Below are 115343 nucleotides of genomic sequence, written 5' to 3'. Positions count from 1 at the left end.
TTAACCAAGGAGAAATGTTTATATGGCAGATCAACAAGCATGGGTTTTGAATCAACTGCAACAGTTAAAAACGTCGGACAATCAAATCGTCATTGATGCCGCTGTAGCACTGATTCAAGATCAACAAACGGAAATTGAGAGCCTTCGTGGCGCTATGGAAGGACGTTTGTGGAGCCCAAATCAATGGCGGGAACCGTAAGCACGCTGCGGGGCGCTACTTATTCAATTTAAGGATGTCTCAAAATGGGCGAGTGGCATCGGAGGTGATCATACTTCGCGGATGCGGGACTGCGTAACTAGCAGGGAGGGAACAATCATGGCTAATGAAGAATTGTTGGCAGAATCCATTGATGTTTATATTCATTTTTTGAAATATCTTGATGAATTCGTGTCGCGACCAGCGGCAGAATTTCAGATTTCATTTGAACAGTATTTAATTTTGCATGACGTTTCTCGCCAGCAAGATTTGACTTTAATGACAATTGCCGAAGATCGTAAAGTTACTAGGAGTGCAATTTCTCGACAAATTCGATCGCTACTGAATAAGGATCTGATTCTTCAATCGCCAGATCCGCACGATCGTCGCAAAATGAACCTGAGTTTAACACAGAAAGGTCAACAAGCTGAGCAACAAATTACAGCGCGCGTGACCAAGCGGTTTAGTTCCTGGATCGGTGAGTTTGGTGAAGAACAGGCTAAACAGGTCATCGACTTTATTCGTGAATTTGGCATCAAGTTTGCCAATGCAGACTAAATATTTAGGAGGTCATTGCTGATGGTAACCATTGTGGTCAACGAAGGAACGGTGGATTTAGTTGACGGTGTAAGCATAAGTGCTAGTTTCAATATCACTGATTTGGAGTCTGGCGTGTTACTTGAGTTAACCCAGGCAAATATCGACGCTGCCCATTTACAGGCGTTGATGAGTCAGAAACGTTCAGAGTTTGCGGTCGCACTAACAGATGCGACTAATCAAGATATCGTCCATGTTTGGTGGCGCGATCCAGATCACGAGGTTCGTCAATTATCCTGACAAATGTGAAATAATGTAGTGAAGACGCCCATTAGTTTTATGGACGTTTTTTGTGTTAAGTCGTTAATTTGAAAAAAATTAGCCACTGCTAAATTGATTCTTTGAAATAAAAAACAAAAAATTGGTTGTAAACACTTTCAAAGCGCATGATGTGCTTGTAATTTGTGGGACTTCGGCACATAGTATACATGGCTCAAAAACCTGCCAAAAAATATCCAAAGACGGAGTGATTGTCATCTGACAATCCGATGTTACGTCGAATTAACAAAAAGCTAACCAAAGCCGATAAATTGAATATCATTGGATTGATCTGTTTTTTGATGACGCGACGCTAGCGACCATCTTTGAAGGATTAGACCTGAGTAATCAGGAATCAAAACGGAAAAGAGGATATCGGGATGAGCAAAAAGCACGATAAAAAGAGGGATAAGAAGCGTGATTTAGCATTTGACACAGGCGAAACAACTAGTGAAGTGAGCAACCACGACAGGAAGCATTTCGTTAACACAACTGGTGATCACGCCAAGAGTCTAGATGAAGTTAATGGGTCCATTTTGGTGCCCCAACATGCTGGTTACTTTAGAACGCTAATGGCGTACACTGGGCCGGGTGCGTTGATCGCTGTTGGTTACATGGATCCGGGGAACTGGATCACATCAATCGCCGGTGGTGCGCAATATAAGTACGCGCTAATTAGCGTTATTTTATTATCAAGTTTGATTGCAATGCTTCTGCAAGCAATGTCGGCACGGTTGGGAATTGTGACTGGTAAAGATCTGGCTCAAATGACCCGTGAGCGGACTTCTAAAGGGATGGGGATCTTTTTATGGGTCATTACAGAACTAGCAATCATGGCAACAGACGTGGCGGAAATCATTGGGTCAGGGATTGCATTGGAACTGTTATTTGGTTTTCCGCTGATCGTCGGGTTGATTATCACGGCCTTTGATGTGTTGTTACTGTTAGTTTTGATGAAAATGGGCTTCCGAAAAATCGAAGCCATTGTTGCTACATTAGTGGCAGTTATTTTATTTGTTTTCTTATATGAAGTCATCTTGGCTCGGCCAGATGTGCCTGAGATCTTTGCCGGGTTTGTACCCCACCCAGGGCAGCTACTAACGCACAAGCCAATGTTATATTTGGCACTAGGAATTGTGGGGGCGACAGTAATGCCTCACGACTTGTATCTAGGGTCATCGATTTCACAAACCCGCGCTTTGGACCGTAATGATCGTGACAGCGTTAAAAAAGCGATTCGTTTCACGGTAGCGGATTCAAACATCCAGTTAACAATTGCCTTTGTGGTCAACTGTTTATTGCTGATTTTAGGAGCGGCCCTATTCTTCGGAACTCACAGCGAATTAGGACGCTTTGTTGACCTCTACAATGCCTTAAGCAACTCCAAAATCGTTGGCGCAATTGCCAGTCCACTGCTCAGTATGTTATTTGCCATTGCACTGCTTGCTTCTGGGCAAAGCTCAACGATTACTGGGACCTTAGCAGGGCAGATTATCATGGAAGGATTCATTCACTTGCGAATCCCATTATGGGCGCAACGGTTGTTAACGCGTTTAATGTCGATCACACCAGTTTTAGTATTTGCGATTATTTACAAGGGTAATGAAGCTAAAATCGAAAATTTGCTAACCTTTTCTCAGGTGTTCTTGAGTGTCGCGCTGCCATTTGCCATGGTTCCCTTGGTTCTATTCACGAGTAATCGTGAACTGATGGGAGAGTTTAAAAATCGACCATGGGTAAATTGGACCGCCTGGATTGTTACAGCAATCTTAATCGTGTTGAATCTCTGGTTAATCGTCGGTGTCTTTACTGGCTAATCCAACAAAAAAGAGCTGTCAAATGGACAACTCTTTTTTTGTTGGATTTTGTTTTGCAAATTTAGTTTGAGCGGTTTTTATTTAAAAATGTTGATCAGGGAGTTGACTCAAAAATTGTTCCGCTAGGTCACGATAATGATGGGCGGAATTAATTTTTGTCAGCAAAGGGAGATCATGGGTGGATGCAATCCCAGTTTCTAGCAATTTTTTATATAATTCAGGATAAGGAAAGCCAGAAGATTGAGCTAAATTTAGCTCAATCTGTTGGTCATAATGAATTCGCCGAAAATCAATTCCTTCAATGCCGCTTTCACTAATGGTCAAGAGGACGTAGCTGGCAGCTCGATTTGCCAGTAAATGTTGTTGGGTAGACCAAGGTTGACCAACTGATCCAGGGTTAAGGATTAATTGACCAGAAGCGGTATAGCGAAATAGTGGCATATGGATATGAGCGTAGATCGCAACGTCAGTGTTTGGATCGGAAATTAGTTGGTCGAAATTACCCTGTGGTTGGGTAGGAAATAATGAATGACCGCTGTTTTCCCTAGGTAAATTGTGAGAAAGGCTGATTTTGAAACCGTTAATTGTTTTAGTACTCGCCATCGGCAGCGTTTGTATCTTTTCTCGTTGTTGTTTAGATAAACGAGCGTAATCATAACGAACCAGCATGACAAAATAAACATCGCTTGGATCATTCAAATTGATTGCCTTTTTTTGAAGAACCAGATTGAAGTCAGTTTCCCAATTACCCATGAGATATTGACTCGTATTGGCGTCAGCTAGCAATTGATAGCATTGTGCCGTGCCAGGCCCGCCAAAACCGATGTCACCCAAGGACCAAATGTCGGTGGCTTGATGTTGGCGAGCATCGTCTAGCACTGCTGCTAAGGCCGTGGCATTACCATGACTATCTGAAATAACCGCAATCTTGTGCTCCATTCGCTCCTCCAACTGTTCACATGAGCGATAAATTTTTAAATAAAAGCACCCCGATACGAAACGTAACGGAGTGCTTGAAATTATGGAGATGGCGGGAATCGAACCCGCGTCCAAGCATATCGCCACTTGAACCTCTACGCTCATAGCCAAACCATTTAAGCTTCACTAATCAAAACGCCGTTTGGCCGGGCAACCGTGATTAGCTAAGTCTGATTAATCTCTTCTGCTGACTTCAGACGGGAGCTCGCAGCGTAGCCCAAATTTTTGAGACCCGTAACCCGCCACCTGGGCCGTAACGGACGGATCTACGTCAAGCTACAATTAAGCAGCTAAAGCGTAAGAATTATTATCTTTTGCAGATAAAAATTAGGTAGCGTTTTTACGTGGACGCAACCCACGAAGCGCAGTTCAAGTTCGACCTATACCTGTCGAATCCGGAACATCCCCGTGAACCTGTTTAGTTTACCATGAAATGTGGCTAAGGTCACGGCTGAGATCTCAAGAGATTAGGCAGACACATGGAACATGTTTCTCAAAAAAATTACCGGTTTTTGAGAATGTAATTGTGTTGTAATGGTAATTCACCACTTGTCAGAGTTAAATTGTATTGTACAGGTTCGACTACCACCAGCCATGGTAGTTATTACTCAGAACGCTAAAAGTAGGAGTGGAACATTCAAAATGAACAAGACTTTAAAAGCAACGTTATTAACTTCAACCCTTGCCGTTAGTTTGTTAGCTGGTACAACACTCGCTAATGCCTCAACGGTCACAGCTGTCAAAGGCGATACTGTTTGGGCTTTTGCCCAAAAACACCATACGTCAGTTGATGCAATCGCTAAAGCTTCACATTTGGCCAATCCAGCTTTGATCCAAATTGGACAAACGATTACGATTCCGGACGCCCAAGGCTCAACTGCACCTCAGCCACAGCCACAGTCTGCGGCACCGGCTAGTCAAGCAACATCACAAGCTGCCCCTGTCTTGGATGCCAATGGAGACTATGTGGTCGTTACCGGCGATACGTTATCGACCGTCAGTGAAAAGCTAGGCTTGTCCATGGAACAATTGGTAGCCGCAAACGGCCTAGTTAATGCTAACTTCTTGTCTGTCGGCCAAGTGCTGCATACGCAAGTTCCTGTTAGTCAAGCGCCAGCTGCTAGCCAAGCACCAGCTGTCAGTCAAGCGTCAGCCGCGCCCTCTGCAACACTGGCGAGTCAGGCACCTGCTACTATTTCAAGCGAAGCCCCTGCTTCACAGAATAGCCAAGGCCAAGTAACTGATTCAACTGTTGCCCAAACGACATCGGCTGCTACGAGTGCACAAGTGCAGACACCACAGTCAACACAGTCAACGACGATTACACCAGCGTCAACCGCGCCTTCTGCTGCACCACAGCTAACTCAAGCGCAACAAACACCTGCTAGCCAAGCGGCACCAACGACGCCTGCGCCTGTAACACCGGCTGCATCAGCGCCAGTCGCTACTGATGCTTCATCTGCCGGAATTGCCGGTTTTCGGCAAGGAATCAATGGATATCCAGCTGGTCAATGTACCTCATTTGTTGCCGGAATTTTGCAGGCCGAAGGTATTCCAGCATGGCAATTTAGCTATCTAGGCGACGGTGCAAATTGGGGTAATTCCGCTCGTGCTAAAGGTATTGCAGTTAATAACCAAGCCACAGCTGGTTCAGTAGCTTACTTTGCTTACAACCATGTAGCTTACGTGACTGGCGTTAATGGCGACGGGACAGTTAACATCATTGAAGGAAACTTTAATGGGCTGGCTTATCACGCACGCACAATCTCTGCTAGTGAAGCGGCTGGTTATATCCACTTCTAGACAGTTACCACTCTTATTTAAATCATCAATGATTGTATGAAGTCCTCTCCAAGTCTGAGAGGATTTTTTTGATGAAGTCGATTGGACTAATACACATTCAACCTACATGGGTTTGTTTCAAGACATCTTTTCATGATAAAGTTAAACACATTATTAACAGGGAGGCGCGTTGTGCGAAAAAAATCTGCTTTTCACCGGCTATTTCGAAAGCAAGATCCTAAATTTTATTTTGATCAAGATGCCCGTTTGGTGCCATCACTGACGACTAAGGATCTATTGGGACTAGGTCTAGGCATGGTGGTGGGAACGGCAATCTTTACGTTGCCGGGAATTGTTGCCGCCGATCATGCCGGCCCGGCCGTTGTATTTTCTTTTTTGCTTGGCGCAGTTGGGGCTGGATTGGCTGCATTAGCATACGCTGAGACCGCTTCCGTACTGCCATTTGCAGGTTCCGCCTACAGTTGGATTACCGTTTTGTTTGGCGAGATTTGGGGATGGTTGACTGGTTGGGCTTTACTAGCTGAATATTTCATCGCGATTGCGTTTGTCGCGTCTGGATGGTCGGCCTATGTCCAAGGCTTTTTAGGTAGTCTGGGAGTTCATTTACCTGAAATGATGACAGCGGGCTTTAACTTACATCATGGGACCATGATCGACGTGTTAGCTTTGGGGGCAATCTTGTTTGTCGGCTGGCTTTTATCACATGGGATTGATCAAATCTCACGACTTGAAAATGGTTTGGTTATTTTTAAATTGGTGGTTGTTGTCATTTTTATTATTGTGGGCGCAACAGCGATCCACAGTACCAACTATGTACCGTTTATTCCGAAGCATCGTCCAGGAACGAGTTTTGGTGGCTTAACTGGCATTGTAGCCGGCACGGCGCAAATTTTTTTAGCATATGTAGGATTCGATGCGATCGCAGCTAACACCGCAGAAACAAAGAACCCACAAACGACAATGCCTCGGGGGATCATTGGCACGTTAGTGATTGGTACAGTGCTTTTTATGTTCGTTTCTTTAGTTTTAGTGGGAATGTACCGATATACTAGCTATGCAGGTAATGCAGAACCCGCCGCTTGGGCGCTACGGCGTTCTGGGCATAACCTTGTAGCCGGGCTCTTATCATTGGTAGCGATTTTGGGAATGTTTGCGTCATTAATCGGCATTCATCTGGCGAGTTCACGCTTGGTCTATGCATTTGGCCGAGATGGTCTGTTACCAAAGTACCTAGGCCACCTTAATCATAAGCAGTTACCTGGTCGGGCGTTAACGTTGGTAACGATTGCAGCGGCTGTGTTAGGTTCTATTTTCCCATTTACATTTTTAGCGAATCTAGTGTCGGCTGGAACGTTGGTCGCATTTATGATGGTGTCGTTTGGCATCTATGCATTGCGGCCGCGTGAAGGCAGAGATTTAATGACTGCCCAGTTTAAAATGCCCGGTTATCCGATTTTACCGGCAATTTCGGCGGGCTTTTCTGCAGTTATTTTTATGGGCCTAAATCAGGCGGCCAAGTTGTTAATGGTTGGTTGGTTTGCAATTGGATTGCTCATTTATTTAGGCTACGGCTTTAAACACTCTAAACTACAACACCCATAAAATTTAAGATCAATCTACATCGCTTGAATTTCCGCGTTTGGTGCGGGCATTCGATGTTGGTTTATGTTAAACTGAAATTTCAAAGAGATTTAGCAATTTAACCATTGGAATAAATTGACTCACGATGATGTAAGATTGCCAGACAGTTTTACATCGTCTTTTTTTAAAATAATTTTGGGTGAGGTGCGGGGATGAAAAAAGAAATTGCTGCTGTTCGATTAACAAGCAATCCGAGTCGGATTTCGGGTGTTCGTGAGGTGGTACGCGTTAAACTGGTTGATGAGAAGGAGTACCAACTGCCCGCATTGTTTGAGGAAATGACGGTAAATGACTTCTACTACATTGATCAACACGGTCAGGAGCGGATTATTGCGTCAGCAAATGAGCAAGGCCACGTGGCTGTGTGGACTAAGGATGAAGAAAACCACCATCAAGATGAGTTGATGGCTTTGCCGGAGTTTTGACCTCCCTGAATTAAATGCTGGGCGTCGTAGGTACACTGCTTAAGTGTGCTTGCGGCGTTTTTTTATGAAAAAAATTTTCATAGGCAATTCACACATAATTGGACTATACCAGGGCGTTGAATCCTTGATGGATTCGCAACTTGACATAGATGAAAGTTCAATGAAAGTCTAAAAAAGGGTTGTAAAACCGCTTACATTATTAGAGAATATAACGTAAAGTTTTTTACGTTGGAGCCAATATATGACGGTTGGGTCATTTGGCTTCACCTGGCAAAGGGAGTTAACTATCGTGAAACAAACGGTTGTTAAGAGGAGGAAAATTAAAATGGCAGCAAAAAAGTTAATCGGTGTTGATTTGGGCGGGACAACGATCAAATTCGCAATTTTAACCTTAGACGGCATTGTGCAACAAAAATGGAGTATACCAACTAATATTTTGGACGAGGGAAGTCATATCATTCCTGATATTATTCAATCGATCAATCACCATTTAGACCTATATCAAATGAACCCGGATAACTTTGTCGGAATTGGCATGGGCACGCCGGGGACAGTCGATTTGGACGCGGGCACTGTAACGGCTGCCTATAACCTGAATTGGAAGACGCTTCAGTATGCGAAAAGAGACATTGAATCCGGCACTCATATGGCATTTGCACTGGACAACGATGCCAACGTTGCCGCACTCGGCGAACGGTGGAAAGGCGCTGGAGATAACGAACCAGACGTTGATTTCATCACATTAGGAACTGGTGTTGGTGGCGGTATCATTGCTGGTGGACGGTTACAGCACGGGGTTAACGGCGCCGGTGGTGAAATTGGTCATGTAACCGTGCAACCCGGTGGGTACTTATGTACTTGTGGGAAGCATGGTTGCTTGGAGACATATGCTTCCGCTACTGGGGTGGTTCATTTGGCCCATGATTTTGCAGAAGAATATTCTGGCAACTCAACGCTCAAAAAAATGGTGGATAACGGGGACGAAATTACTTCTAAAATTGTTTTTGATCTCGCTAAACAAGGCGACTTTCTGGCCAATGAAGTCACCAATAAGGTGGGCCAATATCTTGGCTTGGCTGTGGCAAACTTGGCCAATGTGCTTAACCCCAGCGCTGTGATTATCGGTGGTGGTGTTTCTGCTGCTGGTCAATTCCTATTAGATTTAGTAAATAAGACGTTTCAACAAGAGGCGTTCACTACGGTACGTCAATCGACACAATTAAAATTAGCTCAATTAGGCAATGATGCCGGTGTAATCGGTGCTTCTTCTTTGGCGTTGCGATTCGCGGATGACATTGACTTGAGTGAATCGGCCCGGGTGGCCAATGTTGCAGCGACGATTGTCGAATAATAATGACATGTTGAATTAATTAAAGGAGTTTCAAATGGGCATTTTAATCGCGTTAGTTCCAGTGATTGCTTGGGGCTCGATTGGACTAGTTTCTGGTAAACTGGGCGGGTCGGCGGCACAGCAGACCTTAGGGATGACCATGGGGGCCGTATTATTTGGTATTTTATCACTGCTGATTTTTCAGCCAATCTTAGATGCAAAGGTGTGGATTGCTGGGTTGCTCTCCGGATTGTTATGGGTCGTGGGGCAAGCAGGACAATTCACTTCTATGAAAGCGATGGGCGTGTCCAAGGCGATTCCACTTTCCACGGGACTACAGTTGGCGGGCAATGCCTTGGCTGGGGTTTTACTTTTTCAAGAGTGGGTCACTGGCAAACAATACACAATGGGGACAATTGCCGTCATTGCACTGATTGTTGGGGCAACGTTGACCTCACGGCGTGATCCACACAAACCTGGTGACACGAGTCAGGGGCGTAGTGCAGCAGCGGGTGCACGTGCGATGACAATTTCGACCATTGGTTATGTGGCCTACACGATTGTGATTAAAGCGTTTGAAAAATGGGGTGGTGTGGGCAATGCTACCGACTTCACTCACGCCGTTGTTTTTCCTCAATCCATTGGCATGCTGCTGGGAGCTGTTGTCTTTGTTTTAATGATCGGAGCGCGTCGTCAGATGTGGCAAGCGCCAACATGGAAGAATATTATTACAGGATTGTTCTGGGGGACTGGGAATCTATTCATGTTCTTAGCTACCGTTAAAGTGGGCTTGGCCGTGGCCTTTTCATTGGCTCAAATGGGGATCATTATTTCCACATTTGGTTCAATTTGGTTGCTTGGTGAGCGCAAGACACACTGGGAAATGGTGAACATCATTATTGGTTCTGCATTAATAATTGGCGGAGGCATTATGATCGGAATTATGTAGCTGGTCAACGACTCAGCTTTAAAAACACATGAACGTGATGAGTTTATTAAAAATCGTCTCCTGCTTTGGTGGAGGCGATTTTTAATTTGGTCTCAGCGGCGAAGGCCAATCACTAACTAAACGAAAAATAGACCACTTTTTTTAGTAGTTGAATGGGGCCGAAGCGGTAAATGAGTATTGGTACATACCAATCGTGTGGGTGGGCTTTCATTGCTCATGGATCAATGTTTTAGTGTATACTGAGTAATGGAAACACAATTAAGAAAGAGGTAGGCAAAGCATGGCATATATTTCCTTTGATAGTTCTAATCTGACGAAGTTTGTTCATGAGAATGAACTGGGTGAAATGCAAGCAATGGTAAATGCGGCGGATGAACAGTTACGGAATGGAACAGGGGCTGGCGCAGATTTCCGTGATTGGTTAGATTTGCCAACGGCTTATGATAAAGAAGAATTTAGCCGGATTAAGGCAGCTGCTAAACAGATCCAAAGTGATTCAGAAGTGCTGGTCGTCATCGGAATTGGTGGTTCGTACCTTGGTGCCCGTGCTGCAATTGACTTTTTGAATGAAGCCTTTTATACAGCACTACCAGCTAGTGAACGCAAAGGAACGCTGGTGTTATTTGCCGGAAACTCGATTTCTTCTTCATACGTGCACGACTTGATTCATGTCATCGGAGATCGCGACTTTTCCGTTAACGTTATTTCTAAGTCTGGAACAACGACGGAACCTTCAATCGCCTTTCGAATTTTCAAAGAACGTTTAGTTGCGAAATATGGCGAAGATGGTGCTAAGAAACGTATTTATGCAACGACTGATCGTGCTAAAGGAGCGCTGAAGACAGAAGCAGATGCTGCTGGTTATGAAGAGTTCGTTGTCCCTGATGGTATTGGCGGGCGCTTCTCCGTCTTAAGCGCGGTTGGCTTATTACCAATTGCCGCATCTGGCGCTGACATTGATCAATTGATGAAGGGTGCTGCTGATGCTGCTGCCGAATATACTGATACTGACTTGACGAAGAACGATGCCTATCAGTACGCCGCATTGCGGAACATTTTATACCGCAAGGGTAAAACAACTGAATTATTAGAAAACTATGAACCAACCATGGCTTCATTTTCTGAATGGTGGAAACAATTGATGGGCGAGTCTGAAGGGAAGGATCAAAAGGGAATTTATCCTTCTAGTGCAAACTTCTCCACAGATCTACATTCTCTTGGTCAATACATTCAAGAAGGCCGTCGCAACCTAATGGAAACTGTCGTTAAAGTGGACAAACCAAAGTACGACATTGATATTCCAAAGGAAGCTGATGATCTCGATCAACTTGGCTACCTTGAAGGGCAGACGATGGATTACGTCAACACCCAAGCTTTCCGTGCAGTTACCTTGGCGCATACCGATGGTGATGTGCCGGTTATGGCTGTTCACATCCCCAATCAGACTGAATACTCGTTAGGTTACTTGATCTACTTCTTTGAAATTGCCGTGGGTATTTCTGGCTACTTGAATGGGATCAACCCATTCAACCAACCAGGGGTAGAAGCGTATAAGGTCAACATGTTTGCCTTACTTGGCAAACCTGGGTTTGAAGAACAGACTAAAGAAATCCAGAAACGTGTACAGGACTAAGGACTAGGGCTGTTAGATTCTTTAGAATTTGTATGTGTTGATGATTACTTTTTGCTTTGAGGGCTACCATCAATGCTACTTTACGGCGAATTATTATCGTTTTTTCGTAAAAGTCATTCAATTTTTGAATGGCTTTTTGTTTAGGTGCAAAGTTCACGTTGGTTGACAGTGAATAATGCTGTGATCGTCTATCTAGTCTAAGATACGCTAACCAGACGTCGCCTGTTTCTGACGCTAAGTTGAGGTAATGGATGCCAAAGTGGTAAAGTAACAGAGAGATGTGAACGAAGTGTCGCTAACAGAAAGGATTTACTAATGAACAATAGCGAACAATTTTTGCATGATTTAAAAACAACTTTGCGCGGTCACGTTGAGAATGATCAAGCAACATTGAAGGCTGTGACGGTTAGATTAAAAGGGAGTCAAAGTGGGCGTTATGAAATTTCAAAATGGCGAGCTAAAGATGGACTAAATCATGAGTTTATGTTTGCTTGCCACGACCAACAGGTGACGTATTTATACATGCATTAGTCGTCAGCACTTTAAAATTTAAGGTAAAATTGATGAAAAATGTCAGCGATAAGCTAGGCATTTTTTTTGCGTGTTAACAGCAAGTATTATTTAATCTAATCAAGATAGCGATTAATAATAACTTATCAAAGTTAGTAGTCAAATTGAAAGCGAGGCTAGTCTGATGATTACAAATGCGGCAACTTTTATTCACGATCTACACCAAATTCTACGAGGCGCTGCTACTCAAGCAGATACTGATATTACAAAGACGGTCAAAACTGTGAGTCATAAATTACGTCACACCCAGTCGTCTCATTATGTCGTTTCACGTTGGCGGTCCAATGATGCTTGTGACCATGAATTTACGTTCCAATGTAACTCTGACCGGACTTATACTTATCTGTCTCATACCTAGGCTGTGATTAGTGGCAAGAGAGCAAGTGTTTTAAATGACAATTAGTCAGGTAGTGAAACACTTACGGCTGGATAATGGGATCGAGCACCGCCAGCGGCGAAGTTGGATGCTTGTCCTGAAAATATTCGCTGCCGGGAGGAAGGTGACCAATTGCCAAATTTTTCTCAATTGCTAAAGTTACGTGACTTGGCACAAATTTCTTTAGATGAATTAGTCGATGAAGATGAACGTTTGCGACAACAGTTAGTTGTGGAGCAGGCCTTCACCCTTTGTGATCTATTATGAATGAGCGGACGTTTCTAAGCCGCTACTGATGGTTGATTTTTGAAATTGGCGGCTATTTGAGTTGGTTGATTCCTTATTTTGTTCGCTTATTCCAGTGAGTTTGACCTAACTAGGAAGCATGTAATACCGAGCCTCTCCAATTTAAAAAACAGCGTTCCCTAAAATTGGGAACGCTGTTTTTGGTCGAGGCCAGAAAAGTGACATGGAAAAGCAAAGATGGAACTGGACAATTTAAAATGAAATCAACTGATAAATGAATTGTTATTTTGTAGGTAGGCCATTTCATCAAAAATGATGTGTTGTTGCAGTTCTTCGGCGAGACCTACGCTCATTTTTCCCGCACTAATTGCTGTTTGAAAGAATTCATATTCGGCATGGAAGGCGGTTAAAAAGAGTTGATAAACAACTTTAGGATCAGGAACGGGCATATTCATGCGTCGGTGGCGTTCGCGATAGGTTCGTTGAACGGCATGTAGTTCAATGGTTGTTTTGCCACCGTGAGCGTGACGATAATCTTTTAAGGCGTCAATCACGGCATTGAAACCGACTTCTTCAATTGGTCGAATGTCTTCACCGTGTGCTTGAAATTGACGTTGCCAATAGAATTGTTCGGCAATTAATGGCGTCGTAAAAAACATATCTTGTCCCGATTGAACATCTTGGTACAAACGACCAGTATGAATACTAAACCGAATTCTTAACATAAGGTTGTGCCACGGATTGGTGTCAACGGTAGAGATGCATAAGTCGAGAAATTCAGTATAGTAGTTGAATTCATCATCGGTGATTTCACCACGGTCGTGCATACCGGCGATTGCTGTTCGCTCTGTGGCATCAGCTAAGTCAAAAATACGCCGTCGCTCACGACGATGAGAAATTTTATTTTGATGTAATTGTTGGCTCAATGCGTCTACAACAATTTGAGCTTCGGCGGGGTGATCCTTATCGCCGCGGACGGTATTCATGGCGGTCATAATCATTTCTCTGGTCCATTGTGAAATCGGTTTTTCCACGGATGACTTTGTCACTTTTGTCATTTTCGGGACAATTATCGCAGCAACGGTCAAACTAATCATGATAACAACGGCTACGATAAAGATGAGAGCGTTTCGATCAATCGGTAGTTGTTTATTACCTAAGGCTGGCAGTAGGAAGGCCAGCGATAAGGAAATCGTCCCACTAGCGCCACTAACAGCCATTAACCAACTGTCCTGCCAACGATGATTACTGGATACGTGCATCCAGACGAGATAGCGCGACCAAAGGAGGCGTAGGCCGAACTTCAAGCCATATAAAACGACGCTGATTAATAGGAGTAGACCTAATAGTCCGGGGTGTTTGGTTACAATTTGAATGACAATGGTTGGTAATGAGATGCCAAGAAGGACAAAGACTAAACCAGTTAATGCTTCCTCGACAATTTCCCATACATTTGAACGGACTAACTGCATCCGGCTCGAGATCAGTTGTAAGCTGTCATTTTCTCGACCTTGAACGAGACCAGCGGCTACTACTGCGAGAATACCGGATAATTCGTATTGTTCTGCGATAAAGTAGACCAGAAATGGCACGATTAGCTCCAGTGATAGCATGACAAAAGGACTGTCATCATCGCCGAGAATTAAGAGACGGCGAAGATAATGGAACAAGAAACCGATTAGGACGCCGACAAGCAACCCACCAATGAACTCGAAGATAAACTTGCCAACGGCTGCGTTTGCTGAAAATGTGCCGGTCGTAAATGCCAGTAGCGAAAGGTCAAAGGCAACGAAACCAGAGGCATCGTTAAAAAGAGATTCGTTTTGCAAGATTGTAAAAGGAATCTGGAAATCAGGGTTAGGTTGAGCGAAGGCACTGACGGCAGAGGCATCCGTTGGTGTAACCACAGCACATAACGCTAGTGCCAGTGCGAATGGCAAAAATGGAAAAAGCAGATGAAGTGCCGCACCAACCAAAACAACCGTCACTAGGACTAAAGCCACAGACAAAGAAGCAATATTAATTGCACCACGACCGATCCAATAACGTGATGCAGATTGGGATTCATTGTATAACAATGGTGTCACGATAAAAAAGAGAAATAGATTTGGATCAAAAATGTAGTTGTGGTACATCGGTAAAATTGACACAATGAGACCCATCAAAATGAACCACAATGGTAACGGAATAATCGGGAAGTGTCGGTTAACGATGACCGCGGCGATAACGCCAATTAGAATAATCAGAAAGAAAAATGTAGTGGTCATTTGTTGCCTCTCGTTTCGACGATAATTTAAGAATGGAAATAACGACAGGGTAATTTAGCGGCCTTGATTATCATAAAGCATTAAACTTAGTTGCCCATGTTGATACTTGGCCATATAGACTTGCCGAACATTGCTAACAGCTTGTTGATTTAATTCGTTTTGTAACCAAGCGTTATCTTTACCCATTAGTTCTAAAACATCCGGATCGACTTGTCCATCAACAATGACCGGGTACCGAACATCTTCGTCACCGAGCGTAAGTACGGTGATGCTGCCATTCTGTTCGAGAATAGCACGTTTGACTTGGTTTAAGTCATAAGCACCAACCGTTCGGAGCTTGAAGTCGACGTCTTTAGCCGACAAGTTAGCTCGTAGACAATTTTCAACGAGTAAATGGCCATTCCGAACGATCGTGATGGGTTGACCGTCGATAAACTTACCAATGCTATGAACATGAGTTTTTAAATACCGGGTGATCAAGATGAGTAAGGCCCAAATCAGCAATACGACAATAAATTGGGCTAACGTGATCGTTGAACTGTAAATAACGCCACCAATGATGCCACCAAGGACGTAATTTTGCAGTTGGTCCATCGCTGAGGTTGGGGCTAAGTTACCTTTACCAGTAAAATTAATTAGTAAAGTGATAAATAAAAAACCGATGATTAGTTTTAAAACGATGTCGGGATAACTTGCCATGCGTCAGTTACGCTCCCTTCACAGTAATTCGTGTTTTAACTAGGTTCACCCTTTGCAAAACAAATTGTGAACCATCTGCATTATAAACAACATTATAGTAGTGATTTGCCGATTTAACGAGTAAACCAGTGTTCGCTTGCGATGGGTTATTTACAGCTAGCGTTTGCGGTTTCACATCGAGTTGATGCGCGATTTGTTTAACGGTCGCAATGATTTGTCCATTTTGTTTTGAGGAAGCCTGAAGATTGGTGAAGTCATTATATTGATAAGCAAGCGTTAACATTAAGAATGTCCCTGCAATCACAGCTAAATCTTTAAACTTAACATCCCAACGATGGCGCAAGTATTGGGTCATTAATAACAGCGTCACGACCACTAGCACACAAATGACCGCGATCCTTAAATACTGACCTTGATTTTGATTAGATACAATAAATTGATAACTATAAAAAGTCATCGGTTGTTCCTCCCGTGGTGGGCTTAACATGGACTGTGGGATAACGCAAGCGGCATTTAAATTCGGAGTGTGGTACGCTTAAATCGAAGAGGGTGATCAAATGACACCGCAACGCTTACTACGGCACATTAAACGAATTACTGTCGCTGGTACTAGGCAGCTTTTGGTTGTAGTTAATCCACATCGCATGTATGAATATGGCTTGGGTACTGATCCTTATGACGCTGATAATATTGAGTGGTTCACCGGTGATATGAATCGAGTGACCAAGATTATCGATGAACAAAAAATTTCGGCCACGTTTATGGAAGCACCAGATGGGCGACCGGATAACGCTCGTCAAATTTATAATCATCACCGCAATGAATTACGACGGCCACGTTCACGTTGACTGTCGCCTTATTAATGGTGTAGACGCCATGTTGATGGCGCTTTTAATTTAGACTGATTCGTCACATAGTGAGCGTTGGCGCAGACTAGGTGCGACGTGTTGATCGCCCCAATCACAAATGGCATTGAGGACTGGAATTAAAGTTTGTCCGGTGCTGGTGAGCTGATACTCTACGTGAGGTTGGGCGGTTTGAAAGTCGTGACGACTGATCAGGCCGTCTTCTGCTAACTCTTTAAGTTGAACGGTCAATGTTTTGTGGGACACATTGTCGATATGGCGTTGTAGTTTTGCAAATCGGCAATGCTTACGGTCAGCCAGTTCGAATAAAATCATAATTTTCCATTTGCCTTGAATGAGTTGCATGGTCGCGTCAAATTCATTGAGGTAGGGCATTTTTTTCTGAGAATTTACCATGTTCAAACTCCTTTCTGATTAGTTACAATCGAATGTTATGTTGATTATTATACTGATTCTTATGTCGAAGATAAAAGAAGTATCATTTTTCCTGATTGGAAATTGTTGGACTTAATTAAGGATGTGACTAGCAGCACGTCGATGTTTACGGGTTTTTAGATGTTATGAATTGGTAAGGTTGCATCAAGCTTTGATCAATTCAAAATGCTAACCTTTGCTAACGTTTTTAGATGTCTAAAAATGTAGCGGTTTGTACAATGATTTGCTGTTTTCATTAGGTTATTGGTTCGGTATGCTAGTAATACAGTCGCCAGCCAGTTCGCTACTTGCTGGCGGCCTAGCTGGAAAAGTATTAAGTGCTCTCATTCTCACCAATCCATGACCGCAAGGGGTGAGAGCATGGAATCCTATTCAAGGATGGTTGGGGAATAGTGCCGCTTGCTGTATCGTTCTATATCTCCGCAAGAGCAGTGAAGTTGCTTGCTCAAGCATACGAGAGAATAAAAAAAGCTAATCGCAAATAGCGACTAGCTGACCAATCAATACTTGACCGGCGGACAGGGAAGAAGTTAAGGGGTTTCCCTGTCTTTCCAATGACATTATTATATCAGGTTTGCCATTAAAGACAAACGATATTGCTGGGGATGTACCGAGTGGTGCATCCTTTTTTCTTTGGTCTTTTCAGACCCTATAAAAAGCCCGTTTGCGGTTCCGTAGAAATGGGAACCAAAAATAAAAAAAGCCGCCCATACGGACAGCCTGCGTACTAAAACCTTAACCCCAGCCGCCCGCCGGTGTATTTTTATTATGTGGTGCCATTATATGAGGTAGACCAATTTCAAAAGTCACTCAAAAATTGGTCTGTGGTGCCAGTGAAAAGCTGTATACACTGGCATAAAGGCGTTTATTGATGATTAAAATCATCCAAAAGTATTCAAATACGACTTTGGTCTACAAAAAATGATGTTTTTAGTTGTTTCGTGGTGCTATTGTGGTGCCATTTGGTTTTAACTGAATCAAACTAAAAGAAATAAAAAAATGCCTCAAATGCTGATATAACAGCCTTGAGACAATCAGATGAAACACTATAAACCTTCAAAGTTGGGTATACTGGACTCGAACCAGTACATTACGGATTCAGAGTCCGCTGCCTTACCAATTTGGCTAATACCCAATGAAATTTTAAAGTCGTAAATCTGCCAAGCAAGCGCCCGGGTGACTTTAAATCACCCCACCGGGGATCGAACCCGGAACTCCGCCTTGAGAGGGCGACGTCTTAACCAATTTGACCATGGGGCAAATTTACTCTACTTATTATACGGTACTGACCAACGATGTCAACGGGAATTCCTAGAAAAAGTCTAGATTTGGTTTAATCGGATAACTGGATGTCGCTTGTGTATGGGTTTTGGTCATTAAAAAAGTCCCGTTCGGGGACTTTTTTAAGTAACGTTTTAATTAGCCTCATCTTTAACCACTAGAACATCGACAACAGCTTCGCGAACAACATAGCCCGTGGTAGAACCTAGGATGGCACGTTCGAAAGCATTCGTACCAGTTGCACCGATTACGATGAGATCAATGTCATGCTGTTCGGGAAAATATTTTGCAATGGTTGGTTTAGGCGCATCGTGAATGACAGTGGTCTTGATGTTAGTAAAACCAGTCTGGTCAGCGACAGATTTAGTCAAGCGCTTTAAATAACCATCGGCGCGTTGCTGTAATTGAGCAGAGACATCCTCTAGCGGATATTCAGGTGCTGAATACATCGGTGCAACAACCTCGAGTAAGCTGATGTCAGCATCAGTTTGTTGTGCAATTGTCACAGCAGTATTTAAGGCAGCCTCTGCATTACTGGATTCGTCAGTCGGCACTAAGATGTGCTTTGGCTTGAAGGGCATTATCGTAACCTCCTATTCATTATCATTAGCAAAATGGCGATACTTCTATGCTCTGTTTATAACATTTTAATAAATAAAAATCATAAAAAATGCTTATGAAAGATTTACTGGCAGAGGAATTACAGTCTGGTTGCATTGTTGACAGGCTTTCGATAGTCTGGATAGATAGGATAGAGGGGGATAAGAGGTGCGACATAAATTAAAATATAGTGGTTTGCTTTGGCTCATCATGTTGATCGTATTAGGAGTAAACTTGCAATCAGCAATGGCTAAGGGACGAGCCAAGTTTGATTGGCAGGCACCTTCACAAGTAAAACCATATCCAGATTTGCAGCGCTATCCACACGCCTGGTTTGATGTTTCGTTAAAGCGCCAACGGTTATTCGTGAAAAACGGTCATCATACGTTATATACGATGATTATTTCAAGCGGGGAAAAAGCTACTACACCGCGAGGGACATTTGCAATTCAGGCTGAACGAGGTGCAAGTTTTTACAATGAACGGCTACAAGAAGGAGCAAATTATTGGACCTCGTTCCTTGATCATGGGGTATATCTCTTTCATACAGTACCGACCAAAGCTGATGGAAGGTACAATGTATCAGAAGCAAAGCGACTAGGACGACCGGCCTCTCATGGTTGTGTGAGGCTGACCGTTGCAGACGCAAAATGGCTGAATGAATCAGCGCCAACGGGAATGAAGGTGGTTATTCACTAATCGTGGCAATGAAATAGGTGTGGTAACATATTGATCTGTTATCGGCCAGATCAACAATGTACTTGATTATTTTTGTGATATTAATTGTTGCCATTTCAGCCATCCCCAAAGGACGAATAGGATGATGGCATAAAGAGTGCACCCCCAAAAGGCGATGATGATAATTAAAGAATTGGTGAATTGTCGCATTACAAGTAATCCCAATGCGAGGACGAAGCTGATCATTATGCGGCTGGTTAATTCAGCCAAGTGTTGTTGCCGTTCTTTTTGTGTCATAAAAACCCCTTCAAGCGAATTTAAGTGTTGAAATTATTAATTGTTTGATTGAAAACAGCTGATTTGCAATAATTAGCGAAAAAACGTTACGGTATTGAGTAAAGCAAAGCGGGATCAGGCTGGCAATTAGCCGGTCACTATTATAAATAGCATTATTAGGGTGATTTAGACAAGGAGTTGGGAAATAAACATGTTTTTAAAAATGAGCCATCTGAATAAGACATATCCTGGTAACAAGGTCGCAGTGGCGGATTTTAATTTAGAAGTAGAACGTGGTGAATTTATTTGTTTTATTGGTACATCTGGATCAGGAAAAACGACCACCATGCGGATGATTAATCGCATGTTAACCCAAACATCTGGTGAGATTACGATTGACGGTAAAGACATTGCCCAGATGAACCCAGTTCAATTGCGGCGACGAATCGGATATGTGATTCAGAATATTGGTTTATTGCCGCATATGACGATCCGTGACAACATCACTTTAGTGCCTCGTCTATTAAAATGGCCGGAAGATAAACGTAATCAACGAGCTAAAGAAATGATCAATTTGGTTGAGTTGCCTGAAAGTTTCTTGGATCGTTATCCAGCGGAACTATCCGGCGGACAGCAACAACGAATTGGTGTTGCCCGAGCACTGGCTGCTGATCAAGATATCATTTTGATGGATGAAGCATTCAGTGCGCTTGATCCGGTGACACGAGAATTATTACAAGACTTAGTTAAGAATTTGCAACAAGAATCAGGCAAGACGTTTGTCTTTGTGACCCATGATATGGATGAAGCGTTGAAATTAGCGACCCGGATTGTGGTGATGTCTCATGGTGAGACGATTCAAGTTGCGACCCCAGAAGAAATTCTCAAACATCCCGCAAATGATTTTGTGGAAGAGCTAATTGGGCGCGAACGTTTGATTCAAGCTAAGCCTAGCATTACGACAGTTGGTCAAGTTATGTTGAAGACCCCCGTGGCAGTGACTGGTGCTGAACCAATGTCAAAAGCCCTAAAATTGATGCATGATCGCCGCGTTGATACACTATTGGTAACAGATAAAGATCATCGTTTGACGGGGTTTGTTGACATCGAATCCTTTAGTGAACGTTATAACCCTAAAGCGCCAATAAAATCTGTAGCAAACACCAAAATTTTTTATGTGAACGAAAATGCAGTTATTCGAGATACCGTCTCACGAATCCTGAAATATGGCTATAAGAACGTGCCGGTTGTCGATAATGACCAACGCTTAGTCGGAATTGTGACGCGGGCTGCACTCGTGGACATCGTCTATGATGCACTGTTTACGGATGAAGCTCTGGATAACGATCACACCGATGAGCAAAAGGCAGGTGATCAACAGTGATGACATTCTTTCAAAATTTTGGCGGACAATTGTTGGTCAAAATTTGGCAGCACCTTTACATCTCTGGCATTTCCTTGGGCTTGGGTGTGTTAGTTGCGGTGCCATTGGGTGTCCTCTTAACACGGTTCAAAAAAATAGCCGGTGGGATTATTGGTTTAGCTAGTGTGTTACAAACGGTACCAGCAATGGCGTTGTTGGCCCTGATGATTCCTATCTTTGGGATTGGGTCCAAACCAGCTATCGTGGCGCTATTCATTTATTCACTCTTGCCAATTTTGCGTAACACTTACTTAGGTTTAGAGGGCTTGGATCCTAGTGTGTTAGATGCCGCTAAGGGCATGGGCATGAGCCAGCTTGAATCCATTCGTTTAGTGGAACTCCCGTTGGCGGCTCCCGTTATCATGGCTGGGATTCGATTGTCAGGGACTTATGTAATTGCTTGGGCCACATTGGCTTCATATATTGGGGCCGGCGGTTTAGGTGATTTCATTTTTAATGGATTGAATTTGTATCGTCCAGATTTAATTTTGGGTGGTTCAATTCCCGTTATTTTGTTGGCGTTAATTGTTGATTTTCTGTTGGGTCGTGTTGAAGCTTGGGTAACGCCAACCGTCTTAACTAAGGACGGAGGTGACCAAGCATGAAACGATTGCGAAGGAAACTGTTTTCACTGGTGTTGCTGGGTTTAAGTGGCCTGCTATTGTTAAGTGGCTGTGGTTTTCCTGGACTAAATAGTTCGTCAACGGGGACGGTACGAATTGCGGCCATGTCGACGACGGAATCGCAAATTATGGCTGAGATGTTAAAGGCGTTGATTGAACACGATACGTCATATAAATCAACGATTATTGCAAATCTAGGTTCCGGTAACGTGACGTTTAACGCTCAGAAGCGTAACGATGCCGATTTAACTTCGACGCGATACACGGGGACGGATCTTGAATCCATCATGGGTAAAAAGATCAATCGAAAAATGACACCTGCACAAACTGATGCATACGTACATCGTTATTTTAAAACCCATTATCATATGACATACTTCCCAAGTTATGGATTCGCTGATACGTATGCGTGGATGGTCACGGAGAAGTTTGCAAAGGAGCATCATGTTAGTAATGTGAGTCAATTACAACCGATAGCCAGCAAAATGAAGGTCGGTATTGATCCGATTTGGGAGAATCGACACGGGGATGGTTATGCAGACTTTCAACGTGTTTACGGGTATAAATTTGGTGATGTCTATAATATGCAAATCGGGTTAGTCTACAGTGCATTGTCTAATGGTCGTATGGATGCAGTGCTGGGGTATTCTACAGACGGACGGATCAATAGTTATGGGTTACGAGTACTAAAGGATGATCGGAATTTCTTTCCACCATATGACTGTAGCGCCGTTGTCAATGATGCGGCCTTAAAGAAATATCCTAAGCTAAAGCAAGTGGTGGCTAAATTGAATGGGAAAATTGATTTGAAAACCATGCAACGGCTGAATTATGAAGTTGATAACAACTTGGAAGAGCCAGCGACAGTTGCTCAACGCTTTTTAAAACAAAATCACTATTTTGACGGGAGGTAAGGCGATGAACCATTTGAATTTATGGGAACAATTAATTTACTATTTTCAACACAATGGTCTCTATGTGCTTAGCCAATTTAACCGTCACTTTTTGATTTCAATTTACGGGGTGTTGTTTGCAGCGATAGTGGGCATCCCGATTGGGATTTTTATTGCGCGCTACCGGCGTCTAAGTGATTGGGTGATCGGCGTAGCCAATGTCATTCAAACGATTCCTTCACTGGCAATGTTGTCAGTGCTGATGTTAGGCCTTGGATTGGGCGTCAATACAGTTATCGTGACGGTCTTTTTATACGCTTTGTTGCCGATTATTAAGAATACCTACACAGGTATGCTAAACGTAAATCCAGATGTGCTTGACGCTGGTAAGGGGATGGGGATGACGCGGCTACAAACCTTGCGCTACATCGAAGTTCCATTATCCTTATCGGTTATTATGGCTGGAATTCGTAACGCGCTGGTCTTAGCGATTGGAATTACTGCGATTGGATCGTTCGTTGGGGCAGGTGGACTTGGCGACATTATTATTCGCGGAACCAATGCGACGAATGGCGGTGCAATCATTTTAGCTGGTGCTTTGCCAACCGCGCTAATGGCCATTATTTCTGACGGGGTGCTTGGCTGGTTTCAAAAACGCTTCGATTCTGCCAGTCAGCATGCTGCCAATCGTTAAGCAAAATTATTCCAACGATTAATTACAACAATTTTTTTAAAAGAGTTCGCCTTGATTTTTGGTGCGAACTCTTTTTGTCGAGTTCCATAAGTCTGACTTTTGTGCCTAACGCAGTCTGACTAATTACCAAAATACGCCAATCCACAGGGTGCGGTTAATGTTCAGCGGCGGAGTGTTGAGTTTTATTTAAGTGGTCGTTAAAAGTTGCGTGGCGAATTGCTTGAATCTATTAACGGTCAGCAAGATACTGTTAGCAGACGTTTATCGAAAGGAGCGTGGCAGCTAATGTTTAAACTAGCTAGCCGATATGTTGCCTGGTGGGGATTTATCGGGGCTTTGCTATTTTTAATTGTTCAGGCAGCCTGTAATTTATTTTTACCAACAATTACGGCCAATATAATCGATTTCGGGGTTGCCAAGCATAACTTGGCTTATATCTGGCAAACTGGGATCATCATGTTAATCGTTTCATTGGTGGGTGTCGCAGCTGCTGCTGGAAATGTTTACTTTGCGGCCACCCAATCGATGCGGATGGGCCGTGACTTGCGTCGAGATTTGTTCAATCGCGTGACCTATATGAGCAATGCAAATTTTGACCATTATGGTGATGCGTCACTGATTACGCGAACCACTAACGATGTTACCCAAGTTCAAAATGTAACCGTGACGATGCTGAGAATGATGATTATGGCGCCAATTAATCTCGTCGGGGCCGGAATCATGGCTTACTTAAAGAACAAGCAGCTAACGTTAATATTTTTGGTGGTTTTGCCGATCCTCGCGTTAGTCGTGTATTTGATTCAACATGCCTCTGTTCGCCTATTTCGTAGTATTCAAGGTAAAACTGATCGGATTAATTTGATTTTACGAGAAGGTTTAACTGGCGTACGTGTCATTAGGGCTTTTAATCGCGATGGGTACGAAGGGACACGATTTAATGACGCCAACCAGGATTTAACGAACACAAGTACGCGTGCCTTTGAATTGGTTAGCCTGATGTTTCCAATCATGACACTGATTTTAAGTGCTTCACAAATTGCGATCATCTGGTTTGGCGCTCAAATTATTGGTGCTAACCAGATGCAAATTGGGAGCTTGGTTGCCTTTATGACCTATGCGACGCAAATTCTGATGGCCTTTATGATGTTGTCACGAATGTTTGTTTTTATTCCGCGGGCTTCAGCTTCGGCAACTCGAATTCAGGCTGTATTGGGAACCGTCCAAGATATTAAAGACGGTAGTAAGGCTAACACGGATAAGGCCGCAGCAAGCCTTACGTTTGATCACGTTTCATTTAGTTATCCTGATGCTGGCCGGCCAGCTTTAACGGATATTTCTTTTACTGCCCACGCGGGGCAGACGATTGCAATTCTCGGCGGCACTGGCGCTGGGAAAAGTTCACTAATTAATTTAATTCCTCGGTTATACGAAGTCAGTGATGGCGCTGTGTCAGTTGATGGGGTTGATGTTCGTCAATTGACGTTGACGGCGCTGCACAACCAGGTCGCATTAAATCAACAGACGGCTGTGTTATTTAGTGGAACTGTTCGTAGTAATCTGATCTACGGAGCCTCGAACGCAACAGATGAACAGTTGTGGGCGGCCCTAGCGACTGCTCAAGCGGATGATTTTATTAAAGCCCAGGGTGGGCTTGATGCCCCAGTTGAGCAAGACGGTGGTAATTATTCAGGTGGGCAGCGACAACGACTGGCCATTGCCCGCACCATTTTAAAACCAGCTAGTGTGTATATTTTTGACGATTCCTTTAGCGCTTTGGATTTTGAAACGGACGCAAAGTTGCGACAGGCATTAAGAGCAGATCACCAGGTGCAACAAGCGGTTACTGTGATTGTTGCTCAACGTATCTCCACGGTAGTTAATGCAGACTTGATTCTATTACTCGATCATGGTCGACTGCTTGATGCTGGGACCCATGAACAACTGAAGCAACGAAATCAGACATACCGCGAGATTATTGATTCACAAATTCGAGAAGGAGGTGAGCCTAATGCGTAATCCAGGATCGGGACATGGTAATCAATTTGCTCGACCGACAGAACATCCAACGCAATTTTGGCCGACGACTAGACGGTTATTCAGCTATCTAAAACCATGGCGAATTGGCCTGATTGTTTCGGTTGTCCTGGCGCTCATCTCTGTTATTACATCTATTTTTGGCCCTAAATTGCTAGGAAATGCCACGACCTTAATTTATGCTGGCGTGACGCAGGCAAGTCAGCATCCGGGGACTGGAATTGCAATTAATATGTCCGCAATTGCTAAAATTTTAGCAGAGACGGGCATTTTATACGCGGTCTCCGGAATCTTCTCGATCGTTCAGCAGATCGTCATGACGCGGATTTCTCAGCGGGTGGTTTATCAATTGCGGCGAGAATTCAAAGCCAAATTGTCACGTGTTCCGATCAAATATTATGATACCCATAATAATGGGGACATCATGTCACGTGCGGTTAATGACATGGATAATATTGCCGGGACGCTCCAAATGAGCTTTATTCAGATCGTTACATCAGCTGTAACTTTTATCGGTGTATTGTTACTGATGTTGTCAATCAGTTGGGCATTGACGCTGGTGGCATTAATTACAGTTCCAATGAGTCTCATTGTGGTGCGTGTGGTTGCACCACGCTCGCAAAAATTCTTCATGACACAACAGACAGCCTTAGGGACGATGAACGATCAAGTTGAAGAGACTTTTGCGGCGCATACAGTGGTTCGAACCTACAATCACGAACCAGAAGCTATCAAAACTTTTGCTCAACAGAATGATCACTATTATAAAGCAGCTTGGAAGGCCCAGTTTATTTCTAGTTTGATTTTTCCTTTAATGAACTTCATTTCAAATTTTGATTACGTGATGGTAGCGGTCATTGGTGGCATTCAAGTTGCAGAAGGTGGTATTACACTAGGCAACGTGCAGGCGTTTTTGCAATACACGAATCAATTTAGCCAACCGATTACCCAAATTGCCAATATGACAAACACTATTCAAGCTACCATTGCATCAGCAGAGCGTATCTTTCAGGTATTGGATGAACCTGAAATGGATGAGACAACAGCAAATTATCCGTCCGTCGCTGAGGACACGAATAAATTGACACTAGCGGCGGTAGATTTTTCCTATCGGGCTGATCAACCGTTGATTCAGCAATTTGATCTGGCAGTGAAACGCAATAAAATGATCGCAATCGTGGGACCAACCGGCGCTGGCAAAACGACGATTATTAATTTATTGGAACGATTTTATGAGGTCGATGGTGGTAGTATCCGTTTGGACGGCACTGATGTTCGGAACCATACACGCGACCAAATTCGGCAACATTTCGGCATGGTATTGCAAGAAACATGGTTATTTGCTGGTACGATTGCTGATAACATCCGATATGGTCGTGAGAATGCCTCTGATAAGGAAGTTAAAACTGCGGCGGTAGCGGCACAAGCTGATCAATTTATTGAACAATTACCAGATGGCTATCAAACGGTTCTAAATCAAGACGCTAGCAATATCTCGCAAGGCCAGCAGCAATTATTAACCATCGCACGTGCCTTTTTGGCCGATCCAGAGATTTTAATTTTAGATGAGGCAACCAGTTCTGTTGATAGTCGTACTGAAATGCAAATTCAAACAGCAATGGCCACTTTATTGCAACATCGAACGAGTTTTGTGGTGGCTCATCGGCTGTCTACGATCCAAAATGCCGATCAAATTGTGGTGATGAATCATGGTGCCGTGGTGGAAACAGGAACACATCAAAGTCTGCTAGCAGCTAAGGGCTTTTATGCGCAGCTGTACAACAGTCAATTTTTGGGGCAAACGATTTAGGACGCAGTGATGTTCGAGCGACATGTGTTAAGCTTGAGGCTAGTTAAGAAGCGGGTTTACTTGATGTGTTTAGTTGAAAGGGTAGTGGCGTGATTAGCGGGATGCATACGGAAAAAATGATTGAGCAGTTGGTGAGCGAACATATTGTTCCCGGAGCGTCGTACGCATTGATCGATCATGAATGTGTAAAGAAAAAAGTGATTGGTCAGGCTGCTTGGTGGCCGGAACCTGAACCCTTGCACGCAGGGATGTTATATGATTTAGCCTCACTTACGAAGGTGATCGGCACGACAACGGCCGTCATGCAATTAGTTGAGCAGGGTGTGATCAGTGTGGATGATTCACTGCGTCATTTTGTGCCAGCGTGGTCGGATGAACGAGTGACGCTCCGCGATTTATTAACACATACGGCAGCCATCAGTGGCTATATTCCCCACCGTAATCAGTTGCCAGCTGATCAGCTATTAGCGGCGTTATTGAAACTATCGGTAGGACCAACCTTTGAACAGCGTGACCATTATACTGATATTGGGCTAATTTTTATTGGACTAGTCTTGGAAGCGATTTATCAACAACCAGTGCAGACCGTGATTCGCCAACAAGTCTTGTTACCATTACAAATGACGACTGCAACGTTTAATCCGGAACCTAAAGATAGTGTGCCCACTGAATTGACGCCAAACGGACTGCTTCGCGGACAGGTTCATGATCCTAAAGCAGCGATTTTAAAAGAACATTGTGGCTCGGCAGGTTTATTTGCTTCACTGGATGATGTGACGACCTTTGCCCAGTGGTTCTTAAGTGATCGTGATGATGTATTGTCAACTAAAACTCGTGATTTATTGCAAACAGACCAAACGCCGAGGCGAAATCTTGGCCGGTCATTAGGTTGGAATTTAATTGCTGCCAGTACACCAGATCATTTAGTTGCATTTCATACAGGCTATACGGGAACTATTTTGATTCTTGATCGTGTCACAAAACAAGGATTTGTGTTGTTGACGAACCGCGTTCATCCAACGCAAAATAACCGGCGATTTATTAATTTGCGTCCTCATTTATATAGAACTTTTTTAAATGAGACTACGTAAAAAAGTAATTGGCTTTTTTAAATTGTGGTACACTATGGCCGATGTGAAATTTTTAGCAATGTTGAGAAGGAGTGGGCGTAATGAGTGAACCGATGTTTATGATTCCAGTATTTCATGAAAAAATTTGGGGTGGCACTGGTCTTCGTGACCGATTTAATTATGAAATACCAAGTGATCATACTGGGGAGGCTTGGGCGATATCGGCTCATCCGCATGGCCCAGCCACTATTGTTAATGGTGAGTTCAAGGGACAAACGCTAGACAACATTTGGAAAACTCATCGGGAAGTTTTTGGTGATGCTAAGGGTGATGTGTTCCCACTGTTAACGAAAATATTAGATGCTCATGAGGATTTATCCGTGCAGGTTCATCCTGATGATGCTTATGCACAAGAACATGAGCATGAATTAGGAAAAACAGAATGTTGGTATGTAATTGCCGCTGAACCTGGGGCCAAACTTTATTATGGGCATCACGCCCAAACGCGTGAACAATTGGCTGATTGGATTAATCACGATCATTGGGATCAACTGTTTCGAACAGTTCCAGTTAAACCTGGAGACTTCTTTTATGTTCCTAGTGGCACGATTCATGCATTAGGTGCGGGCATTATGGTATTAGAGACTCAGCAAAGTTCTGATACCACATACCGTGTTTATGATTGGGACAGAACGGATTCCCATGGTCGAAAACGACCATTGCACAAGCAACAAAGTATTGATGTGACAACGGTGCCACATGTTGATCCGCAGTTAACGATTACCACTAAACACGTAGGCAAGGGGACAATTAAGAAGTTTGTTGCTTCTGAATTCTTTGCCGTTTATGAATGGCGACCTAATGGCGATGAGTTACACATTAGTCGCGGGCAGGCTCCTTACACATTAGCTTCTGTACTAAAAGGCCATGGTCAGTTGATTGTGCCGGGGCAAGAGCCGTATGCTCTAGCAAAGGGGATGCATTTTATCATTCCTTTTGATGTTAAGGATTGGGCAATTAGTGGGGATGTTCAAATTATTGCTAGTGAGCCTGGAACACAAATTTAAAAATTCGATTTTAAATTGTTAATACAAAGCCTGTCAGAATCACTGATTCTGACAGGCTTTTACACAAAGAACATGCTTTTTTCTAAAAAAGCATGTTCTTTGTGTAAAAGAAGAAGTATAATACATCCTGTAAGCGCTTACTGAATCACGACACAGACAAAAGACAGTTAGGGATGAGCTGAGTGACTGAACGAAAAATGCCAAAAAACTTTTTTTGGGGAAATTCAGTTTCAAGTATGCAAACGGAAGGTGCTTGGAATTTAGATGGTAAAGGACCATCAGTCTATGACACTGTCACTGCGACAGCGAATACAACCGATTGGCGGGATGGAATTGATGAATATCACTTGTATGAAGAAGATTTAGACCTGATGGCGTCTATGCATTTGAATATGTATCGAATTCAAATTTCTTGGTCGCGAGTGATCCCAGATGGTGATGGCAAATTTAATCAACGTGGAATTGATTTTTATGATCGAATGGTGAACGCCATGCTGAAACGTGGTATTACGCCGATGATTTGTCTTTATCATTTTGATATGCCCTTAGCGTTAGCGCAAAAGTACAATGGATTTAGTTCACGCCATGTGATTGATGCATTCGTTCGTTTTGCTAAGGCAATGATTGATCATTTTGCTGATCGAGTTCCTTATTGGATCACCTTTAATGAACATAATTTATATTTTACTGATGAAGTATTTAATATTTCCGGTTACTTAAGTGGAGATCGTTCGCTTACAGATATGTATCAGATTTTTCATCATACGATGCTTGCCCATGCACGTGTAGATGCTTATCTTCATCAGAAATTTCCATTACTTAAAATAGGTGGCATGATCGCATATACACCTGCTTATCCGGCTAGTAGCAAGCCAACGGATGTCTTTTACACCCGTCGACTAAATGAATTTTTAAACGACAATTTAAGTCAGGCTTTTCTCGGTGAAGGTTACTCAAAAGAGGTGCTAACTTACATTAAGAATCAAAAAATAGATGCTGACTTTCAGGTGGAGGATCAGGAAATCATGCGCAAAATGCATGCTGATTTTCTCTCATTTAGTTATTATAAATCAACGGTCCTAAATGCCGACAAAATTCCGAATGGAACGGCACCTAACCGATACTTAAATCAAGCAGCAGAACCTAATCCATATGTGAACAAGAGCCCTTGGAAATGGGAAATTGATCCACTAGGTTTTCGCAACATCATCACACATCTGTCAAATCGTTTCAAGGTGCCTGTTTTTCCAATTGAAAATGGCATTGGTTTAAAAGAACACTGGGATGGGCAACATCAAATTGAAGATGAACAACGCATTGATTATCATCGAACACATATTCAAGCAATGAAAGATGCCATGTTTAAAGATGGTGCAAATGTGATGGGGTATCTGGGATGGGGGCTAATTGATATTCCGAGCTCTCATGCGGATTGTGAAAAACGTTACGGTATGATTTATGTCAATCGCACAAATCATGAATTAAAAGATTTAAAGCGGGTACCGAAAGCCTCGTATTACTGGTTTCAATCGGTATTGGAAAAGAACGGGGATGAACTGTGATGCAAGAAGAATCAAGTAAAAAGGGTATTGGTAGCTTCATTAATCAAAAAATTTTGCCGCCTGTGATGAAGTTTGTGAACACACGCCCCATCAAAGCGCTGCAAAATGGGATGGTTTACGCACTACCATTCATCATTATTGGATCAATTTTCTTGATTTTATCCAATGTGCCCATCAAGTCTGTTGCAGATGCCCTAAAGGCTTCTGGTTGGACAGCATTTTTCACCCAAGCTTATACAACGACATTTGGCGTTTTATCAATTTGGGCAGTAGTTGGTATCGCATATGTTTATGTTAAAAATGAGGGTTATGAGGCTTTACCAGCAGGACTAACTGCGTTGTCAGCATTCTTAATGTTGCAGCTTTTACAAACCACTAGCCCATTGACGACCGCCATTGGTAAAGGTGGTACAGGGATTCTTAATACAGCTGGTTCGACAGTTATGTCAGCTCATAATGTAGCTAGTCATGTTAGCCAACTGCCACATGTTTTACAAACCTTCGTAAAATCACCAATTACCAATGTAATCAACATTACTTGGCTCGGTGGTCAAGGAATGGTTGCAGCCATCATCATTGGTATTTTAGTTGGTGCATCTTATTCTAAGATGTTGAAACTTGGTTGGAAATTCACGTTGCCTGAACAAGTGCCAGCTAGTGTGGCAGATCAATTTACTGCAATGATTCCCGCCGGAGTTATTCTAATGGTATCTATGTTTATTTACGCCGGGCTAAAAACATTGATGCATACGGATTTACTTAGCTTGATTTATAAAATTCTTGAATTGCCAATGCAAGGAATCTCGGATTCATTGTTAGGCGCAATTGTTATTGGATTTGCGGTCTCGTTCTTTTGGTTTTTCGGAGTTCATGGTGGTCTGATTGTCGCCGCAATTGCGAGCGCGTTCTTAATTCCTAACACTGCGGCTAATGCGGTGTTGTATCATGCCGGGAAGCTAACCTTAGCAAATGGTGCTCATATCATTACGAATGAATTCTACAATAACTTTATTAACTTAACTGGATCTGGAATTACTTTTGGGTTAGTCATTTTCGCAGTATTCATGGCTAAATCAGAACAATTTAAATCAATTGGCAAGATTGAATTAGTTCCGGCGATTTTTAACATCAATGAACCATTTTTATTTGGATTACCATTGGTTATGAACCCATTTTTGGCCATTCCATTTTTCTTAACACCGTTATTCGTTGCCATTTCAACTTATTGTATGATTTATTTTGGGGTTGTACCGCCACTGAATGGTGTTGCCGCGCCATGGACTACTCCAGCTGTTATTTCTGGCTTTCTGATTGGCGGTTGGAAAATGGCCATTTGGCAGGCAATTACATTAGCAGTATCAGTAATAATGTATTTCCCATTTGCTCGTCGATATGATAATTACTTGTTACAAAAAGAACAGCAAAAAGCAGCAACAGATGATAGTGAAACTACAGCAAAAGACTAGGAGGAAACACATCATGGCTCAAAAAACAATTCTACTTGCTTGCTCGGCAGGCATGTCAACATCCCTATTAGCTTCTAAAATGCAGGATGCGGCCACAGCGGCCGGTAAAGATTACAAGGTATTTGCTACTTCAACATCGGATATCGATCATCAATTAGAAGCAGCTTCTCCTGATGTTTTGTTACTTGGCCCGCAGGTCCGTTACATGGCCGCTGATGTTAAACAAAAGACTGATGCAGCCGGGATTCCAATGATGGTTATTGATATGCAAGACTATGGCATGATGAATGGTGCCAAAGTTTTGCAATCCGCAGAGGCGCTAATTGCGTCAGCTACTAATTAAGGAGTTTGAGGAATGAATGACGAATATTCGCAGATTGTTATGAGCATTATTATGCAAGGCGGTGATGCTAAGAATGACTGCATGACAGCAATTAAAGCCGCTAAAGAAGGCAATTTCACGACTGCCCAGCAGTCATTAAAGGATGCTGACCAGGCCTTAATGAAGGCCCACGATGTCCAAACGAAATTATTAACCCAGGAGGCTCAGGGTCATCACACAGAGGTGAACCTGTATATGGTACATGCCCAAGATTGGTTAATGAACGGGATTACCTTTAAAGATCTTACGACAGAAATCGTTGCCTTGTATCAGACGATGGCCGGTAATAAATCCAATAATTAGATCTTATTGAAATAAAGAGAGAATGGTTGGCAGGATGAGACAACAGGCAATCGGATATCAATTACCAAAGGATTTTCTATGGGGCGCAGCAGCTGCTGCCCATCAACTAGAGGGTGCATGGAATTTCGATGGCAAAGGGGTTAGTATCGCTGATGTCATGCGATTGGGTGACAAAAATCATCCACGAGTTATAGACTCCAAGGTTGAGAAGGGACAAATTTATCCCAATCACTGGGGAATTGATTTTTATCATACGTTTGCTGAAGACATTACATTGTTTCATCAGTTGGGATTAACTTGTTTTCGAACTTCAATTGCTTGGACTAGAATTTTTCCTAATGGTGATGAAGCAGAACCAAATGAAGCAGGATTAGCTTTTTATGATCGTTTGTTCACGAGATTACGAGAAAATGGTATTGAACCAATCGTGACCCTGTCACATTTTGAAATGCCGCTTCATCTTGTCCAAGTCTATGGCGGGTGGCGTAACCGTAAATTAATTGATTTTTTTACTCATTTTGCGGCTACCGTTATTCAACGTTTTCATCATCAAGTGAAGTATTGGTTGACGTTTAACGAAATCAACAACCAAACGAATTATCAAGATCCACATCCGTTATTTCAAAATTCAGGTTTACAACTTACTGTTGATGAAAATAGTCGGCAACAAATGTTTCAAGCGGCACACTATGAAATGGTCGCTTCAGCGAAAGTGGTTCAACTTGCCCATGCAATTGACCAACAAGTGCAAGTTGGTGCCATGTTAAATATGTCTCCAATTTATCCTGATTCGGATGATCCCGCCACAGTTATGGCTGCTCAGCGGGCCATGCAAACGCGGTTTTATTATGGCGATGTCCAATGTTTAGGCATTTACCCCCATTGGTTATTGCTGGATTGGCAACATGCCAATTACCAAATGGACATCACAGAAGATGACTATCGGCAACTGCAGGCCGGTCGGGTTGATTATTTGGGATTTAGTTATTATATGAGTTTTGCAACACATTCCTTAACTGATCCCTTATTCACCTATAACGAGCAAAATAATTTAGTTGATAATCCTAATTTAGAAAAATCTGATTGGGGATGGCAAATCGATCCGCTGGGGTTGCGTTACGCCATGAACTGGATGTTTGATCGCTGGCATTTGCCACAATTTATCGTTGAAAATGGTTTTGGGGCCATTGACCAAGTTGATTATCAAGGGAAAATTCATGATCGAGGACGCATTAATTATCTAAGACGGCATATATTAGCAATGGAGCAAGCCGTTACATTAGACGGTGTTCCACTATTAGGCTATTGTCCATGGAGTGTAATTGATTTAGTTTCAGCAAGTACAGGTGAAATGAGCAAACGTTATGGTTTTATCTATGTTGATCAAGACAATTTAGGCCGTGGTAGTAAGCAGCGCTTAAAAAAGGATTCCTTTTATTGGTATCAAACGGTTATTCATTCCGGTGGACGCCTTGTTTAATTGTTGATTACAGCATCATTGTTCTCGATTGGATGCAATTATTGGTATAATCATCGTATTGGCCACCTTGTTGGCAGACTGATAATTATTAAGGTAAAGGGCTATAAATTACTGATGAAAAAATACCAATATGTTGTGTCACAAATTCAAAAACGCATTGAAAACGGTTTATATCCACCACAATCATTACTCCCGAAACAAGAAGAATTAGCCTCTGAATTTTCTGTTAGTAAAATGACAATTAAACGTGCTCTAGATGTCTTGACCCATGATGGGCAAATTTTTAAAAAGTCCGGTCTGGGCACCATTGTATTGGGTGGCACAGATTTACTGGAATCGCGTGATGCGCCAGCCAATGCGTTTGACGGTTTAACAATGCAGCAAGGCAGTGCTCATGTAACGAGTAAGATCATTCGTTTCACGAGCACGAGTAATGTTCCAGAGATTGTTTATCAGCGTTTAAGCTTGGCAACAACGACCCCACTATATGATATTATTCGTTTGCGTTTATTAGATGGGCAACCGTTTATTTTGGAACATACTTATATGCCTGTTGAAATGATGCCATCATTGTCAGAATCGGTAGTTAAGGGTTCTATTTACCGGTATCTGCACGAAGATTTAAAAATTGATTTTGGTGGCGCGCGGCGACGAATCCAGGCTGCAGAAGCGATGGATTTAGACGTTAAATATTTGGGTGCAAAAATAAACACTCCGATTTTAGAAATTGAGCAAGTTGTATGGACTAGTTTAGGCAAAAATATTGAATATTCGAAGAGCCGTAATTTATATGATACGCGAGCTTATAACATCATTGAAATTAATGATGGATGACAAAAAAATAGGATGAGGCGAAAGTGACATGTTGTTTGGAAGTATTGAAGCTGGTGGGACCAAGTTTGTTTGTGCTGTTGGGGATGAACGGCGCCAGGTTGTGGCGAGGGTTGTATTTCCGACGACAACACCGCAGGAAACATTATCCACGACAGTTGATTTTTTTAAACGTTTTGATGATTTAGCCGCGTTGTCAGTCGCTTCCTTTGGCCCAATTGAAATGAGACCGACTGCTGACAAATATGGTTATATTACAACAACACCTAAGCCGAATTGGTCCGACACCGATGTCCTTGGTTATTTAAAAAAGAACTTAACTGTACCGATGTACTGGACTACAGATGTAAATGGATCAGCTTTTGGTGAGTATATTACTTATCAACAGCACCATGATGAGGTCACTTCGTTAGTTTACTTTACGGTGGGGACAGGTATTGGTGCTGGGGCAATTGAAAATGGCCGGTTTATTGGGCATGCTGGTAATCCTGAGATGGGACATACGCACGTGAAGCGACATCCAGATGACCTTGATTTTGAAGGCGTTTGTCCTTATCACGGTGATTGTTTAGAAGGAGTGGCATCTGGCCCAACCTTTGAGGCTCGACTGGGAATTCCAGGAGCTAAAGTGCCATTGACAAATCATGTTTGGGATATTATTGCTTTTTATATTGCTCAAGCAGCTGAGCAGGCAACAATGGTACTACGACCAGATAAAGTGATTTTTGGTGGTGGCGTGATGAACCCAACCTTATTAACGAAGGTTCGTCATGAATTCACTGAATTGGTTAATGGATATATTGATCTAGGCGATCTAGATCAATATATTGTGATGCCGTTAGTTGAGGAAAATGGGTCAGCGACCATTGGAAATTTTGCCCTTGCTCAGCGAGTTTTTGAACAAAAAAACTAAGTGAATTTGTCAGGCCGGATGTTCAGAAAAGGTATTATTAGTTGGGAACACATTATGGCCTGACTATTTGTTCCAAATGATTTAGACTAGGTGGTGGAATCGAAAAGGAGGAACAAATAATGGAAAATGTGACCTTGAACAATGGGACCAAAATTCCCCAATTAGGTTTGGGTGTTTTCTTGGTTGAAGATAAAAATGATTTACGTCACTCGATTGAGTATGCACTGGCTGATGGTTATCGCCATTTCGATACAGCTGCCATTTATCATAACGAAGCTGGGGTGGGTGAGGCGTTAGCGGCTAGTGATGTTAAACGATCAGATTTGTTTATTACCTCTAAATTATGGGATAGTGTTCAAACTTACGATGACACGATTACTGCGTTTAAGGCAAGCCTACAACGGTTGCAAACGGATTATTTAGACTTGTATCTAATTCATTGGCCGAGTGCTGGCTATAATGAAAAATGGCGAGCGATGGAAGATCTATACAATGATGGTCTGATTAAGGCTATTGGGGTGTCTAATTTTGAACAACCGCAAATGGATCAATTATTGACGACGGCCAAGATCACGCCAGCCGTCGATCAGATTGAAACCCATCCTTATTTCCAACAAACTCAATTGCATGAGTATTTGGCCAACTTGGGCATCGCCCATGAAGCTTGGGGGCCCTTGGGACAAGGCAAAGGTGGCGTTTTGAAAGATCCTGTTTTAAATGAAATTGCTACTGCACACAATAAGAGTGTGGCGCAAGTGATTCTCCGCTGGCATATCCAACGCGGAATTATCGTCATTCCAAAATCAATTCACCAAGCCCGCGTCGCTGAGAATATTGATGTCTTCGATTTTGAACTCACTGATGCGCAAATGACGGCTATTGCCGGCATTGACAAGCACCAACGTGGTTCAGAAGATCCCAATGATGAGGCGTGGCTGAAGCGGTCGCTGACCATGAATTAAAGATCGTTAACGCTGTTTTGTTAAATAAAATGGCACGATCCATTCGATTTCATTTCGAGTGGATCGTGCCATTTGTTTTTCGTAATCGTGCATTTATCGCAACTTATTGTGTCATTGCGGCTAGAATGTTGCTGGGATTTCCATGGCCTCAAATGCTGAAAAATCTTGTGCGGGATACTTTCGTTTTAGTGCTTCTACGAGCAGATGTTTGGCAATATCGCCATTGCGAGTCAAAATCGGTCCGTGGAAATAAGTACCGTAGACGTTCTTATAGTGGACCCCCTCTGTACCATCCATACCATTATTACCAGCGCCTTCTGAAACAACGCCTAGGGGCGCTTCATCTTCACCTAAAAAAGTCATGCCTTGATGATTTTCAAAACCATGGTAGACTTCACCAGTTTGTTCATCCTGAATAATCGTGTCACCAATGAATCGATGATCATGTTGATTTTTTGTATAGTGTGACATCGATTTAGTTCCAGTGATTTTTTCACCGTCCGCACCAATGTAGTACTGGCCGAGTAATTGGAAACCACCACAGATTGCCAAGGTTGGCCCACCAGACTCGATGAAATTTGTGATGGCCGTAGCCTTACTGGGAAGATCCTTGGCCACAATCGTTTGTTCGAAGTCCTGACCACCACCAAAGAAGACGATATCATAGTCAGTTTCCCGGAAATCATCACCAAGACTGATCAGCGTGGTCTGAATTTCGGTATCCATCTGACCAGCGTAATAGTTCATGGCCAGAATATTGCCAACGTCGCCATAGGTGTTCATGAGATCGCCATATAAGTGAGCGATGGTTAAACTGTATTTTGCCATTAAGCACCCATTCCTTCCTTAATTAAACCTTTACTGGCAAATTGTTTTCGTAGTTGCAAAACAGCGGTATAGGTTGCCAGCACATAAACTTTCTTAGTTGGTAATGTCTTGATTTTGCCTACCACTTCGCTGAGATCAGGCTCAATAATCGGATGATCAACACCGGCCACTTTCAGACGAAAGGTGATATCTTTATAACGTTCGCCGCCGGTCATGAAAGCTTTGATCTTTGGCTGTTGACCGCTACCCGCGGCGCCTAGTTTTTCAAATTCACCGTCCCAAATCCAGCTTGTATCAATCCCATCCGCATAATTTGCATTCAGCAGGCCAACGAATGAGAAAGGATCTGGTTCCGTTAAGATCATATCAATGACTTGGTTAACACCGACTGGATTTTTAATCAAAATCAACGTCACATCTTTGTCGCCAACATGAATTTCTTCTTGACGACCGAAGACACGTTCATCGCTCGTAAAAGCCAGCCGTATCTGATCATCACTCACACCCATAAAGTGACCGACTGCAAAGGCAGCGAGTGCATTATAAATGTTGTACAAACCGCCAATACCAATTTCATAAGGTTGATTATTAATTTCAAACACTGAGCTAGTCGGAGTCATCGCGCCAAGTTTGGTAACAGCATCGGTCAATTCTGGCCGATGAAAACCGCAATGGGGACAGAAATAATCGCCTAAATTGCCATAAGTCATGAAGTGATAATGCAAAATGTGCTGACAGATGGGACACAAAATGCCATCGGTATTCACCGGGGCAGTTATGTCAGCTTTAGGCAGATGATTAAAGCCGTAGAAAATTTTGGGGTTAGGCAGTGAAACAGAATTAAATAACTGAGCGTCGCCGTTAGCAATAATCGTTGCATCTGGTGCTAGTTTAATTCCATCGAGAATTTTTTTATACGTTGTATAGATTTCGCCATATCGATCCATTTGATCGCGGAAGATGTTAGTTAGCACAAAGGCGATCGGTTTGATATATTGAGTAACCTTGATGACGTTAGCTTCATCAACTTCTAAAATTGCTAAGGGGCGTTGACCACGTGGACGTTTTGCATGAAGAAAAGTGCCAACGATACCTTGTTCCATATTGGATCCCGTCGGATTGGTTAAAACATCCGTATATTTTTCGCGTAAAACGCGAACTGTCAGTGCTGTCGTCAAGGTCTTACCATTTGTACCTGTGACCACAATGACGTCATAATTTTGTCCGAGGGTCTTCAACAATTCAGGATCAATACGCGTCGCCAGTTTGCCTGGCAGGGAAGAACCACCGTGTAAAAATGTGTGTAAGAACCAATAAGATGATTTGCCGACCGCCGTGGCCACGCCGCTTTTTAATGACATAAAAGAACTCCTTCAACACTGTAATTAACCTTTGTAGTTTAGCACATTCGTCAAATAAACTGGCTGAGGAAGCTCAGGTTTAAGCGCTGATTAAGAAATGCTATTGCTGATTTGTTAGTGTTCAGTATTACCCGGCTTGCTTCGCCAGGGGTCGAGAAGCCTGTTCATTGGGGCAATGATTCGCTATAATGAAAGGCGACAAAATTTTGAGCAGGAGTAAATCGACATGGCACAGTTATTTTTTCGTTTTGGCGCGATGAATTCGGGCAAAACGATTGAGATTTTAAAAGTCGCCCATAACTATGAAGAACAAGGAAAGTCAGTCATTATTATGACCAGTGCCGTGGATACACGAGATGGAGCTGGCTTTGTTTCCAGTCGGATTGGTCTTAAACGACCTGCTCACGCGATTCAATCGACGACAGATATCTATGAGGCTGTCACTAGAATTGATCCATCTGCGGCCTGTGTCTTGGTTGATGAAGCACAGTTTTTAGAAAAGCATCATATATTAGAGTTAACCAAAGTCGTTGACCAATTGCGTATTCCAGTGATGACTTTTGGTTTAAAAAATGATTTTAGAAATGAACTGTTTGAAGGCTCAAAGTACTTACTGCTTTACGCTGACAAGATTGAGGAAATGAAGACAATTTGCTGGTTCTGCCGAAAAAAGGCCATCATGAACTTACGGGTGCATGATGGCCAGCCGGTGTATGAAGGTGAGCAGGTCCAAATCGGCGGTAATGAAAGTTATTACCCGGTTTGTCGAGAGCATTATTTCAACCCCCCGATGAGTCAAGCCCAGTTTCATGTTGAGGAGACCAAATAATTATGGATGAAATGTTTGATAAATTACAGGCGGTGGCTGACCGTTATGAAGAATTGAATGAATTAATGAGTGATCCTGAAGTTATTGCTGATTCAGATCGTTTTATGGCATTGTCAAAAGAGGAAGGTAGCATTCGGGAAACAGTAACGAAATATCGGCGTTACCGACAGGTTATGACGGAAATTAATGACGATAATGACTTGCTACGAGAAAAGTTGGATCCAGAAATGGAGGCCATGACCAAAGATGAATTGAAAGACCTTGACGAAGAAAAGACACAATTGGAACAAGAGATTACCGTCTTGATGTTACCGTCAGATCCGAATGATGATAAAAACATTATTATGGAAATTCATGGCGCTGCTGGCGGTGATGAAGCAAGCTTATTTGCCGCCGATCTTTTTAACATGTATACCCGTTATGCTGAGCGACAAGGCTGGAATGTCGAAGTCATTGATGAGAATGCGACCGAAGTGGGCGGTTTTAAAGAAATTGTCCTCATGATTACGGGTGAGAAAGTCTATTCCAAGTTGAAGTTTGAAAATGGTGCTCATCGTGTGCAGCGAGTCCCAGTCACCGAATCGGCCGGGCGTGTACACACGAGCACGGCGACAGTTGGTGTGATGCCCGAATATGAAGATGTTGATATTGATTTGGATCCAAAAGATATTCGGACAGATGTGTTTCGCTCTTCTGGTGCTGGCGGTCAACATATTAACAAAACCAGTTCAGCAGTGCGAATGACCCACTTGCCGACCGGGGTAGTTGTTTCTATGCAGGACCAGCGATCTCAGCAACAAAACCGTGCAAAAGCGATGGAGATCCTTAAACAACGGGTTTACGACTACTATGCTTCGCGGGAACAAAATGAATACGATGAACAACGTAAAACAGCTGTGGGGACCGGCGATCGTTCTGAACGAATTCGGACCTATAATTTTCCACAAAACCGTGTGACAGATCATCGAATTAATTTGACACTGAATAAATTAGATCGGGTGATGAACGGCGAACTCGATGAAATTATTGAAGCATTATTGTTGAATGAACAAGCCAAAAAGATGGAAGAATTGAATCATGGCTAATCCAACTGTGATCGAAGCCCAGCAGTGGGCTTTTTCGTGTTTTAAAGCTGTCACGAATAAGTCAATTGAGGATGTGGGACAGTTGCCCGAAGTGATTATGTCAGATCTTTTTGGGTGGTCACGCACCAAACTGCTCCTATCGTTGCGTGATACTTTAACAACGACACAGTGGACAGCTTATCAACAAGCGGTTAACCGGATCGTAGCAGGTGAGCCTGAACAATATGTGGTAGGTAAGGCTACTTTTTATGGACGACCATTTCAGGTTACTCCAGCCGTACTAATTCCTCGTCCTGAAACAGAAGAGTTAATTGACTGGGTGCTCAGCGATTGGGGAAAAGTTTCCCTAAAACGGGTGCTTGATATTGGGACTGGTAGCGGCGCGTTAGCGATTACGTTAGCACTGGAACGGCCGCAGTGGCAGTTAACTGCTACCGATATCAGTGCAGCCGCTGTTGCCGTTGCACAACACAACGCGTTGGCGTTAAATACGAAGCTCAACTGGGGGGTGGGCGATCTCTTCACTCCAGTGAACGAGCAATCCTTTGACCTAGTCATTAGTAATCCGCCATATATCAGTCAGCGTGAACAATCATTGATGGATGAGAGTGTCCTAAATTATGAACCGCATGAGGCATTGTTCGCTGCTCATGATGGTTTAGCCATTTATGAACGGATCGCTGCTCAATTGGTTGATCACTTGTCTCCCAATGGCGCAGCCTATTTTGAAATTGGTTTTGCGCAGGGTCCGGCGGTAGTGGCGTTAATGAAAAATGCCATCCCACAAGCGGACGTATCCTTGAAACAAGATGTGACGGGACATGATCGGATGATTCGGGTTCGACTTTGAAGAATCGAGTTAATTTGAGTAAAAGGGGATAACTAGCATGAAAACACAAATTTTTTCGACGGCCGAAATTGATCAAGCTGCTTCAGCCTTGGCTAAGGGCGAGTTGGTGGCTTTTCCAACAGAGACCGTTTATGGTTTAGGGGCCGATGCATTGAATGAAGCAGCAGTTAAAAAGGTGTACGCGGCGAAGGGGCGACCAAGTGACAATCCCCTAATTGTACATGTGGCAGATATCGAAACCGTCAAACGGCTAGTTGAACCATTATCTGAAGGGGCTCAGCAATTAATGGCAACTTTTTGGCCGGGTTCCTTGACCATGATTTTTAACCTAAAACCTAATGTTCTTTCAAAAACGGTTACTGGTGGTTTAACAACGGCGGCATTTCGTTTTCCGGCAAATGAAACTACATTAGCTTTGATTAAGACGTTCGGGCATCCAATTGTTGGTCCATCGGCGAACACCTCCGGGAAACCTAGTCCGACTACTGCCCAACATGTTTATCATGATCTCCATGGTAAGATTGCGGGGATTCTTGACGATGGTGCGACTAAAGTTGGTGTGGAGTCGACGGTACTTGATATGTCAACGTCACAACCAGCTATTTTACGACCTGGGGCAGTGACCGCCGCACAGATCGAAGCGGTGATTCATACACCGGTGGCAACGGAGGTTCATCAGGTTGGGATTAAGGAAACGCCTAAGGCACCGGGGATGAAGTATAAGCATTATGCCCCAGCTGCTCAGGTGGAAATCGTGAATGATGAGGATTGGTCGGCGGCCCTAAAGTGGGCAAAAAAACAATCGAGCAAAGTTGGGGTGATGGCAACGACGGGGCGACTGACCGATCTGACCTTGCCGAGCAATGTAGAAGTTTTTTCACTAGGTAAGGATGTAACGTCGGCTAGCCATTTATTATTTGCCGGTTTGAGACATTTTGATGATGAGCCAACAATTCATTACATTTTGGCTGAAGGCTTTACGCCAAAAAATCTTGGCCTCGCGTACATGAACCGATTAAAAAAGTCAGCGGGAAATGTCTTCTTTGAACCTTAGTCGATTCAAACGTTAGCGCAAAATATCGCTGGTGATGAATAAATTCAATTCATATTTACTCGAACCCAGCAACACATGTGGCTAGGTTCTTTTTTTGTCTCTAAACAGGGCGTTCATACGTTCAAGGTGCTGCTGATTATTGAGATAAAATTGCCTCTTCAAAGTTCAGTGCGGTAAAATGAGGCAATAGATTTCGATGATTGTTTTGAGGAGGAACTGACCATGAGTTATCAAACAACAGATCCAGAACTGTGGCAAGCCATTGAACATGAGGGCCAGCGGCAACAAGGAACGATTGAACTAATTGCTTCAGAGAATATTGCTTCAGATGCGGTTCGTGCAGCTCAAGGTTCAGTATTAACCAATAAATATGCCGAAGGTTACCCAGGACGCCGTTATTACGGTGGCTGTGAATATATTGATGTGGTCGAGCAACTCGCGATTGATCGAGCGAAAACACTGTTTGGTGCTGAATATGCCAATGTGCAACCACATTCCGGTTCTCAAGCTAACATGGCAGCTTATAGCGCTTTGATAAAACCTGGAGATGTCGTCATGGGGATGGCGCTGGATGATGGTGGTCACTTGACCCATGGTTCGAAGGTTAACTTTAGCGGAAAAACTTACACCTTTTATCCCTATCATGTTGATCCCAAGACACAGCGACTGAATTATGAGGCAATCCGTGAGCAAGCTCAAGAGGTACAGCCACAATTGATCGTGGCAGGCGCCTCCGCGTACAGTCGCACAATTGATTTTAAAGCCTTTCGTGAAATTGCCGATTCGGTGGGGGCCAAGTTGATGGTTGATATGGCCCATATTGCCGGTCTTGTCGCCGTTGGCCTGCATCCAAGCCCAGTTCCATATGCTGATGTTGTGACTACCACGACCCACAAAACATTGCGTGGCCCGCGGGGCGGTATGATTCTTGCCAAAGCTCAATATGCCAAAAAGCTCAATTCGGCCGTTTTTCCGGGAACACAAGGTGGTCCACTGGAACATGTGATTGCCGGTAAAGCAGCTGCTTTGGGTGAAGCATTACAGCCAGAATTTAAGACTTACGGTGAACAAGTCATTCGTAACGCACAAGCAATGGCGGCGGTCTTTAACGCTGATGAACATGTCCGGCTACTAACTGGCGGGACTGACAACCATTTAATGACGCTAGATTTGACGGACACAGCATTGACTGGGGCGGCCTTACAGGACCTGCTAGACGCTGTGTCAATCACGACAAATAAAGAGGCAATTCCAAATGATCCCGAGGGACCTCAAGTCACTTCTGGTTTACGGATTGGAACGCCAGCCATCACAACCCGGGGCTTTAATGAAAATGAATGTGAAGAAGTTGCGGCCCTTATTTTGCAAATGATTCAACATCCTGCAGATGAGGTGGTTGCGAAATTTGTATCGCAGCGGGTTCAGGCTTTAACAGCAGCTCATCCAATTAATGTGAATTAATTACCGTTTGTGCTCGCGTTTGCCACAAAAATCGACTAAAATTGAGAGCAGAAAATAAAAGGAGCGTGGCACCGCATGGGAACATTTCAGGTTCTTGATCATCCACTAATTCAGCATAAATTAACGATTATTCGTAATCGAGAGACAGGCACGAAGGTTTTTCGAGAAGTTGTCAATGAAATCTCAACGTTGATGGCCTACGAGGTGTCGCGGGACATGCCATTGGAAGATGTTGAAGTGACGACGCCGATCGGTCCGACGATTAAAAAGCAATTAGCTGGTAAAAAATTAGCGATTGTGCCAATTTTACGGGCTGGATTAGGGATGGTTGACGGTTTTTTAAACTTGATTCCGGCAGCCAAAGTTGGTCATATCGGGATGTATCGGGATGAGGAAACGCTTCAACCCGTGGAATATTTTGTAAAAATGCCCGCAGATATTGATCAACGGCAAATCTTTGTCGTTGATCCAATGCTGGCTACTGGTGGTTCAGCGATCATGGCAATTGATGCGCTCAAACAACGTGGTGCTAATAATTTTAAATTTATGTGTTTGGTGGCAGCACCTGAAGGTGTAAAAGCTTTACAAGCAGCACACCCGGATGTAGATATTTACACTGCTGCCTTGGATGAAAGCCTCAATGAAGATGGTTATATTGTGCCAGGCTTAGGTGACGCAGGTGATCGTTTATTTGGGACTAAATAACTTTAAGCTATCCTTGAGTAAATCGTGACTGGAATATAAAAGATGTGTAAATATAGCATAACTAGTCGTTGATCTTGTATAAAATCCTTACTCCAAAATGTAGGCGGAGATAAGGATTTTTTAATTTTTCATCCAGTGGTGTTTGACTTTGAAAATTTGAACTAGTTTTGGCGGCTACCAGTACACACTAAACCCAGCTGATTGGCCATTTTAAGGCTGTCGAATGATCTCAGCTGGTCCAGAATAAGAATGCAATAATTAATCAAAAATTGGCTGGTTAACTTGTTATTTAATCAGCTAAAATATTTTTAGCGGACAATTAAATTGGTTTTAAAAAATGCAATCACGAGAGCAGAATTAGAGTGGAGCAACGCTTTGAAACAAAAATGGAACGTGAGAGAAAAATGTAAATTATTTTCAGTAAGCAGATGGAACCGCTTTCTAATTGATGGGAAACTTGTGGCTCTAAGGATGACAGGACTTTGATGAAGTGTAAATTCTTTTGCGATTGATTTTCAATGGTGGTATCATAACTCTGTATTTTGAACAGCAAACGCTCAATTTTTGGACTATTCGGTCAGAGTTGGACTGGTTCACGATATTGTTAGATATTAAGGTTACGAAAAGAGGTGATATTTAGTGGATTCCTTCCAATTTTTGGGGCTGACTTTTCACACTGCTAACATTATTTCAGTGACAATTGCGTTCGCATTGGTGTTTGGTTTCGTTTTCTTTTTATCTAGACGATTAACATTGAAACCAACAGGTGGACAAAATATCTTGGAATGGGTGATTGATTTCACGAACGGAATCGTTCGTGGTCAACTACCTGGACGTGACGGTGGTCAGTTAGGGTTATTTGCATTTACGCTGTTCCTATTTGTATTTTTTGCCAATGAATTTGGTCTATTCTTGCAGGTTGGAGTTAATGGGGTCGATTATGTACGTAGCCCAACTGCAGATCCAGTTATTACGTTAACGATGGCAATGGTTACACTAGCGTTAGCGCACTTTCTGGGTGTGGTGAAGTTTGGTTTCGGCGGTTATCTGTCAAATGCGTATTTAAAGCCATTTGCTGCTTTATTGCCGATTAACCTTATCGAAGAATTCACGAACCTGTTAACGTTAGCTTTGCGGCTTTACGGGAACATCTTCGCTGGTGAAACGCTACTGAAGTTACTCGGTAGTATGGCTTTCTCACATGGGTTGCCAACTATGATTGTGGCGTTACCACTCGAGATTGCTTGGCAAGGGTTCTCAGTCTTTATCGGAGCGATCCAAGCCTATGTTTTTGTAACCTTAAGCACGGTATACATTTCTCGAAAAGTGACAGTAGAGGAATAAAAATCTTAGGAGGATTCAATATTATGGGTGCAATTGCTGCTGGAATTGCCGCTGGTGCGGCTGCCATTGGTGCCGGTGTCGGTGACGGCCTGGTTATTTCAAAGACTTTGGATGGGATGGCTCGTCAGCCTGAAATGTCCGGTCAACTGCGGGGAACAATGTTCATTGGGGTTGGTTTGATTGAAGCCATGCCAATCATTGCGATCGTTATTGCCTTCTTAGTTATGAACAAGTAGTTTGAATTGTGAAGACATACAAATTCTAACTAGAGGAGGTGTCAATAGATGTTTTCACCATTAATACTGGCGTCAGCGAGCGGATTTGATTATGGTGACATGCTGTTTTACATGGTGGCTTTTGTCCTATTAATGTGGTTAGTTAAAATTTTTGCATGGAAACCGGTTAACAAAATGATGTCTGACCGAGCCACAAAAATTGCTAATGATATTGACGCTGCGGAAAAGTCACGATCAGATGCTGAAAGTCTTGCTACACAACGCCAAGATGCGTTGGCCAATTCTCATCAAGAGGCGACAACTATTTTGGCTGATGCCAAAGATGCAGGAAGCAAGCAGCGTGATCAAATCATTACTAAAGCTCAAAGTGACGCGCAACAGCTACGTGAATCGGCAACTGCTGATATTGAGCAGCAGCGTCAAGACGCGTTAGCAAGTGCCCGCAATGATGTTGCGGACTTATCTATTGAGATTGCTTCCAAGATCATTCATAAGCAGTTAGATGCTAATGATCAAAAAGCATTAATTGATTCTTACATTGAAGGGTTGGGAAAAGATGACCAAACTCGCTAAATCGCAAGTTGCTCGTCGTTATGGCCGAGCAATGTTTGATACGGCTAATGAGCAGCATCAAGTAGAGTCGATTAATAACGAGCTCGTTCAAATTCAAGGCGTTTTTCAAGCCATCCCGAACCTTGGCACGATTTTAACTGGTGCTGGGTTGAAGAATCCTGAAAAAGAAGCCCTTTTAAAGCCTTTGCTAGATGGGGCAAGTCCCCTTGTTCATAATTTTTTGCAAATGCTTTTTGACTACGGCCGCTTGAATGATACGGTCGCAATCATTGATGAGTTCAAACGGCTCTACGATGAACAAAATCAAGTGGTCTCGGCCGACGTCACAACTGCTGTTGCTTTAGATATGAACCAGCAACAACGTTTGATGGCCAGCGTGGCTAAACGTGTTGGTGCGAAAACAGTCCGATTGAATGTCGTTATCGATCCTGCCATTATTGGTGGTGTGATTATCAATACTAACGATACGGTAATTGATGGCTCAATTCGTAACCAACTAAACCGTCTGCGACAAACGTTGACGCGTTAAAAATCTTTGTAAAGAGGTGAGATCCGCATGAGCATCAAAGCTGAAGAAATCAGCGCTCTCATTAAACAACAGCTTGAGAACTATCAAGAGGAGCTGACCGTTGAAGAGACGGGAACAGTAACCTACGTCGGTGACGGGGTTGCTCGTGCTCATGGTCTGGATAATGCATTAGCTGGTGAACTGCTCGAATTTGAAAATGGCGTGTACGGAATGGTTCAAAACCTCGAATCTGACGATGTCGGAATCGTGATTTTAGGAGCTTATGACGGGATTCAAGAGGGATCGTCCGTTAAACGGACTGGTCGGATTATGGAAGTTCCTGTCGGCGACGCGTTAATCGGGCGGGTTGTAAATTCTTTGGGTCAACCAATTGACGGAAAAGGTGAGATTAAGACTGATCACACCCGTCCTGTTGAGTTTAAGGCGCCTGGAGTTATGCAACGTAAATCTGTCAGTGAACCATTACAGACTGGTATAAAAGCCATTGATGCCTTGGTTCCGATTGGTCGTGGTCAACGTGAATTGATCATTGGCGATCGGAAGACAGGGAAGACATCACTGGCGATTGATACAATTGTTAATCAAAAAGATCAAAACATGATTTGTGTTTATGTGGCGATTGGACAAAAGGAATCAACCGTTCGTGCTCAAGTAGAGACGCTTCGGCAACTTGGGGCGATGGATTACACAATTGTTGTTTCTGCAGGGCCTTCAGAACCTGCACCAATGCTCTATTTAGCCCCTTACGCGGGAGCCGCGATGGGTGAAGAATTCATGTACAATGGTAAACATGTCTTAATCATCTATGATGACCTATCAAAACAGGCTGTCGCTTATCGTGAGCTTTCCTTAATTCTTCGTCGGCCACCTGGTCGTGAGGCCTATCCTGGAGATATCTTCTACACACATTCACGTTTGCTCGAACGAGCAGCCAAATTGAGTGATGAAATGGGCGGCGGTTCGATGACAGCTTTGCCAATCATTGAAACTCAGGCCGGTGATGTGTCAGCCTATATCCCAACCAACGTGATTTCTATCACTGACGGTCAAATTTTCTTGAATTCTGATTCATTTTATTCTGGTATTCGACCAGCCATTGACGCGGGTACTTCTGTTTCCCGGGTTGGTGGTGATGCTCAAGTTAAAGCTATGAAAAAGGTTTCTGGGACACTACGGCTTGATTTATCTTCTTATGCCGAACTCGCTTCATTTGCGCAGTTTGGTTCTGACTTGGATCAAGCAACTCAGGACCGTTTGAATCGTGGACAACGAACGATTGAGGTGCTAAAGCAACCATTGCATGCACCATTAGCTGTTGAAAAGCAGGTTATCATTTTATATGCCTTGACGCATGGGTACATTGATAAAATTGCCATTGAGGATATCGCGCGCTTCCAAAGCGAGCTGTTTGATAATTTTGATGCGAAACATGCTGATTTATTGGATACCATTCGGTCAACTGGGAATTTACCAGATGATGACGATATGAAGGCTGCAATGTCCGCATTTGTTGATTCTTTTCAACCAACTAAAGCAGCTACGGAAGCCACTAAATAGGTTGAAAGGAAGGTGAGCAAATGCCTGCAGCACTAAACGAAGTGAAACGCCGGATTAGTTCGACGCAAAAAACGGCTCAAATCACAACAGCGATGCAGATGGTCTCAACCTCTAAGCTTAGTCAGATCCAACACCATACGAGTGGGTATCAAATTTATGCAGCAAAGGTTGAAAGCGTTGTGACTCACCTTGCTGCTTCTCATTTACTAGATAGTGGGTCCGTTTCGACGCCCAGTACTAGTTCCAATGATGATGTACCTGCTAGTGGTTTAATGACACAACGCCCAGTTAAAAAAACTGGCTTGTTAGTCGTTACTTCAGATCGCGGCCTAGTTGGCAGTTATAATAGTAATATCATTAAATCTACGAATGACTTTATGCACCAACATGGTGGTAGTCAGAACGATTATGTTGTCTTAGCTATTGGTGGCACTGGCGCTGACTTTTATAAAAAGCGTGGTTTAAACGTGGCTTATGAATATCGTGGTGTCAGTGATGTCCCAACATTTGTTGAAATTAGAGAAATCGTGAAAACTGTGGTGGCAATGTATAACAATGGCGTCTTTGATGAGTTATATGTTTGTTATAGTCATTTTGTTAACCGACTGACATCACGTTTTCGTTCCACACGAATGTTACCAATCACTAGTGACACGGTTATAGATACAAAACCAGACGGCGATGAGAGTGGTTCTGCAAAAGCCGCGGCAGCAGGAATTAACATTACTCCGGAATATGAGTTAGAACCATCCGCTGAAGAAATTTTGCAGGTGGTCTTACCACAGTATGCCGAAAGCCTCGTCTATGGAGCTATTCTGGACGGTAAAACTTCGGAGCATGCGTCAAGTGCGACTGCGATGCAAACTGCCTCGGATAATGCTCATGACCTAATCGGTAATCTTAGTCTTCAATATAACCGTGCACGTCAAAGTGCAATTACTACTGAGATCACTGAAATCACTGGTGGGCAGGCAGCATTGGAATAGGAAGTTAATCCCGATTGACAAGTAAAGGCTTGTCAACGGTAATTATTAAGACGGAAGGAAGATACGCGAATGAGTTCTGGTAAAGTTGTTCAAGTTATCGGCCCCGTTGTTGACGTTGAATTTCCACTAGATGGTTCGTTACCTGCAATTAACAATGCATTACTGGTTAAACGTCCCAATCAAAAGGATCTCACGGTTGAAGTCACCTTGGAACTAGGGGACGGTGTCGTGCGGACAATTGCGATGGATGGAACGGATGGCTTACAACGTGGCATGGAAGTTGAGGACTCAGGTGGCTCAATTTCAGTGCCCGTTGGTGAAGATACATTGGGTCGGGTATTTAACGTCCTCGGAGAACCGATCGACGGCGGAGCAGAGTTTGGTCCAGATGCAAAACGCAATCCGATTCATCGGGAAGCGCCAGAGTATGACCAACTCGCAACAAGTACTGAAATTCTCGAAACGGGAATTAAAGTGATTGATTTACTTGCTCCATATGTACGTGGTGGTAAGGTTGGCCTCTTTGGAGGGGCTGGTGTTGGTAAGACAGTTCTGATTCAAGAACTAATTCACAATATTGCCCAAGGCCATAACGGGATTTCAGTATTCACCGGTGTTGGTGAACGTACTCGTGAAGGCAATGACATGTACTTTGAAATGAAAGGGTCTGGCGTTTTGAAGCAGACCGCCATGGTGTATGGACAAATGAATGAGCCACCTGGTGCCCGGATGCGAGTGGCGTTGACTGGGTTGACGATTGCGGAATATTTCCGTGATGTCAAGGGACAGGATGTGTTGCTGTTTATCGACAACATTTTCCGGTTTACTCAAGCTGGTTCAGAAGTCTCTGCGTTACTTGGACGAATCCCGTCAGCCGTTGGTTATCAACCAACCTTAGCGACAGAAATGGGTCAACTACAAGAACGAATTACTTCTACACAAAAGGGTTCAATTACATCCATTCAGGCGGTTTATGTGCCTGCCGATGACTATACTGACCCGGCGCCGGCAACCACTTTTGCTCATTTGGATGCGACAACTAACTTGGAACGTTACTTGACGCAACAAGGAATTTATCCGGCCGTGGATCCGTTGGAATCAACTTCGTCGGCGTTGACTCCCGAAATTGTGGGACAAGATCATTACGAAGTTGCCACACAAGTCCAACAGATTCTGCAACGATATCACGAGCTACAAGATATCATCTCTATTTTGGGGATGGACGAATTGTCGGATGAAGAGCAGACGGTTGTGGCACGTGCTCGTCGAATTCAGAATTTCTTGAGTCAGCCATTTTCCGTTGCTTCTCAATTTACAGGAATTGATGGACAATATGTTCCTGTTGAAGATACGGTTAAAGACTTTAAGGCCATCTTGGACGGGAAGTATGATGACCTACCTGAAGAGGCCTTCCGATTGGTCGGTACGATTGATCAAGCTGTTGCAAAGGCCAAACAACTACAAGGTAGTAACTAAGGGGGCGTAACCAATGGCTGAACCTCAACTGACGGTTACGATTGTGACCCCGGATGGAACGAGTTACGATAATCATGAGGCTACCATGTTTGTGGCGAAAACAACCAACGGTGAAATCGGAATTATGCCAAACCACGTTCCGCTAATTGCGGCGTTGGAAATTGATGAAGTTCGTGTCAAACATGATCAAAACGCGGAAGATGAAATTGCTGTTAATGGTGGTTTTGTTGAATTCTCTGATAACGTCGCGACAATTGTGGCAGATTCTGCGGAAACGCAGGGTAATATTGATGTTGACCGTGCGCAAAGTGCGCGAACTCGTGCACAACAAGCAATTGAACATGCTCAACAGGCACATGATGCTGACGAACTACGCCGGGCAGAGGTTGCCTTGCGTCGAGCAATTAATCGGATCAATGTTGCCTCGCATACGCAAAATCGTTGATTTACACATTACTTAAAGTTGTACAAAGAGCTGCATTAGAAGCTAAAAAAAGAACCAACAACAGATTGTTTGTTGTTGGTTCTTTTTTTGTTTGATAAACACGGATAAATATTTTGCAAACAAGAGCCAATATGTACCAGCAGTCACAATTATTTACTGATAAATTTGAAAAAATTGGCGTAGCCTGTTAGCTGTCTTCCTCCAAATTGATCGTCATGATGTGGATAGATAATTAATTATTATTCATTATTCATGATTGAAAGATGGAGATTAAAGTAGCCGAGTTTATTTTTGTTATTTAAATAATTGTAATGATAAGATCAATTTTTAAAAAAATGACAAAAGAAAAGTAAATGAATATATTAAAAAAAAGTTCGCTAAAAAGCCTTTCTCAGCGCACTCCTATGAATCTATTTTCGACATATCTAATGATTACCATAGCTAAAAATTTACAGACTATTCAAGATCCGTTAATATATCATTAAAATAACGATAAGGATTTGAAAATAAACGATTGTTTTCGCACATTCCTTACGCGTTGAGGTTGATGCTTTAATTTATGATTTTACGGATTATGCGCCCCGTTAACTGAAATCAAACTCTTGGAATGTACGATGATCATTGTGTTTGTGATAAATGTCATAAAAATCGACGATTATGGAGGTGTTATTGGTGGATAACCTGATGGAGCTAAAATGGCTTGTACAGCTATTAAGAAAAAAATTCTGGCTGATTATTGTGAGCAGTGTACTTTGTGGAGGAGCGGGCTTCGCCGCCGCAAAATTTTTAATTAACTCCGAATATACAGCAACGACGCAGATTTTGATCCGTAAGCAAGGTCCGGTCGGCGAAAATCAAAATGGCACAGCAATTGACCAACAGACAGCATCACAGTTAGTTAGTACTTATAAAGATTTAGTTACCAATCAAGTTGTTTTGCAAGACGTAAGTGACACGCTTAAGAAAAGCCAAGCAAAATGGGCAAAAAGCTTATCTGTAAATCAGCTTAAGCGAGCTATTACGGTTGACGGTGAAGAAAGTTCTCGCGTATTAACGATTAACGTTGCTGCTGATAAGGCAGCCCAAGCACAAATGGTTGCCAAACGTCTTGGAAGCGTTTACAAAGCTGACACAAAGAAAATGATGGGGATGGACAATGTTGCTGTGATTGTTGACGATGTGCACAGTGTTCGCACATCACCGAGTCAGCAATTATTCATGATCGCTGGTTTAGTGGCTGGTTGTTTAATTAGTATGGGGCTGATATTAGCCCGCGAATTGATGGATCAAACGATTAAAACGGATAATTATCTCATTGATCACTGGCGCTTGAAAAATTTAGGCCATATCGGGTTGATTGAACACAGACATTAGATTGCAAAATAAATAAGTTATCTTTATTAACTTTTTGGAGAATACGTATGAAATTATTTAGTAAGTCAAAAAGGAAGTCGCTAGATTTGTCAAACAGGTTAATTACGGTCAGCTCCCGTTCGCCGGTGGCAGAACAACTCCAAACGTTACGCACCAACATTACTTTTTCGATGATGAATCAGGCTGCTAATTCGATTATGTTTACATCGCCTGAAAGTGGTGATGGACGTTCAATTATTGCGGCTAATATGGCGATTGCTTGGGCTAGTCAGGGGCAACGAGTTCTGCTAATTGATGCGGATTTCAGGCATCCTAGCATGCATAAAATTTTTCAAAAACAAGATTATCGAGGCTTGAGAGATGCTCTGTTAACTAGGCAAGTAAATTATCAACGGGATATTCAGGATAGTGACATTGAAAATCTATCAATTATGACCAGTGGGACAGGCATCAAAAATGATGTCAGTTTAATTAAAACGGAAAGAATACCCCATCTTCTTATGCAATTCAAGCAAGTTTATGATCTGGTTGTCATTGATGTGCCATCGTTAATGGATGTTTCAGATACTCAAGTTTTAGCAAGCCAAGTTGATGGAGTGGTACTGGTTATCCGACAAGGACATACGACCAAAATGTCCGTGGACCGCTCTATCGAGTTGCTGCAGATGGCTGATGCTAACTTGTTAGGCTATGCTATGAATTCTGCTGGTAGCGAATAACATAATACGCAGACAAAATTAAGGAGGAGCATCATGGAAAAACAAAACCTTTCTCAAGTAGTTGAATTCGACCTTATGCCGGCTGCTTGGTCCTGGTATTTGCCGATTAAGCGGCTATTGGATTTAATGTTTGTTTTGCCACTTTTTATTCTTGGATTGCCAATTGTTTTAATTGCTGCGCTGGCAGTTAAGCTAGATTCTGCGGGGCCAGCCTTTTTCAAACAAGAACGCCTGGGTTTACAAGGCCGACCCTTAACCATTCTGAAATTACGAACCATGTGTCAAGATGCTGAAAAAAATGGTGCTCAGTGGGCTGAAAAGAAGGATTCACGGGTAACAAACGTCGGGCGCTTCTTACGGAAAACTAGAATTGATGAATTACCGCAATTATTGAGCGTGCTGAGCGGTCAGATGAGTTTAATCGGTCCACGACCTGAGCGACCGGAATTTACCCGAGAATTTGCCCAAACCTATCCCGGCTTTGAGCAGCGGTTACGCGTTAAACCTGGTTTGAGTGGTTATGCCCAAGTTCATGGTGGCTATGATCTTAATCCTGCGGAAAAAGCTGCTTTAGATAAGTACTATATTGATCATCTTAGTCTTCGAATGGATGGACATATTTTCTTGGCCACCTTAAAAACAGTGATCACAGGGGAGGGATCGCGATGAGTCAGCAAATCAAAACGGCTAAAATTTTGGTAACTGGTGGGGCGGGTTTTATTGGCTCGAACCTAGTTGACGAGCTTATTGAAGATAATGAAGTGGTTGTTGTCGATGATTTATCGATGGGAAGGTTGGAGAATTTACCCGTCTCTAGACATCTACATTTTTTTCATCAGTCGATTAATAACAAAGAGTTTATGGAAAAATTACTAATTGATTGGCAGTTTGATTATATTTTTTTACTCGCAGCAGTGGCAAGTGTTGCGGACGCTATTGAGCGACCATACGAAACGCATGAAATTAATCAAAATGCTAATTTACACGTTATGGAAGTGATTCGCGTCCATCAATTACCAGTGAAAAAGGTCTTGTTTGCTTCGTCAGCAGCAGTTTATGGAGATCACCCAACGCTACCCAAGAAGGAAACTTCGCCGATTAGACCACTTTCTCCGTATGCCATCGATAAATATGCAACAGAACGCTTTCTTATCAGTTATGGCAAGCTTTATGGCATTCCTACAGTTGTGACCAGATTTTTCAATGTTTATGGTCCTAAGCAGAACCCGCAATCGCCTTATTCTGGTGTCTTGTCACTGATTCATGCTGCAATCCGTCAAGGCAAAGTGTTTACTATTTTTGGCGATGGTGAACAAACGCGTGATTTTGTTTATGTGAGTGATGTGATTAAGGCCTTACAGTTATTGATCCTTCATGAGCAAGCACTTCATGATGTCTATAACGTTGGCTCTGGACAACAAGTTAGTTTAAAAACGATGATTAAACATTTTGAAGCGATATGTCAACAGGCACTTAGGCTAACTTACCGTCAGCCGCGAGCCGGTGACATTTATGATTCTGGTGCAAGTATTGAGAAAATTTGCGCGCTTGGGTATCAGGTTCAATTTGCACCAAGGCAAGGTGTCGCACACTACATTAAAAGTTATCGATCAGTTAATTAGAGGAGGAGCCCCGTTGATGATTGGATTAATAAACCGCAAATATAGCGCCTTAATAGCTGTTCATCAAAACGAGCGTCCGGAACATTTTCAGTCTGCACTGGCGAGCATTTTTGATCAGACAGTATTGCCAGCGCAGATGATTATTGTTAAAGACGGCCGTCGAATCTCTGAATTAGATGACGTGATTGATCAATATAAATGTATTTGTCAGTATAGACACATTGATTGGGTATACTTAGAAAACCCTCAGGTAATGGGCTTGACAGCGTCATTGAATCAAGGGTTGACCATGTGTCGGGAATCGTTAGTTGCTCGTTTTGATAGCGATGACGTCAATGTTCCAGAGCGTATGGAAAAAACGCTCCAAAAATTTGCCGAGGACCCCGAACTGAGTGTTGTTGGCAGTTGGATTGGTGAATTCGCGACGGCCATTGAGGATGTGACAGGGATTCGTAAAGTACCCATGGATCAAGCCGCTATCCAACGATTGGCACGGCGGCGTAACCCGATGAATCATATGGCTGTGACTTTTCGCCGTGAAGCAGTGATGAGCTTGGGCGGCTACACGGAAATGCCATCCTTCGAAGACTATTACTTGTGGTTAGGAATGCTTAGCCAACAAATGAAATTTGCTAATTTGCAAGAAACACTAGTTTGGGCGCGTGCAGGTAGTCACTTTTGGGAGCGCCGTAGCGGTTGGTATTATTTGCGACGTGAATTGCATTTTCAAAGTGCAGCTTATCGGCAACATTATTTAAGCTTAAGTGATTACCTCGGTAATATTGTTACCCGGTGCGCAGTTCGTTTAATGCCCAAATTAATTTTAGCGCTGGCGTATAAAACAGTTCGTAGCCAAAGGTAAAACTGAGGGAGACGTTAATATGGTGCCAATTGAACTTAAAGAACAACAGAAAATTCTATTTGGATTGCTACAGTACTTACACCAGCTTTGTGAACAACACAATTTACGATATTCGTTGGGAGGAGGAACGTTATTAGGCGCGGCTAAATATCATGGCTTCATTCCTTGGGATGATGACGCGGATATTGTGATGCCACGGCCAGACTTCATCAAATTAATGGAGATTTTAAAACGTCAGCATAAATACCAAGTCCTCGATCCGCAATTGCCAAATTATTTCTACCCGTATGCGAAATTGATTGACCCAAGGACAATTATGAAGACTAGCTATCATTTTGATCGCTATCACGAATTAGGCGTGTTCGTTGATATTTTTCCGATTGATGGTATTCCTAGCGGCAAAAAGCAGCAGATGTTTTTTCTCAAAAAAAATCATTGGTTGAAAGAACGGTTCTTATGCTCGACACCTTTTTATTATTCGGGTACCAAGTGGTACACGACATTAGTCAAATCAATTAAGTTAATGCCTGTTCACTTGATAGCTAAGCGTCAATCCACCAATAAATGGAAGCGGCTATTATTAGCGTCAATGGCAAATTACGAATTTGAAAATTCGCAATGGTCAGGTATTAGGCTGGATGAAGCTGGGGCGGAAATTTTGCCGACGGGGATCTTCAAAAACTATACCACGTTGTCTTTCGAAGGGACGCAGCTGAATGTTATTCAAGATTACAAGAAGGTGTTAACTCGCGTTTTTGGCGATTATATGGCAGATTATCCGCGTCGTCGCCAACGGCCGTGCCATCATTATCTTGCCTATTGGCGCGAATAAAAGGAGGCTGATTATGGATAAGTCACAACCTGTACGAATTCTTCATTTCCCCGACTCCTTGCATCGTAGCAACGGCCGAATGAGTATTGTTATGAATGTCTTCCGTCAATTAGATCGACAAAAAATTCAATTTGATTTTGCCGTTCCCCGTAGCGTTAAGTCTGACTATGAAGAGGAGATTGTTGCCTTAGGTGGGCGCGTTCATTACTATTCGGGTTCCCTGCGAAATTATCGACAAGTAAAGAAATTCATTCGAGATTTGTTATCAAAATATGCTTATCAGGTCATACATTATCACGCGACATCCATTTGGGGCGCTAGCTTACCAGCGGGAGTTACTAAAGGGGTTAAGCATCGAATTATCCATTCACACAACTCTGTTTTTAGTCAAACAAGGTTAAAAAGCTTTCGAAATCGGCTTTTCAGTCATTTCACTCGGCAATATGCGACCGAGTATGTTGCTTGTTCAAAGTTAGCAGGTGAAACGCTATTTGGAACAGCGAAGTTTCGCGTATTAACAAATGCAATTGATACGAACAAATACAAATATGATGCAATGGCTCGTCAACGTATTCGCTCTCAGTACCATTTTGATCAGACAACCGTCGTTTTGGGTCATATTGGTCGGTTGACAACTACTAAGAACCAGAGCTTTTCATTAAAGCTTCTGCAACGATTAATTCAATCTGGAATTAATGCGAAACTTGTTTTACTAGGTGAGGGGCCTGACGAGGCAGCCTTACGACAATTGGTCGCTGAAAATAATTTGCTTCAATCGGTCGTTTTTGCTGGATTAAGAACAGATGTTCACGCCTTTTATAGTGCATTAGATATGTTATTAATGCCTTCATTATATGAAGGTTTACCAATGGTCGGTGTCGAAGCACAGACCTCAGGACTACCAGTGATTTTTAGTGATCATGTGACGACCGAGGCTGGGCTTATCAATGCGTCCTTTTTACCATTGTCTGATTTAAACAGTTGGTTGAAGCAAATTGATTGGCTAAAATCGCAGAATATTAATCGAGCTCAAGCTCAAGCGATGGTTAAAAATGCTGGCTTTGATGTCGTAAACGGCACCCATCAATGGCAGCAGATGTATGAACAAATGATCAATAGATAAGATAGGTGAGCAGATGACAGCTGGATTAACGATGATTATCACGCTTTTAAACCCATTATTTGGCGGGATTTTTGCCGCGCTGGCCGTTCAAAACGATCGCCGTTTTCGACAATTATACGTTGTTGTGATTGCCGTATTAATTGGGATTATGGCTTACAACTTAGTTCCTAGTCGTGAAACGGCCGATTTGGCTCGTTACTTTTATTGGATCGATCATTATTTTCGTGGACATTCATTTGAACACATTTGGCAAAACTACGGATCGCAAGGATTATTTGTTGTTCAACCCTTGATCTATTTCTTAGTGGGATTGACACAGAACAATCAATTATTGCCATTTGGCGTCATGTTGATTGCTTCTCTTTGCAATTTAACCGTTATTACGCGCTTATGTGATAAATATCAAATTAATATGACGAAATGTATCCTGATCTATTTATGCTTGATGCCATTTCCAATTGCGGATTTAGGTGTGCGGACAGTGCTGTCATTTTCACTAGCCAGTCTAGCTATTTATCGTGACCTTGAGGCGCATCGCCGAGGACTCTTAACTTGGTTGATTTACTTGCTAGCGATCTCCGTTCATGTTGCTGGGTTAATCATAGTTTTGATGCGCTTGGTGCTTCTTTTAAAGGTTCACTGGCGTCCCAATCCTATTCGAGCCATATTTAAATTGAGTGCCATGATTGTGATCATCGCAATTGGCTTGGTGGGATTGACTCAACTAGGAGTGTTCGATTTATTCCTCACTAAAAGTAGTTCATATTTTGGCGAAGGAGGAGATGTTAGCTATGTAGAATATTTAAGTAACAGTATATATATGCGTCTGATTCGCCTGTTCTATTTGATGGTTTTTGGCTATATGAGCCTAATCTTATGGCTGCGCAGACATACAACTGGCTTAACAAATAAAGATGGCTATACTTATGCGCTATTGCTAAGCGTCGTTGCATTAATCTCATTTATATCAAAGGATTCAGTTTATCTTCGTCTGACATTTATCCTTCCCACTTTAATGGCCTATCTTTATGTAGGTCGTTCAGCAAATCAGTCTCGGCGACAGTTAATTGGCGACTTATTTTTGACTGGACTCTGCATAGGTGGGGTAATGATTCAAATAACCTATCTGTCTTTGAATACGAATCTCTTTAATTTCATGATTCACGTGTTCCAATCAGGAATAGTTAACTTAATCCTAACGGGTGGTTAATGGCCTTAATCGTTAGCTGGCTAATACCGCGAGTGAGTTTTTCGTACCAATTTTTTCAACTAGTTCAATGGAGGACAAAACATGCGTCCAATTCGTGTTTTACAGCTAGGAATGACTTCTAATTATGGTGGCATTGAAGCTTATGTAATGAATTTATATCGACAGTTAGATCATCAACAATTCCAATTTGATTTTGTCGACTGGTCCACCGATCGATCGATTGCTTATGCAGATGAAATTGTTCAATTAGGTGGACAGATTATTAAGGTTGTGAATCGTCGAACGCATCCTTTGAAAAATTGGCAGATGATTCGTCAATTGGTAACGTCCGATAAGTACCAAGTCATTTATAATAATTTGAATTCCCGGAGCTATTTAACTGGTGTTTTGGCTGGGTTGAAGTGCGCCAAAGCACGGGTTATTGCGCACGCACACAATGACGGTATTGAAAGGGATCATAAACTGAGTCAGTTGTTAGATCAAATCAATCGACACCGGATTAATCGTCGAGGAATTATTAAAGTGGCCTGTAGTCAAGCTGCTGGACAATGGATGTTTAACGGCCAAGACTTTCGAGTGGTTAATAATGCGATTGAAACATCTCACTATGCTTATCGACAAGATGTTCGGCAACGATTACGTCGGCAACTAGGTCTTGAAGGAAAATTGGTAATTGGCAGTGTGGCTCGCTTATCGTCGCAAAAAAATCCATTATTTTTAGTTGAACTATTGGCGACTGTTGTAAAGACAACCCCGCGGGCAGTATTGCTTATCATCGGTGATGGACAAATGCGTGAAGAATTACTAAATTATGCACGGCAATTAAACGTGGCAGATAAAGTAAAGTTAATGGGCATGCAAAATCATACAGCTGATTTTATGCAGGCAATGGATGTGTTAGCAGCTCCGTCAATTTTTGAGGGATTTGGGATCTCGGTGTTAGAAGCCCAATGTGCCGGTCTCCCTTGTGTTGTGTCACCTGCATTTCACCAAGACGTGATGCAAACCCCGTTAGTGGAAAAACGATCATTAGCAGATTTGTCGGGGTGGGTAGAAGCAGTGTTAACGAGTCAACGGTCTATGCCCAGGCATTCATACGCGCTGGACCTTGTTGAACAAGGATTTGACATTAAGATGCTGTCAGAGCAAGTAGTTCCCTTAATGACCGGCGAAGCTTAGAACGATAAAGTTACACTAGTCAATAACATGGGAGGTGAGTCGATGGCTGCCACGTACCAAGCAAGAACGCAACAATCAGTGAAAAATACAATTGCTTCTACGGCCAATTTTGTTCTGTTATTGCCTACTCAATTTATTCTACGATATTTTTTGGCCAAATATTTTGGGATCGAATATCTAGGCTTAAATGGCCTGTTTAACAGCATTTTAAGTGTGCTCTCGCTGGTTGATATGGGGGTTAGCGCGTCCATTACATATGCCTTGTACCGACCGTTAGCCGACCATGATACAACAATGATTAACGCTCTAATGCGCTTATATCGGCGTATTTATCATTGCTGCACGATTGGTGTCATCTTGCTTGGTGTATGTTTATTGCCGTTCCTACAGCTCTTTACTAAACACCAATTTCAAGCCGCTAATGTTAGCTTGATTTTTCTTATCATGGTCTTCAATATGGCATCAACTTATTTTTTGGCCTACAGTCAAGCCTTGCTCATTGCTGATCAACGTAATCGCTTGATTTCTTGGACAGGGTTGGTGTCTGGGTTGATAACCTTGCTTCTGCAAATTGCCCTGATTGTCATAACTAAAAATATTTACGGATACATTGTTATTGCCATGGCCATTACTATCATCTATAACATACTACTGTCACGCTTTGTTAAACGCGCTTATCATCTACAAGTGACGACTGAAAAAGTCCCGAAGGCTGTGATGGTCAAATTGATTGGGAATACAGTTGGTAATGGTTTAACCCGCTTTAGCAGTGTAGTGGTTAGTGGGACAGATGGCATATTAATATCAATGTTTGTAGGATTGCCAGCATTGGGACGTTATTCCAACTATCTGTTGATCACCAACGCAATGCAAAGGTTTTTGTACCAATTATTCAGTTCAGTTCAAGCCAGCATTGGAAATTTTGGTACTACTCGAACAAAACATGAAGGGTACGCTTTATTCAAGCGTTTGAATTTTATCAATTTTGCTATTTCGGCTGTCATTACCGGCGGTTTAGTCAGCTGTGCAAACCCTTTAATCGAACTTTGGTTGGGGGAACATTATGTGCTCACTGTCACGAATGTTGTGTTAATTGCCGCCGCTCTTTTCTTTATTAATTATTTAGTAGTGACGTTAAACTTTATCTCTGCCTACGGTTTATCCCACAAGATGAAGTTAGTCCCAATTTTAGAATCTTTAGCAAACATTGGGTTGGGATTAGTCTTTTTGGCCGTTTTTCACCTCGGACTTAATGGTGTCTTAATTGCGACTATTTTATCAACCACCATCACTGTGGGCTGGCAAAAGCCGTTTCTATTATTTAAACATGGTTTTCAAAAGCCATTTCGATTATTTATCGGCGATGAGATAAAAGATGTGCTCGTCGTAAGCCTGATTGTTGCAGTTAATGTGATGATCTTAATGGCTGGTGAAAACTATTGGAAGCTATCTACTTTGAATCAATTAGCAATGAATTTTGGCTGTAGCATTTTGACATCTGTAGTCATAGTGCTGGTATGCTATCTGCGGGACGCCCGTTTAGAATATGTAATCTCCTTGGTCCGTGGCCTTAGTGGACAGTTGTGGTTTAATTTGGTGGCGACAAAGCGCAAAAATTAAAGTGAACGCCGTTAATTAATCGACTTTAAACGTAGCTAGTGCGCAGATAGCTATTGAATTGCCGTTATTAGTCTGTCAAAACTGTATATTACAGTTTCTTTTTTGACATGATATTTATAACGTAATCAACTATTCTATGATAGACTAATTGAATAAAGCAAAGAGGTGCAAAATGGCGATTTATGGCGTTTCAGTAGTGATAAAAATAGTGTTTCAATTGGCCTTCATTTGGTTTGCCTTGTGGGCACTTCGACCGCTACCACTTGTCAAGATTATGCCGCAATATCCTCGCCAGGCACAAATGTTACTTGTGTTGCTGGCAATCATCATTGGGTATGGTTGTAGCTCTTTTTTCATTGACTTATTTCAGTCAATTATTGGATTTAGACCCTGAAACAATTTAGTTGTTATCGACAAGTAGTGAGTGCCAAATTTTGGAGGCTCGAAAAATTATGGAAAAGATTATTGTTCATGGCGGCCCGGCTCTGAAAGGAACGGTTGAAATTGAGGGCGCTAAAAATGCCGTTTTGCCGATCCAGGCAGCATCAATTTTAGCTTCATCCGGGAAATTGGCTTTAACAAATGTCCCAGCGTTATCAGATGTCTTCTTAATGAACAAGGTTCTCAGTTTCTTGAATGTGGATGTGGCTTTCGATCGTGATAAGAAGAGTGTCACATTTGATGCATCACGGCACCTGAGTTCTGAAGCGCCGTTTGAATATGTATCGAAGATGCGTGCTTCGATGGTCGTGATGGGGCCGTTATTGGCCAGAGTTGGACGGGCCCGAGTCGCGATGCCGGGAGGTTGTGCAATTGGTAGTCGACCAATTGACCTACATCTCAAGGGCTTTGAAGCATTAGGAGCCACAATTGAACAACATGATGGTTATATTGAAGCGAGTGCCGATCAATTGACTGGTGCTAATATTTACTTGGATTTTCCGAGTGTGGGTGCGACAGAAAATATTATGATGGCGGCTACATTAGCTAAAGGGACGACATTAATTGAAAATGTTGCACGTGAGCCTGAAATTGTTGATTTGGCGAATGTGTTGAACAAAATGGGAGCTCGCGTCTTTGGCGCTGGGACTGAGACGATTCGAGTTGAAGGAGTCGCGACGTTGCATGGGTGTGAACACAGCGTCGTCCAAGACCGCATTGAGGCTGGTACATTTATGGTTGCGGCTGCGATCACCGGTGGCAATGTTCTGATTAAAGATGCCATTAGCGAGCATAATAAACCGTTGATTTCGAAGCTGTTAGAAATGGGCGTTCAAGTCCGTGACGAGGTCGATGGCGTACGCGTGATCGGGACAAGTCAATTAAAGCCGGTGACAGTTAAGACTTCACCACATCCAGGTTTTCCAACCGATATGCAACCCCAGATGTCGGTGCTACAGCTGATGGCAAATGGAACAAGCACATTAACAGAAACAGTTTTTGAAAACCGTTTTAACCATCTTGACGAGTTACGCCGTATGAACGCTCGTTTCACGATCGAAGGTAGAAGCGTCGCATTGCAGGGGCCAACGGCATTTAACGGCGCTGAAGTGGCTGCAACGGACCTAAGAGCGGCTGCCGCTCTCGTTTTAGCTGGGCTAGTAGCCAATGGTTATACAACGGTGACTAATTTACAGTACCTAGACCGAGGCTACTGTGATTTCCATGACAAACTAGCTGCTTTGGGTGCAGAGATTGAGCGAGTGGATATTGATGCGGATGTCCGCCAAATCATTGCCAAGCGGCAAAAAAGTGTTTCTTCGAACTTAAATTGATATTGAACTGATTCCAAAGCAAAGGCTCTTTAATTGTCCGACTTGACGTTGGCGCAATTGAGGGAGCTTTTTTGTTTGATGGCCATCCATATTTTAGAAGTCTAAGTCATTGTTAAAGGTTCAGCAAAGGCTGACGGTCGATAAAGGGATATGCTATAATTGTGCATTGAAATTGTGTAATTGAAAGGAGCTCAACATGGCCAAAGATATTGGAATCGATTTAGGCACAGCCAACGTGTTGATCTATGTCGTTGGAAAGGGAATCGTGCTAGACGAGCCATCCGTCGTTGCCATCGATACCAAAACAGAACGCGTACTCGCCGTTGGTTCCGAGGCATACCGAATGGTAGGGCGAACCCCGAGCAATATTCGTGCAATTCGCCCCTTGAAAGATGGCGTCATCTCAGATTTTGATGTGACTGAAGAGATGCTGTCTTACTTCATTAATAAACTAAATGTTAAAGGGTTTATGTCGCGCCCAAATATTATGATTTGTGCACCAACGAATATTACAGAAATCGAACGCAAAGCGATCATTCAAGCTGCCGAAAAATCTGGTGGGGCAAAGGTTTATCTGGAATACGAGCCCAAGGTAGCGGCAATTGGTGCCGGGTTAGATGTGTATCAAGCGACTGGGAACATGGTGATTGATATTGGCGGCGGCACATCAGACATCGCTGTCTTATCTCTAGGAGACATCGTTGCCAGCACATCATTGCGTATGGCTGGTGATCGCATGAACGCCGACATAGCTGCTTATGTGAAGCGAGAACATGGTCTAATGATTGGTGAGCATTCGGCGGAAAATATTAAAATTAAAATTGGGACCGCTGTTCAGATGGATCATCCAGAGACCATGGACGTTCGTGGCCGTGATTCAGTCAACGGGATGCCACATTCTGTGGAAATTAATGCAAATGAGGTTGAAGCCGCTTTGCACGATACGTTGCAGCAGATTATTGACGCTGCGCATGGCGTCTTGGAACGGATTCAACCAGAATTGGCGGCTGACATCATTGACCGAGGAATTATTTTAACCGGTGGTGGTTCGCTATTACATGGGATTGATCAATTGATTTCTCGAGAATTGCAAGTGCCAGTGATGATTTCAGAGCAGCCCTTGGACAATGTGGCCAAGGGCGCCGGACAATTATTAGAACGCATGAGTGGGAAGAAAGCTTAACTGACCCGATAAGAAGGTGAATGGCTGATGAACTGGTTACTAACTAAATTAATTATCGGCTATCAGCGGTTTATTTCACCACTGTTTCCGCCGAGTTGTCGCTACTATCCGACGTGTTCTAACTATATGTTGATCGCAGTTAAGAAACACGGTGGAGTGGCTGGATTCATTATGGGAATGGCACGGATACTGAGATGTAATCCCTTTGTGCGGGGGGGCTACGATCCGGTTCCTGATTATTTTACTGTTCGTCGCAATCCTCATCCCAGTGATATGGATCCGATTGTGGCAGCTGTCTTTTATGGAGAACATCATGACAAAAAAGGATAAGACGATACCCGTTTCAATTGACGAAACGACGATTGCTGGCGAAACCATTGCTCAAGTAACCGTAAATAAACAAATTATTGGTCAAATTAAGCCAGACGGTAAAAAATTTGTTGCAACCATGAATGGTGGTCAGCGATTTAACGCAAAAACGCAAGAAAGCGCGCTTCAAGAGATTCTTGCTGAATACAACTTACATGGTTGAGCACTTTTTGTGAGAATACGAATCAGCTTTAGGGAGGATCCAAGTGCAACAAGAACGTGCTTCCGTCAGTCGGAGTAATAAAAATTTAGATTCACGTATTGATTGGGGCATTATTTTTTGTGTCCTCATGTTGGCATTGATCGGGATTGCTTCAATCTATGTGGCGGCGACGCATGATGCCAAAACGGTGAGCGTGGTCAAGCAAGTGGCCACTCAAGTTGTCTGGTATGTCATTGGAACGGTTGCTGTTGTCATTTTAATGCAATTTGATTCTGAACAATTGTGGAAATTGGCGCCATTGGCCTATGGTGTGGGAATTTTCCTGTTAGTGGCAGTCCTCGTTTTTTACAGTCGAGCTTATTATGTCCAGACCGGTGCTCGCAGTTGGTTTGCCATAGGCCCATTAACATTCCAACCTTCGGAAGTTATGAAGCCAGCTTATATTTTAATGATGGCCCGGGTCATTACGACACATAATAATGATCGTCCTACTCACACTATTCGGGGCGATTGGTTATTGATCGGTAAATTGTTTGCTTGGACGTTACCCATTTTTGTGCTGATGAAGTTACAGAATGACTTTGGGACCAACTTAGTTTTTGCTGCCATTTTAGCTGGACTAGTCTTAGTTTCAGGTGTGACATGGCGCATTTTGGTGCCAGCATTTGCAACTGTCACCGTGATTGGTGGTTCTGCGTTGACGCTTGTGGTTACGACGTGGGGACGGACGCTTTTAGGCCACCTTGGGTTTCAGGCCTATCAATTTGCGCGGGTTGATACGTGGTTGCATCCATCAGCCGACACATCAAATCAAGGTTATCAATTATGGCAAAGTATGAAAGCGATCGGCTCTGGCGGATTGTTCGGCACAGGATTTAATGTGTCACATGTCTATGTTCCAGTTCGTGAATCAGATATGATTTTTTCCGTTATCGGTGAAAACTTTGGCTTTATTGGTGGCTTATTGTTAATAATGTTGTATTTTTATCTAATTTGGCAGATGGTTCGCGTCACATTTGACACTAAGAATGAGTTTTATGCTTATATCGCAACTGGTGTTGTGATGATGATTTTGTTTCATGTCTTCGAAAACATCGGTATGAACATTGGTTTGTTGCCATTAACGGGGATTCCGTTGCCCTTTGTTAGCCAGGGGGGCTCTGCACTGATTGGTAATTTGATCGGCGTTGGCTTGATTATGTCAATGCGATACCACTACACCAGCTATATGTTTAGTAACAATGCCAGTTTCAAGTAAGGGTTAGGGAGGATCTATCAATGAACGAAGCAGAAAAGTACTTTTGGACTAAACCCGATGGTGATGTCGTTCGTCTGGGACTTACGAAAGACGCTCAAGATGAGTTAGGCAACATTACCTATATCGATTTGCCTAAACCAGGTAGCCAAGTGCAAGCGGGTGAGACGTTTGCTAGTATGGAAGCTGAAAAAGCGGTTTCTGATATGCCGAGCCCAGTAAGTGGCAAAGTGGTCACAGTCAATCCGGCGTTAAAAGATGGTCCGGATGCCTTAAATGGTGATTGGGATGACGCTTGGCTGTTAACTTTGAGCCAAAAATAACGGTGATTGGTTTCCTAATTGATCAGGACTAGCGGTCGTGAACTTTATTTAAATAACAAAAACAAACGACCTTGCTTACCGTGACTCGGTAACAAGGTCGTTTGTTTTTGCGTCAGAACCTTTAATGACGTGGCAATTAGGCGTCTGGCAAGGTTAGATCTGAGCAACAAATTTTTCAAACAAATGGGCCGCTTGTGGGTTTGAGGTGGCCATCATTTCAGGATGGAATTGAACACCAATAATTTGTCTATTTTGATCCTCGACCGCTTCGATGACGCCATCAGCCGCAGTAGCGGTGATTTTAAGGCCGGAAGCGGCAATTTTAACCGCTTGATGGTGGAAAGAATTGACAAGACCGGTCGTTCCCCAGATGCCCTCAATAAAGCTGCCTGTTGCGGTTGAAATTTGTTGAGTAGGTGTTTGCCAAGCAGTGGGATACTGGTTATGGCCTAGCGCATTGGGCAGTTGAGTCGTTAAATCTTGATAGTTAGTGCCACCCAATGTTGCGTTGATGATTTGAATACCACGGCAAATCCCTAAGATGGGCTTATGAGCATCGATCGCTGCCAAAATGAGTGCTTGTTCAAAAACATCCCGATCCCAATCGTTGAGCCCATTTTGGGGAATTGGATCCTCATTGTAAAGCTGTGGGGAGACGTCTTGGCCGCCGGTTAAGACTAGTGCATCAATTCTACTTAGGTAGTTTTTTGCGAGATTCGGTGCACCGATTGGCAAAATTAATGGGAGCGCGCCAGCGTTGGATAAAGAGGCGACGTAGTTTTTTTGAGTATAATCCACGTAGTTGTTTTCAAAATGTTGGCTGATACGGATTAGATGGTTTGAGCCAATGCCAATAATAGGTTGCATAACTAAACTCACTTTCTTAAAAGAGGATGATTCCAGTATAACCCGTTAACTGAAACGAAATGTCAAAAATGCTCGCAACATTTATCTTGACTTTGTTTCACGTTTATTTTGTTGTTAAAAAGCTGATATTCGATTAATTACCAGCCCTCAGTTAACAAATTCTGATTTGTGACGATTGCGAAAATGGATTGTCAGTTTGTCATTGATTTATTAAGCAGTATGGATAAAAGTTGCTTCTTAGCCGAATGGTCGGTAAGATGAGCGTGACTGTAAGCTTGTGACAAAGGAGAAACTGATGACTGATGAATTAAAAGAAGTTAATGAAGTACGTGAACATTTAATCGATTTAAGGCAGCAGGTACAGGCTGGAAGTGTGCTGCAATCATTAGGTAATCGCCTCGGACAAATCTTGGATCAATTGCCAGTTAATGAGGCAACGTTGGTCAATTTGCCCGATGATCAAGACGGTATCAAAGCGCTAATTGAGACGCTGAACCAGTCGGTACGTAAGCCCGATCAATTTTCAGTCTCTGATGAGCAATTATTAGCGCTTGTGAACCATTTGGGATCTCCTGATCGTGACATTCGCGATCAAGGCATTTATTATTTTTTTAATGACGCGCTACAGCGTCATGTGTTGAGTGAGTCACAATTAAAATTAGTTTTCAATGCCTTGCTGCAGGACCGCATTCTGTTCAGTCATATTACTGAACCAACGAATGATGGGATCTTTGGCAGATCGTTTGCGATCCTAATATTATCCATTTTGTTATATGCAGATAGGGTCGACGAACAGTTCTTGACACCGGCAATGATTGATCGGCTGGTTATTCAAACAATGACCTACTTGGCTTTGGAAAACGATGCGCGTGGTTTTGTAGGAACTCAGGGCTGGGCGCATGCTTATACCCACATTGGCAATTTGTTAGATGAATTAGCCGAAAGCCCAATTCTTTCACGAGCGGATAAAGTATTACTAATGGTCGAATTGATTCAAAAATATGCGCGCCTAAAGATGCCGCTTATTTTTGGTGAGGATCGACGATTGGCAATGTATTTTAATACCATTTTAAATAAGAACGAACTATACGTGCAGACTTTCTTACATGAGTGGCGATTTTGGCGAGCACAGATTGGCATGGCAAGTGCGCCAACAGAGGAAAAACAATGGCACGGACTCTTCAACCGTTCACGTTTAGTTTTAGCAATGGCGGTGCAAGATGACTTACCAGAAGCAGTTGCAGAAATGATTACCGCAGAGATTAATTTTTTGACGTGATGGATGTAGTACATCAGTTTTAATTTTGGTCTAAGTCGATGCAGGCTGTGTAAAGAACAGATGAACTTAATACTTGTTGTATATAGCAACAATCATCAAAATTCATCAAAAAGCTTCATTTTGACAGCCATTGTTGCCGTCTGGTATACTCAAGTTTCTATTAAGACGGACGGAAAAAATGAATCGAGGATGGTAGAACAATGACGAACAAGAAATTGCACGTTGCCTTACTATTTGGTGGAAACTCCTCAGAACATGATGTTTCTAAACGATCGGCCCATAATATTTATGATGCGATGGACAAGGACAAATACGAAGTTAGTTTGTTCATGTTTACTAAGGATGGCGTCTTGTTGGGCAATGAAGCTTCTCATCGAATTTTCAATGGTGAACCTGAAGAGCAGGTTGTTGCTGAAGCACTGCCGAAGATTGACCAACATAATCCATTAGCGCCATTGCAGGCGTTAAGCGAGGTTAAGGATATTGATCTGTTTTATCCGGTTATTCATGGAAATCTTGGTGAAGATGGAACCATTCAAGGGCTGTTTAAACTCCTGAGGAAGCCTTACATTGGTAGCAACGTACTAGCTTCAGCGGTGTCTTTTGATAAGGACATGACGAAGCGAATTTTAACACAAGCGCATGTCCGTAACACGGAGTATGTGGTGATTACACCAGAAAATAAGGACGCGATGGATTACGAGTCGGTTGCCGCTAAAATTGGTCGGGTTATGTTTCTTAAACCGGCTAATCAAGGCTCATCTGTTGGTATTCACAAAGTTAGTAATGCCGCTGAATTTGATGCCGGATTAGCCGATGCATTGCAGTACGATTTTAAAGTCTTAGCTGAGGAAGCGATTGATTCACCACAGGAAATAGAAATTTCTATTTTAGGAAATGAAAAGCCGCGCGCTTCAAAGCTGGGAGCAGTTCGTGTTCCGCAAAGCGATACATTCTACGATTATAATAATAAATTTGTTGATGCGAGCGGCGTGGTTTTCGAATTACCGGTCATTTTACCGGACAGTTTGGCTAACGAAATTACGCAAATGGGATTGGATGCCTACGTTGCTCTTGGCCTTAAAGGTTTAGCTCGCATTGATTTCTTAGTTTCACGCGATGGCGTGCCATATTTGAGTGAGCCAAACACATTGCCTGGCTTTACCAACATCTCTTTATATCCGCAATTGTGGGAAGTTTCGGGGATCGATTATGCTAGCTTGATTGACGAAATTATTGATTATGGGTTGGCAGAATTCAAACGAAATGAGACGATCAGTTTTGCCTTTACTGAGTTAGGCTCCGAACATATTGGTGAAAAACGCTATAATTAACTGTTGGCGATCTTGTCGACGGGCGTAACTTCGGCTAATTTGTCGGGTAGTTACAACAAGGATCTCTATTTCCAAACTTTTGGAAATAGGGATTTTTTTGGTCAAGATTGCTTCTTGATATCGCTGATTAGTGGATTTTCACATTCCCGTTGCAATTTTTGATTACGCATTGTCCGAATGGTCCACGTTCATTTGTCGATCAATCGCGTATATAGAGGTATGAGATAAAGAGGGAGTTGGCAAGCGATGAAGCGATGTGCTTGGGCGATGAAAACGCCACGTCTACAACAATATCACGATGATGAGTGGGGCGTGCCACAGTATACAGATCAAGGATTGTTTGAAATTTTGGGATTTGAAATTTTTCAGGCTGGTCTCTCGTTAGACTTGGTGCTCCAGCGACGCTTAACCCTACAAAAGGCATTAGTCAATTTTGAAATTGATCAATTGGCGGGGTTTAGTGAACAACAGCAGCGCAATTTTTTGACCAATCCGGCCGTTATTCGAAATCAGCAGAAATTGGAAGCCGTTATCCATAATGCTCGTCGGTGGCAAGCTCAGCAGTTGCATGGATTCTCGCCGGCCGATCAGTTGTGGTTTTTGCAACAGCAGTGCCACGCGTATGTTGATCGATTATCCGTCAGCACCGAAGATTTGTTCACTGAACAAACGTGGCAATTATTTGATTCTTGGGGATTAGTCAGGGTTGGACCGGCGACTGTCCAGTGGTTTCTTCGTGCGGCTGGGTTTGTTAATGGTCATGAAGCAAATTGCGATCGATTTGAAAACCAGATGATCGGTCCATACCACTAGACGAATTTCACAAAACATGCGAAAATGATATAGGCAAAAATCATCAGACTCATATTAGCTTAATTCGTTCTGACACACGGATTTATGATTATTGATGATTGGATAAAATTGTGATTGGTGTACGGATTTTAAATCACAAAGTTTCGGCCGTGTTGTAGGAAAATAACTGGCGAATATTATTTGGAAGAAGGCGTTTACGTTTGGCAGCATTGACATTAAGATTAGCAACCCCGACTGATTTAGAAGAAGTGATGAACATCATCGAAGCGGCACAACGTTTCATCGCGCAGCAGGGATTTAATCAATGGCAAGATGGCTATCCAGCGCAAACAGATATGTTGGCAGACATTATGGCACAGCGATTATATGTGCTGACCGATCAAATTCATATCGCAGCCGTGGCTGCTGTCCTTGTGGGGGTTGATCCAAACTATCGGTTGATTGAAACCGGCAGTTGGTTAAGCTACGGACGGCCATATGCAGCGATTCATCGTGTAGCTGTTGGAGCGGCCTTTCGCGGTCAACATGTGGGTGAGCAGCTGTTTTCCGCCTTAGTTATGCAATTGCGACAAACACATCAGGTTGCCAGCTTGCGCGTTGATACGCACGAAGCTAACCAAAGTATGCAGCATTTGATTACCAAAGTTGGCTTTATCAATTGCGGCAGGATTTATATTGATGGTGTTGCACCTCGATGCGCTTATGAATTGATCTTGTAATCAGTTAATTTACTTGCTGTGCCTAGTTCACTCCGGAATGGGGCAAGAGAGAATGAAAATTTTAGGGATGCGTGTTCGCGCCTATCGTAAAGCTAAGGGCATGTCGCAAAATGATTTGGCAAAGAATATTTGTACGCAGGCGACAATTAGTTTAATTGAAAAGCGGAATAAAATTCCGAGTATGCCAATTCTGCTGAAAATTACGGCACGGCTGGGCATTACAATTGATGACATTATTGTTGAGGAAGATGGTCAAATTGCCCAAGTATTTCGAAAAATTGGCAGTGATCTGCACGCTGGTCACTATCGTAATGCCGAAAAAAAGCTCAACACCGTTAAATTTAAGAGTTTGAACGAGGTTGATGAGAAGAAAGCTTATTATTACTATCATGGCGAATTGCAGCTCATTAACCATGCAAGTCCAGATGAGGCAATTTTCAGTTTTAGTATGCTCCTTGATGCGTTTGGCACTCAGGTCAAAGATATGTATAAGGTGATGGGAAAACTGGGACTAGGGCTCGCCTATGACAAGAAAGGTGCGCCTGATAAGGCAATTATGCTGGTTGAACAAGCCTTGGAAGCTTTGGATGGATTTGAAGTGAATAGCCATGACCAGGTCGTCGATCAAGTGTATACGTTTTTGCGAGCGGCTCGATTTTTCCAACGAGCGAATAAACATGAACGTGCGTTAAAACTACTCAAGCAAGCGATCAAATTAAACGAAATGCACCATTGCATCTTCTTATTAGAGGATTTGTATGAATCTAAGGCAGTTAGCCAGGTAGAGTTGGCTGATCGTGAGAATGCGCAACGAAGTCTTTATATTGCATACAGCTTAGCAATGGTCACTAAAAATCCTCGACGAATTGCTAGTATTGCAGATAACGCTCAAAAATATCAAATCCCACCGTTATCGCTGGTATAGCGGTGACAGCAGGATTAAGTGAAAAAGTTCAAGCAAAAAAGCTGTCAATTTTGACAGCTTTTTTGCTTGCTCACTGGGTAGTAGAGTCGTGTTCGGTAGAAAGTAGTCGTTATTTGGAAGCCGCCGCGCCATCCTTCACAGAAATGGCCTGGTTACTCAGATCAGTACGAACAACGAGCACATCACAAATGGCGGCTCGGGTCACATATTCAGTCACGGACCCAATTAATAAACGTTCAACTGCATTAAGCCCAGTTGCGCCAATCATGATTAAATCCGTCCCTAATTCCTTGGGGACGTCTTGGGCGATAATTGATTTCGGGGCGCCATATTCAATGGAATATTCACATTGAATATCGGCAGCTTTTGCTTCTGCTGCATATTTATCAAGCGTCTTCTTGGCGGTCTCCGTGACTTGTTCAACCATCGTGGTGTCAAAACTAGAAATGTTTTGGAAGGCGCGGGTATCAACAACGTGGAGTAAATGCAACTGGGCATCATCACCGTTACGTTGCGTGACAGCGACGGCCTTTTTAAAAGCTAATTCTGCTTCACGAGACCCGTCGATGGGAACCAAGATCCGTTTGTATTGTTGTGCCATAAGCTTCACTCCTTTTTATGTCTCAAAGTAGGTTGAAAATAACCGCATGGGTGATTCAATCGCTTTGCGGCATACTCTTTTCTTACACCTTCATTCTACTTTAACCTTGAAGGAAACGAAAGTGAAAGCGCTGCAAAAGTTAGTTTTATCTCTTATGATCGATTCATGAGCTGAACTAACATTAGTCCTAAAGCCATGGTTGATAGACTACCCAAGATTAAGGCAATAATCATGATGATGAAGTTGAAGATGCCTGCAATTGACAGAAACCCGACAATCGCCAATTCAATTGCCCAAAAACTGACTAGGCGTGCTATTGCCGGTTGGCTGACCGGATCAAAAACTAAAAATGGACGTTGCCGATGGTGCCATAAATAAGTGCTAATGAAAAAAAGGACAGCGGCGAAGACTAGCATAAGAATTTTAATGGCCATAAACTGACTCCTAAAAAGATTTAATATCATTATAACAATAGAAAAGCGTCATTCTCTAGGAGAATGACGCCACAAAGTATGCACTTTGTTGAAAACTGGTGGTGCCGACAATCGGCTCTTCAGAGTTGGCCCGCGACAACGCAGGTGGGCACATCGATTAACGCGTTTGATTACCAAGAGAAAAGGCTTATCATCAACGTTACTAGCGTCGTGCCCAAAGTAGTAAGACTGTAAGGCAACACTGTAAGTTGAGCCTTGCGTACACCTTAGATTTCAAGATCAGCATAGCATGAAAGCGATAGCGACGCAATTTAAAACCCTGGCGAATTTGGTGACTTTAATTTTTTTTAGCATCTGAGTGATCATCGGCTAACGGGTGGCCGGAAGCGGCCATTAGTCGGCGATATTGTTCATCAAGGGCATTTTCAAAGCGTCCGTTTGTTTTCGGGTGATAATATTGTGCTGTGGCTAAGTTGGCCGGTAAGTAACTTTGTTTGACCCAATCCCCAGGGAAATCATGAGGAAATTGGTAATTAGTCCCATGGCCTAATGCTTTGGCTCCTTGGTAGTGAGCATCTTTTAAGTGCGCAGGAATTTCTCCGCTATGGCCAGCAGTTATATCTGCGATTGCAGCCGTGATCGCTAAATTGCCAGAGTTAGATTTAGGCGAAAGTGCCAATTCAATAACGGCATCTGCTAATGGAATTTGGGCTTCTGGTAGGCCGAGTTGTTGAGCAGCCGTGACTGCACTAACCGTTCGGGCGGCAGCCGCGGGATTTGCTAATCCGATATCTTCATAGGCGATGACTAGCAAACGTCGACAGATACTGATTAGATCTCCAGCCACCAATAAACGACTCATGTAATGCAACGCTGCGTTGACATCTGAGCCTCGAATTGATTTTTGAAAGGCTGAGATGACGTCATAGTGGGCATCACCATCCTTATCAGCCGAAAGCGCCTTTTTCTGGAGGCACTCTTCAATAACGGCTAGAGAAATTGTGGTCGTGCCTTGCTTATCTGCCGGCGTTGAGCGAACCGCGAGTTCCAAGGCATTTAAAGCGCTTCGTAAATCACCGTTGGTTGCAGTCACTAAATGATAGCGTGCATTGTCATCTAAATGGATTTTTGTTTGACCCAAACCATTTGTTTTATCTGACAAGGCTCGATCAATTGCTGTACTAATATCAGTCGGTGTCAGGGGATATACTTCAAAAATTTGTGTGCGTGAACGAATCGCTGGATTGATGTTGATGTAGGGATTTTCAGTAGTTGCCCCGATCAAAATAATGGCGCCACTTTCCAGCAAAGGTAGCAGGAAGTCCTGCTTTGTTTTGTCAAGACGATGGATTTCATCCAGCAGTAAAACGACGGTGCCACTCATTTTAGCTTCTTCAGCAACAATTTGAAGTTCCTTCTTACCGTCGGTTGCGGCGTTTAACATTCTAAATGCATACTTAGTTGAGCCAGCGATTGCGCTGGCAATACTCGTCTTGCCAGTACCGGGAGGACCATATAGGATCATTGAAGATAGCATTTTTGCAGTGACCATTCGATTGATAATCTTGCCAGGGCCGACCAAGTGTTGTTGGCCCACAATTTCCTCAATCTTTTGTGGACGCATGCGATATGCGAGGGGTTGCATAGCAAATTTAACCTCCTAGTTAAAAAGAACCCCTTTTAACCGGTCTGGTTAAGTTGGGGGGATAATTTATTGATTAAATAACCGTTGCCAAAAGCTAGGCTTTTTACTTGATTTTGTATTGGTAGGCGATTGTGGGTGTTTAGCAGCGACGTCAATCGGACTAACATCGACGGCCGCTTTTGCGGTGATGACAAGGGCTAAATCGGCATCATCGGTGCCATATTGAGGGTCATTTTTAATCGTAAAAGCAACAGCATGCATCGTTGCAGCGCGAATATAGGGGCCCAGTGTATCCTGACCAAGATTACCATTTAAAAGAATCGTATTGTTTTGCTCATCTTGTTGTTCTAACTCTGTCGTAAAGGCATCTAGGTACTGGCCACTTTTTAATTCGGCAACAGACATGGAAAGTGTCACGCGCTCACGAAATGTCCCCAGATAGTGGCGCTGTTCATCAGGATTTACTTTTGGTGCGCCGTAGATGGCATTGGACAAACGTTGATTAGGATCAACGTTTTGATCAGATTGATCAGACATATGGCGAACCTCCCTCAAATAGTTGTTCATCGGTGAGTATACCATAAATTCAAGCGATTCAGGCAAATCTAACTCGTGAACTTGACCATAAAGCAAAACAACAAAACCCCAGTTACCAGCTGAGATTTTGCTGTTTTGTTTAGACTTGAGTTTCACCTAAATTGTTATCTTATTAGCTACAGATATTTTGCTGGGGCAACAAGGCCACCGAATTCATTGTCATTTGGGGCATCACGTTTAACAACTAACTCCTGATTTGCAAAGCTAAGAATGCCACTTTCGCCCATTTCACGGCCATATCCAGATAACTTAACACCGCCAAATTCCAACTCAGGCAGAGTAGAGAAGAAGGTGTTTACAAAGACCATGCCAGTTTCAATCTGCGAAGCGATTTTAGCACCACGTTCTTTATTACCGGCAAAGACGATCCCCCCAAGACCAAGTTCAGAGTCGTTAGCTAATTCAATGGCCTCTTGGTCATCTTTAACTTTATAAACCATTGCCACTGGGCCGAAGAATTCTTGATAGTAGGCCGGATTATCCTTGGTGATATCGGTTAAAATCGTTGGCAGGAAGAATTGGCCGGTTGAGTCAACAGGATCATGGCGGAAGTAAAGAGTGGCGCCAGCATCGATGGCAGCATCGACTTGTTGCTGGAGCTTTTCTTTAGCCCGAGCAGAGGACATTGGTGCTAATGTGGTCTGAGGATCCATTGGATCGCCCAGCTTGGCATTGCCAAAAGCCTGCTTCAAAGACGTTAAAAATTCATCATAGTGATTTTCAGTCACAATGAAGCGTTTTGAAGAAGTACAGACTTGACCACAATTGTATAACCGCGCGCGAGGTGCGATGGCATTAACTTGAGTCATGTCAGCATCACTAGCGACAACGAACGCATCCGCGCCGCCCAATTCCATCGTGTTTTTCTTCAGATTTTTTCCAGCTGCTTCCGCTACGGAACGGCCACCCCGTTCGGATCCGGTGAGTGCGACGCCAACAATGCGTTTGTCGGCGATCACATCAGCAACCTGATCGTAAGATAGAAATAAATTTGCGAGCGCATCGACTGGCGCACCAGCTTCAATGACAGCTTTTTCAAAGGCTAGTGCGGCACCCGGAGTGTTCGCCGCATGTTTATAAACGATCGGATCGCCAACCGCATAGTTTGGAGCGAAAATTCGCATCATTTGATAATAAGGAAAATTCCATGGTTCAACGGCCAATAAAACCCCTAGGGGATGATTTTCTAATTGCGCTTCGCCAGCAATCGATTTGATCTGACGAGGGGCTAGCAGCCGTTCGGCGTTTTTAGCGTAATATTCGGCGATGTCTGCACAAAGCAGTACTTCGCCTTTAGCTTCGGTGAATAGCTTACCCATGTCGGTTGTTAATACCGTCGCTAGTTCGTCGACTTGGTCACGAAAGAGATCGGCCAATTTTTGTAGGGCCGCAGTCCGACTGCTGACTGGATCATTACGCCACTGCTTGTAACGAGCTTGCGCATTTGCCAACGCTTGTTCAATATCGGCGTTAGTTGCATTTTCATAGGTGTGAATTGTTTTGTTTGTATAAGGATTAATGGTTTGATAAGCCATGATCTGCCTCCTGGTGGTTGCCTGTGATTGAAATCGCTTACATAATGGATATTGTAATGACAGCTCTGACAGAATACTAGCAAAAGGCTTGTGATTTGGTGAATGATCAGCGTTGTTTAAGATTTGTCTAGGGGTGGTGAGGGGCCAAATCGGATGAAATGAGCTACAGTTGGTAGATTCAGATCTAATCGTCTTCACCGAAAAGCCAGCTAGTTGCGCTTGAATATCAGCGAACCGATCTTAACCGGCAACGTAGTGAATTGATGATAGTGGGGTAGGTGGCTTACGAGGAACCAATACTGACACCATCCAACAAAAAAGCAACCTCAACGGATTGAGGTTGCTGCAAAATAGTGTATTTAAATTACAACTTGTTGTAGTATTCAACGATCAGTGATTCATCGATATCAGCATCGAGATCTTCTCGTTCTGGTAAACGAATCAAGGAACCCTTTAAGTTGTCGGCATCAAATTCAACATAAGCTGGGCGACCAACAACTGCTTCAACAGCAGCTTGGATAACAACCAACTTCTTGGATTTGTCGCGAACAGCGATTTCTTGGCCAACTTTGACTTCATAAGAAGGAATGTCAACACGCTTACCATCGACAGTGATATGACCATGATTAACAAGTTGACGAGCCTGACGACGAGTCGTGGCCAAGCCAAGACGGTAAACCATGTTATCAAGACGACGTTCCAATAAAATCAGGAAGTTCGTCCCATGAGTCCCTTTACGAATTTTGCCAGCTTTAACGAAAAGATTAGCGAATTGACGTTCACTCATTCCGTAAGTGAAGCGAAGCTTTTGCTTTTCACGTAGTTGCGTCCCATATTCAGAGATTTTACCACGACGGCCTTGACCGTGATCACCGGGTGCATAAGGACGACGAGAAAGTTCTTTACCAGTACCTGAAAGAGAAACGCCCAAACGACGTGAAATCTTCCAGGAAGGTCCTGTATAACGTGACATAAATAATGTCCTCCAAAGATTTTGTTTGGAGTAAAAAATGCGAATTATAGGCTCGGTATTCGTGCAGCTTGTTTTTACCAGGTTCACCGGAGCAGCCCCGGGTACTAGTTGAACTCATGCTTAACGCATCAGTACCAAGCTGTTGACGAGCTTACCACCTACTGCTGCAAATTTTACAACTAAAATAGTATACCGTGGTTTAAACGGTTGTGTCAAGGTGGGCCACCATCACTTCAGCAACTGCCTCTAAGTCTCGTTGATCTTGTTCAGTAAAACGAGCCAGTGTTGGCGAGTCTAAGTCGATGACACCGACCACTTGATTATTTTTAATGAGTGGCACGACGAGTTCTGAATTACTTTGTGAATCACAGGCGATATGGTCGGCAAATTCATGAACATTGTCTATGCGTTGTGATTGCTTCGTCGCTAATGCAGTTCCGCACACGCCGCGGCCATTTTTTATATGCACACAGGCAACGTTGCCCTGAAACGGACCTAGGCGTAATTCATCGGCATCAGCGTGATATAAGTAAAAACCGGCCCAATTTAGATCAGGGAGAATCTGCTTAAGTAGTGCAGAGGCATTGGCCAAGTTAGCAATATTATCGTGTTCGTCGGTTAGCAGGGCATCAAGTTGTTGGGCAAGTAAAGTGGTTACTGGCATAAGAACCTCCGAGAAATTTAATAAAGGATTGGTAAAGTCATCGAAACGTAATCTAAAGCAAAAAACGCGCTATGCTATACTTTTCGTTAGTAGTAGAGTTTACGGACTTTTCTATTAAAATCAAGTCATGAGATCGTATTGGACAAACGGGGCGGACATACATAATGGTTCAAGTTTTAATCGGTATTATCATATTAGCAGTTATTCTATACGGATCAGTCTTTATCTTTCAGCGGTTTACAACACGTAAAATTCGTAATGTACGCGAACAGGTTAACGTGCTGAAGCAGTTACCGTTGGGTCAAGATATTGAAGCAGGTCACCAAATGAGCCTGACGGGACAGTCATTGACCGCATTTAATGCCTTAGTTGATGAGTATCAACAGGTTAATGAAAAGACTTTCGACGATCTAGATCATTTGATTGATCAGGTTTTATTTGATGTTCGAGGAATTAATTTTGTTAAGACGAATCGGGAGCGTCACCAAGCCGAGGCATTGTTAACCGAGGCGAGTGATCATTTTGATCACGTTCGTAGTGGGCTAGCCGAGTTAAAGAAAGTTGATGGGGAACATCGGGCGGCAGTGGCTCGGTTAGAAAAAAAATATCAGGACTTACGTAAGGTATTGCTATCACAGAATTTAAGCTTTGAACCAAGTATCGATCGACTCGAACAGAACTTAGCCGACTTAGAAGCACAATTTGATGAATTCACCACCTTGTCCCAGCAAGGAGATCATGTGGCGGCGCAAAAAGTTCTAGATACCTTAACTTCTGGCACCACAGCCTTGGAGAATTTGATTGAAACAATTCCGCCACTATATGCGGATTTAAAAACAGGTTTCAATGAACAACTGATGGATATTAGTGATGGTTACCAGCAAATGACTGCCGATAACTATGTATTTGGTAATTTAGACCTACCAGGACAAATCAATCGTGTTCGCAGCGAAATTCAAATGGCAACTAAGCAATTAACTAATCTTGATTTAGCAGCAGTTAGCGCGGCTAATCATAATATAGAAGTGCAAATTGATGATTTGTATAGCGTGTTGGAGACTGAAGTCACTGCTCGACCAGCGGCTGAATCGCAGCAAAATGAACTGCACGACTTTTTAACTCATGCAGAGCGACAAAATCATGCGCTGCAGGTTGAACTTGATCGCTTGAGTCAAAGTTATGTTCTTAGTCAGGGCGAAATCGAGGAAGCCCAAGGGTTAGGAGGTCGCTTGCGCCAAGTGACTGAGCAAATTCGGCACGAGGATAACGCTTTAACGTCACATACTGACAGTTATTCTAATATTGTCAGTCGGCAACGAGAATACTTGCAAATATTGACGGATATTGAAGCGCAACAGCGAACGATTAATGATGGTGTTAAGAATTTAGGGCAGGATGAAAAGAACGCTCGGAAACGTTTCCAACAGTTTGATAATCAGATGCATACATTAAAACGGCAAATTGAGGCCTTGAACTTGCCGGGTCTTCCCCACGATTATTTGGATTACTTTTATGTGGTCAGTGATGAAGTTGATAAGTTAGGGCGGGATTTGAGCCAAACGCAAATTAATATGGAGGAAATTTCCAAGCAATTGATTATGATCCAGGCTGATTTGGGTACGTTAAATGAAAAAAGTCACGACTTGCGTGATAGTGCATTATTGGCTGAGCAACTTTTGCAATATGCTAATCGCTACCGTAACGCTAATGAACAGATGGCAACTGCCAGCCAACGCGCACAACGATTGTTTGATCACGACTTTAAGTATGCCGATGCGTTAGAAATAATGGCTTCTGCATTAGATACTGTTGAGCCAGGTGCTTACCAACGAATTGAGAACAACTATTATGGCAACTCAACGACGACTGATAGCACAGACAAATAACGGTTGACAATTGATGTAGAATTTAAAACGCGATCCCTCGATACCCATTGAATGGTTTGACGACTGCTTAACGGGTACCGAGGGATTTTTTGCGGTAATCCTTCATGGATGGATTCAGGGTTTGAGTAGGTGACTCTGACAAAACGTGCTATACTATTGCAAGTTTTCAATCCGAGTCGAACCGAATTTTAAACGAAGAAGGGACAACATGATTTATTTTGATAATAGCGCGACAACTCAAGTTGATGCGTCTGTTTTAGCGACATATACGAAAGTGAGCCAATCGATATGGGGAAATCCGTCCTCACTGCATAATTTTGGTGAGCAAGCGTATCAACTACTTGAACAATCACGCCAACAAATTGCGGACCTATTAGGTGTTAATCTCAGTGAGATTCTGTTCACTAGTGGTGGTACGGAGGGGGATAATTGGGTGGTCAAAGGAACCGCTATGGAAAAGCGAGCCTTTGGTCGGCATATTATTACATCTTCTGTAGAACATCCAGCCGTGCATAATTCGATGGAACAGTTAACTCAACTTGGGTATGAGATTACTTATCTACCGGTAGATGATGAGGGGCGAGTTAGCGCAGCTGATTTAAAAGCAGCGATTCGACCGGATACGATTTTAGTGTCGGTTATGGCTGTCAATAATGAAGTCGGAAGCATTCAGCCGCTGCAAGAAATTGCAAATGTACTGAAGGATTACCCAACCATTCACTATCACGTGGATGCTGTCCAAGGAATCGGTAAGGGCATTGCTGACTTGATTTTCAATGACCGCGTTGACTTTATCACCTTTTCGGGGCATAAATTTCATGCACCTCGTGGGATTGGGTTCATTTACGCACGTGCTGGTAAACGGTTAGCCCCGCTGATGACAGGTGGTGGTCAAGAACGTAATCTGCGCAGTGGGACAGAAAATCTACCTGCCATTGCCGGGATGGCACGGGCACTACGCTTGTTGTTGGAAAATGAGTCAACTAATGTGGCCAGTGAACGAGCTGTTCGTGAGCAAATTTTGCACCATATTCAAACATTTTCTAAAGTAACTGTCTTCTCCAAAGACAATGATCATTTTGCGCCCCACATTTTGTGTTTTGCCATTGCTGGCGTGCGTGGTGAAACAATCGTGCATGCGTTTGAAGATCGAGATATTTATATTTCGACGACCAGTGCCTGCTCTTCAAAGAAGCATTTGGCATCCAGCACGTTAAGCGCCATGAATGTGCCAGACGATCTATCTACTAGTGCTGTGCGTGTGAGTTTAGACGAACACAACACCTTGGCTGAGGCAGATCAGTTTAACAAGGTCTTTGATGAACTGTATGAACAATTCAAAAAAATCAATTCATAATTGAAGGAGGCGACCCTATGAATTACGATGAAATTATGGTCCGTTATGGTGAATTATCTACTAAAGGCAAGAATCGTAAGTCATTTATTGATCGACTAGGTAGCAATGTTCGCAATGTCTTGCATGATTACTCAGAAGTAAAGGTGCACCCAGACCATGATCGGATGCACTTGACTCTTAATGGCGCAGATGCCAGCGGCGTGATGGAACGGCTTAGCCACGTGTTTGGGATTGAAAACTATTCACCATCCGTTAAGGTACCTTTGGATCAAACAGCAGTGGATGAACAGGCCATTGCGATGATGGCAGAACAATATGAACCGGGCATGACATTTAAAATTGATACTCGACGATCTAACCATCAATTTGCCTTAAGCACCTATGAAATGAATGATCATCTTGGCGGCGTTTTGTTAAATGCTTTTGCTGGGCTACAGGTTAAAATGAAGCAGCCGGACATTACCATCCGTGTAGAAGTCCGTAACAATGGGATCTTCTTGTCTAGCCAAACCTTTGAAGGCGCAATGGGGATGCCAGTTGGAACAGCTGGTAAAGGGATGATGATGTTGTCCGGTGGGATTGATTCACCAGTTGCCGCTTACCTAGCAATGAAGCGGGGGGTTCAAGTGGAAATGGTTCACTTTTTCAGCCCGCCATACACTAGTCAGCAAGCATTGGACAAAGCGATGGAGCTGACAACTAAATTGACCGCATATACCGGTAAGATTCGATTTATTCAAGTACCATTTACCAAGATTCAAGAAGAAGTTAAGGACAAAGTTCCAGAAGGGTACTTGATGACCGTTCAACGACGGATGATGCTTCGGTTGGCGGTGGCTTTAGCAATCCAGCGTCATGGCTTGGCCATTTTTAATGGCGAATCACTCGGTCAAGTTGCTTCTCAAACGATGGAAAGCATGTTGGCCATTAATGACGTGACAACGATGCCAATTTTACGGCCGTTAGTCTCGATGGATAAAAATGAGATTATTGACATTGCCAAACAAATTGATACATTTGACTTATCTGTTTTACCATTTGAAGATTGCTGTACAATTTTTGCACCACCTTCGCCTAAAACCAAGCCTAACCTTGAACGAACGCGTGAATTTGAAAAACGCATCGACGTAGAAGGTTTGATGGCAGAGGCTTTGGCCGGTGTCAAAATGACTGACATTAAATCTGGTGAAACATTCTTGAATCAACAAGCTGATGTGTTTGCAGAGCTCTTGTAAACTATTTGAGTTCAATGATTCATAACTTTGATGAAGTAGGCTGATTTCATGATTACAATTCGCGACATTGCCCGTGAGGCTGGGGTTTCAGTCTCAACGGCTTCCCGCGCTCTGAACAATAATCCGCGGATATCGATGGCGACCCGTCGTAAAATACAATCATTAGCAAGTCGATTGGGTTATGTACCTAACTATAATGCTAAGAGTTTAACCTTGGGCGAAGCTAACGTGGTGGGGGTTATTTTTCCGCCAAACCAAGCCAGCGATCAGGATAATCCATTCTTTATTGACGCTCTGCGAGGCATAAATACGGTTTTGACGGCCCGCCAATATGTGTTGTCAATTGCCATTGGGCAACAGCCTGAAGACGTGCTTGCTAATGTGGTTGCCATGGTAGATCAAGCCAAGGTCAAACGTTTTATTTTGCTTTATACGCATGCGGATGATCCGGTCGCTGATTATTTACGAGTCGCTGGACTGCGCTTTGTGATTATTGGTCGGCCCAATCGGGAACATGATGATGATTTTGTCGATAATGACAACGTGGCGGCAGGGGCCGCGGGGGCCGCGTATTTAATTGATCGATTGCATGCCAATCGCCCAGTCTTTGTGCGTTCGAGTACGAATTGGACCTATGAGCAGAATCGATTCACCGGTTTTCAAAGTATTGCGCAGAAACGAGGTGTACCAGCACCTTATGTAATCCTGAATCAAATTTCTGAACCTGAGCGGATTCAAAGTTGGCTTAAAGACAATCCCCAAATCGATGGTGTACTGGCGACTGATGATCTATTAGGAACAGCCTTTTATCAGCAGTGGCAACAGGTTTATCCTGATCGAACGATTCCAATTGTTGGCTACAACCGATCATCAGCGATTCCGTTGCCTAATGAAAATTTTCACTCGATTGACTTGTATCCAGAAAAATTAGGTGCAGCAGCAGCAGAACTCGTTTTCCGCGCTCACTCGACTGAAGCTGGGCAAGAAAACTGCATTATTCTACCATTTGAACCTTTACAATAGTTTGACTTGCTTTCAAATAACCAAGCATCAATATCCCTTTCAAGGGATGTTGATGCTTTTTTGTTTAGGCATGTCAGTATTTTAGTTGGTTCAATTTAACTAAATGATGCGCTCATTATTGACTTTGGCGGTTAAACGAAAGAAAAATATAAAAAGTTTGTGCAAACGGTTGCATTTAAGTGGAAGCGGTTTCATAATAGAAGCTATTGATTGGTACTTATTTTGATAAACAGTGTGTAAGTGGCTGCTTATTTATTTACGGAGGGAAGCAAGCATGTCAGAAGATAAATCAACTGAGACAACGCCGAAGCAGCATAAACTGCCGGCGCTGCCTGCTAGCACCATTTGGATGATTAGTTTTGGTTTTCTTGGGGTTCAAATGGCCTTTTCATTGCAAAGTTCTAACATGGGCCGGATTTTTCAGACGATTGGCGCTGACCCAACTCGCTTAGGTGCGTTCTTCATTTTGCCACCATTGGCTGGGTTAGTGGTTCAACCTTTAGTTGGCTATTACTCGGATCGTACCTGGATGCCAAAGCTTGGGCGACGCATTCCTTATTTACTAATTGGGGCGGTCGTCGCTGTGATTGTGATGTGTCTATTGCCTAATGCAGGGAGTCTTGGCTTTGGTTATGCATCTGCTGCAGCATTATGGTTCGGGGCGATTACGATTTTATTCATGGATTTGTCCAGTAATGTGGCGATGCAACCCTTTAAGATGATGGTCGGAGATATGGTCAATGATCAACAAAAGGGGTTTGCCTACGGGGTTCAAAGTTTCTTATCCAATACGGGCGCCGTATTAGCTTCGATTTTTCCATTCTTACTCACGGCAATTGGGGTCGCCAACACTGCTAAAAAAGGGGTGGTTCCTCAATCCGTGGTGGTATCATTTTATGTTGGCGCAATTATTTTAATCATTTGTAGTTTATTCACTGTTTTTCGTGTCAAAGAGTATGACCCAACCACGTATGCTCGCTATCATAATATTGATGTGAATGCGAACAAAGAAGGCGGCGGCATGTTTCATTTGCTGGCTAAAGCACCGCGGGTCTTCTGGACGGTCACGGTTGTTCAATTCTTCTGCTGGATGGCCTTTCAATATTTGTGGACTTATGGGACTGGCGCGATTGCTAAAAATGTGTGGCAAGCCATCAATCCAGCCAGTGCTGGCTATCAGGCCGCTGGGAATTGGTTTGGGGTGATGTCAGCGGTACAGTCTATCGCTGCAGTTATTTGGTCACTGGTTATTTCTCGGGTACCAAATAACTTACACAAGCAGGCTTACTCATTAGGACTGGGTTTAGGTGCGATTGGCTTTGTCTCTGTTTTCTTTATCCATAGTCAAGGAATGCTGTTCGTATCCTTTATCTTAATTGGCATCGCTTGGGCTTCAATGATGGCATTCCCATTCACGATTTTAACCAATGCATTATCAGGAGCCAACATGGGAACTTATTTAGGTCTCTTCAATGGCTCGATTTGTTTGCCACAAATCGTGGCCAGTGTTGCTAGCTTTGGTATCTTCCCACTACTAGGGTCTTCAATGCCAACCATGATCTTAGTCTCAGGTATTCTAATGGCTGTCGGTGCGCTATCGGTTGGAATCGTTCATGAAACGTATGCAGAATAAAAACTGATCATTGGTCAGTTGGATTTTGAAAGGATGATTAGTGTTATGAAACAAACATTTGCAGTTGAGCCTTGGCATGTGGTAACACATCAATTTGCCCCAGAGGACAAACGGTTACAGGAGTCCATGACCAGTTTAGGCAACGGCAATATGGGGTTGCGTGGCTTTTTTGAAGAAGATTATTCTGGTGATACCTTACCAGGTATTTATATTGGCGGTGTCTGGTATCCGGATAAGACTCGAGTAGGTTGGTGGAAAAATGGCTACCCAGCTTACTTTGGTAAAGTGATCAACGCGGTTAATTTCATCAAAGTCAATGTGCTGATCAATGGGGAAAAATTGGACTTGGTCACTGATACGATTAGTGATTTTGACTTAGACCTTGATATGCAACGATCGACATTGACGCGTTCGTTCGTTGTGACGAAAGGTGATGCAAAAGTTGCTTTAACGTTTGAACGGTTTGTAAGTGCGGCTCAAAAGGAACTGGTGGTGCTCAGAGTTAACGCTAAAAACGTTGGTCATACTGCGACTAATATTACCTTTGCATCAGCTTTAGATGCTAATGTTCAAAACGAGGATGCCAATTATGACGAGCGGTTCTGGGACGTTTTGGCAACGACGGGTGACACGACAACTGGTGAAATCATTTCGCGGACGAAGCCAAATGACTTTGGTACCCCACAATTTACTGTTGGCATGACCATGAGCAATACTGCAACCTTGCCAGCAGCATCAATCGATGCTGCCGAAAATGAGGTCGTCAATGGTTTTGCTGGTCAACTCGAACCCGGGCAGAATGGTACGTTAGAAAAACGGGTGATTGTGGTTTCATCACGAGACTATGACGATCAAGTTGCATTAACTGCCGGTATGCATCGGTTACGCGATCAAGTTAGTCAAACTAGTTTTGACGACCTATTGCAGGCTCACGTCGCTGTTTGGGCGCAACGTTGGTCAAAGAGTGATGTGACTATCGAAGGGGACGTCGCTGCGCAACAAGGCATTCGGTTTAATCTATTCCAACTTTTTTCGACCTATTATGGTGAAGATTCTCGGTTAAATATCGGACCAAAAGGCTTTACTGGTGAAAAATATGGTGGCGCAACCTATTGGGATACCGAAGCTTTTGCGATCCCTGTCTACTTGGGGGTTACGGATGCCACAGTCAGCCGCAACTTACTGATGTATCGTTATCAGCAACTGGATGGTGCCTTTCATAATGCTAAGATGCAAGGTCTTGCTGGCGCATTGTATCCAATGGTGACGTTTGATGGAATTGAATCGCATAATGAATGGGAGATTACGTTTGAAGAAATTCATCGTAATGGTGACATCGCCTTTGCGATTTACAACTATACACGCTATACCGGTGATACCAGTTACGTTGAACACGAAGGTAGTGAAGTTTTGACTGCAATTAGTCGTTTTTGGGCCGACCGGGTACACTTTTCCAAACGCAACCAGCAATATATGATTCATGGTGTTACTGGACCAGACGAGTATGAAAACAACGTGGATAACAATTGGTATACCAACTATTTGGCCCAGTGGACTTTGCGGTATACATTAGCGATTTTAGAGCAAGTTGACGCTGATCAGGCCGCTAAACTTAACGTTGGCAGCGACGAAAAGGTGCACTGGCAAGATATTGTTGATCGGATGTATCTGCCGCATGATGATGAGTTAGGGATTTTCGTGCAACACGACGGCTTTTTGGATAAAGATATCGAACCTGTGAGTGCTATTCCTGCAGATCAACTGCCAATTAACCAACACTGGTCCTGGGACAAAATCTTGCGGTCTCCTTACATCAAGCAGGGAGATGTCTTGCAGGGGATTTGGGACTTTATTGAAGACTTTACGCCAGAACAAAAGAAAGCTAATTTTGACTTCTACGAACCATTAACGGTTCATGAATCGAGCTTGTCTGCGGCAATTCATTCCATTCTGGCAGCCGACCTTCACGAAGAAGACAAGGCAGTAGAAATGTATGAACGGACCTCACGGTTAGACTTAGATAACTACAATAATGATACCGCGGATGGATTGCACATTACATCGATGACTGGGAGCTGGTTAGCTATTGTCCAAGGCTTTGCGGGGATGCGGGTTCAACACGACCAATTATCCTTTGCACCATTTTTGCCAAAGAAATGGACTAGTTATACCTTCCGGCAATTGTTCCGTGGGCGGTTAATCGAAGTTCACGTAGATCAGAACGATACGCGGGTTAAATTGATCACCGGTGACCCATTAACGATCATGGTGCACGATCGACCAGTTGAACTTGCTTAAAATAGCGAGCTATGAAATTTAGTGACAAAGCATCGTCTTCTAACTGAGAGACGATGTTTTTGTGTTACTTGGCGAATGATTCGGGGCCAAACTTCCGCCAAGTGCTTCTTGATGGGAAATTAGGCGATTTCCTTTACTTAGCAGTCAAATAGGTTAGAATAAAGCGCAAAGCGACTCAATATTGGCGTTTGATTCGTGAGATTTGTTAATGACTGATAATGACAAAGAAATGGAGTGGTCTCTGTGGAAATCGTTGCAAATGACGTAAATGTTCAACTTATCGGCGAACCATTAGCGGTAGGTGATCCATTACCGCACTTTAAAGTGTTTAACGCCGATAACAGTAAGGTTAAAATGGCCGAATTGACTGGCCGACCGCTGGTGATTAGCGTGGTACCTGACTTAAATACACCTGTATGTTCCGCGCAAACCCGTAAGTTTAACCTTGAGGCTGACCAACATTCAGATATTCGGTTCATAACGATTTCTAAGAATACCCCAGCTGAACAAGCTGACTGGTGTGCCGCTGAAGGGGTTAAAAACCTGACAGTCCTTTCTGATGAAGAAGAATCATTTGGTTATGCGACTAAGTTACTCATTCCTGATCTGGATGTTTTGGCCCGGGCTGTTTACATTATGGACGCACAAGGAACTGTCGTTTATCGGCAAATTGTGGCCAATATTGGTGATGAACCAGACTATGCAGGAGCCATTGCTGCGTTAGCGCAGTTCCAACAGTAAGTGTCCCGCCTTCAATTTGTTATGACGACTCCTTTTGGTAGGGACGCGGGTTGTTAGAACTAATTTATGGCATAGTCTGCACTTGTTATCGGATGATTTTTTTCATCCATACGCGCCATTACGGCTTACCGCTTACTTAAGACATTATCGCTGACGATCGGCAGACACCTGTTTCACAGTGAGGTTGGTCTTGACGCATCGTCATGAACAGCTTATGATTAAACAAATTAAAAACCAGTAAATGCGGTGCCCGAGAGAGTAGGATAATTCAGACTTTCAGCAAGCCGACGGTGATGAAAGTCGGTAGCCTGGTTATGACGAAGGTAACTTGGAAGCAATGCTGCTCAATATCTGTGAAAAGATGATAGGCGGTGTCGATTCACGTTCGTTACACGTGCTAAGTGGGGTATTTATGGCCCAATTTAGGTGGTACCGCGAGTTAATCGTCCTAATGTTGTGTTAGGGCGATTTTTATTTTGGTTTTAAAAATGACTGAATTGAAAGGGAATGATGAAATGGCAAAGGATTTACCGACTAAATATGATCCGAATCAGGTAGAAGAGGGACGCTACCAAAAGTGGCTGGACGAAGGGCTGTTTAAACCCTCAGGTGATCAGACCGCAAAACCCTATTCAATTGTGCTACCACCGCCTAATGTTACGGGAAAGCTTCACTTAGGCCACGCATGGGACACAGCGTTACAGGACATGTTAGTGCGATATAAGCGGATGGAAGGCTATGACACGTTGTGGGTTCCAGGGATGGACCATGCGGGCATTGCGACCCAAGCTAAGGTGGAGGCTCGATTACGTGAACAGGGACTAACCCGGTATGATCTAGGCCGCGATAAATTCATTCAACAGGTATGGGATTGGAAGGATGAATATGGTAAGACCATCCATAAGCAATGGGCTAAGCTGGGACTTTCAATGGACTACAGCCGCGAACGTTTTACCCTCGACGATGGGTTGTCAGAAGCCGTTAAAAAGGTCTTTGTTACTCTGTATGAAAAGGGTCTGATTTATCGTGGTGAGTATATTATCAACTGGGACCCGCAGGCGCGAACGGCATTATCTGATATTGAAGTTATTCACGAGGATGATAAAGGGGCCTTTTACCATGTGAAATATCCCTTTACGGATGGCGCCACGTTTGATGGTAAAGATTATATTGAAATTGCCACAACCCGACCGGAAACCATGTTTGGTGACGTAGCTGTGGCCGTTCACCCGAGCGATGAGCGGTACAAAAATTTAGTCGGCAAACACGTCAAGGTGCCATTGGTCGATCGAGAAATACCGATTATTGCAGATGAGTACGTTGATCCAGAATTTGGTACAGGGATGGTTAAAATCACGCCCGCTCACGATCCTAACGATTTTCTCGTGGGGAATCGGCATGATCTAAAACGAATCAATACGATGAACGAAGATGCAACGATGAATGAAAACGCCGGCAAATACAACGGTATGGATCGATTCGACGCGCGGATTGCAATTGTCAAAGATCTGCAGGCCGGTGATTGGATGTTGAACATCGAACCCATTACTCACTCGGTGGGACATTCAGAGCGGACTGGTGTACAGGTTGAGGCTCGTTTATCAACCCAATGGTTTGTCAAAATGAAACCACTGGCCGATCAGGCGTTGGCACATCAGAAGACGGATGATAAGGTTTCGTTTTGGCCAGCACGCTTTGAAGATACCTACGAACAGTGGATGGAAAACGTACATGATTGGGTCATTTCTCGACAGCTATGGTGGGGACATCGGATTCCTGCTTGGTATAATAAACAAACGGGCGAAACTTACGTCGGGATGGAAGCACCAACGGATGCAGAAAATTGGGAACAAGATCCGGACGTGTTAGATACCTGGTTTAGTTCAGCACTGTGGCCTTTTTCAACAATGGGTTGGCCTGACGAATCAGCTCCTGACTTTCAGCGTTATTTCCCAACGGATGCGTTAGTGACTGGTTATGATATCATCTTTTTCTGGGTCTCACGAATGATGTTCCAGTCAGTTGAATTCACGGGTCATCGGCCGTTTAAGGATGTATTGATGCATGGGCTCATGCGTGATTCACAAGGTCGTAAGATGAGTAAGTCGCTTGGTAACGGGATTGACCCAATGGATGTCATTGATCAATACGGTGTCGATGCAATGCGGTGGTTCTTAGCGACGGGATCAACGCCAGGACAAGATGTTCGGTACGATTCAACGAAGCTTGATTCGGCTTGGAATTTTATCAACAAGATTTGGAACGCCAGCCGATATGTCATTATGAATTTAGGGGACATGGAAGCACCTAAACTGCCGCCAAAATCGGAGTGGAACTTGGCTGATCGCTGGATTTTAAATCGCCTCAATCAGACGACGGCCGATGTCCACCGATTATTTGATAAATATGAATTTGGTGAAGTGGGCCGCGCGTTGTATAACTTCATTTGGAACGACTTTTGTGATTGGTACATCGAAATGACTAAAGAAGTTCTATCCGGGAATGATGAGGCGGCTAAGCAAGCAACGCAAAATGTTCTGGGGTATGTGTTGGATCAGACCTTGAAATTAATGCATCCGATCATGCCATTTGTTACTGAGGCTTTGTGGCAAGAGATGCCACACCAAGGCAAATCAATTATGATCGCCGATTACCCAATCGTGCATGATGAATTGGCAGATAATCAGGCTCAAACAGATATGAGCAAATTAATTGAGCTGATTAGCGCGGTTAGAAATATTCGTGCGGAGGCTAATGCCCCAATGAGTAGTGCCGTTGATTTGCTCATCAAAACGAACAGTGCTGATTTGAAAGATTTGTTGATTAACAATGAAGAGTTTGTTGCCCGATTCTGTCACCCACAAGAATTAAAAATTGGCGCAGATGTCGTCGCGCCAAAATTGGCCATGTCAGCGATTATTACAGATGCAGAAGTTTATATGCCACTTGCTGAACTGATTAACTTAGATGACGAAATTGCTCGCCTGGAAAAAGAAGTCGGGAGTCTGCAGCAGGAGGTGAACCGTTCTGAAAAGAAGCTAGGCAATGAGCGCTTTGTCAAAAATGCGCCTGTTGAAGTGGTTGAACAAGAACGTGCCAAACAAGTGGATTGGCAACAAAAATTGGCAGCGGCTAGCAGCCGACTTTCCGCTGTGAAGGCTAGTCGAGAGGCTAAATAAATGTTAACGGTTATCTGAGTTATGCGAATGTAACGGACCCCTATCTCCCAAAATTCGGGACCAGGGGTCTTTCGTTTTAAAAGTCAGCAAAATAACTTATAGTTACATTTGGTAGGCACGCTGGATCTTAAGTAATCGATTGCCAGGAGGATATTAATGATTGAAACATACGATGAAGCCGTGGCCTACATTCATGGCCGGTCGCGATTCAAAAAATCACCTGAGCTTACGCGAATGCGAGCCCTGTTAGCGGCCCTGGATCATCCGGAAACAGACGTCAAAATGATCCATATCGCTGGTACAAATGGCAAAGGCTCGACTTTGACGTTTTTACGTGGACTATTGGCGGCTGATGGATTAACGGTAGGCACCTTTACGTCGCCATTTTTAATTGAATTTAACGAACGCATTAGTGTTGACGGTCAACCGATTAGTGACGCCGACATTTTAAGGCTTGTTCAAAAAATTGCGCCGATTGAAGCGAAGTTAGATGCGACCTTACCCGATGGTGGGCCAACCGAATTTGAAACATTAACGGCGATGATGTTGCTCTATTTTGCTGAAGGACATGCAGATATTGTGTTAGTGGAGGCAGGATTAGGTGGCCGGTTTGACTCGACTAATGTGATCACACCACTAGTTAGTGTGATTACGACGATCGGGTTAGATCATATGAAAATGCTCGGTGACACGCTGGCACAAATTGCGTGGCATAAGGCCGGTATCGCGAAGCCAGGTGTTCCCCTCATCACAGGGAACATCACGAACGAAGCTGCACTAGCACAAATTAAGCAGGTTCTTCAGGAAACACGAACTCCCTGGTTAGCAATGAATCGTGATTTTGCCACTGTTGATCAGAATGCGACTGGTTGGCAAGAGCGCTTTACATTTGATGGGTTCGGCGTTCATTTAAAAGGCTTAACAATCAAGATGTTGGGACGTTATCAAATTGATAACGCCGCAACAGCCATTGCTACCTATTTGACTTACCATCAGCGGCTGAATTTACCCGTAGATGTTAAAACAATTCGGAGCGGACTAAAACAGGCGATTTGGGCGGGGCGATTTGAAAAAGTCAATGACCAACCATTAGTGGTGATTGACGGGGCACACAATGAACCGGCCATTGAGGAATTAGCCCAACTGATCACATCACATTTTGCCACGCAACAAGTCACGGTTATTTTTGCCGCCTTAGCAGACAAGGCTTATCAAGCGATGACGCATACGTTAATTGGCTTACCTAATGTCAGGTTGGTGTTAACTCAGTTTACCGGACCTGCCAATCGGCAAGCTGCCAATTTACATGAATTAACGTCCGGCTTGCCTGTTGAGGTGCCGACTTTTGAACATTGGCAGCAAGCGATCGCGGATACCGCTGAGCAACTTTCAGCCGATGATGTTTTGATTATCACTGGTTCGTTATACTTCATCAGTGATGTGCGCCGTTTGTTTAAATGAATTAGTGAATGGTTGATTTTTTCGTGGTTAATTGATGAATTCCCGTATGTATGATTAACGTCATAAAGGGAGGATTTTAATCAAATGGTGGAAAAATTAACGCGCCAAATTGGTCTAAAAGTTGGACAGATGGCCGGTTCCAGTCGAAGCGTCGGGGTTGCACTGAGTGAGGAATTAAGCGGTTTAAGGCAAGAAACATTATTGTTGCTGACGTTAAATGTTAAAAATCAAGTTACGACTCGACATGAAATTTTTCGTGGAACGGTGGACGCTTGCATTGCTCATCCACGGGATATTTTTTACGAAGCAGTGACCGCGAACGCAGCGCGGATTATCATTGCTCATAACCACCCTAGTGGCGTGGCCACGCCATCACCTAGCGATGAGGCTTTTGGGCAACGACTATGGTTAGCTGGTCAATTGATGGGGATTGATTTGCTGGATTGCTTTGTCGTTGGTGTTCACGGGTACTTCAGCTTTAGTGAACATGATTTATTTAGCAAATTGACGATGCCGACACTACCGATGTGAGCAACTGACGTAAGATCTTAATCAGTCTTAAGGAACGTTAAAATTGTAACCGACAGCGGAAACCATCTGTTTTCGCTGTTTTTTGTATGGTATACTTTTTCCGATATGATTTGGGCCAAGGGTCTTTTGTGAAGGGAAGAAATACTGTGTTTGGATTAGGACAAAAAAACATCGGCATTGATTTAGGCACGGCGAACACACTCGTTTATATCGAGGGTAAAGGGATCGTGCTGCGTGAACCATCAGTGGTTGCACGTAATACGAATACTGGGGATGTCGTCGCTGTTGGTCAAGAAGCACGGAAAATGCTTGGTCGAACACCAGGAAGCATTTCAGCAATTCGTCCCATGAAGAATGGGGTCATTGCGGATTATGATACGACTGTCGCAATGATGAAATATTATATTGAAAATTCCCTCGGCCGTACGACCGAGAAACCATACATTATGGTTTGTGTGCCAAGTGGTATTACCGAAGTTGAAAAACGGGCGGTAATTGATGCGACGCGGGTCGCCGGTGCACGTGATGCATACGTGATTGAGGAACCATTTGCCGCCGCAATTGGCGCTGGTTTACCAGTAATGGATCCAACGGGGAGTATGGTTGTCGATATTGGTGGTGGAACGACTGATGTTGCCACTATTTCCTTGGGCGGTATCGTGTCTAGTCGCTCTATTCGAATGGCTGGCGATAAGCTAGATGAGACGATTGTGGCGTTTGTCCGACAGAAGTATAATCTACTGATCGGTGAAACGACGGCGGAAAATCTTAAGATTAAGATTGGTTCTGCGTCCATTGAAGAAACTGCTGGCATGGATAGTGAATCCGTCCGCGGGCGCGATTTAATCTCTGGTTTACCAAAAACCATTGAAGTCACGGCTGAGGATGTGGCGACCGCGATTCATGATACGATCGAAGAAATTATCGAAGCCATTAAAGAAACATTGGAAGAAACTTCACCCGAAATTGCCGCCGATGTAATCGATCATGGCATCGTGCTCACGGGTGGTGGCGCATTGTTGAAAAACTTGCCCGATGTCATTTCTGCCGCGACAAAAGTTCCAGTATTTGTGGCTAATGAACCGCTTGATTGTGTCGCAATCGGAACCGGGGAATCACTCAAGAGTATTGAAGTTATGAAACGGCGTAATCGATAGGCATTAATAGGGGTGGAACAAAGGCAGTGGTGGCTTTTTAGAAAGGCCATCATAGTGAACAAATTAAGGTTCACGGCTATTTTGTTCCACTTTTTTGATGGCAGCCTAACGTGGAGGGAACACATGCACAGATTCTTTTCAAACCGACGATTAGTGATCATTGCATTGGCCGTTATTACCTGTCTGGGATTAATGACGGCTTCGGTTGCGTTACGCAATCGTCGCAATACACCACCGCTGATTCAACAATTCGGCAATGACGTGGCTGGCTTTGCTGATCGAGTCATTAGTATTCCAGCCGGGGGGATTGGCTCTGGTGTGAACAGTATTTCTCAACTATTGAGCACATATGATGAGAACCAACAATTAAAACAACAGGTTGATCAATTAGCTCAAGATAAAGTTCGCCTCCAAGAAATGACAAAGGAGAACCATGAGCTGCGCCAGGAGTCTAAGTTGGATGCAAGTTTGTTGGATTATACGAGTATCACGGCTAACGTTATCGCACGAACACCGTCTTCTTGGCAAAATCAACTAGTTATTGGTAAAGGGCAAGTGAGCGGGATTAAGAAGAATATGCCAGTTTTATCTGGCAAGGGACTGGTCGGTCGGGTCACAGAGGTTAACCAGACCAACAGTAAGGTTGAACTGATTTCTGATGATAATGATGCTGCTAATCGATTCGCAATCCAAGTGACGGCTGACAATGGTAAAACGGTTAATGGCATTGTGACTGGCTACGACAGTACCAAGAACCTAATTGAAATGGGACAAGTGACGACAAAAGTAGCCGTTAAGAAAGGCGATAAAGTGATTACCAGTGGTTTAGGCGGTATCACGCCAAAAGGGCTTCTAGTCGGCCAAGTTGATCATGTTCAAGCTGACGATTATGGTTTGGCTAACAAGATCTATATTAAGCCGGCTGGAAATTTAGATACGGCTAATGTTGTGACCGTCGCTGCAGAAAAATAAAACCCATTTTACGAGGAGGTCACCAACATGAGCCAATCCAGACGGCGCTGGATTTTTGTTTTAGGTTTAGTCCTGTGTATTTTTTTGGATGGCGTTTTAAGCCAATTGTTTTCGGGATTGTTATTTAGACCCACAGTCAGTGCCGTGCCAGAATTGACGACACTGTGGTTAACGTGTGCGGCCTTTTTTGAAGATGACACACATTTGCCGACTTATTGGTTTGCAGTGGGAGCCGGCGTTGTCTTCGATCTCTTTTACATGGGTTATTGGGGCGTTTATCTATTTATTTTTCCAGTCATCGTTTGGCTGGCGCGTATCTTGCGCCAGTACTTGCCAGTGAACCTTTTTGCGACGCTCCTGGTCGGATTCCTTAGCTTCGGTTTGCAACCATTATTGAGTTGGCTGGCACTTCAAGTTGTTGGACTGACTAGTGCAACATTAACGGATTTTCTAGTGACCGCGTTAGCGCCGACCTTAGCTCTTAACGAAGTTTTATTGGTAATTTTATATTGGCCTGTGCGTCAAATTTACTTAAACCATTAAAAGCCTCTTGACAAGGGTAGTGACGACGATTATATTAGTCTCAACTTTTAATTGATGAATGACGATGAACAGAAGAGTAGATGGACAGATTTCTACAGAAAGTAACCGATGCTGTGAAGGTTGCGAAGTTGACCATTGAAACACATCTGTGAGTTGCTGACCTGAAGGCTTTGAGTTGAAGTTGTAGGGACAGTCGGGCGGTCCGTTACCCCAAGGAGTTTTTTAACTCGCTGAGCCAAGCATTGTGAGATGTTTGGAAACGATGAGGTGGCACCGCGGTAAGACGCCCTCACTGATCTAATTGATTAGATCAGTGAGGGCGTCTTACTTTAGCATCCATTTCGGTTGGCAAGTTAAAAAACTCCCCGAGTTTGTCGTTGTGAGGCGACAATAAAATGAGGTGGCACCGCGTTAACCAACGTCCTCTAGTTAACATATATTGTTAGCTAGGGGATTTTTTATTGGAATAAACGGAGGATTGAAGATGTCATTAACCTATATCAGTGAAATTTTGCCGTCCTTATTGAGTGGCGCCGTTATGACGATCAAGATATTTTTTTGGACATTGGTGGGAGCTTTACCACTGGGAATTCTGGTTAGCATGGGCCTAAGGTCTCGCTTTGTAGGACTTCGTTGGGGATTGAATTTTTATGTGTGGCTTATGCGTGGGACGCCATTGTTATTGCAGTTGATGTTTATCTTCTATGGCTTGCCAGATGTCAACATCGTGTTCGCTCGCTACCCGGCGGCCCTTTTGGCCTTTATTTTAAATTACGCCGCCTACTTTGCTGAAATTTTTCGGGGCGGCTTTGCCAGTATCAATGCGGGACAGTATGAAGGTGCCCGTGTTCTTGGCTTGACCTACGCACAAACGTTACGTCGAATTGTGCTGCCGCAAGTCGTGAAATCAGTGATCCCAGCTGTGGGAAATGAAGTGATTAACCTGGTCAAAGACTCCTCATTAGTTTATGTCATTGGATTAGGCGACTTGCTTCGCGCCGGTAACGTAGCATCTGCTCGAGACGTGACATTAGTGCCCCTGATTTTAGTGGGGATTATCTACTTGTTATTAACCTTAGTCTGCACTTGGGGGCTTCGTTCTTTAGAGCGTCATTATAGCTATTATCGTTAACGGTGAACGAAGAGAGAAAGGAATTTTATCATGCTCGAAATTAAAGCAATTAATAAGGCGTTTGACGGTCGAACCATTTTAAAAAATTTCTCAATGATTGTTCCGGATGGCCAAATTGTGAGTGTCGTTGGTCCCTCTGGCGCTGGGAAAACAACCCTTTTACGTTGTATTGCGGGATTAGAAAAGCCTGACAATGGACGATTTGTGTTAGACGGGCAGCCATTTGACCCGGTTGTTGATCGGGGTCGAGAACGCAAAATCGGAGTGGTCTTTCAAGATTTTAATTTATTTCCTAATTTAAGTGTATTGGATAACGTCACGTTGGCGCCGGAACTAGTGAGTGATTTAAAAAAGAACCAGGCAGTCGCTCAAGTTCATGGATTAATGGTCTCTCTAGGAATCGCGGCCTTAGCTGAACAGTACCCCTTTCAACTTTCTGGAGGCCAAAAGCAGCGAGTTGCGATTGCCCGTGCACTGGCGATGCAGCCCGAAGTGCTTTGCTATGACGAGCCGACCTCTGCACTAGATCCGACGTTGCGTGACACGGTTGGTGAGTTGATTTTAGACTTGAAACGGCAAGGAATCACGCAAATTGTGGTGACTCACGATCAAACATTTGCACAACAGATCGCTGATCAAGTGGTCACGGTTAGCCCAGTTAAGGCGCCTGTGGAGGATTAAATATGCAAAGAAGATTGCGTCGGATTTGGTGGCGATGGCTGATCCTGATCGCATTATTAGGTAGTTTGCTGTCGTTAACAGGCTGCCAGAGTGTCACCTGGCGAGCTGATCATGAGGACACATGGTCGCGAATTGAACGACGTCATAAGATTGTGATTGGACTAGATGATAGTTTTGTCCCAATGGGATTTCGTCAAAAGGACGGACAGTTGGTGGGCTATGACGTGGACTTAGCTCGGGCAGTATTTGCTCGCTATGGCATTAAGGTTGATTTTCAAACGATTGATTGGTCGATGAAAGAAACTGAGTTGCGTAATGGTACGATCGACGCAATTTGGAATGGTTATACGGTGACCCCGCAACGAGCAAAAAAAGTTGCGTTTTCCGAGCCTTACTTACGTAATCACCAAGTACTAGTCACCAGACGTTCACAAAACATCACGCAATTTTCGCAAATGCGTGGCAAAATTTTAGGCGTGCAAACTGGGTCCTCTGGTCAGTCGCTGGTCAACGCGCAACCTAAGCTATTGAAACAATACATTAAAGGTGCGCCAGTTCAATATGACACATTTAATGACGCGTTCATTGACTTAAATGCCGATCGGATTCAAGGACTTTTAATTGATCAAGTTTATGCGGACTATTACATCAAACATGAAAACAATCCGGCGGCTTATCGAACCATTGTGGGTCAATTTGCAGGGGAAGATTATGCAGTCGGCCTGCGTAAAGGAGATGTTACCCTGCGAAATAAAATAAACCAAGGTTTAGATGCGGTGGCTAAGGATGGACAGTTGCAACGGATTAACCATAAATGGTTTGGCCGTGATGCCGATAGTTTAGTTAAGTAAACGTTAAAGATGAATACGAACTAATAGAACGGGACATAAGTCAGTGGTGACTTATGTCCCGTATTTTGACAATTTGGTTTTTGAAAATCAGATTTAGTTTTTACTTTCGCTCTCGGCCTTGATTGATCAAGATATGAACAGATCTTTGGTGATCCCTAATTCATCAGCTGACGGACATGTCCAGCATTGTGTTCCCACGCATTTTCAGCTAAGATGAATCAATGACAATGAAGATGAAAGGTAGGCGGGATTGATGACCATTGATTTAGCAGCGGGCGTTCATTTGACCGTTCTGCCAACAACCCAATTTAAAACGATTAGCACGTTAGTTACCTTTAGTTCACCGGCATCGCTGTCCACGTTAACCGCGCGTTCATTGCTGGCTGATCTGCTAGAGACGAGTACGGCAGCGTATCCCACACAAACGGACTTAGCTAGTGTTTTGAGTGATATGTACGGCGCTAATTACAGTACGAATGTGACTAAAAACGGTGAGCAAGCCCAATTTCAATTTGCCTTAACAGTGCCTAATGGACGTTACTTGGCGGACCAACCGGATTTATTAACAGCAGGTTTTGATTTTTTGAATGAGGTTATTAATCGCCCTTTGTTACAGAACGGTTTACCAGCCTTTGATTCGGTTACGTTTGCCCGGCAGCAACACAATTTAGCCGTCGCTTTGCGGGCGGTTGATGAAGATAAAGCCTTGGCCGCACGATTAGCCGCTCAACGACTCCACTTTGGTGAGGTTGTTGCCGGTTATCCGAGTGCTGGGCGATTGAGTGATGTGGCTAGTTTGACTGCTAGTGAAGTGTTCAATGTGTATCAGCAGATGGTAACGGACGATGAGGTTCATATTTATGTACTCGGAGATGTTGAGGAAGCTAGCGCTAGGACAGCGGCCACAAAACTCCAATTACCGGATCGGACCCCAGCTATTAGCGGTCTTTTTTATCATAATAAACCAGCGGTATCGGTAAAATCTGCCGTCAAACATGAAAGTTTAACGCAAGCAAAGTTAGATTTGATTTATCATTTTCCTGTAGATTATGGTCAAGCTCTGTATTATCCAGCGCAAGTTTTCAATGGTTTATTTGGGGGAACGCCATTATCATTGCTATTCACTAATGTGCGAGAAAAACATAGTTTAGCTTATTATGCTAATTCTAGTGTCAACTTTTTCAATCAAACGTTAACGGTTCAAACTGGCATTGACGGACGACAGGCTGAGCAGGTTCAATCGATTATAGCTCAACAACTTGCTGACCTGACAGAGGGACGGTTCAGCGATCAGCGGTTCCATCAAGTTCAAGAAACGCTCATTAATGCGCGAGAGGCGGCCCAAGACAGCCCACGGGTGGTGATTGGTAGTCAGTTACTTGATGATTTGTCCGGACAAACGGTTTCAGTTGCGGATTGGGTGAATGGCATTAACGCAGTGACACCCGCCGATGTCACGATGGTTGCGCGTTTGGCCACGCTAGCAACCGTGTATTTATTGACGAATTAGGGAGGCTAGCCTTGGAGAGACTCGAGTATCAACAACTAGGAGAAACGTTGTTTGAGGAAACACTGGCAAATGGGTTATTAGTTCAACTATTACCAAAGACTGGTTTTCATAAAACTTATGCTGTCTTGACGACTGACTTTGGATCAACAGATCGTATGTTTGTGCCACGAGGCAGTGATCAAGTGATGACGATCCCAGATGGCGTCGCCCATTTCTTGGAGCACAAAATGTTTGAGAAGGCTGATCATGATGCGTTTGATTTATTCGGTGAGTTTGGTGCAGATGCTAACGCATTCACCAGTTTTACTCGAACGAGTTATCTGTTTTCTGCCAGTCGGCATCTGCACGAAAATCTAAATGTCTTATTGGACTTTGTTCAAACACCTTATTTCACTTCGGCAACTGTGGATAAGGAAAAAGGCATTATTGGACAAGAAATTCAAATGTATGACGATGATCCTAATTGGCAATTATTTATGGGCATCGTTGGCAATTTATATCCAACTGAACCCGTACATATCGACATTGCGGGAACAGTTGATTCGATTAGTCACATCACTGCTGATCAACTCATGACAACGTACCGAACGTTCTATCATCCATCCAATATGAATTTATTTATCGTAGGTGGCTTTGAACCAAATGAGATGATGAGCTGGATTCGTGAAAACCAAGCGACTAAGGAATTTCCAGCATCAGAGCCGATCAATCGAACCGTGATTGAAAATGCCGATGCGACGGAAATTTTGCCATATCGAAGCCGTCATCTAGATGTGACCATGCCAAAATCAATTGTTGGTTTGCGTGGTTTAGACGAGGTGCCATTAGGGCGGGCAGGTTTGAAATATCGCATGGCGGCGACGATGTTATTAGATATTTTATTTGCGGATACTAGCCCAACATATTTAAGTTTGTACGATCAAGGCATTATTGATGATAGCTTTGACTATGATTTTTCATTAGAGCGGGGATTTCATTTCCTGACCATCAGTAGCGATACCACTAATCCAAATGCTTTTTCGGAAGCGATTATTTCAGTTCTTGAACACACAGACGATTATTTGACTGATCAGCAAGCTAGTCGACAGTTTGAACTGGTTAAACGGGAAGCAATTGGTCATCATATTATGATGATGAATTCGGTGGAAGCAATTGCCAATGCTTACGAAGGTCGCTTATTCGACCAGGCCAATTTAATGGATGAAATGACAATACTTCAGTCGATGACATTGGCAGATGTTCAATCTGTTGGCATTCAACTGATTCAGTCGGCTGGTATTAGTGTATTTGATATTTTACCAACCGATGAAACCAACAGTAATCTTTAAAAATCCTTGCGGTTTTTGACGATACAGAACATCGGCTTTTCGGTATGCTATACTCAATATAGCGGCTTGCGTCGTATTTTAAAATAAATGGAGTTTTAACGTTATGAGTGATGAAACACCAACGATTGGTCAAAAACTGCAAGAAGCGCGCAGTGAAAAAGGTTTAACGATAGATGATGTCCAACAAGCGACCAAAATTCAACGACGATATTTAATTGCGATTGAAGATGGCCAATTCGATGAACTGCCAGGCGATTTTTACGTGCGTGCGTTTATTAAACAGTATGCGCAAACAGTGGGCTTGGATGGGGATGAATTATTAAGGGATTACAATGATCAATTGCCGCAGGCTGCTGCGACAAATGTAATGCCGGTTACCGAAGAACAGCCTGCTACTCGTGAACCTAAGACCGCTAAAATCGGCCAAGAAAGCTCCGGATTGGATCGCTTACGTAGTTTACTGCCAATTATTATTGTGAGTGTGATCGTGGTGATTATCTTAGGGACAATCTGGGCATTCGCTGTTCGTAGTGGTCGTCAGTCGAGCAATAATAGTGCAGTCTCGAGCAGTCATGTGGCCGTTAGTTCCAGCAAAACTGAGTCGGCTAGTTCACATAAATCATCATCTTCGACAAATCGGTCGAGCTCAAGCTCTTCCAGTAGTGAGACGACTAAAGCAAATACAAAACAAACTTTGGTTCCAGTGACAACGACTGGTGCCAATGCCACATACCGAGTTGAAAATGCACCTGCGACTAACAAACTTGCGATTACAGCAAAGGGCGCTGACTCTTGGATCCAAGTTACGCCAACAGGTGGTCGGGCACTATACGTCGGTACCGTTACAACCGGAACGAATAAAGAATTAACATTACCAGCAGGAACAACTGGTGTTAGTGTTTCCTTTGGGAATCGGACAGCGACAAAGGTAACGATTAATGGCAAGGCAGTTGATCTGACTAAAGGAACCGGCACAACTGGAGTCTTGACGTTACAATTGCAATCGGCTACCAGTGCGGCCAAATAGAAATGAGCAGTGTACCTACTCTTAAGTGAGAGCGGTGCACTTTTTGCTTGGAGGTTAACTCGTGAATTTACCAAATAAATTAACTGTTTTTCGGATTATTTTAATTCCCATTTTCTTAATCATTTTGGCTGTCCCGTTCCATTGGGGTAGTGTTATTTGGTTGGGGACGACCATTCCATTAGTGAATGTCATCGCCACGGTGATCTTTATCGTGGCCTCACTCACCGACCTGCTAGATGGCAAAATCGCCCGCGGGCAACATTTAGTTACCAATTTTGGCAAATTTGCTGATCCATTGGCCGATAAAATGCTTGTGATGACTGCGTTTGTTGTCCTCATTGAAATGGGAAAGGCACCGGCCTGGGTTATTGCAATTATTGTTTGTCGTGAACTGGCGATTACTGGCCTACGGTTATTGATTGTTGAAAACAACGGTACTGTGATGGCAGCCGCCTATCCGGGCAAGATTAAGACCACGACACAGATGTTAGCGATCATCTTATTATTGCTGAATAATGTTTTCTTCAATAATATTCATCTGCCGATGGCTGGGATTTTGCTGTACACTTGTCTGTTCTTCACCATCTACTCTGGGATTGATTATTTTGTTCAGAATCGCAGTGTTTTCGGTGATGGCTTTAAGTAGCTCTTAACAGACCAAAAGAAAGCTAGTTTCTAAGCAAAACGGAAACGCACATAAAATTAGGCAGTGACGAGTATTCAAGACGAATTTCGAATGATGATGGTTTATTCATCGTTTGAAATTCGTTTTTTAAGACTATGCGTTATTTGACTAATTTCCACACTTTTAATATAAGAGCAAGATCAATCTGCCTTGTGATCGTATTTGATTCGGCCTGAGATCAAAATTTAGATTTTACTTTTTTCGCGGGCTTGTTGGCGTGAAAAGGAGTCTTTGAGACTTATAGATTTAGGCGAACAATTGCGAGAAACACGAGAAAAAGCTTTATAATGACTATAAATGTCTTTTCGGTAGTTTATACGTATGTAAACTTTGTTCAATGGGTTTAGTCGGAGGGAGAAACATGCAGGCAGAGATTATTGCAGTGGGCACGGAGATCTTACTTGGACAAATTGATAACACAAATGCGAGCTATGTTGCGCGTGGTTTAGCTGACCTTGGTATCTCAGTGTTCCATCAGCAGGTTGTCGGTGATAATGGCCCGCGATTGGATGATGCTGTGTCGCTGGCAGAACAACGCAGTGACCTAGTTGTGGTGATGGGCGGCCTAGGACCAACGAAAGATGATCTAACGAAGCAAATTGTGGCACGGCATCTTGACAGAACGCTAGTCGAAGATGAGATTGCCATAAAAAAAATAAAATTGCACTATCAACAGTCCGATCGATTGATGGGAGATAGCGATCGTCTACAAGCTCTGTATATTAGTGGGGGCCACCCATTATCAAATCCTACCGGAATGGCAGTTGGCGATTTCATTCACCAAGAAAATTGGGCCGATTTTTTGGTGTTGCCGGGGCCACCACGCGAATTGATGGCGATGTTTTCCTCAGAAGTAGTGCCGCTTTTAAAACAGACTTATTTGCAATTAGACCATTTAACTTCTCGTGTGTTACGCTTTTTTGGCATCGGCGAAGCAGCATTGGCACGAAAATTGGATGATTTGATCAGTGAACAAACAAATCCAACATTGGCCACTTATGCTAAGGACGCAGAGGTGACATTACGGCTAACGGCGTCGGGCCCTTCTATCCAAACCAATGAAGCGCGCTTAGATGAACTTGAACAACAGGTTAAGGCCCGAGTTGGCGATTTTTTGTATGGTTACGGAGATGATAATAGTCTGGTCGAAGTCGTGATAAAGCGGCTCATTAAGGCTAATTTGACCTTGACGGCGGCAGAGAGTTTAACCGCTGGGTTATTTCAAAGCACCATTGGTGAAGTTCCCGGTGTTTCGGCCATTTTTCCCGGTGGCTTTGTGACTTATGCTGCCGCTGCAAAAACACAACTAATTGGGGTTCCCCAAGCGACGATTGCGGCTCATGGGGTGGTAAGTGAAGCGACAGCCAAGGCGATGGCTCAACAAGCGCGCCACGTGTTAAAAACAGATATTGGCATTTCGTTTACTGGTGTAGCTGGTCCTGAGGCATTGGAAGGTCAGCCGGCGGGCACTGTGTGGATTGGACTTTCAATGCTAAATCAGCCGGTGATCGCACGTGAATTTCATTTTAGTGATGATCGCCAATTGAATCGCCGGCGGGCAGTAATGAATGGATTGAATTTAATTTTACGATCATTGCCAACTGAAAAATAATACGAACTTTTGTTCGCTTTTTGCTTGATTTTGTTGAATTGAATCGGTATGATTGGGTCACTAGGTTACGTGATTAAAGGAGGATCTGCCCTTGGCTGATGCACGTCAGACAGCATTAGATGCTGCGTTAAAGAAGATTGAAAAGAATTTTGGTAAGGGATCTATCATGCGGTTGGGTGAAAATGCCAACACGCAAATTTCAACGATTTCTTCGGGATCATTAAAGTTAGATGATGCACTTGGCGTCGGTGGTTTTCCCCGTGGCCGAATTGTAGAAGTGTACGGACCTGAATCGTCCGGTAAGACGACAATTGCGCTACATGCTGTTGCCGAAGTACAGAAGCAGGGCGGTACGGCTGCGTACATTGACGCTGAAAACGCGCTTGATGCTCAGTATGCTGAAGCACTTGGCGTCAATGTTGACGACTTATTGTTATCGCAACCGGATACGGGTGAACAAGGTTTAGAGATTACTGATGCACTGGTTTCATCCGGTGCCATTGATATTGTTGTCATTGACTCAGTGGCGGCACTGGTGCCTCGGGCTGAAATTGAAGGCGAAATGGGTGACGCTCACGTTGGACTACAGGCTCGTTTGATGTCCCAAGCGTTGCGTAAATTATCAGGAACAATTAACAAAACCAAGACGATTGCGATCTTTATCAACCAGATTCGGGAAAAAGTTGGGGTTATGTTTGGTAACCCTGAAACGACACCTGGTGGTCGAGCATTGAAGTTTTATGCAACTGTTCGTCTTGAAGTTCGCCGTGCTGAACAAATAAAGGATGGCACGGAAGTGATGGGGAATCGAACCCGGATTAAAGTGGTGAAAAACAAGGTGGCTTCACCGTTTAAAGTGGCCGAAGTTGACATCATGTATGGACATGGGATTTCTCAATCTGGGGAATTGCTAGATATGGCAGTTGACAAGGATATTGTTGACAAATCTGGTGCTTGGTACGCCTATAATGGCGAACGAATCGGGCAAGGGCGCGAAAACGTTAAAGCTTATTTAGAAGCAGCCGAACATGAACAAATGCGTCAAGAAATTTATGATAAAGTCCGCCAGGCTTATCACATGGATGGCGTTGCTGAAGAGACGGATACGTCTGATAATGAAAAGGCGACGACTGACGATAGTAAAGCTAATAAGAGTAAAACTAAGTCAAAAGAGAGTGAAACATCTCTCGATGTTTAAATGATCGATCAAAAAATTCGCTGCCAAATTCGGCAGCGTTTTTTTTGCGATCGGTGCTAACTAAGTTTTTTAACAGATGTAGGGGGCGATCGACTGTAGCGAGGACCTGCGAGCCAACGCATAGATTAAGGGGAATTTATGAATGAATGAGTTGACTTTTTGGTGGGTTACCTATATGGTTAGTTACACAAGTAATTAACCATATAGGTAACCGAGGGAGGAATCATTTATGCAAATGACACCAGTTGTTAAAGTTGCTGATCTACACAAGACATATGGACGCAAAAATGAAACGCAATATGAGGCTTTAAAAGGAATCGATCTGACGGTTGCTGAGGGAGAGTTTGTCGGCATCATGGGCGCTTCAGGTTCTGGTAAGACGACATTGCTAAATTTGTTGTCAACATTAGATACACCCACTAGTGGCAGCGTTGAGGTCAATGGCAAGGAAATCACTCAGTATCGGGGCAAGTCATTATCAGATTTTCGTTCCGAAGAAATCGGGTTTATCTTTCAAGATTTCAATTTACTGGAGAGTTTAACGGCCCGCGAAAACATTGGGTTACCGTTATCATTACAGGGACGAGCAAAACAAGAAATCCGCAAGGCGGTTGAAGAAGTTGCATATAGCCTATCAATTGCCAACCTGTTAGATAAATATCCAGCTGAATTGTCTGGTGGACAGAAACAACGTGTGGCCGCTGCCCGTGCGATTGTGCATCATCCGGCTATTGTAATGGGTGACGAACCAACTGGAGCCCTTGATTCAAAATCGGCGCGCGATTTATTGGATTTGTTGACAGATATCAACAAGAAGCAGCATGTATCTGTCTTACTTGTCACCCACGATCCTTTTTCGGCCAGTTTCTGTGATCGGATTATGTTCATTGCAGACGGACAGATTAATGACCAGCTCGTTCGCGGTGATGCGACGCGGAAAATATTTTATCAACAAATTCTTGATCAGCTTGGCACATTTGACAAATAGGAGGGCGCAAATATGTTAACAAAACTCGCGCTCGCGGGCATTAAGCATCGACTAAAAGATTATCTAGTGCTCTTGACGGGACTAGTGATCTCCTCGGCAATCTTTTATATGTTCGCTAACTTAGCAACAAATCAAGCCTTTATCAATGCCAACACGACCATTAATGTGGCCGGTCAAGTATTTAAATTTGGTATGGTCTTATTGATGATCATTACCGTTGTTTATTTGGGATATGCAAATTCCTTCCTACTTAGTATGCGTCAACATGATTATGGCCTGTTCATGATGCTGGGTGCTAAGAAAAATCGGATTGGCCAGCTTGTCGTGCTTGAAACACTTCTGCTAGGAATTGTGGCCACGATTATTGGAATTGTCGTAGGTATTGGCTTAAGTGCCGGCTTGTCAGGATTACTGTTTAGGCAGCTGGATTTGACGGTCAAACACTTTAGTGTGATCTATGGACCAGCCATCGTTACGACACTTTGCTTATTTGTTGGCTTGTTTTTAATCGCTGCGCTGTTCAACTTGGCTAAGCTGGTCAAAACGCCTGTTTTAACGTTGTTGCATAGTGATGATCAAGCATTTGTACCACGCAATCAGCCGATGGTTCAGGCTTTAGAGATTATCGGTGGCGTCCTGTTACTTGGTAGTGGTTATTTAGCGATGGCGAAAATTAATGTACTGCAACTTTCGGCCATTCCAATTGCTTTGGTGACAATTACAACAGGTACTTACTTTCTGTTTAATGGTTTAGTCATTGGTATAATTCAACTATTAAAGCGGTCTAACTTTGCTAACCATGCCTTACACAATTTCACTTTGGGGCAAATTATGTTCCGAATTCAAAGCTATACTCGTATTTTAACCATCGTCTCTTTACTATTTGCATTGGCGTTAGGGGCGATCAGTGTTGGAACTCAACTGCATCGACAGGTTCCCCAAATGGCTAGATCAGTGGGCGCTTATGCGGTCGCTATTAATGATGCTAGTCCTAAACAACAGCGACAAATGAATCAATTGGATGATGCTAAGCAGGTAACCTATACGCAAAAGATTGTTGGTCAAAAAGTTTATTACTCCGAACAAGAATTTTTAAAACAGCCATTTAAGATCGCTAAAACAACAGGCGAGACGAACGGTCAGCGACAACTTGAGACACTTTCGATTGCTCAATTGAAAGCGGATGGCGTGAATCAACCAGAATTCGCTAGCTTAGTTCCGAAAAAAGGGCAACAGATCAGTGAAGTCGTGAGTCAATCAGCATTTAATCGATTAGAAGCACCAACGCACCATGTTACGTTGGTCAAAGTTGATGATTTAACGAGTCAACGCAATCAACCATTGTTAACGCAGCTCGTTAAGACTCAGCAACAACGTTTTGCTCAGGATGCCAGTCAAATGGTAGGTACTTTTGAGTGGTATCAATTCTTTAATTCCATGTTTGGTGGAATGGAATTTATGGGCTTTTTCCTCGGCTTTGCATTCTTAGCAATGATGGCTAGCTGCTTAATGTTTAAGATTTTGTCGGGAGCAACAAAAGATGTTGTACGCTACAAGATGTTAAATAGAATTGGTGCACGCCAGCAGTTAATGCGCTCGGCTGTGCGTGGTGAGGTACTGACCTTGTTTGCAATTCCAGGTGTACTTGGAATTGTTGATGTCTTATTTGGTTTACGGATGTTTAAGGGACTCCTATTGGATCCATATGCGATAATTGGCTGGATTATTTTGGGATTCTGCGCCATGTATGCAATTTACTACTGGATTACCGTTGCGCTATACATTCGCTTAGTTATTCCTAAAGAACGGGTGGAGGCTTAAGCACTAATTTCAGGGCATAAGTCCATTAGCTCGAGTATGGTTTTAGTCCAGGTGTTACCTTGATTTTAGATTGACGTGATCGAAGACGTCGCTTATTCTTTTTGCTAAAGCAGAACTTTTATTGTCTAGTGGTTGGAGATGAAAACATGCACTTTGACTTTGACGGCACCACGCCCCTTTATTTGCAGGTGGCTGAACAAATTGAAGAGGCCATTTTAAGTGGGACTTATGATGCTGGCGAACAAGTGCCATCTACAACTGCCATTTCGCGAGAATTTCACATTAATCCCGCGACGGTTTTGAAGGGGATGAATATTCTCGTTGACCGAAAAGTTTTAGAAAAGCGACGTGGTATGGGAATGTTTGTGCTAGATGGAGCCAGAGAACGGGTGACCTTTAACCGACGAACTGACTTTTTCGAACAACAAGTGTCGCCACTTGTAGAGGCTGCCAAACAGATTGGTTTGACTGAGGCAGAACTCGCCGCGTTGATCGAACGGGGGTACGGCATTAAATGACAATCAATGTTACAAATCTGACTAAAACGGCTGGTCGGCATGACCGATTACATGACTTGAATTTAACAATCCAGCCTGGCATGATCTATGGTTTACTCGGCCGTAATGGTGCTGGAAAAAGTACTTTATTGAATATTATGGCCAATCGTGTCCTCCCTAGCCAAGGTAAGGTGACCATTGATGGGCAGGCATTGGCTCAGTCGGATCGAACCCTACAGCATCTTTATCTGATGAGTGAGGATAATTTATATCCGAGTCGGGAGCGGGTGAGTGATTTATTTAAGCTAACTACCGCGTTGTATGGCTCTTTTGATGACAAGTTGGCGGAACGATTAGCCAAAGCCTTTGATTTAGATGTGAACGCTCGATTTGGTGGTTTATCGACCGGCTATCGCACCATTTTTAAGGACATCGTTGCGTTATGCGTCCCAGCCGACTATATCTTACTGGACGAACCGGTATTAGGACTGGACGCTAGTCATCGGGATTTATTTTATCAATCACTGATTGAGACCTACGCACAGCATCCCCGTACATTTGTCATTGCAACGCATCTTATCGAAGAAATTTCTGGACTGTTAAACCAAGTTATTGTGATGGATCAAGGGCGCATTTTAGTTGCGGAAGCAGCGGAAGATTTATTGGCCCGTTCATATCAGTTAAGTGGTCCTAAAGAAACGATGGCTGCTTTTTTGCCCACTGTAACGACATTACGAACCCATCAATTTGGTAAGCAAACGCAAGCGGTCGTAACCACGGCTGGGACACTGGACTTACCCGCTGGGGTAACAAAAGAAGCACTGGATTTACAACAGCTGTTTGTTGCGTTAACGGAGGATCATCATGAAGTTTAAACCGGTCTATCAGTATCGTTTACGACACGATGCAAGTCTGTTGGGTTACGCTTATTTAGGCATCTTTGCTGGTATCTGGTGGTTGCCGACGTTATTGAGTCTGTTACTGACTGGTCGTCAATCAGCGCTGGCGCCAAGCCAATATCTAGCTAGTTTATTTCCTCAATTTGCCATGCAAATATTGTTTTTCATTGCAAGTGGCATGGTTTATCGTGGCTTCACCGTTTTAATTCAAAATGGCATCACACGAAGAACTTATTGGTGGGCAAAATTAGCCAGTTTATTAACCTATGCGGGTCTGGTTTCGGTCTTAAACGTTCTTTATCGATTAACGATTGCCCAACCGCTCGGACTTAAAACGTATCAAGCCTATGGTCGCCTTGAATTTGGCTCATTTACAGCACATGGCGTCAGTGATATTTGGTGGTTTTGGGGGCGTGATTTAAGTACCCTTGTCCTGCTTATCGCGGCTGGTATGATGGCGGGGGCAATTCTAGCGTTGTTGAACTGGCGATGGAAAGTGGTCACGTTAATTGCAGTTCCTTGTGCGGGTGCCGGTCTAATCGCTATTACATTGGCGTCAGTCGGCAATACGTCAAATGCCTTCTATAACTCTTGGGCCGGAGCATTATTACGTTTGATGTATGGCTTTGATGGTCATTTTCGTTATCACGCGCCGGGAAATTCAATTGTGACAAGCTTGATTTTAACGCTCATTTGCTTACTGATTAGTTACGCCTTTAATCGATTACTGGCGATTCGCCGCAGTTAGGTTGGGCTAAATGAGGGCATAGCGATTCAAACGAAAGCACTGCTTATGTTGACAGTTGCCCTGAAGATCAGTAAACTAGCAATGTGTAATGAACCAATACAAACATCTGTAATTAGTTTGCGGCTGGCTTAACGGTCAGCCATTTTTTGATGAAGGGCGGGAATTTTAATGGTCATAGTAACCATCATCCTCGTGCTCATCGCAGTTATTGCTGGTTTATACGCTGGCTTAACGATTGCTAAACAACGTCAAGCTCGTGACATTGAAGATGCAACAAAGTCAGCGGGGGCAATTCTCGAAAAAGCCAATCAGGACGCAAAGACAGCCAAGAAAGAAGCTTTGCTTGAGGCTCGTGAAGAGAGTCATAAGTATCGAACCGACGTCGAGACCGAATTGAAAGAACGACGCGCAGAGGTTCAAAAGCAAGAAGACCGGTTATTGCAACGTGAAGAGGCTCTAGATCGAAAAGATAATACGTTTGAAAAACGTGAGACTCAGCTAACCGCCAAAGAGGAACAGTTGAGTCGCGATCGCGAGGTTGTCCAACAGCAACAACAAGCAGCAACAGATCTCATCGATAAGCGACAACAAGAAGTGCAGCGCGTGGCTGATCTCTCACAAGATGAAGCTCGTGATTTGATTATTGAGGAAACCAAGAGTGAGTTAGCTCATGAGCGGGCTGTTCTCATTAAGGAAAGTGAAGAGGAAGCTAAGGCCAGTGCTGACAAAGAAGCCAAGAATTTGATTGTGGCGGCTATTCAGCGCAGTGTCGCGGACACGGTCTCAGACAACACGGTTACGGTCGTCACTTTGCCAAATGATGATATGAAGGGTCGAATTATCGGTCGTGAAGGTCGAAATATTCGAACGCTTGAAACGTTGACCGGAATCGATTTGATTATCGATGACACTCCAGAAGCAGTCGTGTTGAGTGGATTTGATCCAGTTCGGCGCGAAATTGCTAAATTGGCGTTAGAGAAGCTAATTGCCGATGGTCGGATTCATCCAGCTAGGATCGAAGAAATGGTGGAGAAAGCCCGCCGTGAAATGGATGAGAAGATCCGTGAAATTGGTGAACAGACCGTCTTTGACTTGGGGATTCGGGCGATGAACCCTGATTTAATTAAGATCATCGGTCGGATGAACTATCGGACTAGCTATGGTCAGAATGTTTTAAATCACTCAATTGAAGTTGCAAAATTGACGGCTGTAATGGCCGCCGAGCTTGGTGAGGATGTTGCGCTGGCGAAGCGCGCAGGATTATTACACGATATTGGTAAGGCAGTGGATCATGAGGTCGAAGGTTCCCATGTGGAGCTGGGAGTTGAATTGGCCACGAAGTATCACGAAAACCCAGTTGTGATTAATACAATCGCTTCACATCATGGTGATGTAGAACCAACTTCGATTATTGCCGTGTTAGTGGGGGCCGCTGATGCAATTTCATCAGCGCGACCGGGGGCTCGTTCAGAATCACTAGAAAATTATATCCAACGATTGAAACAATTAGAGGAAATTGCAAACAGCCACGAAGGTGTGGCTCAAAGCTATGCGATTCAGGCTGGTAGAGAAGTTCGCGTCATTGTAAAGCCACAAAATGTT

The 115343-nt window shown here is 43.4% G+C and carries 111 protein-coding genes, 2 tRNA genes, 1 other RNA gene and 2 other annotated features (1 of these 116 running past the window's edge); of the genes, 94 read left to right on the top strand and 20 right to left on the bottom strand.

Annotated features, from left to right (window positions below; translation table 11 throughout):
* Window positions 1–22: 22 nt before the first annotated feature.
* The 4 genes from ACYQ0Y_RS04130 (at window position 23) to ACYQ0Y_RS04115 (ending at window position 2868) form a co-directional block, all read left to right on the top strand.
* Window positions 23–199: a hypothetical protein gene (locus ACYQ0Y_RS04130; protein WP_407883817.1), complete on the top strand. Its 177-nt coding sequence runs from the start codon at window positions 23–25 to the stop codon at window positions 197–199.
* 117 nt (window positions 200–316) lie between these two features.
* Window positions 317–754: a MarR family winged helix-turn-helix transcriptional regulator gene (locus ACYQ0Y_RS04125; protein ID WP_407883816.1), complete on the top strand. Its 438-nt coding sequence runs from the start codon at window positions 317–319 to the stop codon at window positions 752–754.
* 21 nt (window positions 755–775) lie between these two features.
* Window positions 776–1033, top strand: a complete 258-nt coding sequence (locus ACYQ0Y_RS04120) for a hypothetical protein (RefSeq protein ID WP_407883814.1) — start codon at window positions 776–778, stop codon at window positions 1031–1033.
* Between the two features lie 398 nt (window positions 1034–1431).
* On the top strand, window positions 1432–2868 hold the full coding sequence (locus tag ACYQ0Y_RS04115; protein WP_407883812.1) for an Nramp family divalent metal transporter: 1437 nt from the start codon (window positions 1432–1434) through the stop codon (window positions 2866–2868).
* 81 nt (window positions 2869–2949) lie between these two features.
* Here the strand turns inward: ACYQ0Y_RS04115 and ACYQ0Y_RS04110 are convergent, their stop codons facing one another.
* Both ACYQ0Y_RS04110 and ssrA read right to left on the bottom strand, forming a co-directional pair.
* Window positions 2950–3807, bottom strand: a complete 858-nt coding sequence (locus ACYQ0Y_RS04110; protein WP_407883810.1) for a metallophosphoesterase family protein — start codon at window positions 3805–3807, stop codon at window positions 2950–2952.
* Between the two features lie 80 nt (window positions 3808–3887).
* Window positions 3888–4254, bottom strand: a transfer-messenger RNA (tmRNA) gene (ssrA, locus tag ACYQ0Y_RS04105).
* A 234-nt stretch (window positions 4255–4488) separates the two neighbouring features.
* Here ssrA and ACYQ0Y_RS04100 point away from each other — a divergent pair.
* The 8 genes from ACYQ0Y_RS04100 to ACYQ0Y_RS04065 all read left to right on the top strand — a co-directional run bounded on the left by ACYQ0Y_RS04100 (window position 4489) and on the right by ACYQ0Y_RS04065 (window position 12840).
* Window positions 4489–5649 carry a LysM peptidoglycan-binding domain-containing protein gene (locus tag ACYQ0Y_RS04100; RefSeq protein WP_407883808.1) on the top strand — a complete coding sequence of 387 codons (1161 nt, stop codon included), beginning with the start codon at window positions 4489–4491 and terminating at the stop codon, window positions 5647–5649.
* 171 nt (window positions 5650–5820) lie between these two features.
* The gene (locus ACYQ0Y_RS04095; RefSeq protein WP_407883807.1) at window positions 5821–7251 is read left to right on the top strand and encodes an APC family permease; all 1431 of its coding nucleotides are present in this window, start codon (window positions 5821–5823) and stop codon (window positions 7249–7251) included.
* Between the two features lie 191 nt (window positions 7252–7442).
* On the top strand, window positions 7443–7715 hold the full coding sequence (locus ACYQ0Y_RS04090; protein ID WP_407883805.1) for a hypothetical protein: 273 nt from the start codon (window positions 7443–7445) through the stop codon (window positions 7713–7715).
* A 325-nt stretch (window positions 7716–8040) separates the two neighbouring features.
* Window positions 8041–9066: an ROK family glucokinase gene (locus tag ACYQ0Y_RS04085; protein WP_407883803.1), complete on the top strand. Its 1026-nt coding sequence runs from the start codon at window positions 8041–8043 to the stop codon at window positions 9064–9066.
* Window positions 9067–9100: 34 nt separating this feature from the next.
* Entirely contained in the window at window positions 9101–9994 is an 894-nt protein-coding gene (locus tag ACYQ0Y_RS04080; protein WP_407883801.1) for a GRP family sugar transporter, read from the top strand.
* Between the two features lie 280 nt (window positions 9995–10274).
* Entirely contained in the window at window positions 10275–11627 is a 1353-nt protein-coding gene (locus ACYQ0Y_RS04075) for a glucose-6-phosphate isomerase (protein WP_407883799.1), read from the top strand.
* A gap of 315 nt (window positions 11628–11942) precedes the next feature.
* The gene (locus ACYQ0Y_RS04070; RefSeq protein ID WP_407883797.1) at window positions 11943–12158 is read left to right on the top strand and encodes a hypothetical protein; all 216 of its coding nucleotides are present in this window, start codon (window positions 11943–11945) and stop codon (window positions 12156–12158) included.
* A 547-nt stretch (window positions 12159–12705) separates the two neighbouring features.
* Window positions 12706–12840, top strand: a complete 135-nt coding sequence (locus tag ACYQ0Y_RS04065; RefSeq protein WP_407883795.1) for a hypothetical protein — start codon at window positions 12706–12708, stop codon at window positions 12838–12840.
* A gap of 242 nt (window positions 12841–13082) precedes the next feature.
* Here ACYQ0Y_RS04065 and ACYQ0Y_RS04060 read toward each other — a convergent pair whose 3' ends face one another.
* Genes ACYQ0Y_RS04060 through ACYQ0Y_RS04050 form a run of 3 tightly spaced genes read right to left on the bottom strand, consistent with a single transcriptional unit; the run spans window position 13083 to window position 16242 of the window.
* On the bottom strand, window positions 13083–15086 hold the full coding sequence (locus ACYQ0Y_RS04060; RefSeq protein ID WP_407883793.1) for a cation:proton antiporter: 2004 nt from the start codon (window positions 15084–15086) through the stop codon (window positions 13083–13085).
* A 54-nt stretch (window positions 15087–15140) separates the two neighbouring features.
* Window positions 15141–15785, bottom strand: coding sequence for a DUF421 domain-containing protein (locus tag ACYQ0Y_RS04055; protein ID WP_407883791.1), 645 nt, complete (start codon window positions 15783–15785; stop codon window positions 15141–15143).
* Window positions 15786–15792: 7 nt separating this feature from the next.
* Window positions 15793–16242, bottom strand: coding sequence for a DUF3290 family protein (locus ACYQ0Y_RS04050; RefSeq protein WP_407883789.1), 450 nt, complete (start codon window positions 16240–16242; stop codon window positions 15793–15795).
* A 100-nt stretch (window positions 16243–16342) separates the two neighbouring features.
* On the opposite strand from ACYQ0Y_RS04050, the gene ACYQ0Y_RS04045 reads away from it, so the two are divergent.
* A complete protein-coding gene (locus ACYQ0Y_RS04045; RefSeq protein WP_407883787.1) occupies window positions 16343–16633 on the top strand; it encodes a hypothetical protein in 291 nt (96 codons plus the stop codon).
* Between the two features lie 48 nt (window positions 16634–16681).
* Here the strand turns inward: ACYQ0Y_RS04045 and ACYQ0Y_RS04040 are convergent, their stop codons facing one another.
* From ACYQ0Y_RS04040 to ACYQ0Y_RS04025, 4 genes are all read right to left on the bottom strand, one after another.
* On the bottom strand, window positions 16682–17047 hold the full coding sequence (locus ACYQ0Y_RS04040; RefSeq protein ID WP_407883786.1) for a winged helix-turn-helix transcriptional regulator: 366 nt from the start codon (window positions 17045–17047) through the stop codon (window positions 16682–16684).
* Window positions 17048–18148: 1101 nt separating this feature from the next.
* Window positions 18149–18221 (bottom strand) — tRNA-Gln (locus ACYQ0Y_RS04035).
* 52 nt (window positions 18222–18273) lie between these two features.
* Window positions 18274–18346: transfer RNA gene (locus ACYQ0Y_RS04030), tRNA-Glu, on the bottom strand.
* 155 nt (window positions 18347–18501) lie between these two features.
* A complete protein-coding gene (locus tag ACYQ0Y_RS04025; RefSeq protein ID WP_407883784.1) occupies window positions 18502–18948 on the bottom strand; it encodes a universal stress protein in 447 nt (148 codons plus the stop codon).
* Between the two features lie 187 nt (window positions 18949–19135).
* Here ACYQ0Y_RS04025 and ACYQ0Y_RS04020 point away from each other — a divergent pair, with 187 nt between their 5' ends.
* Entirely contained in the window at window positions 19136–19666 is a 531-nt protein-coding gene (locus tag ACYQ0Y_RS04020) for a L,D-transpeptidase (protein ID WP_407883782.1), read from the top strand.
* Window positions 19667–19732: 66 nt separating this feature from the next.
* Here the strand turns inward: ACYQ0Y_RS04020 and ACYQ0Y_RS04015 are convergent, their stop codons facing one another.
* The gene (locus tag ACYQ0Y_RS04015; RefSeq protein WP_407883780.1) at window positions 19733–19942 is read right to left on the bottom strand and encodes a hypothetical protein; all 210 of its coding nucleotides are present in this window, start codon (window positions 19940–19942) and stop codon (window positions 19733–19735) included.
* A gap of 190 nt (window positions 19943–20132) precedes the next feature.
* On the opposite strand from ACYQ0Y_RS04015, the gene ACYQ0Y_RS04010 reads away from it, so the two are divergent.
* The 16 genes from ACYQ0Y_RS04010 (at window position 20133) to ACYQ0Y_RS03935 (ending at window position 37434) form a co-directional block, all read left to right on the top strand.
* A complete protein-coding gene (locus ACYQ0Y_RS04010; protein ID WP_407883778.1) occupies window positions 20133–21305 on the top strand; it encodes a betaine/proline/choline family ABC transporter ATP-binding protein in 1173 nt (390 codons plus the stop codon).
* Window positions 21302–21949 carry an ABC transporter permease gene (locus tag ACYQ0Y_RS04005; protein ID WP_407883776.1) on the top strand — a complete coding sequence of 216 codons (648 nt, stop codon included), beginning with the start codon at window positions 21302–21304 and terminating at the stop codon, window positions 21947–21949. The genes ACYQ0Y_RS04010 and ACYQ0Y_RS04005 overlap by 4 nt, the downstream gene beginning before the upstream one ends.
* Complete coding sequence (locus tag ACYQ0Y_RS04000; protein ID WP_407883774.1) at window positions 21946–22881, top strand: osmoprotectant ABC transporter substrate-binding protein; 936 nt, start codon at window positions 21946–21948, stop codon at window positions 22879–22881. The genes ACYQ0Y_RS04005 and ACYQ0Y_RS04000 overlap by 4 nt, the downstream gene beginning before the upstream one ends.
* Before the next feature lie 4 nt (window positions 22882–22885).
* Entirely contained in the window at window positions 22886–23554 is a 669-nt protein-coding gene (locus ACYQ0Y_RS03995; protein WP_407883772.1) for an ABC transporter permease, read from the top strand.
* A gap of 285 nt (window positions 23555–23839) precedes the next feature.
* Window positions 23840–25570, top strand: a complete 1731-nt coding sequence (locus tag ACYQ0Y_RS03990; RefSeq protein WP_407883770.1) for an ABC transporter ATP-binding protein — start codon at window positions 23840–23842, stop codon at window positions 25568–25570.
* Entirely contained in the window at window positions 25563–27398 is a 1836-nt protein-coding gene (locus ACYQ0Y_RS03985; protein ID WP_407883768.1) for an ABC transporter ATP-binding protein, read from the top strand. Before ACYQ0Y_RS03990 ends, ACYQ0Y_RS03985 begins: the two co-directional genes overlap by 8 nt.
* A 101-nt stretch (window positions 27399–27499) precedes the next feature.
* Window positions 27500–28489: a serine hydrolase domain-containing protein gene (locus ACYQ0Y_RS03980; RefSeq protein ID WP_407883766.1), complete on the top strand. Its 990-nt coding sequence runs from the start codon at window positions 27500–27502 to the stop codon at window positions 28487–28489.
* Between the two features lie 80 nt (window positions 28490–28569).
* Window positions 28570–29535 carry a type I phosphomannose isomerase catalytic subunit gene (locus tag ACYQ0Y_RS03975; protein ID WP_407883764.1) on the top strand — a complete coding sequence of 322 codons (966 nt, stop codon included), beginning with the start codon at window positions 28570–28572 and terminating at the stop codon, window positions 29533–29535.
* A gap of 182 nt (window positions 29536–29717) precedes the next feature.
* The gene (locus tag ACYQ0Y_RS03970; protein WP_407883762.1) at window positions 29718–31097 is read left to right on the top strand and encodes a glycoside hydrolase family 1 protein; all 1380 of its coding nucleotides are present in this window, start codon (window positions 29718–29720) and stop codon (window positions 31095–31097) included.
* Window positions 31097–32563, top strand: a complete 1467-nt coding sequence (locus ACYQ0Y_RS03965; RefSeq protein WP_407883760.1) for a PTS sugar transporter subunit IIC — start codon at window positions 31097–31099, stop codon at window positions 32561–32563. The genes ACYQ0Y_RS03970 and ACYQ0Y_RS03965 overlap by 1 nt, the downstream gene beginning before the upstream one ends.
* A gap of 13 nt (window positions 32564–32576) precedes the next feature.
* Complete coding sequence (locus tag ACYQ0Y_RS03960; RefSeq protein WP_407883758.1) at window positions 32577–32906, top strand: PTS sugar transporter subunit IIB; 330 nt, start codon at window positions 32577–32579, stop codon at window positions 32904–32906.
* 12 nt (window positions 32907–32918) lie between these two features.
* On the top strand, window positions 32919–33248 hold the full coding sequence (locus ACYQ0Y_RS03955; RefSeq protein WP_407883756.1) for a PTS sugar transporter subunit IIA: 330 nt from the start codon (window positions 32919–32921) through the stop codon (window positions 33246–33248).
* A gap of 34 nt (window positions 33249–33282) precedes the next feature.
* Complete coding sequence (locus ACYQ0Y_RS03950) at window positions 33283–34728, top strand: 6-phospho-beta-glucosidase (RefSeq protein WP_407883754.1); 1446 nt, start codon at window positions 33283–33285, stop codon at window positions 34726–34728.
* A 114-nt stretch (window positions 34729–34842) separates the two neighbouring features.
* Complete coding sequence (locus ACYQ0Y_RS03945; RefSeq protein ID WP_407883752.1) at window positions 34843–35562, top strand: GntR family transcriptional regulator; 720 nt, start codon at window positions 34843–34845, stop codon at window positions 35560–35562.
* 28 nt (window positions 35563–35590) lie between these two features.
* Window positions 35591–36472 (top strand): fructokinase ScrK, encoded by an 882-nt coding sequence (scrK, locus tag ACYQ0Y_RS03940; protein ID WP_407883750.1) that lies wholly within the window; start codon window positions 35591–35593, stop codon window positions 36470–36472.
* A 119-nt stretch (window positions 36473–36591) separates the two neighbouring features.
* Window positions 36592–37434 carry an aldo/keto reductase gene (locus tag ACYQ0Y_RS03935; RefSeq protein ID WP_407883748.1) on the top strand — a complete coding sequence of 281 codons (843 nt, stop codon included), beginning with the start codon at window positions 36592–36594 and terminating at the stop codon, window positions 37432–37434.
* A gap of 120 nt (window positions 37435–37554) precedes the next feature.
* Here ACYQ0Y_RS03935 and ACYQ0Y_RS03930 read toward each other — a convergent pair whose 3' ends face one another.
* Both ACYQ0Y_RS03930 and ACYQ0Y_RS03925 read right to left on the bottom strand, forming a co-directional pair.
* Window positions 37555–38262 (bottom strand): type 1 glutamine amidotransferase, encoded by a 708-nt coding sequence (locus tag ACYQ0Y_RS03930; protein WP_407883746.1) that lies wholly within the window; start codon window positions 38260–38262, stop codon window positions 37555–37557.
* Window positions 38262–39623 (bottom strand): MurT ligase domain-containing protein, encoded by a 1362-nt coding sequence (locus ACYQ0Y_RS03925; protein ID WP_407883744.1) that lies wholly within the window; start codon window positions 39621–39623, stop codon window positions 38262–38264. Before ACYQ0Y_RS03925 ends, ACYQ0Y_RS03930 begins: the two co-directional genes overlap by 1 nt.
* Before the next feature lie 226 nt (window positions 39624–39849).
* Here ACYQ0Y_RS03925 and ACYQ0Y_RS03920 point away from each other — a divergent pair, with 226 nt between their 5' ends.
* From ACYQ0Y_RS03920 to ACYQ0Y_RS03770, 31 genes are all read left to right on the top strand, one after another.
* Window positions 39850–40452, top strand: a complete 603-nt coding sequence (locus tag ACYQ0Y_RS03920; RefSeq protein ID WP_407883742.1) for a thymidine kinase — start codon at window positions 39850–39852, stop codon at window positions 40450–40452.
* Between the two features lie 2 nt (window positions 40453–40454).
* Window positions 40455–41537: a peptide chain release factor 1 gene (gene prfA, locus ACYQ0Y_RS03915; protein WP_407883740.1), complete on the top strand. Its 1083-nt coding sequence runs from the start codon at window positions 40455–40457 to the stop codon at window positions 41535–41537.
* Window positions 41530–42387: a peptide chain release factor N(5)-glutamine methyltransferase gene (prmC, locus tag ACYQ0Y_RS03910; RefSeq protein WP_407883738.1), complete on the top strand. Its 858-nt coding sequence runs from the start codon at window positions 41530–41532 to the stop codon at window positions 42385–42387. The genes prfA and prmC overlap by 8 nt, the downstream gene beginning before the upstream one ends.
* 37 nt (window positions 42388–42424) lie before the next feature.
* Window positions 42425–43441 (top strand): L-threonylcarbamoyladenylate synthase, encoded by a 1017-nt coding sequence (locus tag ACYQ0Y_RS03905; RefSeq protein WP_407883736.1) that lies wholly within the window; start codon window positions 42425–42427, stop codon window positions 43439–43441.
* 222 nt (window positions 43442–43663) lie between these two features.
* Window positions 43664–44902 (top strand): serine hydroxymethyltransferase, encoded by a 1239-nt coding sequence (gene glyA, locus ACYQ0Y_RS03900; protein ID WP_407883734.1) that lies wholly within the window; start codon window positions 43664–43666, stop codon window positions 44900–44902.
* Window positions 44903–44977: 75 nt separating this feature from the next.
* Entirely contained in the window at window positions 44978–45607 is a 630-nt protein-coding gene (gene upp, locus ACYQ0Y_RS03895; protein WP_407883732.1) for a uracil phosphoribosyltransferase, read from the top strand.
* 639 nt (window positions 45608–46246) lie between these two features.
* A complete protein-coding gene (atpB, locus tag ACYQ0Y_RS03890; RefSeq protein ID WP_407883730.1) occupies window positions 46247–46951 on the top strand; it encodes a F0F1 ATP synthase subunit A in 705 nt (234 codons plus the stop codon).
* A gap of 23 nt (window positions 46952–46974) precedes the next feature.
* A complete protein-coding gene (gene atpE / locus ACYQ0Y_RS03885) occupies window positions 46975–47187 on the top strand; it encodes a F0F1 ATP synthase subunit C (protein ID WP_407883728.1) in 213 nt (70 codons plus the stop codon).
* A gap of 48 nt (window positions 47188–47235) precedes the next feature.
* On the top strand, window positions 47236–47760 hold the full coding sequence (atpF, locus tag ACYQ0Y_RS03880) for a F0F1 ATP synthase subunit B (RefSeq protein ID WP_407883726.1): 525 nt from the start codon (window positions 47236–47238) through the stop codon (window positions 47758–47760).
* Complete coding sequence (atpH, locus tag ACYQ0Y_RS03875) at window positions 47744–48289, top strand: ATP synthase F1 subunit delta (RefSeq protein WP_407883724.1); 546 nt, start codon at window positions 47744–47746, stop codon at window positions 48287–48289. The genes atpF and atpH overlap by 17 nt, the downstream gene beginning before the upstream one ends.
* A gap of 27 nt (window positions 48290–48316) precedes the next feature.
* The gene (gene atpA, locus ACYQ0Y_RS03870; RefSeq protein ID WP_407883722.1) at window positions 48317–49846 is read left to right on the top strand and encodes a F0F1 ATP synthase subunit alpha; all 1530 of its coding nucleotides are present in this window, start codon (window positions 48317–48319) and stop codon (window positions 49844–49846) included.
* Window positions 49847–49866: 20 nt separating this feature from the next.
* Window positions 49867–50832 (top strand): F0F1 ATP synthase subunit gamma, encoded by a 966-nt coding sequence (locus tag ACYQ0Y_RS03865; protein WP_407883720.1) that lies wholly within the window; start codon window positions 49867–49869, stop codon window positions 50830–50832.
* Between the two features lie 69 nt (window positions 50833–50901).
* Entirely contained in the window at window positions 50902–52308 is a 1407-nt protein-coding gene (gene atpD, locus ACYQ0Y_RS03860; protein WP_407883718.1) for a F0F1 ATP synthase subunit beta, read from the top strand.
* 13 nt (window positions 52309–52321) lie between these two features.
* Complete coding sequence (locus ACYQ0Y_RS03855; RefSeq protein WP_407883716.1) at window positions 52322–52753, top strand: F0F1 ATP synthase subunit epsilon; 432 nt, start codon at window positions 52322–52324, stop codon at window positions 52751–52753.
* Window positions 52754–53425: 672 nt separating this feature from the next.
* A complete protein-coding gene (locus tag ACYQ0Y_RS03850; protein WP_407883714.1) occupies window positions 53426–54127 on the top strand; it encodes a YveK family protein in 702 nt (233 codons plus the stop codon).
* Window positions 54128–54213: 86 nt separating this feature from the next.
* A complete protein-coding gene (locus ACYQ0Y_RS03845; RefSeq protein ID WP_407883712.1) occupies window positions 54214–54846 on the top strand; it encodes a CpsD/CapB family tyrosine-protein kinase in 633 nt (210 codons plus the stop codon).
* A gap of 33 nt (window positions 54847–54879) precedes the next feature.
* Window positions 54880–55515 (top strand): sugar transferase, encoded by a 636-nt coding sequence (locus ACYQ0Y_RS03840; RefSeq protein WP_407883710.1) that lies wholly within the window; start codon window positions 54880–54882, stop codon window positions 55513–55515.
* Window positions 55512–56468 carry an NAD-dependent epimerase/dehydratase family protein gene (locus tag ACYQ0Y_RS03835; RefSeq protein ID WP_407883708.1) on the top strand — a complete coding sequence of 319 codons (957 nt, stop codon included), beginning with the start codon at window positions 55512–55514 and terminating at the stop codon, window positions 56466–56468. Before ACYQ0Y_RS03840 ends, ACYQ0Y_RS03835 begins: the two co-directional genes overlap by 4 nt.
* A gap of 16 nt (window positions 56469–56484) precedes the next feature.
* Window positions 56485–57330 (top strand): glycosyltransferase, encoded by an 846-nt coding sequence (locus ACYQ0Y_RS03830; protein WP_407883706.1) that lies wholly within the window; start codon window positions 56485–56487, stop codon window positions 57328–57330.
* Window positions 57331–57349: 19 nt separating this feature from the next.
* Complete coding sequence (locus tag ACYQ0Y_RS03825; protein ID WP_407883704.1) at window positions 57350–58162, top strand: LicD family protein; 813 nt, start codon at window positions 57350–57352, stop codon at window positions 58160–58162.
* Between the two features lie 13 nt (window positions 58163–58175).
* Window positions 58176–59285, top strand: coding sequence for a glycosyltransferase (locus ACYQ0Y_RS03820; protein ID WP_407883702.1), 1110 nt, complete (start codon window positions 58176–58178; stop codon window positions 59283–59285).
* A gap of 13 nt (window positions 59286–59298) precedes the next feature.
* Window positions 59299–60495 carry a hypothetical protein gene (locus ACYQ0Y_RS03815; protein ID WP_407883700.1) on the top strand — a complete coding sequence of 399 codons (1197 nt, stop codon included), beginning with the start codon at window positions 59299–59301 and terminating at the stop codon, window positions 60493–60495.
* 81 nt (window positions 60496–60576) lie between these two features.
* Window positions 60577–61674: a glycosyltransferase gene (locus tag ACYQ0Y_RS03810; RefSeq protein WP_407883698.1), complete on the top strand. Its 1098-nt coding sequence runs from the start codon at window positions 60577–60579 to the stop codon at window positions 61672–61674.
* A gap of 42 nt (window positions 61675–61716) precedes the next feature.
* Window positions 61717–63294 carry a lipopolysaccharide biosynthesis protein gene (locus tag ACYQ0Y_RS03805; protein WP_407883696.1) on the top strand — a complete coding sequence of 526 codons (1578 nt, stop codon included), beginning with the start codon at window positions 61717–61719 and terminating at the stop codon, window positions 63292–63294.
* 172 nt (window positions 63295–63466) lie between these two features.
* A complete protein-coding gene (locus tag ACYQ0Y_RS03800) occupies window positions 63467–63688 on the top strand; it encodes a DUF1146 family protein (RefSeq protein WP_407883694.1) in 222 nt (73 codons plus the stop codon).
* Between the two features lie 58 nt (window positions 63689–63746).
* Window positions 63747–65069 carry a UDP-N-acetylglucosamine 1-carboxyvinyltransferase gene (gene murA, locus ACYQ0Y_RS03795; protein WP_407883693.1) on the top strand — a complete coding sequence of 441 codons (1323 nt, stop codon included), beginning with the start codon at window positions 63747–63749 and terminating at the stop codon, window positions 65067–65069.
* A 196-nt stretch (window positions 65070–65265) separates the two neighbouring features.
* Window positions 65266–66252 (top strand): rod shape-determining protein, encoded by a 987-nt coding sequence (gene mreB / locus ACYQ0Y_RS03790; protein ID WP_407883691.1) that lies wholly within the window; start codon window positions 65266–65268, stop codon window positions 66250–66252.
* Window positions 66253–66279: 27 nt separating this feature from the next.
* Window positions 66280–66582, top strand: coding sequence for a membrane protein insertion efficiency factor YidD (gene yidD, locus ACYQ0Y_RS03785; RefSeq protein WP_407883689.1), 303 nt, complete (start codon window positions 66280–66282; stop codon window positions 66580–66582).
* On the top strand, window positions 66566–66784 hold the full coding sequence (locus ACYQ0Y_RS03780) for a DUF2969 domain-containing protein (protein WP_407883687.1): 219 nt from the start codon (window positions 66566–66568) through the stop codon (window positions 66782–66784). Before yidD ends, ACYQ0Y_RS03780 begins: the two co-directional genes overlap by 17 nt.
* A gap of 43 nt (window positions 66785–66827) precedes the next feature.
* On the top strand, window positions 66828–68042 hold the full coding sequence (locus ACYQ0Y_RS03775) for an FtsW/RodA/SpoVE family cell cycle protein (RefSeq protein ID WP_407883685.1): 1215 nt from the start codon (window positions 66828–66830) through the stop codon (window positions 68040–68042).
* A gap of 20 nt (window positions 68043–68062) precedes the next feature.
* Window positions 68063–68362, top strand: a complete 300-nt coding sequence (locus ACYQ0Y_RS03770) for a glycine cleavage system H family protein (protein ID WP_407883683.1) — start codon at window positions 68063–68065, stop codon at window positions 68360–68362.
* Window positions 68363–68515: 153 nt separating this feature from the next.
* Here ACYQ0Y_RS03770 and ACYQ0Y_RS03765 read toward each other — a convergent pair whose 3' ends face one another.
* On the bottom strand, window positions 68516–69229 hold the full coding sequence (locus ACYQ0Y_RS03765; protein ID WP_407883681.1) for a gamma-glutamyl-gamma-aminobutyrate hydrolase family protein: 714 nt from the start codon (window positions 69227–69229) through the stop codon (window positions 68516–68518).
* A 295-nt stretch (window positions 69230–69524) separates the two neighbouring features.
* On the opposite strand from ACYQ0Y_RS03765, the gene ACYQ0Y_RS03760 reads away from it, so the two are divergent.
* From ACYQ0Y_RS03760 to ACYQ0Y_RS03740, 5 genes are all read left to right on the top strand, one after another.
* Complete coding sequence (locus ACYQ0Y_RS03760) at window positions 69525–70508, top strand: DUF2785 domain-containing protein (protein WP_407883679.1); 984 nt, start codon at window positions 69525–69527, stop codon at window positions 70506–70508.
* Between the two features lie 200 nt (window positions 70509–70708).
* Complete coding sequence (locus ACYQ0Y_RS03755) at window positions 70709–71842, top strand: D-alanine--D-alanine ligase family protein (protein WP_407883677.1); 1134 nt, start codon at window positions 70709–70711, stop codon at window positions 71840–71842.
* A gap of 246 nt (window positions 71843–72088) precedes the next feature.
* The gene (locus ACYQ0Y_RS03750; RefSeq protein ID WP_407883675.1) at window positions 72089–72655 is read left to right on the top strand and encodes a DNA-3-methyladenine glycosylase I; all 567 of its coding nucleotides are present in this window, start codon (window positions 72089–72091) and stop codon (window positions 72653–72655) included.
* Between the two features lie 200 nt (window positions 72656–72855).
* Window positions 72856–73374 (top strand): GNAT family N-acetyltransferase, encoded by a 519-nt coding sequence (locus ACYQ0Y_RS03745; RefSeq protein ID WP_407883673.1) that lies wholly within the window; start codon window positions 72856–72858, stop codon window positions 73372–73374.
* A 52-nt stretch (window positions 73375–73426) separates the two neighbouring features.
* Window positions 73427–74299, top strand: coding sequence for a helix-turn-helix domain-containing protein (locus ACYQ0Y_RS03740; protein WP_407883671.1), 873 nt, complete (start codon window positions 73427–73429; stop codon window positions 74297–74299).
* A 109-nt stretch (window positions 74300–74408) separates the two neighbouring features.
* On the opposite strand, the gene ACYQ0Y_RS03735 is transcribed toward ACYQ0Y_RS03740, so the two are convergent.
* The 7 genes from ACYQ0Y_RS03735 to ACYQ0Y_RS03705 form a co-directional block, all read right to left on the bottom strand.
* Window positions 74409–74900 (bottom strand): universal stress protein, encoded by a 492-nt coding sequence (locus ACYQ0Y_RS03735; RefSeq protein WP_407883669.1) that lies wholly within the window; start codon window positions 74898–74900, stop codon window positions 74409–74411.
* A gap of 152 nt (window positions 74901–75052) precedes the next feature.
* A complete protein-coding gene (locus ACYQ0Y_RS03730) occupies window positions 75053–75334 on the bottom strand; it encodes a hypothetical protein (protein ID WP_407883667.1) in 282 nt (93 codons plus the stop codon).
* A 337-nt stretch (window positions 75335–75671) separates the two neighbouring features.
* On the bottom strand, window positions 75672–76979 hold the full coding sequence (locus tag ACYQ0Y_RS03725; protein ID WP_407883665.1) for a replication-associated recombination protein A: 1308 nt from the start codon (window positions 76977–76979) through the stop codon (window positions 75672–75674).
* A 66-nt stretch (window positions 76980–77045) separates the two neighbouring features.
* Window positions 77046–77516 (bottom strand): YueI family protein, encoded by a 471-nt coding sequence (locus ACYQ0Y_RS03720; RefSeq protein ID WP_407883663.1) that lies wholly within the window; start codon window positions 77514–77516, stop codon window positions 77046–77048.
* Window positions 77517–77692: 176 nt separating this feature from the next.
* Window positions 77693–79111, bottom strand: coding sequence for an NAD-dependent succinate-semialdehyde dehydrogenase (locus ACYQ0Y_RS03715; protein ID WP_407883661.1), 1419 nt, complete (start codon window positions 79109–79111; stop codon window positions 77693–77695).
* A gap of 364 nt (window positions 79112–79475) precedes the next feature.
* Window positions 79476–80084: a 30S ribosomal protein S4 gene (rpsD, locus tag ACYQ0Y_RS03710; protein ID WP_407883659.1), complete on the bottom strand. Its 609-nt coding sequence runs from the start codon at window positions 80082–80084 to the stop codon at window positions 79476–79478.
* A gap of 199 nt (window positions 80085–80283) precedes the next feature.
* On the bottom strand, window positions 80284–80748 hold the full coding sequence (locus tag ACYQ0Y_RS03705) for a GAF domain-containing protein (protein WP_407883657.1): 465 nt from the start codon (window positions 80746–80748) through the stop codon (window positions 80284–80286).
* A 164-nt stretch (window positions 80749–80912) separates the two neighbouring features.
* On the opposite strand from ACYQ0Y_RS03705, the gene ezrA reads away from it, so the two are divergent.
* The 28 genes from ezrA to rny all read left to right on the top strand — a co-directional run.
* Entirely contained in the window at window positions 80913–82634 is a 1722-nt protein-coding gene (ezrA, locus tag ACYQ0Y_RS03700; RefSeq protein WP_407883655.1) for a septation ring formation regulator EzrA, read from the top strand.
* A gap of 208 nt (window positions 82635–82842) precedes the next feature.
* Window positions 82843–83991 carry a cysteine desulfurase family protein gene (locus ACYQ0Y_RS03695; RefSeq protein ID WP_407883653.1) on the top strand — a complete coding sequence of 383 codons (1149 nt, stop codon included), beginning with the start codon at window positions 82843–82845 and terminating at the stop codon, window positions 83989–83991.
* A 17-nt stretch (window positions 83992–84008) separates the two neighbouring features.
* Window positions 84009–85226: a tRNA uracil 4-sulfurtransferase ThiI gene (thiI, locus tag ACYQ0Y_RS03690; RefSeq protein WP_407883651.1), complete on the top strand. Its 1218-nt coding sequence runs from the start codon at window positions 84009–84011 to the stop codon at window positions 85224–85226.
* A gap of 48 nt (window positions 85227–85274) precedes the next feature.
* A complete protein-coding gene (locus ACYQ0Y_RS03685) occupies window positions 85275–86249 on the top strand; it encodes a LacI family DNA-binding transcriptional regulator (RefSeq protein ID WP_407883649.1) in 975 nt (324 codons plus the stop codon).
* Between the two features lie 274 nt (window positions 86250–86523).
* On the top strand, window positions 86524–87882 hold the full coding sequence (locus ACYQ0Y_RS03680) for an SLC45 family MFS transporter (RefSeq protein WP_407883647.1): 1359 nt from the start codon (window positions 86524–86526) through the stop codon (window positions 87880–87882).
* A 45-nt stretch (window positions 87883–87927) separates the two neighbouring features.
* On the top strand, window positions 87928–90180 hold the full coding sequence (locus tag ACYQ0Y_RS03675; protein ID WP_407883645.1) for a glycoside hydrolase family 65 protein: 2253 nt from the start codon (window positions 87928–87930) through the stop codon (window positions 90178–90180).
* Between the two features lie 243 nt (window positions 90181–90423).
* Window positions 90424–90921 (top strand): thiol peroxidase, encoded by a 498-nt coding sequence (gene tpx / locus ACYQ0Y_RS03670; RefSeq protein ID WP_407883643.1) that lies wholly within the window; start codon window positions 90424–90426, stop codon window positions 90919–90921.
* A 237-nt stretch (window positions 90922–91158) separates the two neighbouring features.
* Window positions 91159–91375, top strand: a binding site (T-box leader).
* Between the two features lie 61 nt (window positions 91376–91436).
* The gene (locus tag ACYQ0Y_RS03665) at window positions 91437–94100 is read left to right on the top strand and encodes a valine--tRNA ligase (RefSeq protein WP_407883641.1); all 2664 of its coding nucleotides are present in this window, start codon (window positions 91437–91439) and stop codon (window positions 94098–94100) included.
* A 156-nt stretch (window positions 94101–94256) separates the two neighbouring features.
* On the top strand, window positions 94257–95561 hold the full coding sequence (locus ACYQ0Y_RS03660; protein WP_407883639.1) for a bifunctional folylpolyglutamate synthase/dihydrofolate synthase: 1305 nt from the start codon (window positions 94257–94259) through the stop codon (window positions 95559–95561).
* Window positions 95562–95645: 84 nt separating this feature from the next.
* Window positions 95646–96092 (top strand): JAB domain-containing protein, encoded by a 447-nt coding sequence (locus tag ACYQ0Y_RS03655; RefSeq protein ID WP_407883637.1) that lies wholly within the window; start codon window positions 95646–95648, stop codon window positions 96090–96092.
* A 146-nt stretch (window positions 96093–96238) separates the two neighbouring features.
* Window positions 96239–97249, top strand: a complete 1011-nt coding sequence (locus ACYQ0Y_RS03650) for a rod shape-determining protein (RefSeq protein WP_407883635.1) — start codon at window positions 96239–96241, stop codon at window positions 97247–97249.
* Between the two features lie 123 nt (window positions 97250–97372).
* Window positions 97373–98221: a rod shape-determining protein MreC gene (gene mreC / locus ACYQ0Y_RS03645; RefSeq protein WP_407883634.1), complete on the top strand. Its 849-nt coding sequence runs from the start codon at window positions 97373–97375 to the stop codon at window positions 98219–98221.
* Window positions 98222–98248: 27 nt separating this feature from the next.
* A complete protein-coding gene (mreD, locus tag ACYQ0Y_RS03640; protein ID WP_407883632.1) occupies window positions 98249–98764 on the top strand; it encodes a rod shape-determining protein MreD in 516 nt (171 codons plus the stop codon).
* A gap of 55 nt (window positions 98765–98819) precedes the next feature.
* Window positions 98820–99058, top strand: a binding site (T-box leader).
* Between the two features lie 190 nt (window positions 99059–99248).
* A complete protein-coding gene (locus tag ACYQ0Y_RS03635; protein WP_407883630.1) occupies window positions 99249–99896 on the top strand; it encodes an amino acid ABC transporter permease in 648 nt (215 codons plus the stop codon).
* Between the two features lie 30 nt (window positions 99897–99926).
* Entirely contained in the window at window positions 99927–100577 is a 651-nt protein-coding gene (locus ACYQ0Y_RS03630) for an amino acid ABC transporter ATP-binding protein (protein WP_407883628.1), read from the top strand.
* Between the two features lie 2 nt (window positions 100578–100579).
* Window positions 100580–101428 carry an amino acid ABC transporter substrate-binding protein gene (locus tag ACYQ0Y_RS03625; RefSeq protein WP_407883626.1) on the top strand — a complete coding sequence of 283 codons (849 nt, stop codon included), beginning with the start codon at window positions 100580–100582 and terminating at the stop codon, window positions 101426–101428.
* Window positions 101429–101681: 253 nt separating this feature from the next.
* The gene (gene yfmF, locus ACYQ0Y_RS03620) at window positions 101682–102938 is read left to right on the top strand and encodes an EF-P 5-aminopentanol modification-associated protein YfmF (protein ID WP_407883624.1); all 1257 of its coding nucleotides are present in this window, start codon (window positions 101682–101684) and stop codon (window positions 102936–102938) included.
* A gap of 11 nt (window positions 102939–102949) precedes the next feature.
* Window positions 102950–104266, top strand: coding sequence for an EF-P 5-aminopentanol modification-associated protein YfmH (yfmH, locus tag ACYQ0Y_RS03615; RefSeq protein ID WP_407883623.1), 1317 nt, complete (start codon window positions 102950–102952; stop codon window positions 104264–104266).
* 103 nt (window positions 104267–104369) lie between these two features.
* Window positions 104370–105293: a helix-turn-helix domain-containing protein gene (locus ACYQ0Y_RS03610; RefSeq protein WP_407883621.1), complete on the top strand. Its 924-nt coding sequence runs from the start codon at window positions 104370–104372 to the stop codon at window positions 105291–105293.
* A gap of 61 nt (window positions 105294–105354) precedes the next feature.
* Window positions 105355–105939: a CDP-diacylglycerol--glycerol-3-phosphate 3-phosphatidyltransferase gene (gene pgsA / locus ACYQ0Y_RS03605; protein ID WP_407883619.1), complete on the top strand. Its 585-nt coding sequence runs from the start codon at window positions 105355–105357 to the stop codon at window positions 105937–105939.
* 400 nt (window positions 105940–106339) lie between these two features.
* Window positions 106340–107590, top strand: coding sequence for a competence/damage-inducible protein A (locus tag ACYQ0Y_RS03600; RefSeq protein ID WP_407883617.1), 1251 nt, complete (start codon window positions 106340–106342; stop codon window positions 107588–107590).
* A 91-nt stretch (window positions 107591–107681) separates the two neighbouring features.
* Window positions 107682–108788: a recombinase RecA gene (gene recA, locus ACYQ0Y_RS03595; protein WP_407883615.1), complete on the top strand. Its 1107-nt coding sequence runs from the start codon at window positions 107682–107684 to the stop codon at window positions 108786–108788.
* Window positions 108789–109017: 229 nt separating this feature from the next.
* Window positions 109018–109776 (top strand): ABC transporter ATP-binding protein, encoded by a 759-nt coding sequence (locus ACYQ0Y_RS03590; protein ID WP_407883613.1) that lies wholly within the window; start codon window positions 109018–109020, stop codon window positions 109774–109776.
* 12 nt (window positions 109777–109788) lie between these two features.
* A complete protein-coding gene (locus ACYQ0Y_RS03585) occupies window positions 109789–111597 on the top strand; it encodes an FtsX-like permease family protein (protein WP_407883611.1) in 1809 nt (602 codons plus the stop codon).
* A gap of 146 nt (window positions 111598–111743) precedes the next feature.
* Window positions 111744–112115 carry a GntR family transcriptional regulator gene (locus ACYQ0Y_RS03580; RefSeq protein WP_407883609.1) on the top strand — a complete coding sequence of 124 codons (372 nt, stop codon included), beginning with the start codon at window positions 111744–111746 and terminating at the stop codon, window positions 112113–112115.
* On the top strand, window positions 112112–112969 hold the full coding sequence (locus ACYQ0Y_RS03575; protein WP_407883607.1) for an ATP-binding cassette domain-containing protein: 858 nt from the start codon (window positions 112112–112114) through the stop codon (window positions 112967–112969). The genes ACYQ0Y_RS03580 and ACYQ0Y_RS03575 overlap by 4 nt, the downstream gene beginning before the upstream one ends.
* A complete protein-coding gene (locus ACYQ0Y_RS03570) occupies window positions 112959–113741 on the top strand; it encodes a hypothetical protein (RefSeq protein ID WP_407883605.1) in 783 nt (260 codons plus the stop codon). Before ACYQ0Y_RS03575 ends, ACYQ0Y_RS03570 begins: the two co-directional genes overlap by 11 nt.
* Window positions 113742–113909: 168 nt before the next feature.
* On the top strand, window positions 113910–115343 hold the 5' portion of the coding sequence (rny, locus tag ACYQ0Y_RS03565) for a ribonuclease Y (protein WP_407883603.1). The gene runs 126 nt beyond the window's last position; only the first 1434 of its 1560 coding nucleotides appear in the window; it begins with the start codon at window positions 113910–113912; its stop codon lies off the right edge, out of view.

It is taken from the genome of Furfurilactobacillus curtus (genome assembly GCF_054657915.1).
Note: the sequence above shows the minus strand (reverse complement) of the source record. Positions and strands in the feature narration are given on the sequence as shown.

Excerpts from the sequence above, each read along its gene's own strand:
- ACYQ0Y_RS03675 (WP_407883645.1), top strand. The coding sequence starts at position 87,928 with ATGAAACAAACATTTGCAGTTGAGCCTTGGCATGTGGTAACACATCAA.
- ACYQ0Y_RS03810 (WP_407883698.1), top strand. The coding sequence starts at position 60,577 with ATGCGTCCAATTCGTGTTTTACAGCTAGGAATGACTTCTAATTATGGT.
- ACYQ0Y_RS03630 (WP_407883628.1), top strand. The coding sequence starts at position 99,927 with ATGCTCGAAATTAAAGCAATTAATAAGGCGTTTGACGGTCGAACCATT.
- ACYQ0Y_RS03770 (WP_407883683.1), top strand. The coding sequence starts at position 68,063 with ATGAACGAAGCAGAAAAGTACTTTTGGACTAAACCCGATGGTGATGTC.
- ACYQ0Y_RS03865 (WP_407883720.1), top strand. The coding sequence starts at position 49,867 with ATGCCTGCAGCACTAAACGAAGTGAAACGCCGGATTAGTTCGACGCAA.
- thiI (WP_407883651.1), top strand. The coding sequence starts at position 84,009 with ATGAATTACGATGAAATTATGGTCCGTTATGGTGAATTATCTACTAAA.
- ACYQ0Y_RS03835 (WP_407883708.1), top strand. The coding sequence starts at position 55,512 with ATGAGTCAGCAAATCAAAACGGCTAAAATTTTGGTAACTGGTGGGGCG.
- ACYQ0Y_RS04090 (WP_407883805.1), top strand. The coding sequence starts at position 7,443 with ATGAAAAAAGAAATTGCTGCTGTTCGATTAACAAGCAATCCGAGTCGG.
- ACYQ0Y_RS03990 (WP_407883770.1), top strand. The coding sequence starts at position 23,840 with ATGTTTAAACTAGCTAGCCGATATGTTGCCTGGTGGGGATTTATCGGG.
- mreB (WP_407883691.1), top strand. The coding sequence starts at position 65,266 with ATGGCCAAAGATATTGGAATCGATTTAGGCACAGCCAACGTGTTGATC.
- ACYQ0Y_RS03965 (WP_407883760.1), top strand. The coding sequence starts at position 31,097 with ATGCAAGAAGAATCAAGTAAAAAGGGTATTGGTAGCTTCATTAATCAA.
- ACYQ0Y_RS03735 (WP_407883669.1), bottom strand. The coding sequence starts at position 74,900 with ATGGCACAACAATACAAACGGATCTTGGTTCCCATCGACGGGTCTCGT.
- ACYQ0Y_RS03575 (WP_407883607.1), top strand. The coding sequence starts at position 112,112 with ATGACAATCAATGTTACAAATCTGACTAAAACGGCTGGTCGGCATGAC.
- ACYQ0Y_RS03995 (WP_407883772.1), top strand. The coding sequence starts at position 22,886 with ATGAACCATTTGAATTTATGGGAACAATTAATTTACTATTTTCAACAC.
- ezrA (WP_407883655.1), top strand. The coding sequence starts at position 80,913 with ATGGTTCAAGTTTTAATCGGTATTATCATATTAGCAGTTATTCTATAC.
- murA (WP_407883693.1), top strand. The coding sequence starts at position 63,747 with ATGGAAAAGATTATTGTTCATGGCGGCCCGGCTCTGAAAGGAACGGTT.
- ACYQ0Y_RS03725 (WP_407883665.1), bottom strand. The coding sequence starts at position 76,979 with ATGCAACCCCTCGCATATCGCATGCGTCCACAAAAGATTGAGGAAATT.
- ACYQ0Y_RS04045 (WP_407883787.1), top strand. The coding sequence starts at position 16,343 with ATGACACCGCAACGCTTACTACGGCACATTAAACGAATTACTGTCGCT.
- ACYQ0Y_RS03960 (WP_407883758.1), top strand. The coding sequence starts at position 32,577 with ATGGCTCAAAAAACAATTCTACTTGCTTGCTCGGCAGGCATGTCAACA.
- ACYQ0Y_RS03975 (WP_407883764.1), top strand. The coding sequence starts at position 28,570 with ATGAGTGAACCGATGTTTATGATTCCAGTATTTCATGAAAAAATTTGG.
- prmC (WP_407883738.1), top strand. The coding sequence starts at position 41,530 with ATGGCTAATCCAACTGTGATCGAAGCCCAGCAGTGGGCTTTTTCGTGT.
- ACYQ0Y_RS04000 (WP_407883774.1), top strand. The coding sequence starts at position 21,946 with ATGAAACGATTGCGAAGGAAACTGTTTTCACTGGTGTTGCTGGGTTTA.
- ACYQ0Y_RS03730 (WP_407883667.1), bottom strand. The coding sequence starts at position 75,334 with ATGGCCATTAAAATTCTTATGCTAGTCTTCGCCGCTGTCCTTTTTTTC.
- ACYQ0Y_RS03705 (WP_407883657.1), bottom strand. The coding sequence starts at position 80,748 with ATGCCAGTAACCACTTTACTTGCCCAACAACTTGATGCCCTGCTAACC.
- mreC (WP_407883634.1), top strand. The coding sequence starts at position 97,373 with ATGCACAGATTCTTTTCAAACCGACGATTAGTGATCATTGCATTGGCC.
- atpD (WP_407883718.1), top strand. The coding sequence starts at position 50,902 with ATGAGTTCTGGTAAAGTTGTTCAAGTTATCGGCCCCGTTGTTGACGTT.
- ACYQ0Y_RS03590 (WP_407883613.1), top strand. The coding sequence starts at position 109,018 with ATGCAAATGACACCAGTTGTTAAAGTTGCTGATCTACACAAGACATAT.
- scrK (WP_407883750.1), top strand. The coding sequence starts at position 35,591 with ATGTTGTTTGGAAGTATTGAAGCTGGTGGGACCAAGTTTGTTTGTGCT.
- ACYQ0Y_RS03740 (WP_407883671.1), top strand. The coding sequence starts at position 73,427 with ATGAAAATTTTAGGGATGCGTGTTCGCGCCTATCGTAAAGCTAAGGGC.
- ACYQ0Y_RS03920 (WP_407883742.1), top strand. The coding sequence starts at position 39,850 with ATGGCACAGTTATTTTTTCGTTTTGGCGCGATGAATTCGGGCAAAACG.
- ACYQ0Y_RS04110 (WP_407883810.1), bottom strand. The coding sequence starts at position 3,807 with ATGGAGCACAAGATTGCGGTTATTTCAGATAGTCATGGTAATGCCACG.
- ACYQ0Y_RS04050 (WP_407883789.1), bottom strand. The coding sequence starts at position 16,242 with ATGACTTTTTATAGTTATCAATTTATTGTATCTAATCAAAATCAAGGT.
- ACYQ0Y_RS04100 (WP_407883808.1), top strand. The coding sequence starts at position 4,489 with ATGAACAAGACTTTAAAAGCAACGTTATTAACTTCAACCCTTGCCGTT.
- ACYQ0Y_RS04130 (WP_407883817.1), top strand. The coding sequence starts at position 23 with ATGGCAGATCAACAAGCATGGGTTTTGAATCAACTGCAACAGTTAAAA.
- ACYQ0Y_RS03985 (WP_407883768.1), top strand. The coding sequence starts at position 25,563 with ATGCGTAATCCAGGATCGGGACATGGTAATCAATTTGCTCGACCGACA.
- ACYQ0Y_RS03765 (WP_407883681.1), bottom strand. The coding sequence starts at position 69,229 with ATGCAACCTATTATTGGCATTGGCTCAAACCATCTAATCCGTATCAGC.
- ACYQ0Y_RS03625 (WP_407883626.1), top strand. The coding sequence starts at position 100,580 with ATGCAAAGAAGATTGCGTCGGATTTGGTGGCGATGGCTGATCCTGATC.
- ACYQ0Y_RS03660 (WP_407883639.1), top strand. The coding sequence starts at position 94,257 with ATGATTGAAACATACGATGAAGCCGTGGCCTACATTCATGGCCGGTCG.
- ACYQ0Y_RS03780 (WP_407883687.1), top strand. The coding sequence starts at position 66,566 with ATGACAAAAAAGGATAAGACGATACCCGTTTCAATTGACGAAACGACG.
- upp (WP_407883732.1), top strand. The coding sequence starts at position 44,978 with ATGGGAACATTTCAGGTTCTTGATCATCCACTAATTCAGCATAAATTA.
- ACYQ0Y_RS03840 (WP_407883710.1), top strand. The coding sequence starts at position 54,880 with ATGGAAAAACAAAACCTTTCTCAAGTAGTTGAATTCGACCTTATGCCG.
- ACYQ0Y_RS03680 (WP_407883647.1), top strand. The coding sequence starts at position 86,524 with ATGTCAGAAGATAAATCAACTGAGACAACGCCGAAGCAGCATAAACTG.
- ACYQ0Y_RS03935 (WP_407883748.1), top strand. The coding sequence starts at position 36,592 with ATGGAAAATGTGACCTTGAACAATGGGACCAAAATTCCCCAATTAGGT.
- ACYQ0Y_RS04070 (WP_407883797.1), top strand. The coding sequence starts at position 11,943 with ATGAACAATAGCGAACAATTTTTGCATGATTTAAAAACAACTTTGCGC.
- ACYQ0Y_RS03800 (WP_407883694.1), top strand. The coding sequence starts at position 63,467 with ATGGCGATTTATGGCGTTTCAGTAGTGATAAAAATAGTGTTTCAATTG.
- ACYQ0Y_RS04025 (WP_407883784.1), bottom strand. The coding sequence starts at position 18,948 with ATGCCCTTCAAGCCAAAGCACATCTTAGTGCCGACTGACGAATCCAGT.
- ACYQ0Y_RS03815 (WP_407883700.1), top strand. The coding sequence starts at position 59,299 with ATGACAGCTGGATTAACGATGATTATCACGCTTTTAAACCCATTATTT.
- ACYQ0Y_RS03750 (WP_407883675.1), top strand. The coding sequence starts at position 72,089 with ATGAAGCGATGTGCTTGGGCGATGAAAACGCCACGTCTACAACAATAT.
- prfA (WP_407883740.1), top strand. The coding sequence starts at position 40,455 with ATGGATGAAATGTTTGATAAATTACAGGCGGTGGCTGACCGTTATGAA.
- ACYQ0Y_RS04080 (WP_407883801.1), top strand. The coding sequence starts at position 9,101 with ATGGGCATTTTAATCGCGTTAGTTCCAGTGATTGCTTGGGGCTCGATT.
- atpH (WP_407883724.1), top strand. The coding sequence starts at position 47,744 with ATGACCAAACTCGCTAAATCGCAAGTTGCTCGTCGTTATGGCCGAGCA.
- ACYQ0Y_RS03830 (WP_407883706.1), top strand. The coding sequence starts at position 56,485 with ATGATTGGATTAATAAACCGCAAATATAGCGCCTTAATAGCTGTTCAT.
- ACYQ0Y_RS04075 (WP_407883799.1), top strand. The coding sequence starts at position 10,275 with ATGGCATATATTTCCTTTGATAGTTCTAATCTGACGAAGTTTGTTCAT.
- yfmF (WP_407883624.1), top strand. The coding sequence starts at position 101,682 with ATGACCATTGATTTAGCAGCGGGCGTTCATTTGACCGTTCTGCCAACA.
- mreD (WP_407883632.1), top strand. The coding sequence starts at position 98,249 with ATGAGCCAATCCAGACGGCGCTGGATTTTTGTTTTAGGTTTAGTCCTG.
- ACYQ0Y_RS03600 (WP_407883617.1), top strand. The coding sequence starts at position 106,340 with ATGCAGGCAGAGATTATTGCAGTGGGCACGGAGATCTTACTTGGACAA.
- ACYQ0Y_RS03820 (WP_407883702.1), top strand. The coding sequence starts at position 58,176 with ATGGATAAGTCACAACCTGTACGAATTCTTCATTTCCCCGACTCCTTG.
- ACYQ0Y_RS03635 (WP_407883630.1), top strand. The coding sequence starts at position 99,249 with ATGTCATTAACCTATATCAGTGAAATTTTGCCGTCCTTATTGAGTGGC.
- rpsD (WP_407883659.1), bottom strand. The coding sequence starts at position 80,084 with ATGTCACGTTATACAGGACCTTCCTGGAAGATTTCACGTCGTTTGGGC.
- atpE (WP_407883728.1), top strand. The coding sequence starts at position 46,975 with ATGGGTGCAATTGCTGCTGGAATTGCCGCTGGTGCGGCTGCCATTGGT.
- ACYQ0Y_RS03610 (WP_407883621.1), top strand. The coding sequence starts at position 104,370 with ATGAGTGATGAAACACCAACGATTGGTCAAAAACTGCAAGAAGCGCGC.
- atpA (WP_407883722.1), top strand. The coding sequence starts at position 48,317 with ATGAGCATCAAAGCTGAAGAAATCAGCGCTCTCATTAAACAACAGCTT.
- ACYQ0Y_RS03950 (WP_407883754.1), top strand. The coding sequence starts at position 33,283 with ATGAGACAACAGGCAATCGGATATCAATTACCAAAGGATTTTCTATGG.
- ACYQ0Y_RS03665 (WP_407883641.1), top strand. The coding sequence starts at position 91,437 with ATGGCAAAGGATTTACCGACTAAATATGATCCGAATCAGGTAGAAGAG.
- ACYQ0Y_RS03570 (WP_407883605.1), top strand. The coding sequence starts at position 112,959 with ATGAAGTTTAAACCGGTCTATCAGTATCGTTTACGACACGATGCAAGT.
- ACYQ0Y_RS03715 (WP_407883661.1), bottom strand. The coding sequence starts at position 79,111 with ATGGCTTATCAAACCATTAATCCTTATACAAACAAAACAATTCACACC.
- yidD (WP_407883689.1), top strand. The coding sequence starts at position 66,280 with ATGAACTGGTTACTAACTAAATTAATTATCGGCTATCAGCGGTTTATT.
- ACYQ0Y_RS04060 (WP_407883793.1), bottom strand. The coding sequence starts at position 15,086 with ATGACCACTACATTTTTCTTTCTGATTATTCTAATTGGCGTTATCGCC.
- ACYQ0Y_RS03580 (WP_407883609.1), top strand. The coding sequence starts at position 111,744 with ATGCACTTTGACTTTGACGGCACCACGCCCCTTTATTTGCAGGTGGCT.
- ACYQ0Y_RS03925 (WP_407883744.1), bottom strand. The coding sequence starts at position 39,623 with ATGTCATTAAAAAGCGGCGTGGCCACGGCGGTCGGCAAATCATCTTAT.
- glyA (WP_407883734.1), top strand. The coding sequence starts at position 43,664 with ATGAGTTATCAAACAACAGATCCAGAACTGTGGCAAGCCATTGAACAT.
- ACYQ0Y_RS03980 (WP_407883766.1), top strand. The coding sequence starts at position 27,500 with ATGCATACGGAAAAAATGATTGAGCAGTTGGTGAGCGAACATATTGTT.
- ACYQ0Y_RS03760 (WP_407883679.1), top strand. The coding sequence starts at position 69,525 with ATGACTGATGAATTAAAAGAAGTTAATGAAGTACGTGAACATTTAATC.
- ACYQ0Y_RS03755 (WP_407883677.1), top strand. The coding sequence starts at position 70,709 with ATGACGAACAAGAAATTGCACGTTGCCTTACTATTTGGTGGAAACTCC.
- ACYQ0Y_RS03825 (WP_407883704.1), top strand. The coding sequence starts at position 57,350 with ATGGTGCCAATTGAACTTAAAGAACAACAGAAAATTCTATTTGGATTG.
- ACYQ0Y_RS03930 (WP_407883746.1), bottom strand. The coding sequence starts at position 38,262 with ATGGCAAAATACAGTTTAACCATCGCTCACTTATATGGCGATCTCATG.
- ACYQ0Y_RS03585 (WP_407883611.1), top strand. The coding sequence starts at position 109,789 with ATGTTAACAAAACTCGCGCTCGCGGGCATTAAGCATCGACTAAAAGAT.
- ACYQ0Y_RS04085 (WP_407883803.1), top strand. The coding sequence starts at position 8,041 with ATGGCAGCAAAAAAGTTAATCGGTGTTGATTTGGGCGGGACAACGATC.
- ACYQ0Y_RS03945 (WP_407883752.1), top strand. The coding sequence starts at position 34,843 with ATGAAAAAATACCAATATGTTGTGTCACAAATTCAAAAACGCATTGAA.
- ACYQ0Y_RS03655 (WP_407883637.1), top strand. The coding sequence starts at position 95,646 with ATGGTGGAAAAATTAACGCGCCAAATTGGTCTAAAAGTTGGACAGATG.
- ACYQ0Y_RS04015 (WP_407883780.1), bottom strand. The coding sequence starts at position 19,942 with ATGACACAAAAAGAACGGCAACAACACTTGGCTGAATTAACCAGCCGC.
- ACYQ0Y_RS04055 (WP_407883791.1), bottom strand. The coding sequence starts at position 15,785 with ATGGCAAGTTATCCCGACATCGTTTTAAAACTAATCATCGGTTTTTTA.
- ACYQ0Y_RS04040 (WP_407883786.1), bottom strand. The coding sequence starts at position 17,047 with ATGGTAAATTCTCAGAAAAAAATGCCCTACCTCAATGAATTTGACGCG.
- ACYQ0Y_RS04120 (WP_407883814.1), top strand. The coding sequence starts at position 776 with ATGGTAACCATTGTGGTCAACGAAGGAACGGTGGATTTAGTTGACGGT.
- ACYQ0Y_RS03720 (WP_407883663.1), bottom strand. The coding sequence starts at position 77,516 with ATGTCTGATCAATCTGATCAAAACGTTGATCCTAATCAACGTTTGTCC.
- ACYQ0Y_RS03805 (WP_407883696.1), top strand. The coding sequence starts at position 61,717 with ATGGCTGCCACGTACCAAGCAAGAACGCAACAATCAGTGAAAAATACA.
- ACYQ0Y_RS04125 (WP_407883816.1), top strand. The coding sequence starts at position 317 with ATGGCTAATGAAGAATTGTTGGCAGAATCCATTGATGTTTATATTCAT.
- ACYQ0Y_RS03905 (WP_407883736.1), top strand. The coding sequence starts at position 42,425 with ATGAAAACACAAATTTTTTCGACGGCCGAAATTGATCAAGCTGCTTCA.
- ACYQ0Y_RS04115 (WP_407883812.1), top strand. The coding sequence starts at position 1,432 with ATGAGCAAAAAGCACGATAAAAAGAGGGATAAGAAGCGTGATTTAGCA.
- ACYQ0Y_RS03955 (WP_407883756.1), top strand. The coding sequence starts at position 32,919 with ATGAATGACGAATATTCGCAGATTGTTATGAGCATTATTATGCAAGGC.
- atpF (WP_407883726.1), top strand. The coding sequence starts at position 47,236 with ATGTTTTCACCATTAATACTGGCGTCAGCGAGCGGATTTGATTATGGT.
- ACYQ0Y_RS03695 (WP_407883653.1), top strand. The coding sequence starts at position 82,843 with ATGATTTATTTTGATAATAGCGCGACAACTCAAGTTGATGCGTCTGTT.
- ACYQ0Y_RS04010 (WP_407883778.1), top strand. The coding sequence starts at position 20,133 with ATGTTTTTAAAAATGAGCCATCTGAATAAGACATATCCTGGTAACAAG.
- ACYQ0Y_RS03685 (WP_407883649.1), top strand. The coding sequence starts at position 85,275 with ATGATTACAATTCGCGACATTGCCCGTGAGGCTGGGGTTTCAGTCTCA.
- ACYQ0Y_RS03855 (WP_407883716.1), top strand. The coding sequence starts at position 52,322 with ATGGCTGAACCTCAACTGACGGTTACGATTGTGACCCCGGATGGAACG.